This window comes from Candidatus Halobonum tyrrellensis G22 (assembly GCF_000495475.1).
Lineage (GTDB): Archaea > Halobacteriota > Halobacteria > Halobacteriales > Haloferacaceae > Halobonum > Halobonum tyrrellense.
The window spans coordinates 1-89,989 of sequence record NZ_ASGZ01000026.1 but is presented as its reverse complement, the minus strand read 5'-3'; the positions used below and the strand labels follow the sequence as shown (position 1 = coordinate 89,989).

The following is an 89,989-nucleotide window of genomic DNA, read 5'->3' as shown; positions in this document are numbered from 1 at the left end:
CGGCCAGGCCGGCCAGAGCGAGGCCGACGACGACGAGTACGTCGACGCCGACTTCGAGGACGTCGACGACGAGGACGACGACGAGCAGTCGTCGTCCTGACCGGGTCCAGGCCCGAACGGGTCCGTCGTTCGCTGCGGCGGGTTCGGTCGAGACGGCCGCCGAGTCGCGTCGCCGTCCGTGACGCGCCGGCGGACCGTCCGGGGACGGCCGACGAGCGTCTCGGCGCGGATTCCGAGCCACGCGATTGAAATAGTCGCAGCGACGTACCGAACACAAGACCAGTATGAGCGAGGACTTCTACGACGTACTCGGGGTTTCACGCGACGCCGACGAAGAGGAGATCAAACAGGCGTACCGCCAGAAGGCGACCGAGTACCACCCAGACGTCAGCGACGACCCGGACGCGGAGGAGAAGTTCAAGAAGGTGAAGAAGGCGAAGGAGGTCCTCACCGACGACGAGACGCGGCAGGCGTACGACCAGATGGGTCACGACCAGTACGAACGGGCGGAGAAGCGCGGCGGCGTCGGCGGCGGCGCGGGCGGGATGGGCGGGCAGGGCGACCCGTTCGGCGGCGCGGGCGGCATGGGGGGGATGGGCGGTGGCGGCGGTCTCGGCGACATCTTCGAGCAGTTCTTCGGCGGCGGCGCGGGCGGCGGCCGCGGCGGTCCCCGCCCGGGGAAGGACCTCCGGACGAACCTCCACATCGACCTGGAGGAGGCGTTCGAGGGCGTGACCAAGGAGTTCACCGCCGCGCGGCCGACGCGGTGTCCCGACTGCGACGGCTCGGGCCACCCGCCCGACGCCGACGTGCGAACCTGCCCGGAGTGTAACGGCCAGGGACAGGTGACGCAGGTCCAGCAGACGCCGCTCGGGCGCGTCCAGCAGACGCAGGCGTGCCCCCGGTGTGAGGGCGAGGGCGAACTCTACTCCGAGGAGTGTGCGCGGTGTGACGGGTCGGGCGTCACGCGCGAGGAGGCGACGCTCACCGTCGACATCCCCGCGGGGATCCAGGACGGCCAGACCCTCCGGATGGAAGGGGAGGGGGCGCCCGGCGAACCCGGCGCGCGCGACGGCGACCTGCTGATCGACGTGCGCGTCGAGTCGGACGACCGGTTCGAACGCGACGGGGCGGACCTCCGATTGAACCGGGCCGTCTCGTTCCCGCAGGCGACGTTCGGCGCGACCGTCGAACTGGAGGCCATCGACGGCACCGTCGAGTTCGAGGTGCCCGCGGGCACCCAGAGCGGCGAGACGTTCCGGCTGTCGGGGAAGGGGATGCCCCGCCTACGCCGCCGGGGACGGGGCGACCTGTTCGTCGAGGTCCACGTCGTCACGCCCGAGGAACTCAACGCCGACCAGCGGGAGGCGCTCGAAGCGTTCGCGGAGGCCGGCGGCGAGGAGGTCGACGTGAACGAGGGGTTCTTCGAGAAGCTCAAGAACAGCCTCTGAGTCCGGCTCCCGCCCGTCCCCGTACGCCTCGTCGCCGCCAGCCGGTGACGGCGAGACGGCGACGCCGACGGACACACACGGCGCGACCGGTCGGTCGGCCGCGACTCAGGAGAGTTGCGCCGCCAGGTCCGCCTCGGTGATGATGCCGACGGCCTCGCCGCCGTCGGTCACCATCACGGCCTTGTAGTGGTCGAGCAGGTTCCGTATCTCGTCGACGGTCGCCTCCGGCCCGACGGTCGGGAACGACTCGCTCATCACCTCGCTCACGGGGAGGTCCGCGGCGTCCTCCCCCGCGTGGATCACGTCGGACTGGGAGATGGAGCCGACGGGGATACCGTTCTGTAACACCGGAAGCTGGGAGTACGCCTCGGCGTCCATCGTCTCGACGGCGGCGCGGACGGAGTCGTCGGGCGCGACGCTGATCGTCTCCTCGTGCATCAGGTCGCGCGCGCGGACGACCCCGCCTTCCACCTCGTCGAGCGCCTCGACGATCCGTCGGAGCGTCGACAGCCGCGGGTCCACGTCGCCGCCCTCGATGCGCGCGATCAGCGGTTGGGAGACGTCCGCCCGGTCGGCGAGTTCGGCCTGCGTGAGGTCGAGGGACGTGCGGCGTTCCCGCAGGTCCTGCGGCGTCGGCAGTTCCATGCGACGCCATTACTTCGAGTTATCCGAAAAGCTTTCGACACCGGCCGAACGCGCCGCTCAGGCCTCCTCGTCGTCCTCCTCGGTCTGGATGACCTCGATCACGTCGAGCGGAACGTCCCGGAGCGCTCCCCCGACCTCGCTCTTGGCGATGCGGGAGGCGTGTTCGTCGCCCTCGGCGTTGAACACCTCTATCTCCAAGACGAGACCGACCAGCGCGGTGCTGGCGGCGATGAACGCCGAGTCGAACGGCTCGCCGCAGGCGGGGCACGGCGTCGCGCCCACCTCGACGTCGACGTACTCCTTGTCGGTCTCGTTGAGTCGTCTGCCCGCCTCGCTGACCGCGACGCCAATGGCGTCGTCGATGTCCTCGACGTCGCGCACCAGCCACGCCGCTTCCAACGCGACGAGATAGTTGCTCATACGGGTGATGGGGGGACCCCGGGGTTTCGACCTTGTGGTTCGCGCGCCCGAGTGCGGCCCGCCCGTGGTCGAACCGGTCGACGCGCCGCCGCCCGACGAGCGCGGCCGACACGACGTGGGAACGCGGACGCCACCCGACCCTTCGCCGTAAGTTATGGCGAGCATCCGGGTCGCCGTTCCCGATGTGCCGGCGGTCGCGGCGCCGCGGCCGAATTTGTAACTGATCGTAACGCGGTAACAGAAATCGCCGTACTCCGACGGGGTACCGTTTTCGGCCGGACCGGAAAGCATATACATCGACGGTGGCGCAGGCAGGGTACGGTAATGACCGCGACGCACTCGGCTCAACGCATCGGCCTGTTCGCCCTCCACCAGACGACCGTACTCCTCGGCATCCTGCTGTTCCCCCTGGCGCTCGCCACCCACCGGGTGGGGCTGTCGCTCCCCATGGGGGGAGCGGTCGAACGCGTCCGTCGGGCGTACGCGGACGCGACGAACGCCGGCGACTCCGACGCCGCCGACCGGTAGACGACGGACCGGCGCGGGTTCCCGAAAGGGTGGCTTTATCAGCGGCGGACTCCTAGCCCGCGTCAATGCGACCATCGAGCGATATCGCCGACTCCGACCCGCTTCGTGGCGACGAGACGATCTTCGGCCCGGAACTGGGGGAGTTCCCGAACGCCGACCAGCGCGCACAGCAACTCGAGGACGGCGAGGCGATGAAGACGGGGACGACGACCGTCGGCATCCGCGCCGGCGACTCGGTCGTGCTCGCGACGGACATGCGGGCCTCCCTCGGCAACATGGTCTCCTCGAAGGACGTCCAGAAGGTCGAGGAGGTCCACCCGACGGGTGCGCTCACCATCGCGGGCGCGGTGTCGGCCGCCCAGAACCTGATCCAGACGCTGCAGGTGGAGACCAACCTCTACGAGGCTCGCCGGGGCAATGAGATGAGCATGCAGGCGCTGTCGACGCTCACCGGCAACCTCCTCCGGTCGGGCGCGTTCTACATCGTCCAGCCCATCCTCGGCGGCGTCGACGACACCGGCCCGCACGTCTACTCGATCGACCCCGCCGGCGGGATGAGCGAGGAGGAGTACACCGTCACCGGGTCGGGTAGCCAGTACGCGCTCGGGGTGCTCGAACAGGAGTACGACGACGAACTGAGCGTCGACGAGGCGAAGACGCTCGCCGCCCGGTCGATCAAGTCGGCGGTCGAGCGCGACCTCGCGTCCGGCAACGGTCTCAACATGTGCGTCGTCACGGCCGACGGCGTCGAGATCACCCAGCACAAGGACTTCGGCGACTTCATCGACGAGGAGTAGCCCGGTCGTCCGGGCCGGCGTCGGCCGCCGTTCTCACCCGTTTTCCGCGTCGACGAGCGACGGGTCCGTCCGCCTCGTTCGCGCCGTCGCGGGCGCTCGCGCGAGCGGCGACCAGTATCAGGTCGGGACTCGTCTCCGCGGCGACTACCGGTCGGCGAACCGACTACCGCGAACGGACTACCAGTCGGCGAACTGACCGTCGACCAGCGTCTCGGCTTGCTCGTCGATGTAGCGCCGCTGCATCGACTCGACGGCGTCGGCGAACGACGCGCCGTCGTCGAGACGGTCGCGCACCTCCCGGCGCTTCCACCCCGCGGGGGTGACCCGCTCGTTCGCGCGGTAGCGGAGCGGTTCGAGGTAGCGTTCCGCCTCGGTCTCCGAACAGCCCGCGTCCTCCAGTCCCGCCTCGGCGTGCGCGAGCAGGTCGTCGAACAGGGCGTCGGTGTCGGTGGTCTCGGCGCCGTCGGTCGCGATCCACCGGAGGTCGGCGTCGACCCCGTCTTCGACCGCGGCGTAGAAGTTCTCCTCTGCGACCGTCCAGGGGAGGTCGGCGACCGGGTGGCGGCGCCGCGCCATGCTCTCCATCAGCCCCGCGAACGCCGCGAGAAACGCGACCGAGTCGCGGACCGTCGGCTGGGCGGGGATCGGACGGAACTCGATGCGGGCGTTGGCGGCCGACCGCGTCGCGCCGCCGAACACCGGGCGGACCCACCGCCAGTAGGTGCCGTGTTTCCGGCGGAGCGTCCCGAACGCGTCGTCGAACCGGTCGCCCTCCTCGACGGGCATCGGGACGACCGTGGGGTCGGCGGCGATGCGGTCGACCGCCGCCTCGACGGAGTCGAGGTCGTCGGGGAACGACACCTTCGGGGTCGCGTCCTCCTCGCCGCCGAGCACCGACTCGAACACCGCGACCCGGTTCTCGTGGCGACCCTCCCGCAGGACGGTCTCGGGGTCGACCCCCTCGTCGTAGAGGTCGGGCGGGTAGAAGGGGGAGTTGACCCCGAGTGCGAGCAGCGGCCCCGCGACCCGCAGCGCGAGGTCGTGATAGAGGGGGAGGTCCGCGGCGTGGGGCGCCTGGTAGTGGGGCTGGATCGAGGTGATGAGGCTCTCGGGCATCACCGTCTCCGCCGACAGGTCGACGTGGGGGTCGTCGACCGCGAACCGGTCGCCGGCCCACGGCCCGTTGGCCATGGCGTGATACCGGACGGCGTCGCTCATGTTGGTCGCGACCCGGACGCCGTCGTCGTTCACGGAGTCGACGAGGTAGCCGCGGGCGGTCTCGCCCGCCGGCGGGATGGTCCACATGCCGTCGGAGACCAGGCGCATCCCCTCGGCGGCGGTCGTGTCGAGGGCGGCGGTCAGGCGGGCGCGCACCTCGGCGGCCTGCGCGCGGAGCCCGTCCGGGTTGAACGGCTGGGGGCTGGTCGTCATCTCGGCGTTGTGGAGGCCGAGTTCCTTCTCGAAGCCGATGAGTTCGAGCAGTCGCCGCGGGACCCGACACAGCGTGTACGCCTCCGCCTCGTCGTCGCGCCACCGGCCCTCCGAGACGGCGTAGAACTCGTACTCCAGCCCGACGATCGACTGGTGGTTGTCGAACGTCCCCGCGCGGAGTTCGTCCTTCACCGTCTCGGCGTCGACCGCCGCGCGGTGACGGAACTCCTCGGCGTCGACCGCCAGCACGTCGTTCACCCGCCCCACGAGCTCCCCGTCGCCTTCGGTCATACCCGCGGCGTCGCCCCGCCGCCCCTTCAACCCGTTGGGTGGCGGTGAGTCCGGCGACGAACGCGCGAGGGGAGCCCGACGGCGGGCGGGTCACCCGCGGTCGACGGGTCGCGCCGCCGACGGGTCGAGGGCGGGGAGCGGCGGTCCGGCGGGCCCGCGGGCGGCGGGTCGGGGCGTCGACGACCCAGCGGTCCGGCCGTCCGGCGTGCCGGCACTCCAGCGACCCGTCGAGTCGACGAGTCGGCGGACTTATTCGCGGCGCCGGTCCAGCCCCGGGTATGGATTTCGCGGCGTTCGCCGAGCGGGCGGACGAACTCGAAGCCGAGGGGAGCGACCTCGGGACGGTCGCGCTCGTGGCCGACCTGCTGGCCGACGCGGGCGACGAGCTCCCGGTGGTGGCGCGGTTCCTCCGGGGGGAGGTGTTCGCCGGGTGGGACAGCCGGAAGCTGTCGGTCGGGCCGGCGCTGTGTTACGAGGCCATCGCCCGCGCGGCCGGGAGGAACGTGAGCGTCTCGGACGTGGAGGCGCGACTGGCCGACACCGGCGAGATAGGCGCGGTCGCCGCGAACTACGAGTTCGGCGGCCAGACCGGGCTGTCGGCGTTCGCCGGCGGGAGCGACGGCGACGGTGGCGCGGGCGGCGACCTCACCGTCCGCGGGGTGGCCGACTCGCTCGCGGCGGTGGCGGCCGCGACCGGCGAGGGGAGCGAGGCCACCCGCCGGGACACGCTGTTCGGGCTGTTCAACCGCGCGAGCCCCGCGGAGGCCAAGTACCTCGCGCGGCTGCTCCTCGGCGAGATGCGGATCGGCGTCGGCGGCGGCACCGTCCGGGACGCGACCGCCGCGGCGTTCCTCGGCGCGGAGACGACGACGCCCGTCGACGAACGAGGCGAGAAAGACGACGAAAAGCGGGAGGACGACGCGGGGACCGAGGCGGACGACGACGAGCGAGGGGACGACGGAGACGGCGACGGGGAGCGCGGCCCGGAGGACGAGTCCGCCGACGGCGACGAGAGCGAGGGTGAGCGAGAGCGTGAGACCGGCGACGACACCGCCGAACTCGTCGCGGCGGTCGAGCGCGCGCTCCAGGTGACGAACGACTACGGTCGGGTGGCGGAACTCGCACGCGAGGAGGGGGTCGCGGGGTTGCGGTCCGTCTCGCTGGAGGTGGGCCGGCCGGTGCGGGCGATGCTCGCGCAGGCGGGCACCGTCGCCGACGCGCTCGACGGCTGGGACGCCGCGGCGGTCGAGACCAAGTACGACGGCGCGCGAGTCCAACTCCACTACGACGGCGAGTCGGCGTCGGTGTTCTCGCGGAACATGGAGGACGTGACCGACGCGCTGCCGGAACTGGTCGAACACGCCGAGCGTGAACTGTCGGCGCCCGCTATCGTCGACGGCGAGGCGGTCGCGGTCGGCGACGACGGCCGTCCGCTCCCGTTTCAGGAGGTGCTCCGGCGGTTCCGCCGGAAACACGACGTGGATCGGATGCGCGAGGAGGTCGCGGTCGAACTCCGGGCGTTCGACTGCCTGCACGCGGCGGGGGAGGACCTCCTCGATACGCCGCTGACCGAACGCCACGACCGGCTGAGGGACGTACTCGACACCGGGGTGTCCGACCTGCTGGTCTCCGACGACCCCGACGAGATAGCGGCGTTCGAGACCGACGCCCTGGAGGCGGGCCACGAGGGCGTGATGCTCAAGCGGCCCGACTCGACGTACTCGCCCGGACGGCGCGGGCGGAACTGGCTCAAGCGCAAGCCCGACGTGGAGACGCTCGACCTCGTGGTCACCGGCGCGGAGTGGGGCGAGGGCCGCCGCGCGACCTACCTCGGGACGTTCCTGCTGTCGGCGCGGGTCGAGGGGAGGGGCGACCCCGAGTACGAGACCATCGGGAAGGTGGCGACCGGCATCACGGACGAGGAGCTGGCGGAGTTGACCGACCTGCTGGAGCCGCACGTCGTCCGCGAGTCGGGCACCGAGGTGGCGATACGGCCGGCGGTCGTCTTCGAGGTGGGGTACGAGGAGATACAGCGCTCGCCCACCTACTCGTCGGGGTACGCGCTGCGGTTCCCGCGCTTCCTCGGCGTCCGCGAGGACAAGGCGCCGGGCGACGCCGACACGCTCGAACGGGTCGACCGGCTGGCCGACGCCGGGTGAGAGTTCGGTCGCGGTGAGCGAAAGCGGGAAGGTGAGATGGGTGCGCGCGATGATGGCGGAAGGCACTTCCCCCGGCCGGGCGCACGGCCGGACATGGACGTCCGCCGGACCGTCGTCGACCACCCGCTGCCGGTCGTCTTCGCCGCCGCCTTCGCCGTCGCGTTCGTCGCCACCGTCGGCTACGTCGCCGGCGGCGGGTCGACCGGTCTCGTGCTCCGACTCGCCGCGGTCACCACCGTGCTGTTCGGGTTCGCCGCGGCGTTCGCCGCCGGCCCGCTCGCGGAGCGGTACCTGTAGCTGTACTGCCCTGTGGGACCCGTCGTACCCGACCCGGAGGCGGGGGATTAAGCGGACGGCGCGCACAGTCCCGGTATGACGGTTCGTCACGACGACCTGACGGTGGAGTGGTTCGGCTACGCGACCGCGCGACTGGAGACGGCGGAGGGGCTGGTCGCGTACGTCGACCCCGGCCGGTACGGCGTGCTCACGGGCGAGTGGACCCCGCCGGGCGGCGGCAACCCCAAGGAAGCCGCCCACCCCCGCGCGACGGACCACCGACCGGAGGACGCCGACCTGGTCTGTGTCACCCACGACCACCACTACGACTCCGACGGCGTCGAACGCGTCGCGGGCGAGGACGCGACGGTCGTCGTCTACGAGGGCGTCGACGCCGGCTCCATCGACCGCGACCTGACGCCGGTCGACGACCTCCCGTTCGAGGTGGTGCGGGTCGGCGAGGAGGACCACCTGTCGGTCGCGACGCCGGACGGGACGGTCGACGTCTGGTCGGTGCCCGCGTACAACGAGGCGGACGGGCCGCACGCGGACGACGACGGGAGCGTCCCCCACCCGAAGGGGTCGGGCGTGGGCTACCGGCTGGTGCTCGGCGGCACCTCGGCCTTCTGGCCGGGCGACTCGGACGCGCTCGACGCGTTCGCCGAACTCGACGTGTCGCTGTTCCTCGCCAACATCTCCGGGTCGGTCTGCATGAACGCCGACGAGGCCGCCGACCTGGCCGAGCGGATGGACCCCGACCTGGTGGTTCCGATCCACTACAACACGCTCGACTTCCTCGAAGCCGACTCGGCGGGGTTCGCGGTCGACGTCGCGCGGCGGTCGGTCCCGGTCGCGCTCGACGAACGCGGGCCGAACCAGTGAGCCGGTAGCGGACCGCTCGGACGGCGACCGGACGGTCGGGGTCGGCGATGCGACCGGGAGAACGGGCGAGTCGGGTGGAGGTCCGACCGGACGGGACGGGCGGCGTGAGCGGCGCGCAAGCTTCTTGGTCGACCGGAGACCATTTCGGCGTATGACGCCCTCCACCTCCGACCCCGGGGCGGCCGCGTCGCCGACGCACTGTTCGGCGTGCGGGGCGCGGCTCTCGCCGGGGGACGCCTTCTGCTCGCAGTGTGGCACCGAGGCCGACTCGGCGGAACCCGGCGACGCCGACCGGGCGTGGCTCCGGCGGCGCGTCCAGGACCTGGAGGTCGCCGGCTGGGAGACCGAGGCGGACCACGGCGACCGAGTCGTGCTCCGCAAGCGCGGGTTCGGTTCGGTCCTCCCGCACGTCGGCCTGTTTCTGGTCAGCGGCGGCGTGCTCAACGTCGTCTACGCGGCCTACCGCTACACGGTGGGCGCGCCCCGCCGGGAGGTTCGCGCCGACGGCACCGAACTGTCGTACCCCGACCGCGACGGCGACCTGCGCGGAAAACTCCTGCTTGCGGGGGCCGTCCTCGCCGGCGGCGTCGCGAGCGGGGCGGCCGCGCTGGTGGCGTTCCTCCTCACCGGGTCGCTCACCGTCGGGGTCGCCCTCGGAGCGGTCGCGCTGGTCGCGCTGTTGGTGCCGATGCTGCTGGTGCTCGCGCTCCCCGACGGCGAGGAGCGGAAGTCGGCCTCGACGTTCGGCCGCGAACGGACCGTGAGCGAGGAGCCGGTTCGGAACCCGCCCGAACCGTGCGCGGCGTGCGGCGACCGGGTCCACACGGGCGTGCGCCGGCAGTTCGACGACCGGCTGTACGCCGGGGGGCTCCCCCTCCGGACGTACCGCGAGGGCGAGAACGTCTACTGCCGGGCGTGCGCCGCGGACCGCTCGGACGGCGACGGGGCGGGCGAGACGGGCGAGGGCGAACGCGAACCGGACGTGGAACGGGAGCTCGAACGGCTGATGGGCTGAGTGGCTGATGGAGCCGCGAGTCGAGGCGGGAAACCGACCGACGGAGACCGAAGAAGAGGACGACGGAGCCGGTCGGAGCCGACCCCGTCGGGCCGGTGGGGACGCGTTACGACCGATTCACAGCACGCCCATCTCGCCGAGCCGTTCGGGGAGGTAGGTGTCGGTCACGAAGTCAAGCCCCTGGGAGGCGAGCGCCTGCTGTTCAGCCTTCTTGTCGATGTCAAGTTGGAGTTCGATCTGCTCGGTCCAGAACTCCGACTTGAACCGGGGGTCCTCCAGCTCGGATTCGAGGGCGTTCACGTCCGAGTCGCTGAGCGGGTCGGTCGGCAGGTCGTAGTCGACGATGTCCTGCGGGCGGATGCCGACGTACCGCGCCTCGGGGGTCGCGAGGTACTCCGAGAGGTGTGCGGACTTGATCGAGCCGTACGCGACGGAGCCGAAGATGCGGTAGCTCCAGGGGTCGCCGTCGCAGAACACCACCACGGGGAGGTCGAGTTCGTCGTGGAGGCGTTTGGTCAGCCGGCGGGTCGCCCGGGCGGGCTGGCCGCCGAGGTGGACGACGATGGCGTCGCGGTCGGCGTCGAACCCGTTTTCGACCAGTCGGTCGCGCATCCCGCCGGTCTCGACACAGAGGACGAACTCGGCGTCGTTGTCGAGGAACTCGATCGTGTCCGGGTTGTTGGGGATCTGGTAGCCGCCCTGGCCCACGTCGTCCTGACAGTGGATCTCGCGGTCCCCCCGGCGGGTCTGCTCGCGGAGCAGGAGCGGTCCCATCACCTTCGCGCCCGACTCCTCCGGCCGCATGTGGAAGTCCTCGCGGGTGACGCCCGAGACGATCTCCAAGTCCTCGATCAGCTGGTTCGACTCGTCCTGGCTGGTGAACTGCGCCTCCTCGGAGTCCCACGACTCGCTGAGGTAGTACAGTTCCCGCAGCGTCGACGAGCGGTCCTCGTCGAGCTGTTGGGCGAGGAACTCGACGGCGTACACCGCCTTCAGCAGCTTCCGCGCCCCGCGGACGGAGTTGGCCGACCGCGTGGAGGTGCGGTCGCCGTACACCCACACGCCGGCCTCCTCGTCGAAGACGATGTTGCTCTTCGTCCGCGTGGGGAGCGTCATCTCGGGGATGTCGCCCGCCTCGAACTGGTCGTAGAACTCCTCGGCGAGTTCCAGCAGCTGTCTCCGCGCCTCCTCCTCGTCGAGTCGTGCCGTGTTCTGTTGTTGCGTGTCGCTCATTCGCTCGTTCTCCTCGGCATCAGGCGTTCACCGTGAGCTTCTCCGTCTCGACGCCGTCGACGTTCACGTCGAACTCGGCGTCGTCCGAGTCCGACACCCGGTACTCCAACACCGCCTCGTCGCCGCCGCTCACCGACGGCGTCCACTTGACGAACCACTCGCCGTCGAGGTCGACCACCTCGGCGTCGTCGGGGACGTCGGCGGGTTCGACCGAGACGATGTCGGTCACGTCGAGTTCCTCGGTCCGGTCGGAGTGGTTCTCCACGACCAGCCGGACGGCCCCCTCGTCGTACTCGCGTTCGACGCTGACGTTGTTCATGATCCGCGCGAGCGCGCCGTCGATGTCCGGGCGGTCGCGCCCGCAGACCGCCGACACCTTGTCGGCCATCTCGGGGAGGATGCGCCCGAGCACGTCCTGTTTCTCGCGGCGCTTCTGCATCGACCGCCGCTTGTTGAGGTAGCTCTTCAGCTCGCGGGCCGCCTCGCGGATCGCGAGTTCGATCTCGTCTTCGATCGCGGGGATGTTCGCGAGCGCGTCCTTCGACTCGCTGGTGAACGGGACGTTCGTCGACGCGACGTGGACCATGATCACCGCGGGACCGTTGGGCATCCCCGACCCGCCGGGCTGGTCGAGCCCGTAGTTGCGCCAGCCGATGGACTTCACCACGTCCGTCGTCGCACACGCCCCCCGCTGGTAGACCAGCGGGACGCGGTTGGCGAACCGGAGCAGGTCGACCTGTCCCTCGGCGGGCAGGTCGCCGCCGTAGGCGATGCCCGCCTCGACGATGAACGGGTCGCCGCCGTGGACCTCGGCGTCGCGGGTCGCGGCGGCGTAGAAGTCGGCGTCGTACTCCTTGCGGAGGCCGGCCTCGACGAGTTCGGCGGTGATCGGCGCGAGACAGTCGGTCGGGGGCGCGAGGATGTCCGTCCCGCGCATCGCCTCCAGTAGCGACGAGGCGGTGTCGCGGTCGCCGGCCACCTCGCTCACGTTCGGCACGTCGTCCGGGACGGTCGCCATCCGCGTCCACAGCGCGTCGGCGACGTTCTCGCGGGCGGTGTCGCCGAACGTCACCTCGTCGAACTCGACCATCCGGTCTGCGGCGTCGTCGACCAGCCGGTCGAGTCGCGCGCGGGTCAGCCGGTGGCGCGAGTCGTCGAGCCCCGCGACGTCGGCGGCGAGCCGCTCGGCCAGCCCCGTGACCACCGCGTCGTCCTTCTGGCTGCTGGTGGCGTCGTCGACAAGGGCCACGAGCGGCGCGCGGAGCACGGACTCGGCGTCGTCGGCCTCGGCGTCGTCGTCCGCGTCGACCCGCCGGCCCGCCGCGTCGACGCGGGCGGCGGTCATCCCGGTCCAGACGGCGTCGACGGTGTTGGCGCGGACGGTGTCGCCGAACGTCTTGCCCGTCGACTCCTGTGCCGTCTCGGCGGCGTCGGCGACGAGGCGGACGAGTTCGTGGTGGGCGAGGCGACCCGCCGAGTCGAGCGCCTCGGCGACCCGCCCCGCGAACGTCTCGGTCGCGTCGCTCCCCTTCCCCGAGACGGCCGCCGTGACGACCGCCTCGGCGTCGAGCGAGTCGGGGGTCGCCCACGCCATCTCGCGGCCGAAGTAGCGGTCGCGGAAGGCGTCGAGCACCTTGTCGGCGGTCTTCTTGCCGACGCGGGTGAACTCCTCTTGGAGGAACCCCGACACCGAGTACGACTCGGTGGATTCGAGCATCTTGATCAGCGTGCCGAGTTCGACCCCGTGGGGGTGCGGGCGGATCTCGGAGGTCTCCGCGGGGAGCTGGTCGGTGCCGCGCTCGAACTTCAGCGGCTCCTCCGTCCCGGGTTCGCGGAGTTCGAGCCGGGCGTGGGGGTTGACGACCGCGGTGTGTTTGATGTAGTCGTGCAGTTGCGCCCGCGCGCGCATGTTCGCCTCCATCTCCACCTCGATCCGGGTGCCGTGCGACCGGTCCCACGAGGTAGGTTCGTCGGCCTTGATCTCGGGTTCGTTGCTGTCGGTGTCGATGATCAGCTCGAAGTACTGCGCCTGGCTCTCCCCCTTCGGCCGGGAGGTGATCTTCGCGGGCTTGCCCGAGGTGAGCTGGGAGTACAGCACCGCCGCGGAGATGCCGATCCCCTGCTGGCCGCGGCTCTGCTCGCGGGCGTGGAACCGCGAGCCGTACAGCAGCTTCCCGAACACCTTCGGGAGCTGTTCGCGCGTGATCCCCGGACCGTTGTCCTCGACGACCAGCCGGTAGTAGTCGCCCGCCTCGCGGATCTCGACGTAGATGTCCGGCGGGATCCCCGCCTCCTCGCAGGCGTCGAGGGCGTTGTCGACCGCCTCCTTGACCGCGGTGACCAACCCCCTCGCGCCCGAGTCGAACCCGAGCATGTGCTTGTTCTTCTCGAAGAACTCGGCGATGGAGATCTCCCGCTGGCTCGCCGCCAGTTCGTCCGCGATCCCCTCCTCCTCGCCGAGCGTCGACTGGAACGACGTCATTCTGGTACGGCACCCTACCGGGCGGGTGCTTAAAACGGTGTCCTCAGCGGGGTGGAAGTGAAGCGGCACCCCCGCCGCGATCCGGCGAGGGCGACCGGCCGTGCGCGCGTGTGGGACGCGCGCACGACCGCGAGAGAGTGACGTGAGCGTCCACGCTACGCGCGCGTGCGTGGAGTTTATACATGGGGCCGAGCTAGACTGGGTAAGGTTCCTATGTCAGATTCAGGGGAGAACGAGTACGGTGCCGGGCAGATCCAGGTTCTGGAGGGCCTCCAGGCAGTCAGGAAGCGCCCGGCGATGTATATCGGCTCTACGGATTCACGCGGTCTCCACCATCTCGTCTACGAGGTCGTCGACAACTCGATCGACGAGGCGCTCGCGGGCCACTGTGACACCATCGAGGTGACCATCCACGACGACGGGTCGGTGTCGGTTCGCGACGACGGCCGGGGGATCCCGGTAGACACGCACGAACAGTACGACCGCCCCGCACTGGAGGTCATCATGACCGTCCTCCACGCGGGCGGGAAGTTCGACAACAAGTCCTACCAGGTGTCGGGAGGGCTCCACGGCGTCGGCGTCTCGGTGGTGAACGCGCTCAGCGGTCGCCTCGACGTGGAGGTGAAACGCGACGGCGGCGTCTGGCGACACCGGTTCGCGGGGGGTGAGCCGGACCCCGATGGGTTCGAGCGGGTCCGCGACGTGGAGGCGGACGAGGAGACGGGCACGGAGATACGGTTCTGGCCCGACGACGACATCTTCGAGGAGACGGAGTTCGCGTTCGACACGCTGGCCAACCGGCTGCGCGAACTCGCGTTCCTCAACCCCGGCGTCGCGATCACGCTCGCGGACGAACGCGACGGGTCCTCCGAGACGTTCGCGTACGAGGGCGGCATCCGCGAGTTCGTCGCCTACCTCAACGAGACGCGCACGCCGCTCCACCGCGACGTCATCTACTTCGAGGACGACGAGCGGGTGGGCGACGGCGTGGTCCACGTCGAGGTGGCGATGCAGGCGACCGACGAGCTACAGGGGTCGGTCCACGCGTTCGCCAACAACATCAACACCCGCGAGGGCGGGAGCCACCTCACCGGGTTCAAGACCGCGCTCACGCGCGTCGTCAACGACTACGCCAACGACAACGGGTTGGCCGACGACCTCGACGGCAACCTCAAGGGCGAGGACGTACGCGAGGGGCTGACGGCGGTCATCTCGATCAAACACCCCGACCCGCAGTTCGAGGGGCAGACCAAGACCAAACTCGGCAACAGCGAGGTGCGCGGCGTCGTCGAGTCGGCGGTCCACGAGGGACTGGGGACGTTCTTCGAGGAGCACCCCGACACCGCGACGGCCATCGTGAGCAAGGCCGCAGAGGCCGCCCGCGCGCGGAAGGCGGCGAAGGAGGCCGAGGAGCTGACCCGGCGGAAGTCGGCGCTCGACTCGACGGCGCTGCCCGGGAAGCTCGCGGACTGTCAGTCGCGCGACCCCGAGGAGGCCGAACTGTTCATCGTCGAGGGCGACTCCGCGGGCGGGTCGACGAAACAGGCGCGCAACCCCACGAACCAGGCGGTGCTCCCGATCCGCGGGAAGGTGTTGAACGTCGAGAAACACCGGCTGGACCGCGTCTTACAGAACGACCAGATCCGCAACATCGTCACCGCCATCGGGACGGGCATCGGCGACGAGTTCGACATCGACGACGCGCGCTACCAGAAGATCATCATGGCGACCGACGCCGACGTCGACGGCGCGCACATCCGGACGCTCCTGTTGACGTTCTTCTATCGCCACATGCGCCCACTGTTGGAGGCGGGGTACGTGTACGCGACGAAGCCGCCGCTGTACCGCGTGCGCTGTGGCGGCCAGACGTACGACGCGATGACGGAGGCCGACCGCGACCGGATCGTCGACGAGGAGTGTGGCGGCAGTCCCACGCAGGTCCAGCGGTTCAAGGGGTTGGGCGAGATGAACCCCGAACAGCTGTGGGACACGACGATGGACCCCGACGAGCGCATTCTCAAACAGATCAACATCGAGGACGCGGCGGCCGCCGATCGCATGTTCAACGTGCTGATGGGCGACTCGGTCGAGCCGCGCAAACAGTTCATCAAGGACCACGCCCCCGAGGCGGACTGGGTGGACATCTGAGACAGTGAGGTATCCACGATGAGTTCAGACGTACCCGTCGACCCCGAAGACGTACGCGCGGCGCAAGTCGAGCGCGTCCGCATCGAAGACGAGATGGAACAGTCGTACATCGACTACGCGATGTCGGTCATCGCGGGTCGGGCGCTCCCGGACGTCCGCGACGGTCTCAAACCCGTCCACCGGCGCATCCTCTACGCGATGCACGAGATGGGCGTCACCTCGAACACCACCCACCGGAAGTCGTCGTCGGTCGTCGGCGAGACGATGGGTGACTACCACCCCCACGGCGACTCCGCCATCTACGACACGCTCGTGGGGATGGCCCAGGAGTTCTCGATGCGCTACCCGCTGATCGACGGCCAAGGCAACTTCGGGTCGATGGACGGCGACCCCGCGGCCGCGATGCGGTACACGGAGGCGCGGATGGCGCCCATCGCCGGGGAGTTGCTCGCGGACATCGAGAAGGACACCGTCGACTTCTCGTCGAACTACGACGACCGGCTGGAGGAGCCGGACGTGCTCCCGGCGGCGTACCCCAACCTGCTCGTCAACGGGTCGACGGGCATCGCCGTCGGCATGTCGACGAAGGTCCCGCCGCACAACCTCGGCGAGGTCATCGACGCTACGATCGAGGTGATAGAGAACCCCGACTGCGACCTGGCGGACCTGATGGAACACGTCAAGGGGCCGGACTTCCCGACGGGTGCGAACATCGTCGGGCGGAACGCGGTCCGGAAGGCGTACTCGTCGGGTCGGGGTCGGCTCCGCGTGCGCGCGGAGTTCGACGTCGAGGAGTACGACAACGGCCGCGAGCGGATCGTCATCACCGAGCTCCCCTACCAGGAGAACAAGGCCCGGCTGGTCGAACGCATCGCCGAGGACGTCAACGAGGGCGTCATCGAGGGTATCTCCGACCTCCGCGACGAGTCCGACCGCGAGGGCGTCCGGGTCGTGGTCGAACTCAAGCGCGGGGCGAACCTGGAGGTGGTGAAAAACCAGTTGCTCGAACACCACCTCGAGTCCACGTTCGGCGTGATCAACCTCGCGCTCGTCGACGGTCAGCCGCGCGTGCTCTCGCTGAAGGAGACGCTCGAACAGTACATCGACCACCGCAAGGAGGTCGTCACCCGGCGGTCGGCGTTCGAGTTGGGCGAGGCCGAAGACCGCGCGCACATCCTCGAAGGGCGGTTGAAGGCGCTCGACAACGTCGACGACGTGGTCGAGGAGATACGCGGAAGCGAGGACCGCGACGCCGCGAAGGCGCGGCTACGGGAGGCGTTCGACTTCTCGGAGGCGCAGTCGGAACACATCGTCCGGATGCAGTTGGGTTCGCTCACGTCGATGGAGTCGGCGGAGATCGAAGAGGAGTACGACGACGTGACCGCCCGGATCGAGCGACTGGAGGAGATCCTCGGCTCGGAGTCCGAGCTGCTGTCGGTGATCACCGAGGAGCTAGAGGCGATCAAAGCGCAGTACGACGACGACCGGCGGACCGGGTTCGTCGAGGACACCGGTAGCGTCGCCCACGAGGACCTGATCCCCGAGGAGGAGTCGGTCGTCGTCGTCACCGAGGACGACTACATCAAGCGGATGCCCGCGGCGGAGTTCCGCGCGCAGAACCGCGGCGGCAAGGGGATCATCGGCACCGACCTCAAGGAGGACGACCGGGTGTCGTCGGTGTTCCTCGCGTCGACGCACGACTACCTGCTGTGTTTCACCACCCACGGGCAGGTGTACCAGCTGAAGACGTACCAGGTGCCCGAGATGGGCCGCACCGCCCGCGGCAAGTCGGCGGTGAACGTGCTCGACTTGGACGACGGCGAGGAGATAACCGCGGTCGTCAACTGCGACGACCTCGACGACGAGGAGTATCTCACGATGGTGACGCGCGACGGCTACGTCAAGCGGACCGCGGGCGAGGCGTTCGACAACATCCTCTCGACGGGCATCCGCGCGATCAAACTGGAGGAGGGCGACGCGCTCGCGGACGTGGAGGTGACCCACGGCGACCACCACATCGTGGTGGGGACCCGCGACGGGATGGCGATCCGCTTTGCGGAGTCGGAGGTGCGCCCGATGGGTCGGTCCGCCCGCGGCGTCCGCGGCGTCCGGTTGACCGGCGACGACCGGGTCGCGGGCGTCGCCGCCATCGACGCCGACCAGCACAACTGGGTGTTGACGGTGACGAAGAACGGCTACGGCAAGCGGACCGACCTCGACGAGTACCGCGTCCAGTCGCGCAACGGCAAGGGGCTGATCGACATCAAGACGAACGAGCGGAACGGTCCGGTCTGTGCGGTCGAGGCGGTCACCCACGGCGACCACCTGTTCGCGCTGAGCGAGGGGGGGCAGATCCTGCGGACGCCCGTCGAGGGCATCTCGACGTACGGCCGGAACACGATGGGCGTCCGCGTGATGGACTTAGACGCCGGCGACAAGGTCGCCGCCGTCGACGTGTTGCCCGCGGCGCGCGTCGGGACCGACGACGGGGAGTGAGACGCGGTCGGCGGTCTCGGACCCGTCGGCGTCGGGTTCCGGGTCAGTAGCGACCCGGGCCGCCGAACCCCGAGCGGCCGTCCACCGCCGTGAAGACGCCGAGCGCCACGAGGGGGAGACCCGACGCCGCCAGCGTCGGCGCGAGCACGCCGGCCGGGAGGAGTACGGCGCGACGACGCTCGATTTTTTCGGCTCGCGGCGGGGTCGCCCGGTGGCCGACGCGGGCTACGCGGGCACGCCGCCCGCCGACCCGGACGCGCCGCCGCCGACCGACGGCAGGGTCGAGCCGAACCACCGCGTCTCGTTCCCGCGGACCTCCTGGTAGCCGGTGAACTGGACGCGGACCGTCGGTCGGCGGCCGGTGCGCTCGTACACCCGCCGCTGGATCCGGTCTGCGAGCCGGGGGTACGACGAGGTGTTCTCCGTCGTCGTGACGCTCACGGTGACGATTGGCGTCGCCGCGAACCCGACGGGGTAGCTGTACTCCGCGGAGACGCCGACGGCCGAGACGTCGTCGTAGGCGTCCCGCGTCAGCGTCTCGTCGACCGCGGTCGTCACGTCCCGCTGGAGGACGACCTGTTGGCCGGTCGCCGCCACCGCGGGCGCGGCCACGAGGAGGACGACGACCGCGAGGACGACCGTCCTCGCGGTGCCCGACGCACCCTCGCCCTGGTTGGGGTCGCCCGCGCCGGCCGCGCCGTCGTCGTCGTCAGCCCGGTCGTCGCCGCCGACCACCCGGGGGAGTTCGCGGTAGCCGAGCGAGAACAGCGTGACCATCTCGCCGAGGTTGATGGCGAGTATCGACACCACGAGCAGCACCACGGTCCCGAGCGCGAGCAGCGGCTCGCCGTACGCGACGCCGATGCCGGCGACGCCCGCCGCGGGGACGAGCGCCGCCGCGATCATGACGCCGATGATGGAGAGCGGCCCCTCGGTCGTGAGCCCGAACGCGGCGGCCGCACCCGCGACGAACCCGACGAGGACGCCGAGCGCGCCCGGCGACAGCCGGACCGTCACCAGGTCGAGCGAGGTCACCGCGAGCGTCGACGGGACCAGCCCGGCGTACAGCAGGGCGAACGCGGTGATGACCGCGCCAACGACCGCGACGACCAGCCCTCGCAGTTGCTGGCGGACGCTCGCGGTGAACATATCCCCGTCGCCGGTGACCGCGCCGACGCTCGCCGTCAGCGTCGGGCCGACCAGCGGCGCGAGCACCATCGACCCGACCACGACCGCGGGCGAACCGATCAGGAGGCCGACCGTCGCGATGACGGTGCTCAAGAGGATCATCCAGAGGTACGAGACCGTCTCCATGTTCATCGACCGCGCCTTCGCCTGGAGTTCGAACGCGGGCAACGGGACGTACGAGTCGGCGTACCGCTCCTGTAGCTCGTCGATGTTGGACGTGAGCGCGGTCTCGGCGTCCGAGAGGACGACGTACGCGTCCTCCTCGACGTGGATGTCCACGTCCCGCAGCGCCTCGAACACCTCCGAAACCGCTCCCTGCGGGAGCGGGAACTGGAAGAGGTTGGTTCGGTCCTCCTCGTCGGCGACGACGGCGTAGTCGATATCGAGATCCTCGAGCACCCGCTCGACCGCGGGTCGCTCGTCGTCGTTGACGTAGACGTGGACGAGACGCACGTCGGCACGACAGCCGACGCCCGGAAAAGATCGGGGGTTGCGCCTGCGTCGGCCGAGAGTCGACCCGCACCGCCGGCCGGCGGACCGCGGGTCGGTCGCGGGGGTACACACCGGCCGGTCGTCCGCGGTCTGCGGGTCCGCCCGGCGTCAACGACGGTCGGTGCCGTCGGGGCGGGGGCTACAGCACCCGCTTGCCGAACGCGCTGGCGACGAGTTCGGTCGCGAGTTCGGCCGTCTCGTTGTGTTCGTCGAGCACCGGGTTGACCTCGACCACCTCCATCGAGCGGACGGCGTCCGTCTCGGCCACCCGCTCCATCGCGTAGTGCGCCTCCCGGTAGGTGACGCCGCCGCGGACGGGCGTCCCGACGCCGGGCGCGAGCGACGGGTCGAGCCAGTCCATGTCGAGGCTGACGTGGACGCCGTCGACGCCGTCGGCCGCGACCGACAGCGCCGCCTCGACCACGTCGGTGATGCCGCGCTCGTCGATATCCGACATGGTGTACGCCGTCACGTCGCTGTCGCGGATGGCCTCCCGCTCGGCGTCGTCGATCGACCGCAGGCCCACGATGGCGGTGTTCTCCTCGCGGAGCCCCGGCGCGCGCGCCCACCCGTAGGCGTCGTCGGCCCACTCGCCGACGCCGAGCGCGGCCGCAAGCGGCATGCCGTGGACGTTCCCCGACGGCGAGGAGACGGGCGTGTTGAAGTCGCCGTGGGCGTCGAACCAGATGGCGCCGACGCCGTCGGCGTCGCGTGCGCTCCCGCCGAGCGAGCCGATGGCGACCGAGTGGTCGCCGCCGAGGACGAGCGGCGTCTCGCCGGCCGCGAGCGCGTCGGCCGTCTCGTCGGCGAGGCGGGTACACACCTCCTCGGTCTCGCGGAGGAACTTCGCGTTCCCCCGGCTGGGGCGGTGGGCGTCGGGGTCGCGCTCCTCCGCGCGGGGGACGGGCAGGTCGCCCCCGTCCCGGGTCTCGACGCTCGCGGCGGCGAGACCGTCCGCGAGCCCGCCGTAGCGGATGGCCGACGGACCCATGTCGACCCCGCGCCGGCCCTGTCCGTAGTCGGTCGGAACGCCGATGAGTCGAAGCGTGGTCACACCCGTTCGTCCGGAAGCGAGCGCAAAGAGCTACCGGAGTGAGACCGCCCCGGGAGGAGTGCCGGTTCGGGCGAGCGGGCGAGATGGACGGGAGTATGAGTCCGGCGAATTACCACTTGCTCGTGCGGATCGTCCACCTCCGGGTCGACGACGGGGGGCGCGACGGGGCGTTCGAGGCGCTCGACGACGCCGAGTTCACCGACCTGGGTCTCTCGTCGGGTCCCGAGGAAGTCACCGTCAGGCGGGCGCGACCCCCCGACGCGTCGTTTCCCGACCTGCCCGAGCGGTTCGCGGCCGCCGTCGCGGAGCGGACCGGCCGGCGGGTCACCGTCTCCGTCGAGTACGTCGAGCGGGCGCGGTCGGACGCCGGGTGAGCGACGCGGGCGAACCGGCCGCGCCGGTCGATACCGGGTGCGTGCCGCGAGGAGCCGGTTCCGTCCTCTCCCACCGCTTCGGGTCCCCGCTCGTGGCGAGGGGCGGGACGACGCGGACGGGGTGACGCCGCCGCGGCGCCCTCGTCGCGTCCCCCCACTACTTGTCCGTGGGACGCGTGACCCGGAGCCGTGCCCGCGATCACACGCCGACGGGTCGTCGCCGGCGCCGCGGCCGCTGCGGCCGTCGGATACGGGGGGTATCGAGCCGTCGAGGGCGCGTCAGACGCCGACACCGGAGCCTGGACGCCGGAACGGGGGACGTGGCCGCTCGCCCGCTACGACGCCGCGAACACCGCCTACAACCCCCACGCCAGTCCGCCGCGTGCGGCGCCCGACAAGCGGAAACTCGGCTCTCTCGCACACGAGGGGGCGGACCCGCCGTACCTCTCCCCCCTCGCGGGACCCGACCGGCTCGCGGTGTTCGGCACCCGGCTGGCCACGTACGCGGGGGACGGCGCCGTCCCGTACGGGGAGTTCGCGGCCCGCTTCGCCGGGTTCGGTCCCGACGGCCACCTCCACGCGCTCCGTTCGAACGGGTCGGAGACGGACCTGGTTCGGTACGACGGCCGCGAGGCGGCGTACCGGTACCCCGTCCCCGGCTACCCGGAGGGGCTGACACTCGGACGCGAGGAGGCGTACGTCGGCACCGTCAACGACGGCCTGTTCGCGTACGAACCCGACGGCGGACGGGAGTGGGGAGTCGAGGGGGAGACGGCCGCACTGGCGGACGGGCGTCTCTACACCGTCGGGGGCCGCGGCGGGACGGCCGCCTACGCCGAGCGGGTGGGGCCGGAGCGGTGGCTCTCGTCCGGTCCCGAACGGCTCTGGACGACCGCGCCGGTGAGCGCGGACGGCAACCCGCCCGCGGTCGCGGACGGCCGACTGGTCGTCGGGACGTACGGACTGTTCGACGCCACGCTCGAAGCGTTCGACGCCGGGACGGGCGACCGGCTCTGGGAGCCCGAGTCGTTCGGCGAACGCGGCGCGGCCGACGTCTCCACGCCCGCCGTCGTCGGTCGGAACGGCTACGTCGCCGCCGGCGTCGACGGTCTCGATGCCGGCGTCGTCGCGCGCTACGACCTCGCGACCGGCGAGGAGGTGTGGCGCGACGACACCGAGTGGTACGCCTCCGACCCGGTCGTCGGGGACGGGACACTCGTGGTCGCCGGCGACGTTCGATCGGGACCCGACGCACCCGCGACGGCGGTGCGGGGCTACGACGCCGGGACCGGCGAGGAACTGTGGACGGTCGGGTTCCCCGGTGACGGGGGGACGGCCCTCGCGCTCGTCGGGGAGCGGGTGCTGGTGACGGCGGGAGCGTCGCTGTTCGAACTCGTGTCGGCCGCCGCTCCGTGAGCGGTCGGGGCGGACTCGCCCGGAATCGGTCGGCTCGGGGCGTCCGCGACGGGCGAGCGCCGCCCGCCGGGACGGTCGGCGTTCGTCGTACGGAGGGATATATAGGCATACACCTGTGGACCAGTCACGTGGACGGGTACCGGACCGTGGATTTATGCGCGCACGCGAGGAACTACATAGCAAATGTCGTCAATTGAACTCACGGACAGTCAGCGGAAGATCCTCAACGAACTCGTGAACCTCTACCGCGAGACCGAGGACGCGGTCAAGGGGGAGCGGATCGCGGACGCCGTGGGGCGCAACCCCGGAACGATCCGCAACCAGATGCAGAGCCTGAAGGCGCTCCAGTTGGTCGAGGGCGTCCCCGGCCCGAAGGGCGGGTACAAACCGACGGCGAACGCGTTCGAGGCGCTCGACCTCCAGAGCCTCGACGAACCCGCGGCGACGCCGCTGTCGCACGAGGGCGAGAAGTTGGACAACGTCAACGTCCAGGAGATCAACCTCACGTCGGTCCACCACCCCGAACTCTGTCGCGCGGAGATCCACCTCCAGGGGTCGGTCCGCGACTTCCACGAGGGCGACACCGTCGTCGTGGGCCCGACGCCGCTGTCGAAACTGGAGATCACCGGCACCGTCAACGGGAAGGACGAGACGTCGAGCGTGCTCATCCTCAAACTCGACGGGATGAAAGCGCCCGCCGACCAGCCCGAACACTGAACTGAGCCGAACGGGTCGGCGCGCGGACGCTCGCGGGCCGACGCAGTCGACTCCGGGCACGCACCCGACCGACGAGACGAGCCGTCGACACCGGTCGGTCCGACGGGCGGGGGAAGCGAACGGACGGCTCCGAGACCGACCCGGTCGGGGCGCCCGACCGGGGGCGGCTTACATGTCGTTCCAGGCGGAGATCGCCCGCGTAGGCGACGAGACGGTGGCGATCCAGCGGGCGGCGATACCCTTCTTCAGCGTCTCGGCGATGGGACCGCTGAACGTGTTGACCGGGATACCCTGCACGTCGTGGGCGACGACGTCGTCGCCGACCGAGATGACGGTCCCCTTGTCGGTGTGGGTCCACGTCTTCAGCGGCGCGCCGCGGAGCGCGCGCGCGAGGTTCTCCCCTGCGACCTCCGCGGCCTGCCAGGCGGCCTGGGCGGTCGGCGGCGCGACCTCCTCGTCGTCCTGTTCGACCAGCGCGGAGTCCCCCAGCGAGAACACGCGGTCGTCGCTGGTCTCGAACGTCGACTCGGCGAGCAGGCGCTTCGAGCGGTCGTCGCTGTCGACGGTGTCGGCGAACTCCTCGCGGCCGGTGATCCCGCCGGTCCACAGCAGCACGTCGTGTTCGAGTCGGTCGTCGTCGTCCTCGCTACCGAGGTAGACGGCGTCCTCGTCGGCCTTCGAGATGAAGTCGCCGGTGAGGATCTCGATGTCGTGGTCGAGGAGGTGCTTCCGGATCGACCCCTGCACCCGGGGGTCGTTCCCGGGGAACACCTGGTCGAGACCCTCGACGAGTTTGATCTCCAGCGGGTAGTCGCGCTCGTCGCGGAGTTCGGCGATCTCGCCGGCCGCCTGGATGCCCGACAGGCCGGCGCCGCCGACGATCACCTGCGCGGGGTCGTCCTCGTCGGCGTCGGCGGCGGCGTCGACGACCTGCTGGTGGATCTCGCGGGCGTCGTCGAGGCTCTTGAGCGTGAGCGCGTGCTCTTCGAGTCCCTCGATGCCGAAGAAGGCCGTCTCGGAGCCGACGGCGACGAGGAGGTAGTCGTAGTCGATGTCCTCGCCGTCCGCGAGTTCGACCGACCGGTCGTCGGTGTCGACGCCGGTGACCCGGTCGCGGACGAACTCGGTGTCGTCCTCCTTGATCTCCTCGACGGGGATCGTCACCTTCGACTCCACCTCGGGTTTGCGGATACACCGGTGGACCTCGTGGAGCAGGAGGTGGTAGTTGTGATCCGACACCCAGGTGAGTTCGGCCTCGCCCGGGTCGATCTCGTCTTCGAACGACTTGACTGTCCCCGCCCCGGCGTAGCCGGCGCCGACGACGACGACCTTCTCGCTCATGGTACGCCGTTCCGAGGCATAGGATAAATGGATGTTGAAACGGCCGCGACTCGGCCGCGCATCGCCGTCGACTCACGGCGCGTCCGCCGGGGTCGTCCGCCGACGATACCTCAATCAAGAGACAGTCCCGCGTGCCAGCGGTCGGCGCCCGCCGCCGCCTTCACGCGGTCCATCTCCGCGAGCAGCGCCGCCGCGAGGCTCGCACACTCGGCGGCGCGCGACTCCCCCTCCGTCCGGAACTCGCCGGTGACCCGGTTGGCGTACACCGTACAGACCGCGCCCGCCCGCAGGCCGTACAGGCTCGCTATCGTCATGATCGCCGACGCCTCCATCTCGATGTTCTTCACGTTCGCCTCCCGGAGTTCCGCCACGAGCGACTCCGACCCCGCGGCGCGAAACCCCTCGAACCCGGGGCGGCCCTGCCCCGCGTAGAAGGAGTCGGCCGACATCGTGAGTCCGACGTGGTAGTCGTACCCCAGACGCTCGGCGGCGGCGACCAGCGCGGACACGACTTCCCCGTCCGCGACCGCGGGGTAGTCCTCGCGGACGTACTCGTCGCTGGTCCCCTCCTGTCTGACCCCGCCCGACGAGATGACCAGATCGCCCACCTCCATCCCCGCTTGGATCGCGCCGCACGACCCCACGCGGACGAACGTGTCGGCGCCGACCCGCGCGAGTTCCTCAACCGCGATGGCCGCCGACGGCGACCCGATCCCCGTCGACGTGACCGAGAGCGGTTCACCGTCGTACGTCCCGGTCGCGGTGCGGTACTCGCGGTGGTCGGCCACAGCCGCGGACTCGTCCCACAGCGCGGTCACCTTCTCCACCCGCTCGGGGTTGCCCGGCAGGAGGACGGTGTCGGCCACGTCCTCGGGTCCGACCCCGAGGTGGTACTGCGTCTCGTCGTTGGGGTCCTCGCTGTCGTCCATGCCGCCGGTTGGACGAGGGGGCTGTTAGTTCCACCCGCTCGCGTCGGGGGGCGAGCGGAGACCGCCGTCCCGGCCGACCCACGGTCAGGCCGTCGGCTCCGTTCGGTTGCCGGTCACGGGTTTGAGGTTGACGCCGCCGCACCGCCGACAGCTGGATATCTCCGTGTTCGGGGTGGCGTAATAGACCTCGCCGCAGTCCGCACACCGGTGGGAGGGGCGTTCGAGGTTCTCGACCGACCCCGCGACCGTCGCCGGGGCGGTCGCCTCCCGGACGACCGCCTGGCTCACGCTCCCGAACACGACCGCCCCGAGCGACGAGCGCTTGCGACCGCCGAGGACGATCTGGTTCGCGCCCGTCGCGCGGGCGGCCCGGACGATCTCCTCGGCCGGGTTCCCCGCCTCGCTCCGCTCGACGACCGCCGCCCCGGCCTCCGTGAGTCGGTTCCTCGCCTTCCGCCCCGTCGCGAGTTGCGACGGCGCCGTCCCGTCGGCCCGGTCCTCGTCGTCGAACACGTGTAGGAGGACCACCTCGATCCCGTCGGCGACCTCCAGTAGCTCCGAGACGACCTCGGCCTGCGCCTCGACGCGTTGTTCGTCGTCGTCGATCGGCATCAGGATCCGATACATATCACGAACTATCATCCACGAACCTGTAGTCCTATCCCCGGCACGCGCGTGCCGGGGAGTACGAGCCTTTTCCACGGTGGCCGCCGAGCCACCGACGATGAGCGCGCCCCCGGACCCCGGGCTCGACGTGACGAACCCCGCCGCCGCCTACGGCTTCGACGCCGCCTACCGGGGGGCGCCGCCGAACTGGGACGTCGGCCACCCACAGCGGGCGTTCGTCCACCTCGCGGAGGCGGGGTTGGTCCGCGGCCGGGTGCTGGAGGTGGGCTGCGGGACGGGCGAACTGTCGCTGTTCCTCGCGGGGCGGGGTCACGAAGTGCTGGGAGTCGACGTCGCCCCGAGCGCCGTCGCCCGCGCCCGCGCGAAGGCGCGGTGGCGGCGGGCCGACGCCTCGTTCCTCGTCTGGGACGCGCTCCGGCTCTCGGAGGTGGGGGTGCGCGCCGACACCGTCGTCGACTCCGCGATGCTCCACTGTCTCGGCCCGGACGAACAGCGGCGCGCGCTCCGCGAGATACGGGAGGTGCTCGAACCCGGCGGCTACTACTACCTGCTGTGTGACGCCCGCCCGGACGGCGCGTGGTCGCACGGCGCGTCGCTGTCGCGGGCGGAACTGCGCGACCTGTTCCGCGCCGAGACCGGGTGGGAACTGTCGTTCGTGGTCGAGACGGTGTTCGAGCGGCGCTACTCGTCGAACCCCGCGTACCTCGCGGGCGCGCGGCGGCTCTGAGCCGAACCCGACGCGGGACGACCCGGCGGCGAAACCGCACCGAAACCGGACGGCCGAGGGGCGGCCGGGCTACTCCGCGCCGGCGTCCCGGCGCTTCGCGGCGGCGTCCTCCAGCGTGTCGAGTCCGATGGTGTTCGGGAGGAGTTCGCCCAGCGTGTACGCCACGAGACCCGTCTCGCCGTCACACACCACGGGCATGTCGTCGTCGCCGAACTCCGCGAGCGTCTGTCGACACATCCCGCAGGGCGTGACGCCGTCGCGCGCCTCGGACGTCACCGCGAGGCGGGCGAACTCGTCGTGACCCGCCGACACCGCCTTCCCGACGGCCACCTCCTCGGCGTGCAGCGAGTTGGAGTAGTTGGCGTTCTCGACGTTACAGCCGGTGAAGACGCTCCCGTCTTCGGTTTCGAGCGCCGCCCCGACCGGGTACTCCGAGTAGGGGACGTACGCCTCCGAGAGCGCGTCGCGGGCGGCCGACACCAGCGGGTCGTCCGCGGGGTCGGCGTCGGGCGTGGTCGGCATACCCCCACCCACCGCGGGCCGGCACATAAGTCTCCAGTGTGGGCGGTCGTCCCGGGTCCGTCCGTCCCCGGATTCGTGAACCGCCGGGCGGGGTTCCGACCCCGGAGGCGGCGGACGCCGCCCCGGGAGACTCGACAGAGCCATGCCCGTCGACCCACAACGCCGAGCGTGAGCGATCCGAGCGACCCGAACGAGCCGAGCGGCCCGAGCGACGCCGGGAGGAACGACGAGGGCGGCGGCGCGGCCCGGACTGACCGCGACGTGGAGGCGAGCGGGTCGGGCCGGCGCTACCTCGCGGGCGCGGCGGTCACCGTCGTCGCGTTCGTGGCCGTCGCGGGCTACGTGGTCGCGGCGAACAACGGCGTCGACGCCGTCACCGTGTTCGGCGTGGTGACGATCCCGGGCACGCCCACCGGGGTCGCGCTGTACGGCGTGGTCCTCTCGGTGGCGGTGCTCGCGCTCCTGTTCGGGTTGGTGACGGTCGCCTCACGGTTCGACGACGCCGGTCGCGAGCGCACGTAGCGCCGGGACGAGAGGGCGGTGTGCGCCGGACCGGGTGCGCCCGACCGACTAACGCGTGGCTTTTGTGCCCGCGGGACCGAGAGCCGACCATGGCCGCGGACGTCACCGACACGGCGCGCACGTGGAACCGCAAACGCGGCGTGCTGTCGACGCTCCCGTTCCTGTTCGTCGGTCTCGCCGACGTGGTCCTGCTGCTGTTCTGGGGGATCGACCCGCTGTGGGGGTTCATGATCCTCCCGCCCATCCTGTTCTGTTCGGCGCTGTCGTACATCGTGTTCGCGACCGACTTCCTCGACGACCGGACGTAGCGCCGGGTGCGGTCCCCGCGAACCGCACGGCCGGGGCGGACGCCGTTCGACCGCCGGCACGCGGCGTCCGCGACTACCGCCCGGTGTCGTACTTGTAGGTGGCCTCGTCGGGGTCGATACCGAAGTCCTCGGCCGACTCCTCTATCCCGCCCTCGCCGTCGCCCGCGGGGGCGGCGGTCTTGAACCGCTCGCGCAGCCGGGTCGGCATCTCGAACCCCTCGACGGCGACCCGGAGCGGCACGGTCGCGTCGTCGTCGCCGCCGACCGCCTCGAACCGCTCGCGCACGGGGACGGACAGGTCGTCGGCGTCGACCCGTTCGAAGCCGAACTGCGCGAGGTACGTCGGGAGGTCGGTGAAGCAGTACACCGACTCGAAGCCGTCGTCGCCCGCCTCGGTCACCAGCCGTTCGACGACGTGCGCGCCGACGCCCTGCCCGCGCCACGCCCCGACGACGCCGATGCTCGTCAACTCGCAGAACTCGTCGGCGTCGTCGGGCTTGTGCACCCGCACGCGCCCGAACCCCGCCCGCTCGTTCGTCTCCTCGTCGACCGCGATGACGTAGTCGCGCGACCGGAACGACGCCTCGTCGAGCCCCATCTCCTCGATTCGGTCGAGCAGCCAGACCTCGTCGCGGTTCTTGGCGTCGCGGACGTACATACCGGCCGTACGCGGGGGGTGGAAAAGTCGTTTGTGGGGGTCGCCGGGGCGCGGCGACGCCCGCCGTCGCGCCGCCCGCCTCAGTCGCCGAGTTCGAGGTCGACCACCAGCGGCAGGTGGTCGGAGGGGAACCGCCCGTCGGGCCGCATGTCGGTCGCCGTGGCGTGGCCGGTGACGCGCACGTCGTCGTCGACGAACACGTGGTCGATGCGGCCGGCGGAGACCAGCGAGTCGAAACTGGTGAACGTCGTCTCCGGGCCGTGGTGGGTCGTCTCGCAGACGTCGACGGCGTGGACCAGCGGCGACTCTTCGGCCGTGAGGAGTTCGAGCGGCTCCGAGTCCGCCATGCAGTTGAAATCACCCGTGAACACCAGCGAGGCGTCCCGGTCGGCGAACCGGTCGCGCAACAGCGCCGCGCTCTCCCGGCGCGCCTCCGCCCCCTGGTGGTCGAGGTGGGTGTTGACGTGGATCAGTCGTTCGCCCGTCTCGCGGTCCTCGAGGTGGACCCAGGTGGCGACCCGGGGGCAGTCGGCGTCCCAGCCCTTCCCCGGCTGGTCGGGCGTCTCCGACAGCCAGAACGTCCCGCTGTCCGCGAGGTCGAACCGGTCGGCGCGGTAGCCGACCGGCGTCGCCTCGTTCGACTCCGATCCCTGCCGGCCCTCGCCGACCCACTCGTACGCCGGCAGCGCCTCGCGGACGTCGTCGTACTGCTCGGGGACGACCTCCTGGAGACCGACGGTCGCGGGTCGGTGGAGCCGGACCGCCCCCGTGACGGTCGCGCGGCGGTTCACCCACGCGTCGACGCCCTCGTCGAGGCCGGCCGCGCGCACGTTGTACGACATCACTCGGAGGTGAGAGGAGTCGCTCACGTTATCGCCCTTCCCCGCCGTCGGCGTTTACCTCTGTCGGCGCCTCGGACCCCTCCGCCACCCCGTGCGCGCGCGCGTCGCCGCCGGTGTCGAACAGGTGGACGCGGTCGCGGTCGAGCACCACCTCGACCCGCTCGCCGGATTCGAGTCTCACGTCGGGTTCGACGCTCATCAGGAGTTGGTCGGAGCGGGCGCTCGCCTCGTCCGCCCCCTCGACGGTCGGGCCGCCGTCGTCGGCGGCGTCGCCGAGCAGGAGGTAGACGAATATCTCGTCGCCCATCGGTTCGAGCACGTCCACGGTCGCCTCGACGGCGTCGGTCGGCTGCTCGACCGTCGCCGCGGTCTGCCGGAGGTAGATGTCCTCCGGGCGGATGCCGACCGTGACCGGTCCGTCGGCGCCGACGTCGACCGCCGCGGGGTCGACCCCGACCGAGAAGTGGGGCGTCTCGACGCGTTCGCCCCCCATCTCGCCTTCGAGGAAGTTCATCGACGGCGAGCCGATGAACCCGGCGACGAACTCGTTGGCGGGTTCGTTGTAACAGACCAGCGGCGGGGCGAACTGCTGGAGTTCGCCGTGGTTGAGCACCGCGATCCGGTCGCTCATCGTCATCGCCTCCGCCTGGTCGTGAGTGACGTAGAGGATCGTCGTCTCGAGTTCGTCGTGGAGCCGCTGGAGCTCCGTGCGCATGTGGACGCGGAGCTTCGCGTCGAGGTTGGCGAGCGGTTCGTCCATCAGGAACACCTCGGGTTCGCGCACGATGGCGCGGCCGATCCCGACACGCTGCTGTTGGCCGCCGGAGAGCTCGTCGGGCATCCGGTCCAACATTCCCTCCAACTGGAGGATCTCGGCGGCCCGCTGGACGCGCCGCTCGGTCTCCTCGGAGTCGAAGTCCCGCAGGCGGAGCCCGAAGCTGATGTTCTTCCGGACGTTCATGTGCGGGAACAGCGCGATGTTCTGGAACACCATCGAGATGTCGCGGTCCTTCGGCGGCAGCCGCGTCACGTCCCGGTCGGCGATGGTGACCGTCCCGCCGCTGGGGTTGGTGAGTCCCGCGACGATTTCGAGAGTCGTCGACTTGCCGCAGCCGGAGGGGCCGACGAGCGTGACGAACTCGCCGTCCTCGATATGTATGTTCACGTCGTCGACCGCGACGACGTCGTCGTAGCGTTTCGTGATCCCGTCGAGTGTGACGTCTCCCATGTGTTTACTCCTTGAGTCCGCCGGACGTGAGTCCGCTGACGATCTTCTCCTGTGCGAGGACGACGAGTACCGCGACCGGGATGACCCCGATCAGGCTCGCCGCCGCCATCAGGTTGTAGTACTGCTGGTACTGCCCTTGGTAGTTGAGGATCCCCCAGACGATCGGGGCCCAGCTCTGCGCCTGGCCGTCGGTGAGCAGGAACGAGAAGAAGAACTCGTTGTATATCGAGATGAACGTGAGCACGCCCGCGGTGGCGACGCCCGGCGCCGACAGCGGGACGATCACCCGGAACAGCGCGCCGATCCGGGTGGTCCCCTCGATCCGGGCGGCGTCCTCCAGCCCGTCGGGGATCTGGCTGTAGAAGGTGGTGAGGATGAAGATGGCCAGCGGCATGAACAGCGCGCTAAACGGCGTGATCAGCGCGCCGGGCGTGTTGAACCAGTTGGGGCTGTACACCGCGGTGACGCCGGGGATCGTAAACAGGTGGACCCCGCCCGTGAAGTACCGGAAGATCGGGATCGCGAACGTGACCGGCGGGAAGTACGAGATGGCGAGGAACAGCACCATCAGGACCCGCCGGCCGCGGAACTCCAGGCGGCCGAACGCGTAGCCCGCGAGGCTGGCGATCACGAGCACGATCGCCGTCGTCACCAGCCCGATGAAGATGCTGTTGAACATGAACCGGTGGAACGGCACCAGCCGGAACACCTCGACGAACGCCGCCGGGTTGAACCCCTGCGGCACCGGCACCGGCAGCGGGAGCCCGAACGCCTCGAAGTCGATGTTGTTGACGTTCGTCAGCGGCGTGAGCGCCAACACGAGCAGCCAGTAGAACGGGAACAGCGTGATGAGGACGAACGCCACCACGCCGAACGTGAACGCGGCCCGGTAGACGGTCCACGGCCGCTCCATCGCGCGGCGCGCCGAGCGTTCGAGCGCGTTGCCGTCGTCCCCGTCGCCGTCACCGTCGTCGCCGGTGACGGTCGCCATCAGATCGCACCTCCCTCGACGTCGGCGAAGCCGACGATGTAGATGCCCGCGACGATCGCGACGACGACCGCCGTGATGAACGCGAGCGCGGCCGCGGTCGCGTACCGGCCCGACCCCTGGAACGTGGTCACGACCAGACACGACAGCGACGGCAGCGTCGAACAGCCCCCGCTCCCGCCGATGGTCCGGATGATCCCGAAGATGCGCATCGACTGGATCGTCCGGAACAGCAGCGCGACCAGCAGGGTGGGGACGACCAGCGGGAACGTGATGTAGCGGAACCGCTGCCACGCCGACGCGCCCGCGACCCGCCCGACGCGGTACAGTTCGCGGTCGATGCTCTGGAGCCCCGCGAGCACGATCAGCGCGATGAACGCGGAGGTCTTCCACACGTCGGCGATGATCACCATGATCAACAGGTCGGCGCTGTTGATGAACGGCGTGTCCGAGAACAGGCCGATGGCGTGCATCGCCTGCGTCCCGAACCCGACGCTCGGCAGGAAGATGAGGTAGAAGATCATCCCCTGGATCGCGATCGGGACCGCCCACGGCACCAGGATCGCGACCCGGACCCACCGGCGGCCGTAGAACTCCTTGTCGAGTATGAGCGCCATCCCGAACCCGACGATGAGTTCGAGCGTGACGCTGATCGCGGTGTAGATCAGCGTCACCGACAGCGCGCTCTGGAGCGGTTGGTCGAGGTCGAAGAACGGCGCGCCCAACAGCGCGGTCATCTCGCCCGTGAGGATCGCGACGTAGTTCTCGATACCGACGAACTCGCCGACGTAGCCGGAGCCGGTGAGGTTGTCGGCGTGGAGCGACATCTGGAACGTCTCCCACAGCGGCCACAGCGCGAACGCCCCGACCAGCGCGAACGCGGGCAGCAGCATGAAGTACGCGAACTGCTCGTCGGTCATGTTCTCGACCCAGTAGGTGGGCGAGTACCGCCGCGTCGCCGACCGGGACGACTCGGATTCGGTCGCCATCTCAGACGCTACTCTCGATGGTTTCGAGCGTCGATTTTAGCTCGCTCATCGCGGCGTCGGGGGCCTCCTGTCCCGCGAGCACCGCGCTCACGCGCTCTGCGATCGCGGGCGACTCGTCGGGCCACACCACCGTGACCGGCCGGGGCATGGCGTTCTCGCCCGCGATCTGGAGCGTCTCAGCGTACTCGCCCCAGACCGGGATGTCGCCGATCCGGTCTTCCCCCAGCGCGGCGGTGTCCGGCGGCAGGAGGTCGAGTTCCTCGAGTTGGAACTGCCGGAACGGCTCGGAGTCGATCGCCTGCAGCACCTGCAGCGCCGCGCTCCGGTTTTCGGTGTTGGGGTTCAACACCATGTTCCACCCGCCGAGCGCGGAGATGGTGCCGCCGAGTCCCTCGTACTCGGCCTCGCTCTCGGGGATGCCGTACGGGATCGGCATCACGCCGAGGTCGTCGCCGAACTCCTCGTGGGCCGGCGGGAGCGCCGACGGCCAGTAGCGCAGCGAGACCGAGTTCCCGTCGAGGAACTGCGACTGGGAGGGACCCTCGGTCCACTGGAGCACGTCGGTCGGCGAGATGGACTGGTAGCCGTCGAGCGCGTACTCGTCGTCCTGCCCGCGGATGAACGTCCGGGCCATCCGGAGCGCCTGGATCACCTGCTCGCCGTCGACCGTGACCGGCCGCTCGCCGACCGGGCCGAACAGGGTGTCGCGCCCGCCGAAGTACGCGCCGCCCCACGTGCTCATCAGCTCGTTGAACGTACAGCACGACAGCCCGACGTAGTTGCTCGCCTGCCACGAGTAGCCGTAGTCGACGTCGTCGACCTGCTGGTGGGTCTGGCTGATGACGTTCGAGAACTTCTCCCACGACATCGGCTCGGTCGCCCAGTTCTCCTCGCTGGGGTTGAACCCGGCCTGTTCGACCAGGTCCTTCCGGTACTGGACCGTCGGCAGGCCGATCTGGTAGGGGACGCCGTAGAGGTTACCGTCGGCGTCCGACACCGCGTCGACGGTGGCGGCGAAGTAGTTCTCGTTGATCGACGTGACCGTCTCGTCGGGGAGCGCCTCGGTCAGGTTGGCTATCTGGCCCCGCTGGATGAACGGGATCGTCCACCCGCTGTCCATCCGCATGATGTCGGGCTGACCCCGCCCCGCCTGGAGCCACTGCCGGTACTGCGACTGGACGTCGCCCGAGATTCCCGACGTCGCGAGGAACGATATCTCGACGTCCTCCGAGAGTCCGCCATCGCGGAGCGCCTGCCTGAACGCGTCGCGGTGGCCCTGGATGTCGGCGGTCGCGATCTCGATGCTGCCGCCCGCGCTCCCGCCCGACTCGCCCGTGGTCGTCCCCTCCGACCCGCCGGAAGTACCCTCGCTCGTCTCCGACCCGGACCCCTCGTCCGGGTTCCGCGTCGAACACCCCGCGACGAGCCCCGCCGCCCCGGTGGCACCCGCCACGCGGACGAAGCGCCGTCGGGAGACGGGACCGTCGGTTCCGCCGTCACTCTCACCGTCGCCGTGTTTCCGGCTATCCGAACTCACGGAGTTGGGCTACTCCACACGGCTCCTTATAGACACTTGCCGTCTGTTTACGTATCGTTACTGACTATCCACATATGAGTCGATTCACCGACACGTATGGCCGATCTTCCCGTCTCATCGCGCTATCCACGCGATACGACAGTCGCCTCACGCGACGGATCGCGTCGCATACGTAATCGTATGTAACGGATAGGTCCCGTGTAGAGGCGAGAAACGGGCGGCTACGTTGCTCGACACCCGGTATCGATGGTTACGATTACGGATCCGGGGGTGTCGGGCGGCCGCGCGTCGAACGGGGGGTCGAACCGCGGAGCGGGGCGGGGAGCTAAGCCGGACGCGTCCGGAGGACCGGGCGTGTCGGTCGAACTGGTCGGTCACCGCGGCTGCGGGCACGAACACCCCGAGAACACGGTCCGCGCATTCGTCGAGACCGCACGACGGCTCGACGCCGTCGAGTTCGACGTCCGGCGGTGCGGGTCGGGCGAACCGGTCGTCGTCCACGACGAACGGCTCGACCGTATCGCGGGCGTCGACGCGCGCGTCGACGAGACGCCGTGGCCGGTGGTACGGGAACTCGACGTGTTGGGCACCGACGAACCGATCCCGCGGCTCGCGGACGTTCTCGACGCGGTCCCGGCGGGGACGACCCTCCAGGTGGAACTCAAGACGGTCGGCGTCGCCGACGACGTGGCCGCGGCGCTCGCGGACGCCGACCGCCCGGCGCGGGTCACCTCGTTCTCCCCGGCGGCGCTGGCGGCGTTCGCCGAGGCGGAGGGGAGCGAGGGCGTCCCGACGGGGCTGCTGTTCTCGGGCGACCCCGAGGCCAACCTGAGTCTCGCGGCGCGGCTCGACTGCGGGAACGTCCACCCGCACGTCGACGACTGCCTCCGGACCGGGGTGGTAGGGGCGGCCCGCGACCGCGGGTTCGGCGCGTACGCGTGGGGCGCGGGGTCGCCCGCCGACGTGGACGCCGCCGCCGACGCGGGCGTGGACGGTCTCACCGTCGACGCCGCCCGGTGGGGCGACCCCTGAGGTGTACAGCGGGGGTGGACCGCCGGGGCGCCGCCGGCCGCGCGGGGTCGGACAGACACCCCGGAAAACTACTTGCCGCGCGCACGCCAATTCGCTGGGGAGATGGCGCCCACGGAGCCCGAACCGCCGGTCGACCCGGACGCGGTGGTCCACGAACCCGACGAGGCGTTCGCGGAGGCCACCAACGTCCGCCGGTTCATGCGCGAGTACGGCATCGACACGTACGACGAGTTGGTCGAGCGGACCACGACCGACCTCCCGGGGGTCGAGGCGTCGGGCGTCGACTGGTTCTGGGACGAACTCGTCGACTACCTCGACCTGGAGTTCTACGAGCCGTACGACGAGGTGCGTGACGACTCGCGGGGGCCGCAGTTCGCCGACTGGTACCCCGGCGGGCGGCTCAACGTCGCGCACAACACGCTCGACCGCCACGCCGCGGTCGACGCGGCGGCGCGTAACCGCGTGGCGGTGCTCTGGGAGGGTGAACCCGGCGACCGCCGGGAGGTGACGTTCCACGACCTCCAACGGGAGGCGAACCGGGTCGCGAACTACCTCGACGCCGCGGGGGTGGAGACGGGCGACACCGTGGGGCTGTACATGCCGATGGTGCCCGAGGTGGTGTCGGTCCTCTACGGCTGTTTCAAAGTCGGCGCCGTCGCGGTGCCGATATTCTCGGGGTTCGGCACCGACGCGGTGGCGACCCGGCTCGCGGACGCGGAGCCGTCGGTGGTGTTCACGGGCGACGGCTTCTACCGCCGCGGGAGCGAGGTCCGGCTGAAGGGGACGCTCGACGCGGCCATCGAGCGGGCGGGCGGCGTCGAACGCGTGGTCGTCCACGAGCGACTCGGCTGCGACCCGCCGTGGGGCGCCCGCGACGAGTGGTGGGTCGACGCCGTCGGGACGCGGTCGCCCGTCTACGAGACGAAGTCGCTCCCCAGCGACGCCGAGTCGATGCTGCTGTACTCGTCGGGGACGACCGGCCGGCCGAAGGGCATCGTCCACACCCACGCGGGCGTCCTGACGCAGTGTAGCAAGGAGGTCCACTTCGGGTTCGACCAGAAGCCGTCGGACCGGTTCTTCTGGGTGTCCGACATCGGGTGGATGATGGGACCGTGGACGCTGGTGGGCAACCACGCGTTCGGCGGCACCGTCGTGATCTACGAGGGTGCGCCCGACCACCCCGGGCCGGACCGCCTCTGGGACCTGATCGAACGCCACGGCGTCACGACGTTCGGCGTCTCGCCCACCGCGGTCCGCGCGCTCCGGAAACACGGCACCGAACCCGTCGAGAGCCACGACCTCTCCAGTCTCAGGCTCCTCGGGTCGACCGGCGAGCCGTGGGACCCCGAGTCGTGGCTGTGGTTCTACGAGCACGTCGGCGGCGGCGACTGTCCGATCATCAACATCTCGGGCGGCACCGAGATCTGCGGCTGTTTCCTCATGCCGATGCCCGACCAACCGCTCAAGCCGTGCACGCTCGGCGGCCCCGGGCTCGGGATGGACGTCGACATCGTGAACGAGGCGGGCGAGTCGGTCGCCGAGGCGGGCGAGCGGGGCTACCTCGTCGCGCGCGACTCCTGTCCGAGCATGACCAAGAGCCTCCGGGAGGGCGACGAGCGGTATCTGGAGGAGTACTGGTCGCGGTTCACCGACCCGCCGCTGTGGAACCACGGCGACTGGGCTCAGCGGGACGACGACGGGTTCTGGTTCCTCCACGGCCGGGCGGACGACACGCTCAACGTCGCCGGACGGAAGGTCGGTCCCGCCGAGATAGAGGCGGTTCTGGTCGACCACGACGCGGTCACCCAGGCGGCGGCGGTCGGCGTCCCCGACGCGACGACGGGCACCGCCGTCGTCGCGTACGTCGTCCTCGAACCGGGCGTCGAGCCGAGCGACGGCCTCCGGGCCGAGTTGCGCGACCGGGTGGGCGAGGCGCACGGCAAGCCGTTCCGCCCGCGGGAGGTGCTGTTCGTCGACGAGTTCCCCCTCACCCAGTCGGGGAAGGTCGTCCGCCGGGCGATGGCGGCGGCGTACGCCGGCGAGGACCCGGGCGACCTCTCGTCGGTCGAGAACCCCGAGGCGCTCGACCGGATCCGCGAGGGCACCGACGGGGCGCGGTGACGCGGACGGCGCGTCGCCGTCGTCACGCCGCCCCGTCTCTCACCCCGACCGCGACAGCGACACGTCTGCGAGCCACAGCGTCGGCACGTCCGGCGCGTCCGGCGGGTCCGAGTCACCGGTCGCGACCGCCGCGGTCGCCGCCTCGGCGGCGTCGGCCTCCCCGGACTCGCCGCCCTCCGCGCCGACGACCGGAAGTCTGACCGCCCCGCCGGCGAGCAGCGGCGCGAGCACGCCCGCGGCGACCGCCCGCGGGTCCGACAGCGGCGCGCGCAGGTCGACCCGGTCGTCGGCGGTCAAGTCGAGCGCGTCGACCGCGCCGCGGGCCGCGTCGAGCAGCGTCGCGTGGTCGTGCGTCGCGCCGTCGGCCGCGAGCACCGGCGCGTCGGGGTCGTACGTCGCGGGCGGGAACGCGGGGTTCTCGCTCCACACCTCCCCCTCCCAGTGGGTGGTGTCGGCGCGGTCGGGTGCGCCGCCGAAGGCGCAGAGCTTCGACCCCGGCGGGAGGTCGAACTCGGATTCCCGGCGGGCGTCGACCACCACCACGCGGGCGTCCGTCCCGGGCGCGGCGTCGAAGGCGGTGACCGCGCCGAGCAGCGCGCTCCCGAGGAACGTCGTCAGCGGCTGGAACGCGGGCGCCGCCTCGACGGCGACGCGCGCCCCGTCGTGGACGCCGAGGTGGCGGAGGACGTTCCCGGCCTTGTACGCGGTCGTACAGACGTCGGCGTAGCTGTGCGTCCGCCCGCGCGCCGCGTCGACGACCGCCGGCCGGTCGCTCCGGCGCTCGCGGGCGACCAGGTCCGGGACCACCGCGGCGTCGCTCGCCGACGGGTCCGCGCCCGGCCGCGGGTCCGAGTCGGTCATACCGGCCGGAAGGCCGCCGCCGAGAAGAGTCCCGCGGTCCCCCAGTCCCCGGTTCTCCGGTTCTTCAGTTCCCCTGTCCCCCGGCTTTCCGGTTCCCGGGTTCTCCAGTTCTCCCGACGGACGCGGCTACGGCGCGCCGGCGACGACGAGCGTGCTCTCCTCGCTCGCATCCAGCCGCCGGCTCGCGTCGGGCGAGACGCGCACCGCCTCCCCCGGCGAGAGCGGCACCGCGTCGCCGTCGACGACGACCGTCGCCGCGCCGTCGACGAGGTAGTACACCTCCTCGTGGCCCTCGTCGGCGTGGTCGTGTTCGGGTCCGCTCCACCCCGCGTCGGCTTCGACGACCGTGAAACCGAGGTTCTCGCAGTCGAGGGGGTCGCGCATGAACCGCATCGGACCGCTCGGTTCGACGTCGTCGACGCTCACGTGCGTGTGCGACATCTACACGACGACACGCCCCCCACGCCCTTGGTTGAAACGGGCAATCGAGAAACCGTTTAGTGGCCGACAGCTCTCACTGCCGGCGTGTCTCGTCCCCCCTCCCCGTCCGCGCTCCGCCGCGTCGGCTACGCGCTCTCGTGGCTCCGCGGCACCGCGGTCACGTGGTGTCTCGGTGGGGCCTACCTCGGCATCGTGGCCGGGGTCAGTTTTCCCACCGTCGTCGGCACCGTGACCGGCGCGTTCTGGCTGTGGGCTCGTCTGTCGCTCGGCCCGGTCGCGGGCTGTCTCTACTTCCTCGGTATCGGCGCCGTCGTCATGGTCGAGTTCACGCTCCTCCGCCGCCTGCTCGACGGCGTGGGCGCGGTCGTCCTCCGACCCGGCGAGGGGTAGCTCGGCGGGGGGTAGCCCAACACACCCGGCCCGCGGGCGGGACGCCGGCCGGTCGTTGTTACCACGTTCGTTCGATTACCACCGGAGAATAGGGACGGAACCCGGACGAAAGTCGGAAAAGGAATACCCCGTCGACAGGCGTCGGTGGGAGTGCGCGACGGCGCGCATCCAACATGAGTGACCGAGAGCGGACCCCCGAGACGGAACAGGACGGACCCAGCCCCGAGACAGCGGCGAACACGGCGCTCGACTTCGGCCGGCGAGGCTTCATGGGCGCGGCGGTCGCGGGACTGGGCGCGGCGTTCGGGATGGGCCAGGTGGCGGCGGACCACGGCAGCGACGACCCGACGATCCCGGAGATACTCAACTACGCGCTCACGCTCGAACGCCTGGAGGCGGCGTACTACCGGAACGCGCTCGCGTCGAGCGGCGGCGTGTTCGACGAGACCGCGGTCGAGACCTCCGAGGTCGCGCGCTACTTCGACCGGCCGACGCTCCGGTACTCCACCTACCAGCACTTCGAGGACATCCGGGACCACGAGGTGTACCACGTGGCGGCGCTCGAGAGCACGCTCGACTCGCTGGGCGCGGCGGTCACCGCGCCGACGGCGGACGAGTTCGTCCTCCCGGACGGCGTCTACGACAGCGTCGACAGCTTCGTCGGCTTCGCGCAGGTGGTCGAGGACCTCGGCGTCTCGGCGTACGCGGGCGCCGCACCCTACCTCGCGAAGGCCGAACTCGAAGCGCAGGACGGCAACGTGATGGACCTGCAGGTGACGCCCATCGCGCTCGGCATCCACAGCATCGAGGCGCGTCACGCCGGCTACGTGCGGACGCTGACGCTCCAGCGGCCGTGGCCGTTCGGCACCGACGACGACGTCGCGGACGTCGCCGTCGACGACCCGCGGTCGATGGGGGAAGTGCTGGAGGTCGCCGGCGACTACATCGACGGCTGAACGCCAGCGGCGAGCGTTCTCCGTAGCGTCCGGCACCGGGCGGCAGGGAGCGGCGCGGCGCACCACGGAAGGGGGAGACGTCGACGGTGGACCGGCGGGCGGAGTGGGGAACGCGTCGACGCGGGCCGGGAGGGGGAGCCCGGTCCGCCGGCGCGTCCGCCCGACCGGTCCGGCCCCCGCGGCGCGACCCGGTACGGCCCGTCGCGGTTCGCCGACTCGACCCCCGATCGTAGCCTCCGGCCCTCTCGTCCCCCGCTTACAGCGACAGCCCGCGGATCGACACGCCGTCGCCCTCCGACACCGAGCCGACCACCCGTCCACCGGTCGCGTCCGCGAGTTCGTCCGCGTCGTCGGGGTCGACTGCGGCGACGAACCCGGTCCCCATGTTGAACGTGCGGTGCATCTCCGCGTCGCTCACGTTCCCCTCCGCTTGGACGAACCCGAACACGTCCTGTGCGGGCCACGGGTCGGTCACCTCGTAGCGGTTGTCGCCGAGGCGTTCGAGGTTGGTCCACCCGCCGCCGGTGACGTGGGCCGCCCCGCGGACGCCGGCCTCGCGCATCGGGCCGAGCAGGTCGGCGTAGATGCGCGTCGGCTCCAACAGCGCCGCGCCGAGCGTGTCGTACTCGCCGAACGGACACGGGTCCGTGTACTCGTGGTCGCGGGTGACCGCCTCCCGCGCGAGCGTCAGCCCGTTCGAGTGGATGCCCGAGGAGGCCCACCCCACGAGCGCGTCGCCCGCCTCCGCGCGCCCCTCGAAGGTGGCGTCCTTGGCGGCGAGCCCCGCGCAGGTGCCCGCCAGGTCCAGCCCCCGGACGACTTCGGGCATCACCGCCGTCTCGCCGCCGACGAGTTCGACGCCCGCGCGCTCGGCGCCCACTCGCAACCCCTCGCCGACCTGTTCGGCGAACGTCTCGTCGGGGTCGTCGACCGCGAGGTAGTCGACGAACGCGACGGGGTCGACGCCCGCCGCGACGAGGTCGTTGGCGTTCATGGCGATACAGTCGATGCCGACCGTCGAGTAGTCCGCGAGCGCCTCCGCGACGAGGAGTTTGGTCCCCACCCCGTCGGTCGCCAGCGCCAGGTAGCGGTCGCCGATGTCGAGCAGGCCCGCGTAGTCGCCCTCGCCCTCGCCGACCGCCGAGACGAGCGCCGCCGTCGCCGCCTCGCTGGCCTCGATGTCGACGCCCGCGTCGGCGTACGTGAGTTCCTCCCGTTCGTCGGCGTCCGCGCTCGCGTCGGAGTCGGCGGGTCCGTCGGACTCGGTGGGTCCGTCGGGGTCGCCGGTCCCGTCGCTCCCGTCGGTGTCGTCGGTCATACGCGCGGAGGGGACGCGCCGGGGGAAAAGCGCACCGAACCCCGGGTCGGACGCGACCGCTCGGCGACCGCACCGCCGGCCCGCGTGGGGCCGCGGCCGCGACCGTCGGCCGCGGCTGCGTCCGTCACCCGCGCTCTCACGTCACTCCATGCCGGCGAGCGGCACGTCGATCAGCGTGAGTTCGTCGTTCGAGACGCGGTCGAACGCCTCGTCGACGGCGTCGATGGAGTCGGCTCGGACCGCCTCGACGCCGAAGCTCTCGGCGAACGTCACCAGGTCGGGGTTGTCCAGCCGCGTGCCGAACGACTCGCCGCGGTTACCCTCCTGTTTCTCGGAGATGAGCCCGTAGTCGTCGTCGCGGAACACGACGGTCGTAAACGAGCAGTCGAGCCGGTTGGCGGTCTCCAGTTCGGCGGCGTTCATGAGGAAGCCGCCGTCGCCGGTGCCCACCACGACGTTCGCGTCGACGGCCAGGTCCGCCGCGAGTCCGCCGGGGACGCCGATGCCCATGCTCGCGAGGCCGTTCGAGATGACGCACCGCCCGGGTTCGTACACCGGGAACCGCCGCGCGATGGCCATCTTGTGGCTGCCCACGTCGGAGACGAGGACGTCCTCGTCGGCCATCGACTCCCGCAACAGCGGGAGGGCGTTGGCGACCGTCACGGGGTCGTCCGAGTCGGGCATCCGGGTGGCGTGGTCGTACACCCGCTCGTGGGCGTCGGTACACCACGTCTCCCACTCGCCGCCGACCGCGTCCGCGAGTTCGGACAGCGCGGTCGAGGGGTCGGCGACCACCTCCACGTCGGGGTTGTAGTGTTCGTACACCTCGGCGGGTTCGGCGTCGAGGTGGACCACCGACTTGTCGCCGCCGGGGTTCCACCCCGCGGGGTCGTGTTCGGCGATGTCGTAGCCGACCGCGAGCACGCAGTCGGCCTCCGCCATCGCGCCGCCCGCGTCCTGATTGGGTCCGGAGTCGAGCGTCATCAGCGACCGCTCGTCGCGGTCTGAGAGCGCGCCCTTCCCCATGTACGTCGCGACGACCGGCATCCCCGTCGCCCCCACGAACTCGTGTAAGGCGGTGGCGGCCTCCGCCCGCACCGCGCCGTTGCCCGCGAGCAGCAGCGGTCGCTCGGCCTCCGACAGCACCGAGACGGCGTCCGCGAGCGCCCCCGCGTTCGGCGCGGGACGGGCGACCCGGTCGCGGACCGGGAGCGGTTCGCCGTCGGTCGCCTCGGCCGCGACGTCCTCGGGGAGTTCGAGGTGGGTCGCGCCGGGCTTCTCGTACTCGGCGACCTTGAACGCCTTCCGGAGCGACTCGGCGACCCCCTCGACGTCGGACAGTTGGGCGTTCCACTTCACCACGGGTTCGAACGCGTCGACGACGTCGAGTTTCTGGTGGCTCTCCTTGTTCAGCCGCTCGCGGCTCCCCTGCCCCGTGAGCGCGACGACCGGCGACTTGTCGAGGTGGGCGTCCGCCACGCCCGTGATCAGGTTGGTCGCGCCGGGACCGAGCGTGGCGAGACAGACGCCCGCGTCGCCCGTCAGCCGGCCGTGGACGTCGGCCATGAACGCCGCGCCCTGCTCGTGACGCACCGGGATGAACTGCACGTCGGAGTCGCGCAGCGAGAAGAGGAGGTCCTCCAGTTCCTCCCCCGGCAGCCCGAACACGTAGTCGACGCCCTCCGCCTCCAGCGACTCGACGACGAGATCCGAGACCCGCATCACTCGATCCCGCTCTCGCTGGCGTCGAGACCGTGCTGGACCCAGACGGTCTTGCGGTTGACGAACTCGTGGACGCCGTGACGGGCGAGTTCCCGGCCGTACCCAGAGCGCTTGACGCCGCCGAACGGGACGCGCGGGTCGGAGGCGACGATGGAGTTGACGAACGCCATCCCCGACTCGAACTCGCGGGCGATACGCTGGCCCCGGGTGAGGTCGTCGGTCCACACCGACGCCCCTAGCCCGAACTTCGTGTCGTTGGCGAGTTCGACCGCCTCCTCGTCGCTCGACACCTCGAACAGCGCCGCGACCGGGCCGAACACCTCCTCGTCGCGGGCGGGCGTCCCCTCGGGCGGCTCCTCGATCACCGTCGGCGGGTAGAACGCCCCCTCCCGGTCGGAGGGCTCGCCGCCGGTGAGGAGGTCGCCGCCCGCGTCGACGGTTTCCTCGACCTGTTCGTGGAGTTCCTCCATCAGGTCCGGTTGCGCCTGCGGGCCGACGTCGGTGTCGTCGTCCGTCGGGTCGCCCACGGTGAGCGACTCCATCTCCTCGACGAACCGCGGTTTGAACTCGTCGTACACGTCCTCGTGGACGATGAACCGCTTGGCGGCGATGCACGACTCGCCGTTGTTCTGCGTGCGGCCGTACGCCGCCTGCTCGACCGTCTCCTCGATCGGCGCGTCGTCGAGGACGACGAACGGGTCGGAGCCGCCGAGTTCGAGCACCGTCTTCTTCGCCTCGCCGCCCGCCGTGGCGGCGACGGCCTCGCCCGCGGCGTTGCTCCCGGTGAGCGTCGCGGCGCGACAGCGCTCGTCGGTCAGGATCGACTCCACCGTATCCGAGTGGGTCAACAGCGTCTGGAACGCCCCCTCGGGGAAGCCCGCCGCCTCGAACACCTCCTCGATCGCCAGGGCGCTCCCGGGGACGTTCGAGGCGTGTTTGAGCAGGCCCACGTTGCCCGCCGCGAGGTTGGGCGCGGCGAAGCGGAACACCTGCCAGAACGGGAAGTTCCACGGCATCACCGCGAGCACCGGGCCGAGCGGCTCGTAGCTCACGAACGCGCGGGCGTCGGCGTCGACGCCGACCACCTCGTCTTGGAGGTGTTCGTCCGCGGTCTCGGCGTAGTAGTCGCACGCCCACGCGCACTTCTCGACCTCCGCGCGCGCCTGGTCGACCGGCTTGCCCATCTCGCGGGTCATCAACTCGGCGTACTCGTCGGTGCGGTCGCGGAGCACCGACGCCGCCTCCGACAGCAACTGCTGGCGGTGGGCGAGAGACGTCTCCTTCCAGTCGTCGAACGTCTCGGTCGCGCGTTCGAGCGCGGCGTCCACCTCCTCGGCGGTGTGCTCCTCGTAGGTGTCGACCGTCTCGCCGGTCGCGGGGTTGGTACTCTCCATCGCACACAGCTAGCGGCGAGCGGCGGGTTACACTTGTGGCCAGTTGCGGTGGAGCGGGTCGCATCGACCCCGCCACGCGCTCGCGCTCCCGGGTTACAGGCCGATCCGGAGGACGAACACCCCGACCGCCAGCCCCGCGGTGAGGAGGAAGCCGACCAGCCAGACGGGCGTACTCCATCCGCGGACGGTGTTGCCGTCGAGCGGGCCGAACGGGAGCATGTTGAACGCCGCGAGCAGGAGGTTGACCGCGAGCCCCCGCTCGCCGAGCAGCGTCACCAGCGACGAGTCGACGGCGACGCCCGCCACCGCCACGGGGAGGAACAGCCCCGCGAGCGCGACGTTCACGGCGGGACCCGCGAGCGCGATCAGTCCGTGTTCGCGCTCGGTGATCCGGCCGGCGTGGTGGACCGCGCCGGGCGCGGCGAACAGGAAGCCCGCGAGCGCCGACGCGACGGCGAGAAACAGCATGCCGTAGTCGGCGCGGAACGCCGCGCGCTGGCCGAACCGGACCGCGACCACCTTGTGTCCGAGTTCGTGCAGCAGGAAGCCGACGCCCGCGGTCAGCAGGCTGACGACGAGTATCGAGACGAGCGCGCCGTACTCGCCGGCGAGCAGCAGGCCGCCGACGACCTGTCCGCCGCCCGCGAAGAACAGCGCGAACGCGACGCCGAGCGCGAGCCACGCGACGAGGAGGTCGCGCACCTCCCGGCCGGAGAACGACAGCACGCCCGAGCCCGGGCCACCTCCGGCCCGTCCGCCCGCACCGCCGCGGCGCCGGCTCACGCCAGCCCCCGCAGGGTAGTCCAGAGGATGCGCGCGCTCTCGCGGGCGCCGTCGAGCATCAACTGGGTGACGCCCGCCTCGAACGACGAGAAGAACGCCGGGATCACGTACAGCAGGAACAGCGCGCTGGCGATGATGCTCCCGACGTTCGTCATGGCGACGACGACGATGAGCCGGAACAGCGGCACGTCGAGCATCTCCGAGACGATGTCGGAGACGGGCCGCGTCTCGTCGGAGAGGAGGGCGTTGAGCCGGCCGATGTCCGCGACGTTGACGGCCATGTGCCGGAGTTCGACGTAGCCCGTGAACCACCCCGGCGCGAGCAGCGGGTTGATCGAGGTCATCCACGCGACGGCGCCGCCGACCAGCGCCGAACTCCACCGCGCGCCCGCGAGTTTCGCCAGCCCGGCCGCGAGCACGCCGTTGACGAGGAACCACGCGCCGAACAGCGCGAGCAGTTGCTCGTTACGTACTCCTGCCATCGCCAGGAGGACGAACAGCCCGACGAAGCCGACCGAGACGCCGTACGCGACGATCTTCCCCCACGGGACGCCCGTCGACTCGGCCTGCCCGACGAGCGACTCCATCGGCGGGAGCGTCTCCGGACTCCGGAGGTACGACTCGATGCCCGCGCGGTGGCCCGCGCCGACGATGGCGACGACGCGCGCGCCCGACTCGCGGAGCGCGACCAGTCGGTGGGCGATGAACGCGTCGCGCTCGTCGATGAGCGCCTCCGCGCCGCCGGGCGACACCGTCCGGAACTCCTCCATCATCGCCGTCACCACGTCCGCGTCCGTGAGGTCGTCGGGGTCGAACCCCTCGTCCACCTCCTCGCCCTCGTCGGCGAACCCGACGCCGAGCGCGTCGGCCGCGACGGCCGCAACCCCGCCGACGCCGACGCCGACGGCCACGCCGACCGCGAGACTGCCGAGCGCGCCGAGGACGAACTCCGAGAGCAGCGACGCGAGCAGGTCGACGCCGACGCCCGTCCCGGCGACGCCCGCCGCGACGGCGAGCCCGACGCCCGCCGCGACCGCCAGTCGGGTCGTCGTGTCGGCGCCCGTCGCGGCCGCGTACGCGAGGTAGCCGGCCGCGCCGCCGACGACCCCGCCCGCGCCGACGGCCACGAGCAGCGGGGTGGTCAGCCCGACCGCGCCGCCGAACAGCCCGACCAGCGGGCCGAGCACCAAGCCGGCGACGACGCCGAACACGACGCCCGCGACCCGCGGGTCGGTGACCCCGAACGCGAGCGCGCCGCCCATCCTGAGCTTCTCGACGAGCGACAGCCGCGTCCAGAACCGCTGGATCGTGGTCTGGATGTCGCGGTCGACCAGCGCCACGTCGACACCGAGCGACTCCGCCGTCTCGACCGCCGCGAGCATCTCCGCGCCGGGTTCGATGTCGAACCGCTCGCCCATCCGCGCCTGGACGTACGACAGCATCCAGTAGGCGATGAACTGGAAGACGGTGTTCCCCCGGAGCAGGTCGCCCGCGTCCAGATCGTCGGGCGTCTCGCCCTTCATCTGCCGGTAGCGACCCTCGTCGAGTTCGACCGCGACCACGTCCGGGCGCTCCTCCTCGATGGTCTCGCGTACCTCGTCGACGCTCCGGTGGGAGACGTGTGCGGTGCCGACGACGCGGACGCTCCCCTCGCCGTCCCCGTCGGGTGTGACCGCCGCGGTCCCGCCGGAGGCGGAGTCGGGGCGCCGACCGGAGTCCGAGTCGGGATCGGAGTCCGTCGACCCCGACCCCGGCGGGTCGAAACTCACGCCGGCCGCCCCCCCGGGCGTCGGCCGCGCGTCGCGCGTACCATTGGCGGCGGGTTTTTCCCGCCCCCGTTTACGTGTGTCGGAGTGTGCCCCCGCGAGCGGTCGACGGCGGCGTGCGGTTCCGGGCGCCGGCGGTGCGAGGGTGGCTGGCGTCGCTCGCGCGCACGCGGCGCCGCGGTAGTTATTCGTAGCACCCCCTCGAAGCGGGGGCATGGACCACGAGGCGGACATCGCCGGCATCGGGGTTGGCGTCGGGCCGGACGGCGACGAGGTTCCCGCCGTCGTCCTCCGCGCGCGCGACGAGTACCTCCCCATCTTCGTCACGCGCGACCAGGCTCAGTCGATCCGGCTGGCGATGGACGGCGAACAGTTCGAACGGCCGCTGACGCACGACCTGCTCGTTGAAGTGCTCGTCGAGTTCGGCGGTGCGGTGGACTCCGTGCGGATCGACGACCTGACCGACGGGACGTTCTACGCGAAGGTCGACGCCGAGCGGTACGACGACGGCGAGCCGGAGACGTTCGTCTTCGACGCCCGGCCGAGCGACGCCATCGCGCTCGCGGCGCGGTTCGAGTGTCCGATCCGCGTGCTCGACGAGGTGCTCGACGCCGCCGGCCAGCCGCCGGAGACGGTCGAACTGGGCGACGACCCCGACGAGGAGTTCAGGTAGTCGGGGGACCGGGAGGCCAAAAGAGGGGACGCGGGCGACGACCGCGACCGGTTCCGAGTGGGTCGGTACGCCGAACGTACCCTCTCCCCCGCGTCGCGCCGAGACTGCCCCCACACGGGGGTTTTTGTGATCCGGGACCGCCCCGTCTCACATGTCACGCGAGACGGTCTCGTACACCGACGGCCACATCTACGAGTTCTCCCCCGACCTCGACCCGGTGTACACCGCGGCCGACGGCGAGTCGCTGACGTTCGAGACGATCGACAGCCTCAACAAGGAGATCCAGGAGGACGACGACCTCCTGGAGTCGATCCCCGAGGAGGTCAACGCCGCGACGGGGCCGGTCGCGGTCGAGGGTGCCGAACCCGGCGACGTGCTCGCGGTCGAAATCGAGTCGGTCGAGGTCAACGAGGACCGCGGCCGGGTCGTGACCGCGCCGGGGTTCGGCCTGCTCCAGGAGCACGACGACATCGAACACCCGTTCACGCGGATCACGCCGGTCGACGACGACGCGGACACGGTCGAGTTCGACGGGATCGACGTGCCGATCCGCCCCGTGATCGGGACGATCGGCGTGGCGACCGAGTCGGAGACGATCTCGACGCTCAGCCCGCACGACCACGGCGGCAACCTCGACACCACTGACATGACCGCGGGCACGACCGCGTACTTCCCGGTGTTCCAGGAGGGCGGACTGCTCGCGATGGGCGACTCGAAGGCCGCGATGGCCGACGGCGAGATGTGCGGGACGGGCGCCGAGATCGGGACCGACGTCGACGTGACCGTCTCGGTCGTGAAACAGCCGGAGCCGTCGATCGACCGCCCGCTGGTGCGAACGCCCGACGCGTGGAAGACGGTCGCGAGCGCCGACACGATGGAGGAGGCGGTCGAACTCGCGAACCGCGACCTGATCCGCCTGCTCGCGGCCGACCACGACATGAGCCCGACCGAGGCGTACACGTTCTCGAGTCTGGTCGGCGGGCTGGAGATCAGCCAGGTGGTCGACCCGCTCGTGACCGTCCGGAACGCCTGCCCCGCGGAGTACCTCTCGGTCCCGTTCTGAGATCCGGCCGGGGTCGAGGCGGTGTAGGTCAAGCGTGGACGGTGGACGGCCGGGAGGCGGGCGTGAGTGCGCCCGCGTTCGGGGGTCGCGCGTGAAAGATGCCCGCATGATCACCTATATACCGGCCATCGCACAACCCCCCCACGTGCTATCGTCTGTCGTCGACAGGGTACAGCGACGAACGCGGCTCGGGAAACACGGATGGGCGGTCCTGGGCGTGGCGTTCGGCGTCGTACTCCTCTTGGATCTGGTTCGCAGGCTGCTCAGCGGCGACCTCACGGTCGCGCTCCTGGTCGGCTACCTCTGGAACGGACTGACCTACGGGCTCGTGATCGGGCTCGCGGGCGTCGGGCTGTCGCTGACGTACGACTTACTCGAGTTCGCCAACTTCGCGCACGGCGACTACATCACCGTCTCCGCGTTCGTCGGCTGGGGGGCGGCGTACCTGATCGCCGGCTTCGGCCGGTTCGACCCCGGGTCGCTGTTCTTCCTCGGGGTCGGCGGGACGCTCTACCCGGGCGACGTGGGGGTCAGCGTGACCACCGCGCCGGTCGCGATCCTCGGCGGTCTCGTGGTCGCGGCGGCCGCGGGCGCGGTCGTCGCCGTGACTCTCGACCGGGTCGTCTACCGGTCGATGCGCGGGATGGACGCCATCTCGCTGCTGATCGCGTCGATCGGCGTGGCGTTCGTGCTGCGGTACCTCACGATATACGTCTTCACCCAGCAGGCGTTCGGGCTGACCGTGAGCGCGTGGACGTACGGCGTCGCGCTCCCCGGCGGGACGGTCAACGTCAGCGCGCCGACGCTGCTCCTCGTCGCGAGTTCGCTCGCCGCGATGGCGGGCGTCCACCTGCTGTTGACGCGGACCAAACTCGGGAAGGCGATGCGGGCGATGGCGGCCAACCGGTCGCTCGCGCGCGTGACCGGTATCCCCTCCGAGCGCGTGATTCTGGCCACGTGGCTGATCGGCGGCGCGCTCGCCGGCCTCGCGGGGTTCATGATCGCGCTACTCCAAGGCACGATCACCTACCAGATCGGGTGGACGCTCCTCCTGCTCGTGTTCGCGGGAGTGATCATGGGCGGGATCGGGTCGGTGTACGGCGCGATCGTCGGCGGGGTCCTGATCGGGCTGATCACCCGGGTCTCGCTCGTGTGGATCCCGGCGAGTTTTACCGAGGCGATGGGCTTTCTGATCATGATCCTGATCCTCCTGACCCGCCCGCAGGGGCTATTCGGGGGTGAGACGGCGTGAGCGACGACGCGACCGCGGGCGGTCCGGTCGAGGCCCGGCTGCCGGCGTGGGCCGCCGACTACTGGGCGAACGACCTGGTCAAGATCGGTGCGACGCTCGCGGCGGTGTACGCGGTCTACCTGGTGATCGGTGCGCTGTTGGGCTACGACCTCTCGGGACAGCTCAACTCGCTCCGCCGGCTGACGTTCCTGATCGTCCTCTACAGCATCGCCGCGCTCGTAGTCAACCTCCACTGGGGGTACAGCGGGCTGTTCAACATCGGCGTCGTCGGGTTCATGGCGACCGGCGTCTACACCACGACGATGCTCTCGCGGCCGCTCCAGGGTCAAAACCCCACGGGCACCCTCCCGGGGCTGGGGCTCCCGTTCCCGGTCGCGGTGGTCGGGGGCGTGCTCGCGGCCGCCGCCGTGGGGTACGTCGCGGCGCTCCCCTCGTTGCGCCTCCGCGACGACTACTTCGCGATCGTGACGCTCGCGTTCGCGGAGATCATCCGTATCACGGTCAAGGCGTCGGAGCTCCAGGAGTTCACCGTGTTCGGCGTCACGCTCGGCACCGGCGGCGGGCGGGGGATCCGGACGTACCCCAACCCGGTCGACGAGTTCTTCGCCGGTCCCGGCCAGCCCGTGGTCGAAGCCGTCTCGGCGCTCGGGGTCGACGGGTCGCTCGTCGCCGGGTGGGCGTTCGTTCTCGTGTTGGTGGTCCTGCTCGCGGGGGTCTACCTCCTGATCACCAGGCTCGCCGAGTCGCCGTTCGGTCGCGTGCTCAAGGCGATCCGCGACGACGAGCAGGCCACGCTCGGGCTCGCGAAGGACACCGCCTCGTTCAAGATCCGCGCGTTCATCGTCGGCTGTGCGGTGCTCGGCCTCCTGGGGATCGTCTGGCAGGGGAGCCAGGGCTACGTCTCGCCCAGCCTGTTCATCCCCCAACTCACGTTCTTCATCTGGATCGCGGTGATCGTCGGCGGCGCGGGGTCGAACACCGGCTCGATCGTGGGGACGATCCTGTTCGTCGGAGTCGTCTACCTGGGTCCCGACTACCTCCGGCGACTGGTCGAGGAGTACGTCTCGCTGTCGGGGTCGGTGCCGACGTTCCCGGGTGCGGTCGGCGCGCTCGCGGGCGGCGACCCCCAGGGTGTACTGTTGTACACGCTCGACCAGACCAGCACGCTCCGGGTCGTCCTCACGGGCGTGTTCCTGGTGTGGTTGCTCCGAACCAACCCCGACGGACTGTTCGGCGACCGTCGCGAGATCGCGTCGAGCATCGACCTCGAGGACCGGGTCGAGCGTCGACGGGCCCGCGGGGACGCCGACGGCCAGGAGGGGGGTGGTTCCGAGTGACCGCGTCAAGCGACGTGGACGCAACCGACGAGACGGAACTCGACGACGCGGACGCCGACGAGCGGGCGGCCGATCCCGACGCGACGGGACGACCCGCGGAGCCGCTGCTCGAAGTCGACTCGCTCACCAAGTCGTTCGGCGGGATCGACGCGCTCAACGGCGTCACGTTCGACGTAACGGCGGGGATGCTCACCGGCCTGATCGGCCCGAACGGCGCGGGCAAGTCGACCACGTTCAACGTGATAAGCGGCGTCTTCCCGCCCGACTCCGGCACCGTCCGCTTCGGCGGCGAGGACGTGACCGGGCTCGCGCCCAACGAGACCGCGAGCCGCGGGCTGGTGCGGACGTTCCAGATGGCGCGGGAGTTCCGGAACATGACCGTCCTCGAGAACCTGATGGTCGCGCCGAAAGCGCAGGTCGGCGAGACCGCGTGGCGGTCGGTCCTCCCCGGCGCCCGCGGGGCGGTCAGCGACCAGGAGGAGGAGGTGTTCGAACGGGCGTGGTCGATGCTGGAGTTCTTCGACATCGACCACCTCGCACTCGAGAACGCCGGCAACCTCTCGGGTGGGCAGCGCAAACTGCTCGAACTCGCGCGCGCGCTGATGCTCGACCCCGAGATGCTGCTGCTCGACGAGCCGTTCGCGGGCGTCAACCCCTCGCTGGAGTCGAAGCTCCTCGAACGGATCGAGACGCTCCGCGACCGGGGACAGACGTTCCTCTTGGTCGAACACGACATGGACCTCATCATGGAACACTGCGAGCGGGTGATCGTGATGCACCAGGGGAGAACGCTCGTGACGGGGACGCCGGAGGAGGTCCAGTCACAGGAGGAGGTCGTCGAGGCCTACCTCGGGGGGAACGTCGCGTGAGCCTCCTGACCGTCGACTCGCTCGACGCCGGCTACGGCGAACTCCAGATCCTCTACGACGTCGACCTGTTCGTCGACGACGCCGAGTACGTCACGGTCGTCGGCCCGAACGGCGCGGGCAAGTCGACCGTGATGAAGTCGGTGTTCGGGCTCACGACCTACATGGGCGGGTCGATAGAGTACCAGGGGGTCGAGATATCCGGGCTCGACCCCGAGGAGATCATCCACGAGGGGGTCGGCTACGTCCCCCAGACCGACAACGTGTTCGCGCCGCTGTCGGTGCGCGAGAACCTCGAGATGGGCGCGTACATCCGCGACTCGGTGCCCGAGGCGGCGTTCGAGCAGGTGTACGACCGGTTCCCCATCCTGCGTGAACGCGCCGACCAGGAGGCCGGAACGCTCTCGGGCGGCCAACGCCAGATGCTCGCGATGGGCCGGGCGCTGATGCTCGACCCCGACCTGCTGTTGCTCGACGAGCCCTCGGCGGGGCTCGCCCCCGACCTGGTCGACGAGATGTTCGACCGGATCGACCGGATCACCGACGCGGGGACCGCGGTGCTCATGGTCGAACAGAACGCGAAGGAGGCGCTCCGACGGTGCGACCGGGGGTACGTCCTGGTCAACGGGCGGAACCGCTACGTGGACAGCGGCGAGGCGCTGCTCGACGACGAGCAGGTCCGACGCGACTTCCTCGGCGGGTAGGTGCCCGCCGACGACCCGTCGACGCGGCCGGCGAACGCCGGACGGACGAGCGGAGCGGGGAGGCGAAACGGAGGACGATCCCCGGGTCGGGACCCGGTGGACCCGAGCCCGTCGGTCCGGTTCCGATCAGTTCGAACCGGGGTTGAGCGCCTGTTCCTGATTGACGTCGACCACGTCGAGTCGGTTGATCCCGGTCTCGGTGTCCTCGGTGAACTCCCAGATCTCGTACGACCCGCTCTGGAGGTCGCCGTTCTCGTCGAAGTCGACGTTGCTGGCCGCGCCGAGGTACTGGATCTCCTCGCCGTTGGCGGCCATCTCGACGCCCTCGGCGAGGTTGTCGAGCGTGACCTCCGTCCCCCCCGGGTTGGCGACCGCGTTCATCTGTCCGGCGACCGCCTGACCGTCGTTCTCGCCGGCCGCGGCGTTCGCGAGCAGCGTGATCGCCGAGGCGTCGTACGTCTGAGCCGTAAACGCCGACGCGGGGTTGCCGTACTCCTCTTGGAACGCGGAGGTGAACGCGTCGTAGGTGGGGCCCGCAGCGGCGGGCATCGTCCCGACGGCCTCCTCCATCGGGTTGCCGACCCGCTTCGAGAGCGTCGGGTCCTTGGTCCCGTCGGTCAGCATCAGCGGCCGGCCGGTGTCGTGGTCGGCGTAGTAGTCGCGGAACAGTTGGACCGCGCTCTGGGGGTAGCTGACCACCACGAACAGGTCGGGGTCGTCCGCGAGCGCGGTCTGGAGCTTCGAACTGTACGACGACTGGACCGGGTCGTGAACGACCTGGTTCTGGACCGTCCCGCCGAACGTCTGCTCGAAGTGGTCGGCGAACCACTGCGAGAGGAGTTGACCGTAGTCGTCGTTGATGTAGGTGGTCGCGGCCGTCTCGACCCCGTCGAGTCGCTCGGACGCCGCCTGCGCCATCGCGAACCCCTGATACTGGTCGCCGGGGGTGGTCCGGAAGAACAGGCCGTCGTCTTCGAACGTGCTCAGCGTCGGGAGCGTGTTCGACGGCGAGCACGCGAGCATCCCCTTCGGGACGAACACGCGATTGCCGATCTCGATGTTCGACGTGGCCGCACCCACCATCATCGGATAGCCCGCGTTGGCCAGCGCGTTCGCGCCGTCGATCGCCGCCGGCACCGTGGTCTCGGTGTCCTCCTCTTGGGTGTCGACCGAGATGGCGATGTCGGCCTCGTTGACCTGGTCGGCCGCCATCGTACCCGCGTTCCGCATCGGCGTACCGAGCGACCCGAGGTCGCCGGTCAGCGGGAGGAGGTACCCCTGTTTGATCGTCCGGCTCGACGCCCCCGAGTCGCCGGACGCCGTCCCGGCCGTGGTCCCGCCGGAGTCGCCCCCGTCCGACCCCCCGGAGCCGCCCGAACAGCCGGCGATGGCGGCCGTCCCGGCCACCGTAGTCGCCTTCAGAATACTCCGCCGCGTCACACGCTCGTGTCGGTTCGACATTGGTTCACACCCATCGACCACGCGCTGTTAAGCATTCTGGATCGGTTCTTCGGGTCGTCAGGTGAGACCCGATATCCGTGATCGTGTGTCGACAGCGGGGCGAACGAGACGCCGACCGGGACCGCGGTAGTTCGCCGGCGGACCCACGCGTGCCGCTCCCCTTCGGCCGCCCGCCGCTATCGGGGCCGTCGGTGACCGGTGGGGTCTCGCCCGCGACGTGTGACTCGATCGGCCCCGCGGGGGCGCGTCGAGGTGCCCGCGGTGATCGCACTCGAAGCCGAGCGAGTGAGGGACCCGACGAACGCGCGGACCGGACCGGGAGTCGTCCGGGCCAACCGAACGCCATTCGTACTCCCCCGCACAACGGCCGGCCGTGACCGACGACACGCACGACACCGACGACACCGGCGACACCGAAGCGGTCGCGCTCGCGGAGTCGTACACGGAGATGACCGAACTCCTCCTCCCGAACCACACCAACAACCTCGGCCGGGCGCTCGGGGGCGCGGTGCTCAACTGGATGGACATCTGCGGCGCCATTGCCGCGATGCGGTTCTCCTCGCGGCAGTGCGTCACCGCGTCGATGGACCACGTCGACTTCATCTCGCCCATCGACATCGGCGAGGTGGTCGTCGTCGAGGCGTACGTGTTCAACACCGGGCGGACCAGCCTCGACGTGAAGGTGGACGTGCGCGCGGAGGACCCGACGACCGGCGAGGAGCGCAAGACCACCACGTCGTTCCTCACGTTCGTCGCGCTCGACGAGTCGGGGTCGCCCACGACGGTGCCGAAGGTGGCGTCGCCCTCCGACGACGAGGAACACCTCCGCGAGGAGGCCGTCGAGAAGCGGCGGTCCCAGTCGGAGGCCGTCGCCGAGCGGTTCTGCTGAGTCGGCGCGCGGGCGGGAGCGCGCCGGCCGCGACGGGCGCACCGACCGCGACGGGCGCGGCAGGCGCGGCGGAACCGGCGGACTGACCCCTTAGTGACCGGAAGCCGTTCAGTATGCGCCGCGAGATCTCGTTACTATCTCGCTCGGGCGAGTGGGAGGCGCATGGCGAAACAGGTCAGCTGTCGCGAGATGGGGATCGACTGCGAGTTTCTGGTCCGCGACGGTGACGAGGCGGAGTTGGTCGACTTCGTCAAGCGCCACGCGGCGAACGTCCACGACATGGAGCTGTCGGACCAGGACGTCCGCGACGTGATGCGCGAGGCCGACCGCTGACCCGACCGGGGCGGGGACCCAGAACGCGACCGCCCGGGCGTCGCGGCGGCCGCCGGCGGTGGGGGAGGCGGGCGGCCCGGCCGTCGACCGCCTCGGCTAGGCGTCGGGCGCGGGTCGCTCGCCGAGTTCGAGCGAGACGGTCCGCCGGCGCCCGCCCCGACGGACGGTCAGCGACACCGTCTCGCCGGGCGCGGTGTCGAGCGCGAGGACGTTCGAGAGGTCCGCCTGCGTCTCCACCTCGGTGCCCGCGATGGCGACTATCACGTCGCCGCCGGTCGGCACCTCGACGCCGTTCACCGTCTCCGACCCGGTCGCGCCGCGGAGCACGCCCGCCGCGGGACCGCCGGCGACGACGTCCGTGACGACGACGCCGCCCACGTCGGCGGCCCCGTACGCCTCCGCGACCGTCGGCGACACCTCCAGCAGCCGGACGCCCACGTACGGGTGGGCGTACGCGCCGTCGGCCGCGAGCGCGGGGACCACCCGGCGGGCGAGGGCGGCGGAGATGGCGAACCCGAGGTTCTCGCCGCCCGCGGAGCTGACCACGCCGGCCACGCGGCCGTCGCGCGTGACCAGCGGGCCGCCGGAGTTGCCCGGGTTGAGCGCGGCGTCCGTCTGGACCGCGTCGGCGATGAGGAAGTCGTTGGGCGCCGGGAGCAGGCGGTCGACGCCGCTCACGATCCCTTCGGAGGCGGAGCCGGCGTAGCCGTACGGCGACCCGATGGCGAGTACGTCCGTCCCGACCGCGGGTTCGGGGTCGGCGTCGACGAACGCCAGCGGGTCGGGGTCGCCCGGGCGAGCCGCCGGGTCGAGCACCGCGAGGTCGCTGTAGGGGTCGGTGCCGACGACCGCGGCGTCGGCCCACTCGTTGCCGTGAAACCGGAGTTTCACCTCCGTCGCCCCGGCCACGACGTGGTCGTTGGTCACGACGACGCCGCCGTCGTGGACGAACCCCGACCCGCTCCCGGCCAGGCCCGTCTCGTCGTACACCAAGACGCCGACGACCGAGGGGACGACCCGCTCGTACACCGCGGCCGCCGCGGAGGTGAGACCCGGCGCGTCCGCGCTCGCGGTGCCGCCGGCGGTCCCGCTCGCGTCGTTTGCACTGCTCGCGCCGTTCGCGTCCGCGGGGTCTCCCGCGTCGTCTAGGTCCCCCGCGTCGGGCGCCCGCCCCGGCGCGCCCGAACTCCCGAGCGAGAGACAACCCCCCAGTCCCGCGACGGTCGCCGACGCCGCCGCGAGAACGGCCCGTCGTGTTGGCATACTCCCTGCTACGCGCCCGCTCGGATAACAGTACTGCGCCCCGGCGGGGTCGCATGCCGACCGCCGTCGGCCCCGACGCGCGAGGGTTTTTGCCGTCGGCAGCCGACGACCGTCCATGGGACTCGACGCCGACCCGCCGGAGCCGCCGACGCTCGACGCGGTCGACCCGAGCGAGTACGACGACACGGAGGTGGCGGGCGACGAGTACCACCGCGCGGACCTCGAACGGTTCCTCCGCGAGGGGGCGTGGGCGGAGGCGTTCGAGCGGTGGGCCGCCGACGCCGAGGTGGACGGGACCGAGTGGGGTATCGTGACCGACCTCGGCCTGACCGCCCGGTTCGACTTCTTCTGGGACGACTTCGCCGACCGCGTGGGGTATCACGCCCCGGGCATCCCGGAGGACTGGAAGGAGCGCGACCTCCACCCCGCCCTGGAGTCGTGGGCGCAGGTGTCGGCGATCAACGCCGGACTGACCGAGTTCGGCCGGATCGTCTGTGAGGTGTTGAAAGAGGAGTACGTCGACTGGGAGAGCGAGTTCGAGGCGCCCGACGACCTCCCCGACTTCTGAGCCGGGTCCCGCGCCGCTCGACCCCCCGGTATCGATTTACGGCCGCGGGACAGATCCACACGCATGGTCACGGAGACGGCCCGGGACGACGCGACCTGGTACGAGTGTGAGGCGTGCGGCCTCCTCTTCGACGACCGCGAGGACGCCCGTCGACACGAGGAGAACTGCGACGCGGAGGATCCTACCTACCTCCAGTGAGCGGGTCGTGACGGCTACTCCCCGTCGAACCGGACGGTCAACACCGGGACGGGCGCGGCCCGGACCACCTTCTCGGTGACGCTCCCCAGCAGGTAGCGTTCGAGACCCTCCCTCCCGTGGGTCGCCATCACGACGACGTCGATGCCGTACTGGTCGACGTAGTCGACGATGGTCCGGTGGGGGGTGCCCTGAACCACCTCGGTGACCCGTTCGATCCGCTGGTCGAGCGAGTCGGCGGTGTCCCCGACGATGCGCTCGCCCGTCCCCACGAGTACGTCGAGCGTCTCACCCCCCTGGAGGGTGGTGACGCTGTCGCGGTTCGTGTCCGCGACGTAGAGGACGTGGACCGTCGCGTCGAACGCCGTCGCCAGCGCCTCGGCGTGGACGAGCGCCGCGCCGGTGCCGTCGCCGCCGTCGGTGGGGAGGAGGATGTCGTCGTACATGGGTGCGCCCGAGCGCGGTGCCGGTCGTGGGAGACGGTAGCATCCGTCGGACCGTAGGCGTTACGCTCGCCGCCGGAGCCCGCGGCCCGCGCGCCCGGACTCAGAACGCCTCGTCGGCGAGGCGTTCGGCGTGCTCGCGTGACTCGGCGGCGACCCAGCGCACCTTCGCCGCGTCGCCGTAGGCGAGTTCCTCCTTCAGTTCGTCGCGGAGGACGCCGACGCCGTACCCCAGCGAGGTCCCCTCGGCGTCGCCGAGTTCGTACACGCCGTAGCGGTCGGGCGCCGCGCCGACCGCGCCGCGGTCGAACTCGCGCCACTGCTTGCGGAGGCTCACGCGTCCGCCCCGCCCCCGTCGGAGTCGCGTTCGCCGGCGGCGTCGCCCGCGCTCCCGCGCCCGTCGGCGTGTCCGTCGCCGGCCGTCCCGTCGCCACCCTCGTCGGCGCCCGCCTCGCCGTCCGCCTCGCTCTCGTCCGCCTCGTCGTTCACGAGTTCGTAGCTCCGCTCGCTCCAGTCGTCCTCGGCGAAGACGAACACCCGGCCGCGCGCGACCTCCGGGTCGGCCTCGACCGCGGTCCGCTGTCCGCCGGGGCGACGAACCGTGACCCCGGGGAACAGTTCCTCGGTCTCGCCCTCGTCGAGGATCACCCGGCCGACGCCGCTGTCCTCCAGGATCTCGTCGGCGGTCTTGCGGTCGTTGACGTACATCAACACGCCCTCGGTCTCGGTCGGGTCGGTCACGAGCACGTGCGTCTGCTTGCCCGGCGCCGTGGTGAGCGTCCCCGCCACCCGCTCGGGGACGCCGTGGTAGAACGTCTCCCGGCCGTCGAGGTACTCCACCTCGACCCCCCCCTCGCGGAGGGCGACGCTCACGGTCGCCGGCGCGACGTCGCTCTTGGCTGCGCTCATGGGTCGGGGTTCCCCCGCCGCGCGAATAAGCGCCGCGCTCCGTCGGCCTCACCGAGTGCGGTCGCGCACGTCCTCGCCGGGCGTCGCCCGCGCCCCCTTCGACCGTTGTCAGTGTCCATCCGGCCGCCGTCCATCCCCGGTCCGACCGTCGTCGCAGTCCGGGAGCCGGACCGGTCGACGCGACCGTCAGTTTCAACACGACCCACCGCGCCGGTACCCCCATGCAGGGCCGTGCCGCGGCGCCCGGGGCGGGGACCGTCGTCAACGCCATCGCGACGGGCGTCGGCTCCGCGTTCGCGCTCGACATCGAGACGACCGCCGAGGTGACCCTCGACCCCGACGCCGAGGGGGTCGAGGGGACCATCGCGGGCGCGCCCGACGGCGACACGTCGCTCGTCGAGCGGTGCGTCGAGTTCGCCGTCGCCGAGTACGGCGCCGACGAGGGCGGCACCGTCCGGACCGAGAGCGACGTGCCGACGGCGGCGGGCCTGAAGTCGTCGAGTGCGGCCGCCAACGCCGCGGTGCTGGCGACGCTCGACGCCCTCGGGCTGGAGGTGGCGGACGACCCCGACGCCGACGTGACCGGACGGGAGGCGTGTCTGGTCGGCGTCGCGGCGGCCCGCGACATCGGCGTCACCGTCACCGGCGCGGTCGACGACGCCATGGCGAGCATGCTCGGCGGGGTGGTGGTGACCGACAGCGCCGACGACAGCCTGCTGGCGCACGACCCGTTCGAGCGCGAGGCGGTCGTGTGGACGCCGCCCGCGCGGGCGTACAGCGCCGACACCGACGTCGAGCGGTGTCGACGGGTCGCGCCGATGGCGGATCTGGCGACGGAGTTGGCGATGGACGGCGAGTACGGCCGCGCGATGACGGTCAACGGGCTGGCGTTCTCGGCGGCGCTCGACTTCCCGACCGACCCCGCGGTCGAGGCGATGCCCGACTGTGCGGGCGTCACGCTGTCGGGCACCGGCCCGAGCATGATCGCGGTGGGCGCTCCCGTCCCGGCCGACGGAGACGCCGGCGGCGGCGCGGACGTGGAAGGAGGAGCCGACGGGGGATTAGAGCGCGTCCGCGAGCGGTGGGCGCGCCGGGAGGGCGAGACGCGGACGCTGCGGACGCGGAACCGAGGCGCAGTCGTTCGATGACGGGACTCCAACGATGACAGACGACACAATCGACTCGATCGACCCGGCCGAGATGGAACTGGACGAACTCCGCGAGGAGATCGAGGACATCGACCGTGAACTGGTCGAACTCATCGCGCGGCGGACGTACGTCGCCGACACCGTCGCGAGCGTGAAAGCCGAGCGCGACCTCCCGACGACCGACGAGCAACAGGAACAGCGGGTGATGGACCGGGCGGGCGAGAACGCCCAGCGGTTCGACGTGGACGCCAACCTCGTGAAGGCCATCTTCCGGCTACTGATCGAGTTGAACAAGGTGGAGCAGCGGGAACAGCGGTAGCCGTACTCCAGCGACAAAACCGTCTGGTACCCATCTAGTTCTAAAGCTATTCCTTCGACTGGGGACGGTGAGCAACACCGTATTCGGACTCGGAAGTCCGAGAGACGGGGCAGTGATGAGAGGACAAGCGTTTTGCCCCCTGCACTCACAATGTACACACATGAGTTCCGGGTCCGAGAAGAAGCGCGTACAGTTCCGCGCACCGAGAGGACTGGTCGACCGGGCCGACGCGCTCGCCGCGGTGTTCGAGACGGACCGGACGGACATCCTCATCTCCGCGCTTCGGGAGTACCTCCGGGACGCCGCCCACTCCGACGAGGTGAAACAGGAGATCGCGGATGCATTCTACGACGACGATATCTCGTTCGAAGAACTGAAGGACCTCGTCGGGCGCGAGGAGGCTGCCAACTTCCGACTACTGAAAGCACAACTGACCGACGAGTTCGTGGACGATGTCGCGGAGGAGTTGGCCGACTCGTAGATGGTGCTGATAGTCGCCGACACGTCCGCCCTCGTGAGCCTCGGGACCGTGGCGGACGCCGCATCGAACCCGCTCGACCTCCTCCTCGACTCGCATACGGTAGTCGTTCCGGAGCAGGTCGGAGACGAACTCACCGAGACGGCCTCCTACGACGACGCCTCCGGTGAGGCGGCGCAAGCGGTTCTCGACCGTCGCTCCGCGTTCGAGGTGCGGTCCGTCGAATTGGACGAGACGTTTCCGTTGGACGATGGCGAGAACGCGGCGGTCACGCTGGCGAACGAGATCGACGCCGTGCAACTGCTCTGTGACGAGTTCAATCGGCTCGCGCTCGTCCACGCCTCGCTCGCAGCGACGCGCCTCGTGACGACACCCATCCTCCTCACCGCGCTGGTTCGCAACGACGCGCTCTCACCCGACGCCGCCGAGGCGTTCCTGACCGAGATGAGTGATGCTCGCAGCTGGTCGTCGAACTCCTACGTCGAGCGTGCGAGGGCCACGCTTCGACAGCAACGTGAGAACGGTTAACCCGACTTCTACCCCGATACTTGGGGTAGACGGGTCATTCAGTCGAATCCATGGTGGATTTCGTCGATTCGAATGATGGAACAAAAGTATAATACGGGAACCAGCGGACAGCGGGAGGATATGAGGGCTGACGAGTAGATGTTTAAGTAGAATTTATAGGGAACACGTTCACAGATCGACGGACGCCGCCGAACTCCCTCTAGATGCCGAGCTTGAAGACGGCCTCACGGTAGTGGTCCTCAACCTGCTCGTAGTACGTGTGGATGTGCCGGTGCATCGCGCTCCGGTTCGTACCAATATCTGGCCCCATTACGTCCCCGCGCAGGTACTGGATCTGCGGTTCCGATAGACCAGCGTGGCGGAACCACGACGGGCACCAGTGACGAGAGTAGTGAGGCGAGATGGTTTGCACGCCTGCGTCATCGTCGAACTCATACTCCGAGTGCCAATACGTAGTCCAGATGTAACGTAGGTGATTCGGCGCATCGGGCCACCCTTCTGGGTCAGGAACACGTGGGGGTGGCCGTTATCGGGACGGATGCGGAGCCAGTCGATGAGAACGCGTCGCGTCTCGTCATCAAGGGTGGAGAAGGGTGGGAGCCCGCTTATCGACCTCCTACTACGCCGATAGGCACCTGTCTACTCCGGGTTCAGTCCGTCGCTCTACATCCGGCTCACAGGAGGTAAGTATAATCCGGTCCCTTCGCGGTCGCTGGGGACGAATGACTAGCTAGATAGCTTTAGTTTCCACTTTACAACCTCTCCAAGACGAACTATTCGGATGCTGATAACAATACTCCACTCGCTCCACAGGTCGAGTGCAACATGGCAGACAACGACGGCGACAACACGACTCGGCGACGCGTTCTCAAAGCAGGCGGTTCGATGGGTGCGATGGCTCTCGTCGGCGGGGCGGGCGTTCTCGCCTCCACGGGGAGTGCGGCGGCAGAGGTCTCTGTCAACTCGAACGAGGTCTCTGCCGCGAACCCTGACGGGGAAATCGAGGGTGTCTACATCACCCCGAAGGGCGGCATCTCGTGGGAGAACTTCGACGAGCAGGTGGACCACATCCACCTCAAAATCGAGTCGCGCGTCACGAAGAAGAACGAGACCGCGCTCACGGGCTGGCGGACGGCCTTCGAGAACACGTGGGACCTCAAGGGCGAGGCCGCGCTCGGAAACTCGTTCGACGTGGGTCCGATTCTGGGCGCAATCAACCTCTACGGCGACGCGAAGGAGGGCGAGGCGGGTGGCTCCACGGAGTACTTCAACGTGAGCGCTGACGGCGCGACCGTGCGGCGGCGCGTCGAACTCCGTTTCACGGTGGACCTGCTCCACGGCGACCGGCTGGCCGACCCCAAGTCCGAGGCCAACATCGTCGAGGAAGCGGCGTTCTACGCGGACAGCACCAACGAGGAGGCTACGTCGGGCATCTCCGTCGACAACGACGCTGGGATGGACTAACTCCACACCATCGTCGGCCCGCACTCAGTCGGGCGAGTCGGTCTTCCGGTCGATTCACCGGCCGCTGAGGGATGGGAGGTCAGTCCTTTGACTTAAAGAATGAGTTCATCGGAACCACCGGAAACAGTGGTCACACCGGAACGATGGTTTGATCCGTGACAAGACCGCGTTCAATCGTGAGGGCCGACGACTGCTACACTGTCCGTGAGACAGTCACTACTGGTGGGAGAAAGAATATACCATCTATCGCCATCTGTCAAGCTACGTCTCGTGAACTCCTCCCCTCCACGACACCTTTCGACGGACACGGTGTGGTCCATCTTCGCGGGGCTCTACGCCTTCGGCTGTGGAACACTCCCGATACTCTGGTTAGGAAGTGTCACGACCGCGTTCGCGGACTATTTTGGGGTACCCGGAGACGAAGCGCTCCTCTTGGCAAGCCCTGCGCTCGCCGTTGGAGCGGTTCTGTGGTGGCGGCTAGTCGAACGACCGACGAACTACCGCTACCGAGAGAGCGTCGCTTTCGGTGTTCTCACCGCCGTTGGAACAGTCCTCCTGTGGGTCGGCTGGCTCGCAGTTATCGACTGGCGGTGGCTGACGGTGTACCCTGTGCCGCTCGTAATTGCGTTCCTCCTTGGAGTGACTGTTCTCGTCGGTATCGTCTCAAGCCTCCCGCTCATGTTCGTACGGCGTCGACTGGGAAAGCGCTCCGCGTCTCCGTGAGCGAAGTACCGACGGCGTCGGATTCTGCCGTCGGTTCGGGCCAGTTGGGACGAATCTCACTGGAGCCCCCGGCGGAGTAGGTAGAACTCGGAGGCTCCCGCAGGGAGTTCCGTCACGACCTGTTCGTGTTCGTCGTGGGCGACGTCGGGCGTGGTTCGCGTTTGTCCTCGGATTCGCTCACGAGGAGGAGTTCGGGATCATCGCGCTCTGTGCCGGGTCGAACCACTGTCTCGAACTGAGTAGCGCATACGCCACCACCGTCATCGGAGGTGTCATCGCTGTGACGACGTTGTTGATTTCCGGTTGTCACCATTATGAGGACAGGGGTGAGAAGTACACGCCGTACCTTCCAGCGTTCTCCGCCGCTGTTCCCATCAGTGTGGGAATCGGGTTCGTTACCGGCTTGTTCTGAGCCACGATTACCGTACCGTATCTGGTCGCGTTTACGCCGGAGAGCGGTTACGGTCCTGTACCGGGTGAATTTCGGACGTCTCAGAATCCGGGGGGCTTTAATTTCTCCATGTCGTGATGTGGATTCCAGCTACCTGAACAACGCGGAGCAACGGAGCGGTCGGTAGCCAAACTCGGGGTTTCTTCTCTGGTCGAATAGCCACGTTCCCTTCCGGCCGGCCAGACGTCTGGTCACTCCCCGCTGTCAGTCCACGCGGTCTTCGCGTCGTCGACCGTCTCGCCGATCTTCCGCCCACGGTAGCCGAAGATACTGGAGTATCCCGACTGCGACATCAGTATCGGAACGAACGGGTCGTCCGCCAGGAGGGTGCCGTCCGTCGACCGTGCGTACGCTTCGTCCGCCTGCACGCGCTCGAAGTTCCTCGCAAGTAGCTCGTACGATTCGTCCCCGGACGGCTTCTCGACTTCGTCGTAGATTTCGAAGTAGGTAGTATCGGGAGCGTACATCGGAGCTCCCTCGGAGAGCGCGTCCTCGTTGTTGAGGAACGCCCGGATCAGCATCTCGGCTTTGCCGATCGCGTTCGGCGTCTCCACCCTCCCGGCCTCTATTGAGACGACCGGTCCAGTCGAACTGAACGAGGATTCGACGACTGGCGTCTCGTTAACGACGGAGGCGATCGGGAGCTGTGACGCGACCTCGAGTGAACGGGGGTGCCCCTCCGAGATGAACGCGATCGGCTCCGGGGTCGCGTGCGTCGTGTGGATCGCGAGCGTGACGAGTCCCGCCGTCTCCTCGACCAACTGGGCTGCAAGGCGACGTTCGAGGTCGTCCGCATTCTGATCGCCCGGGAACACCCGGTTCATGTCCGCGTCGAGAAAGCGACGGTGTGCGATAGACGCCGGCGGATTAGCGACGACGAACTTCACTCCGCGCTCGAACGTCGGTGACGATTCGATGATGCGACGGACGGCACGGGCTCCCGTCGGTTCGTCACCGTGAACGTTGCAGACGACCGCCAGCTCCGGATCACCCGGCCCGAACTCCGCGATGTCCGGGGAGACGTTGTGAAATTTCATAGATAGGAGTAGTACGTGCGCTGGACACAAAGTTCGTCGGACTAGTACCGATACAGAAGAGGCACGGCTGACTCGAACACGGGACCCCGTTCATCGGGGACAGCCACTATCGGACTAGCTTCTGAACTGTATGGTGTGAGCTCGGACTGTCCGCAGCGACGACTTCCCGACCACGCGAAATCGTATCGGGTGGACTCGTCGGACCAGCCGTCGTATCCACGGATCTCGGACACCGCCGGGGTCGACGTGGATCCGGTCGAAGCGGTCCGCGACGTCGGAGAGCGCGAGTGAGGGCGTTCGTGGATACGAGTGTTCGTCGCTCGCCTCACCGAGGAACCGTCAGGGGGAGGTGGCGACGGAGTTCCTCGACCAAGCGACGCCCAGTTCCTGACGGGTCCGGGCCGTCGCGGCTCAGTGCTCCCAGAGCCGTTCGATCCGCGATTCCACGTCAGGGTGTTCGACCCGGAGCGTCTCGACGCTCCGCTCGCCGTCGACGTTGACGACGTGGACCTCCCCGCGCCGGCCGGAGTAGGCGTCTTGGAAGTCGTAGACGACGCCGACGACACCCGTGTCGCCGGGCACCTCGTCGCTCTCGCGGAGGAACGCGACCTGCCGGTCGACGTTGTACTCGACGAGTCGGTTCACCGCGTCCGCGCGGTCGAGACCCGCGGGGAGGCGGTCGACGCCCGGTTCGAGCCGCGGCGTCAGCAGGTCGAGACAGTGGGTGATGCCCGCCGGCTCGGAGGCGTCGGCCGCGTCCTCGTTCTCGTCCTCGTCGGTCAGGCGGTCGTACGCCGCCGTGACCGCGCCACAGCCCGTGTGTCCCACGACGACGACCGCCTCGGTCCCGGTGTGTGCGAGCGGATAGAGCACGTCTCCCGAGACGGCCTCGCCCGCGTCGGTCCGCTGGACCACCCGGTTGCCGATGTTGGCGCACGTGAAGACGTGTCCGGGCTCGTCGTTCCCCCAGAGGTGGTCCTGCAGGACCCGCGAGTCCGAACAACAGACGGTGACGACGTCCGGGTGCTGTGACTCCTGAACGCCGTCGAATCGGGCGTCGAACTCGGCTGCGTGTTCCAGATTCGCCTCCAACAGGTCGACGAACGGCCGGCGCATACCGTGGAGAACACACCCACGGGCAAGATACCTCGGATCGCGACGCGCGAGACGAACGTCCGCCCGGAACGCCGCCTCGCCCGCCGGGACCGTCCGGGGGCGTCGGAGGTGACGTGGGGCGTCCTCCTCGTCCTCGCCGGACTCGCCGCCCGGCGGTAGACGCAAAGCGGGTCCGCCGTGTCCGGAACCGGCTCCACCTACCCGATCGGTGATACGGGGGTCGACCACCGGAAACCGGCCGATTTCGGCGCGTTCACCGACTGCTCCTCCGTTTTTTTGGTACGCCTCGACGGACGGGACAGTGTAGATTCCTATCTGAGATGGAGTAATTTATGCGTCGAGTACCCCACGTGCGAACATGGCGTTACCACTGCCGGTTCACCCGGTCCTCGCGCAGGCGTCGGGGGCGGGCAACCAGGGCGGACTGCTGACTAATCCGTGGTTCTACGCGGTGTTCTCCGGGGTCTCACTGACCGTCGGGTCGGCGATCGGGATCTGGATCGACCCCGAGAAGCGGTGGCAGGCGATCCTCCTCGCGGTCGGGGGCGGGTCGCTGATCATCTCGCTGGCGTACGAACTGTACGACCCGGCGGTCCAGACCATGGGCAAGTGGGCCGCCTCGGGGGTGTTCCTCGGCGGCGTCGCCACGTTCGGCGGACTCGACATCCTGATCGACCGGTTATCGGACGACGAACAGCAGGAGAACGGGTTCGGGCTCTGGGCGAGCATCACCACCGACGGCATCCCCGAGAACGCCGCGATGGGGTCGCTGCTGACGGGGCAGGTCCACGGCGTGCTCGCGTTCCTGTTCGCGCTCGCGGTGACGAACGGGTCGCAGGCGATGCTAGCCGGCACGAACATGAGCGAGAGCCACGGAAAGTGGAAGACGCTCGGCGCGTTCGTCGCGACGGGTATCGTGGTCGGCGCCGCGGTGATGCTCGGCTACTGGTACCTCCCGTCGGTGGCCGACTTCTGGGTCGCCGCGGTGCGGGCGTTCGCGGGCGGGGCGATCCTGGCGTCGCTCGCGGGTGAGATCTACCCCGACGCCTACGAGCAGGCGGGACCGTACATCACGCTGGCGACCGCCGTCGGGTTCCTCGGCACGTTCCTGCTGTAACCGCGCCGCGGGACCGCACGGTTCGAACCGGTCGCCCCGGCGCGCCAGCAGTCCTCGATCTCGGACACCGGCAACCAGGTGTTCCTCCTCGTCGGGATCTGGTTCGGCAACCGGGAGGCCGACCGCGACCACCCGTTCGGTCACGGGAAGGCGCAGTTCTTCTACAGCTTTCTCGTGAGCGTGCTCCTGTTCGGTATCGCGGGGTACGCGAGCGCCCGCGAGGGGTACGACGCGCTGACGCACGGCGAGACGCACCTGGCCGCCGGGACCGCGACCGTCCCGCTGACCCACGTCTCCGTCCCGGGCGCGTGGGTGAGCTACGGCGTCCTGGTCGGCGCGATCGGGTTCGAGGGGTACGCCTGGCGGAAGGCGTACCGCGAGATCAGCCGGATCAAGCGCGAACACGACTGGAGCGGGCTGGTGGAGACGTTCGAGAAGACCAGCCAGGTCACGACGCTGACCGCGTTCACCGAGGACTCGGTGTCGATCACCGGGTTGGTCGTCGCACTGGTCGGTCTCGCGGCGACGCAGTTGACGCACGACCCGGTGTACGACGGGGTCGCGGCGCTCGTTATCGGCGTCCTCCTGATGGGGTTCGCGCTCGCGCTGGCGTGGCAGAACAAGCGGCTCCTGCTCGGCGAGAGCCTCCCCGCGGACGAGGAGGCGGAACTCCGGGCGGTCGTCGGGAACTTCGAGGGCGTCGCCGCGCTCCGCGACCTGCGCTCGGTGTACTTCGGGCAAGAGCACGTGGTCGTGACGGCGGACGTCCGCTTCGACGCGGACATGACCGCCGAGGAGGTGGCGGAGGCGATACCCGAACTCGAAGCGGCGCTTCGCGGGACCAACGGGAAGGTCGCGGAAGTGTACGTCGAACCCGAGGCGCACGCGCCGACGCGCGACTACCCCGCGGTGTAGCACGACCACGGCGGGCCGGGCGGCGAGTTCGTCCCCGCGACGAGCACGCTCTCCTCGCGGCGAAGCGTCACGCGGCCGCACTGGCGGCCGGGTCGGCCGACGCGACGGCGGCCGGACCGTCGGGCGCCGGCCACCCGTACCCCCCGGCGCCTCGGACACCTCCGACACCCCGACGCGTCCGTCGCGGAACTCCGACAGTTCCTCGCGCGAGTGGACGCGAGAACGGGTCGACGTGGGGAGCCGAGTGTCCGACCGGCGCGCGCGGGAGCCGACGACGACTCGACGCCCAATTCGCGTGACTGGAGCGTGGTCGGTCCGGCACACGAGGCGCGACCCGCCCCGTGTTGCCGGCCGGAGACCGGGAGAAAGTATTCATTCCTCCAGTCACATGTCTCGCTCGCGGCAAGTGGGGATGTGCATGAATAGCACATATCAGAAACTGGAAAACGCATCCAACCGGGAAGTCAGAGAACTGCACGGACAACTGTACCGAAAGATCAAGCAGCTCCAGCGCGACCGGAACCTCGTGTTGGAGGAACTCGACGCGCGGCACGAAGCCGGCGATACCGACGACGAGACCGAGGCCGAGCTAGACGTCCTCCAGTAACGCGTCGACGAGTCGTGTGCTCCCTCGACGACGGCGCGGGCGTGGTCGGACGCGCGCCCGTCGCGCGAGGCTGTCGGCAGTGCGGGGCGCCCGGACGGACGACGGACTCCGAGACGAGCGCCCCGGCCCCGGCCTGAGCGGGTGTACACCCGCGTTCCCCCCGGGGTCGGCCGACGGCATTTTTCCCCGTCGCGGCGTACCGAACCGGCGATGAGTCTGCTCTCGGACGCGATGACGTACTACCCGTACGTCTTCCACCCGATCACGCTGGTCGGCGCGGGGAGCCTGCTGTTGCTCCACTACGAGTGGGCGCTCCAGCACGCCGACCGGGCGGCGCTCAAGCGGCGCGTCGCCGCCTTCGTCGGCGCGGGCGCGCTCGCGCTCCTCCCGACGGTGGCGTTCTTCGTCGTCACCGGGGCGAACCCCGTCGAGTCGACGCAGGGGAACAGTTGGGTGATGGACTCGCTGGTCGCAAGCGGCCTGCTGATCGTCGCGAGTACGACCTGGCTCCTCTGGCGCCGGTTCGAGTGGGGCGACCTGCTCCCGGGGATGATGGTCGCGCTGGCCGCGGTGACGGTGCCGTACGTCGGTCTCTCGCCCGTCTGGAACGTCTCCGGTCACGTCACGCTGTCGCTGCTGCCCGCGCTGTATCTCACGCTCGTCGACCGGAAGTTCTGGCCGCTACTCGTCGTTCCGGTCGTGATGGTTCCCAACCGACTCTACCTCGACGCTCACACCCCCGCGCAGGCCGTCGGCGCGTTCCTCCTCACCGGCGCAGTCACCGTCGCCGTCTACTGGTGGCAGGTCGGCGGCACGCTCCGTCCGGTGACGGACGCGCGCGCCGACGAGTCGTGACGGCGCCCGGCGGTCCGAGGGCGACGAGCGGCGGTCGACCCCTGAAACCGCCGGGGAGGCGGAGGCGGGGGACCGACGCGCCGAGGGGCCCGAGTTCGGATCGCGTCGAGACTCTCCCGATCCGTCGATCGTTCGTCACGATCTGCGAGCGGTCTCCGTACGGGCACCTAGAATATTAGGATCGTAATACGATACAATGTATCTTAATTCACCCCATGAAACGCTCAAATACAGTGATGCGGTACGACGTGACACGATGACCGACTCCATGAAGGACGTTTCGCACACGGCGCCGCACGAGACGTCCGCCGACGCGGTGTGGGAGCGAGGGAACGAGAAATCCGACGACGCCGCCGACGAGAGCGAACCGGCCGTGGCCGACGACTGATCGACCGCGCGGAGAGTACTGGTCGTACGGGTGTTTATCGCGGGATATTCGAGACGATCGAGGATCGATGCTGGCCGAAATCGTATTAACCTAGGAGTCGCACGCTAGGAATAGACACATGTCGAAGCGGGCAGAGCGACCCGGCGACGGGTGGGGGCGCGACCCCGCCTCGCTCGACCTCACGCCGGAGTCGTACCCCGACTGGACGGCGAACGGAGCCGTCGCGTCGACAGACGGAGCCGTGACCGAAGCCGAACCCGACGAGGACGGGGGCACGCCGGATCGACCCACGTCGTCGACGGCCGACACGCTCGTCCGGCGAGCGATGAGGGCCGACGAGGCGAACCCGGCGCCCGAGGAGTACGAGACGTTCGGCGTCGTCGGCTACCGACCCGAGGAGTGAGCACCGGCCGACCCGGCGGCCGTCGACGACGCCCCGGGCGGCGCGCGGGCTGCCGGTCGGCACGGGGTCCCCGACCGAGCGGACTCAGGGTGCGACGAGGTCGACCACCGTCTCGGCCTCACACACCAAGTTGTACGCCCCCTCGTCGTCGTTCCAGAGGACGAGGGCGTTCTCGAACGCGAGCACCGCGCCGTACGGCGCGTCCGGCAGGTCCCGGTTGAGCGCCGACTCGCCCGTCACCACCGCGTACGCTTCGAGTTCCTCCGAGCCGTCGCCCACCTTGAACAGCGGGTTCGCCTTCGGGTCGCTCAGGTCGCGTGAGAGCTTCACCGCGAGCAAGTTCACCCGGTTGGTGACGTGCCGCTCCGCCTCCGCCAGTCGCGCGTGGCGGTCGGGGTCCGCGCGCACGTCGACCCGCCGGCGGCCGTCGGTCCGCAACAGGGCGTACGAGAAGCGGACGTCGACGTTGGTGAACGTCCCGGGTTCGTCGTCGGGACCCCGGCGCTCGGCGTCGTCGAGTCGCGCCTGGAACCCCGGCACCGCGAGCGACGGCCGCTCGTCGAACGACCAGCCGCGGTCGCTCGGCGCGGCGTCGGGCCACAGCCGGAGGTCCGGGCCGTACACGCCGACGTCGCCGCCGGGCGGCGTCAGCGCGCGTTCGACCGCGCGCATCCCGGTCGAGGTGTTCAGATCCGCGGGCGCGAGCAGGAGACACGAGCCGTCGGGCGCGAGCGCGTCGAGGTAACGGTCGACGGTCGCCTCGGGGTCGCGCAGTTCCGAGAGCACGTTCCCGAACAGCAGCAGGTCCACCTCGCCGACGGACTCGGGGTCGAACGACTCGGCCGTGCTCCGGTGGACCGTGGTTCCGAAGTTGCGCCGCGTCTCGCCGAGCATCCGTTCGAGCACGTCGGCGTTCGCGCTGGGTTCGAGCGCGTGGTAGTCGACGAGCGCGTCGTCGGGGAGGTAGTCGTGGAGACCGAGCGCCGGCCCGCCCGTCCCCGCGCCAACGTCGAGCACGCGGAGCCGCCGGGGGAGGAGTTCGCGTTCGGCCAGGTCGTCGAGCGCGTACCCCACGGCGGCGTAGAAGTCGGGGAGGTGATACACCGCGTAGCCCAGCGCGGCGTCGGCGTCGTACTCGACGTCCCACCCCTGGTAGTACTCCTCTTTCAGCCGGCGGATGGTCGCACGCAGGCCGTCGCCCGACTCGCCGGTCGCCCACTCGCGGCCGTACCGCTCGACGAGCAGCCCCTCCAGTTCGTACGCGTACGCGTCGGGGAACGCCTCCGGCTCCCACCCGGGCCGGGGCGCGGGGTCGTCGTTCGCGGGGACGAACGTCCCGTCGTCGCGTTCGACGAGTCCGAGGTCGAACGCCTCCTCGCGGAGCGCGCGCCGGACCACCGCGGGGTGGGGCTGGCCGGGGAGGTACTCGTACACCTCGTCGGGGTCGACGGGGCGGACGTTCCGGAGGTACTTGGCGGTGCTCCGCAGTTCCTCGCGGTCGACGCCCGCGCTCATCGGCCGAACAGCCCGCCGTCGCGGTCGGACCCCTCCGAGTCGTCGGCGTCGTCGCCGTCGTCGTCCTCGTCGAGACCGGCGCCGAGGCTGATCTCGGGCGCCCAGTCGTCGGCCGCGACGCGTTCGCCCGCGCGCTCGAACAGTTCGACGAACCGGTCGTCGTCGGTGACCGCGAGCGCACGGGCGGCGGTTGCCAGGTCGTCGGCGCCGCCGAACGTCCCGCGGATGTCGGCGTACACGCGGGGGTTGCCCGCGGTGACGGTCCGCGCGAGGTCGCGCAACTCCTCGGAGACGGGCGTCTGGAACCGCTCGTCCACGCCCTCGTCGGCCGCGAGCGCGTACGCCAACACGGCGGTGTGGGCCGCGGTCTGGACCGACGCCATCGCGTCGTCGTGTTCGTCGGCGGTGGTCTCGAACACGTCGTTGCCCGCCTCGATCAGTCCCTTGCGGACCCGGTCGACGGTCGCCCCCGCCCGACCGGGCACGTACGCCACGTTGCCGGGGGCGCGCTCGGGCGCGAACAGCGGGTGGAAGCTGGCGTACTCGCCGTCGGCGTGCTCCTCCATCGCCTCCAGCGGTCCCGTCATCGCGCCCGAGACGTCGACCAGCGCGCCGTCGGCCGCGTTGGGCGCGTAGCGTTCGACGGCCGCGGCGGTGTCCGGGATCGGAACCGCGAGCACGACGCAGTCGAAGCGCTCGTCGGTCTCCGGGTCGACCACGCGGCCGTCGACGACCGCCTCGGCCGCGTCGGTCGCCGCCTGGGGGTTCGTGTCGACGAAGCCGACACGCTCGGCGGTCGACCGGAGCACCTCCCCGGCCCACCGTCCCATCTGTCCCGCGCCGACGACGAGCAGTCGCATGGGGACGTGTATCCCGAGGGCCGCCGAAAGGGTATCGGTCCGCGCGACGCGAGCACGGGGAGATCGAGTCAGTCGGGTTACGCGTCTCGTCCGGAGCGCCCGCCCGGTGTCGCGTGCGCGTCGGCTCAGCCGACGACGAGTTCGACCGGGTAGTCGGTGAGGTTCTCGTAGCCGTCCTCGGTCACGACGACGATGTCCTCGATGCGGACGCCGCCCACCGCGGGGTCGTACAGCCCGGGTTCGACGGTGATCACGTGGCCGGGTTCCAGCGCGCCGCCGCGGGGGTTGAGTCCGGGCCGTTCGTGGACCGCGAGCCCGACGCCGTGGCCCGTCGAGTGGATGTACCCCGTCTCGGTCGTCGGGTCCGACCGGAGCGTCGGGTGGCCCGCCGCCTCGTACACGTCGCAGGCGGCGGCGTGAACGTCCGCGCCGGTCGCCCCCGGTTCGACCGCCGCGAGCGCCGCCTCCAGCGCCTCCTCGGTGAGGTCGTATCTGTCCCTGATCTCGTCGCTCGGCTCCCCCTTGAGGAACGTCCGGGTCATGTCCGAGTGGTACTTGCTCGCCTTGTCGCGGGGGAACACGTCGATGACGATGGCCTCGTCGGCGGACAGCGGGCCGCTCCCGCGGTCGTGGGGGTCGGCGGCGTCGGCGCCGCCGGCGACGATGGTCTCGTCGAGCGCGCAGCCGTGGCGGAGGAGGGTGACCTCTATCTCCTCGCTGACCCGCTCGCTGGTCAGCGGCTCCCCCTCGTGGGTCAGCGTTCCGTCGTCGGCGACGCCCGCGCCCGCGATCAGTTCCTCGGCGGCGCGGAGCGCGGCCTCGTTCGCCTCCTGCGCGCGCCGGACGTGTTCGACCTCCTCGTCGGTCTTGACTGCGCGGACGCTCTCGACTACGTCGTCGCCGTCGACGCCGACGCCGACGCCCGCCTCGCGGAGGCCGTCGGCGACGCCGACCGGGAACCGGTCGGGGACGAGGGCCGACTCGACGCCCAGGTCGGCGAGGAACGCGGCGTACGTGCGCGCGGTCCCCTCGCGTTCGCCGTACTCGCCGACGCGCTCGTGGTAGTCGTAGTCGGCGAGGCGGGCGACGGCGTCCGCGCGCGACTCCTTCTTCGCGCGGCCGTACTCCAGCCCGGAGACGAGGACGGCGAGTTCGCCGGTCCCGTCAGGGGCGGTGAGTGCGTACGCGGTGAAGAACGGGTCGGGCGCGTCGAACCCGGAGAGGTAGAGCTGGTTCGGCTCGGTGCTGGCGGCGTCGAGACAGTAGGCGTCGACGCCCGCGGCGTCGAGTCGGTCGTCGAGCGTCGAGAGGTCGGGGTCCACGCCTCCGAGACGTGCGCCGGGGAGTAAAGTCGTTACAGATCCAGCAGTCGGGGAACGGCGAGTGGGTCGACTTTCGCGGGAAAGACTCCCATCGGTATAAAAAGACCTTCGATAGTAAGAACTCAAAGTAAACGGGCGCTGAGTCGTCTACCGTGCTGACGAATGAGTAGCCGTGGAAGCGACCGGCCCGACGACGGTCGGTCGTCCGACGACCCCCCCGGGTCGACCAACGAGTATCGGAGTCCGGCAGCGCCGAGCGACGAAGGCGTGTACGGCGTGGAGTTCGACGGGGAGACCGTCTACCGAACCCGGTTCGACCCCGGGGTGCGAGACCCGAGCACCATCGTCCTCGCGATGGTCGCGGCGGTCACCGGCACCCCGGTCGAGGAACTCGAACCGCTCTGGCCGACGATCGACCTCGAAGCGCTCGACCGACTGTTCCCGGCCAGAGGTGGCGGGGGGATGAGCATCGAGGGGAGCGTCCACTTCCGGTACGAGGGGACGGAAGTGACCGTCTGTGACGACGGCTACGTCACCGTCCGGGCGGTCGACGACTCCGACCGCGACTGGGTGTCGGCGGGTCACGACGAGGAGTAGGGGGCGACCCCGCGTCGGGGGGCGCGGGCCGCACTGCGGTGGGCCACAGGGGGACCGAGGACACCACGGCGACGGAGGGCGGACCGGGCTATCCGGGACGGATCGGGCGGCGCGGACGGACGGATCGGGCGGCGCGGACGACACCCGAGACTGTGGACGGCCGGGCGGCGCCGGGGGGAGCCGCACCGGTACACACTTGCCCGGCGGGACGGAGAGGCGAGCCATGGACGCACACGTCTCGCCGTCCCGCGTCGCGGGGCGCGCGCGCGCACCGCCGTCGAAGAGCTACACGCACAGGGCGATCCTCGCCGCGGGCTACGGCGAGGGCACGGTCGTCCGCGACCCGCTAGACAGCGCCGACCCGCACGCCACCGGCCGCGCCGTCGAGGCGTTCGGCGGCGACGTCGAGTGGGACGACGACGCGAGCGCGGTCCGCGTCGACGGGTTCGCCGGCCGACCGGAGACGCCCGAGGACGTGGTCGACTGCGGCAACTCCGGGACGACGATGCGACTCGTCACCGCGACCGGGGGGCTGGCGGGCGGGCTGGTCGTGTTGACCGGCGACGGCTCGCTCCGCTCGCGCCCGCAGGGACCGCTGCTGGACGCGGTGACGAACCTCGGCGGGCGCGCGGAGTCGACGCGCGGGAACGGCCAGGCGCCGCTCGTCGTCGGCGGGGCGATGTCGGGCGGGTCGGTCGCCATCCCCGGCGACGTCTCCTCGCAGTTCGTCTCCGCGCTGTTGATGGCGGGGGCGGTGACCAACGACGGCATCGAGGTGGAGTTGGAGACCGAACTCAAGTCCGCGCCGTACGTCGAGATCACACGGGAGTTGCTCGCCGACTTCGGCGTCGACACCGAGCGGACCGACGCGGGGTTCCGCGTGCCCGGCGGGCAGACGTACCGCGCCGACGAGTACGCGGTGCCGGGCGACTTCTCGTCGATGTCGTACCTGCTGGCGGCGGGCGCGCTCGCCGCCGAGGACGGCGAGACGCTCACCGTCGAGGGTGCGCGCCCCAGCGCGCAGGGCGACTCCGCCATCGTCGAGATACTCGACCGCATGGGCGCGGATATCGACTGGGACCGCGATGCGGGCGAGATCGGCGTTGGTCGGGCGGCGCTGTCGGGCGTCGAGGTGGACGTGGGCGACACGCCCGACCTCCTGCCGACGATAGCGGTTCTGGGCGCGGCCGCCGACGGCGACACCCGGATCGTCAACGCCGAGCACGTCCGTTACAAGGAGACCGACCGGGTGGCCGCGATGGCCGAGGAGTTGGGGGAGATGGGCGCGTCGGTCACCGAGGAGCCCGACTCGCTGACGGTCCACGGCGACGACTCCGACCTCCGCGGCGCGACGGTCGACGGCCGCGGCGACCACCGCCTCGTGATGGCGCTCGCGGTGGCGGGGCTGGTCGCCGACGGCGAGACGAAGATACGGGGCGCCGAACACGTCGAGGTGTCGTTCCCCGGCTTCTTCGAGACGCTCGCCGACCTGGGCGCGGAAGCGCTGGCCGGCGGGTGGCCGTAGTCGGGATCGGAGCCGTCCGACCCCCGCCGGACGGGGGTTCCGGTGGGCCGGGCCGCCCCGCCGGCACGGTTTTGCGGCGCCCGGCCGACTCCGACGTATGGATCCAGAGCCGTTCGTCTTCGAGTTCCGGACGGGCGAGGTACAGTACGGGCGCGGCCGGATCGACGGCGTCGGCGACGCGCTCGCCGACCTCGTGAGCGACCGCGCGCTCGTCGTCTGCGGGTCGAACACGGGCGCGAACCGCGAGCTCATGGACGCGGTGGAGGCGGGTCTCGGCGACCGCCACGCGGGCACGTTCGACGGGACGACGCCCGCAAAGCGCGTCGAGACCGCAGCGGCGGTGGTCGAGCGCGCCGAGGAGACGGACGCGGACGCGTTCGTCCCGGTCGGCGGCGGCTCCAGTCTCGACGTGGCGACGGTCGCGAGCGCGCTCCGCGCGGACGGCCGGTCGCTCGACGACGCCCGTACGGAGGTGCGCGAGACGGGCGGGCTGGCGGTCCCCGACGCGGGGACGACGCCGCTGGTGCCGGTGCCGACGACGCTCGCGGGCGCGGAGATGACGGTCGTCGCGGGCGCGAACGTCGAGGTGGACGGCGAACTCGTGAGCACGGGTGTCTCCGGGGCGGCGCTCGCGCCCGCGGCGCTGGTGTACGACCCCGACCTGTACGAGACCACGCCCGACGGCGTCCTCGCGGGGTCGGCGATGAACGGGTTCGACAAGGCGGTCGAGTCGCTCTACTCCCGGCACGCCTCCGTGCTGACCGACGCGACGGCGACCCGCGCGGTACGGTACCTCCGGGCGGGGCTGCCCGGGATGGCCGACGACGCGGCCGCGATGGAGCGCGCGGTCGCCGGGGTGGTGCTCGCGCAGTACGGCGTCTCGCGGCCCGAGCGGTCGACGCTGAGCGTCGTCCACGCGTTCGGGCACGGCCTCCGGAAGGCGTTCGGCGTCCAGCAGGGGCTGGCGCACGCGGTGGTCGTCCCGCACGTCGTACGCTCGCTGGTCGACGCGGGCGCGGTGCGCGACCCGCTGTTCGAGGCGTTCGACGCCGACCCCGGCGACGGGGAGGCGGTCGTCGCGGCGGTCGAGGAGTTGCGGGACGCGCTCGACCTGCCGGCGCGCCTGCGCGACCTCACGGGCGCGAGCGAGGCGAAACTCGACGCGGCCGCGGCCGCGACCGCCGACGATGGCGTACTCGACAACGGTCCCGCGGGGTACGAGTTGCGCGCGGCGGACGCGCGGTCGATACTCGACGCCGCGTGGTGAGTGGAGTCGGGAGTGCGCCGGACCCCCGACCCCCGAGCGGGCGGCACCCGGCGCCGCGCCGGTCGCGGGCGTCGACGCGCCGGCCGGCCGGGAGAGACGGGCCGACTGCGGGTGAGCCGGTCCGTGGCGTCCGTGAGCTACATGTGTCCGTCCGTGTATGAAGATCCATGACCGAACGGACGGGTCCGCTCCGTCTCCTCTTCGTCGGGGTAGCAGACGCCGTAGCGGAGGGAGTGACGGCCGCGCTCGACCGTCGCGTCGAGTCGACGCGGGTCGACGCGGGGGCTGACCCGGCCGGCGTCGACCCCCGCGAGTACGACTGCGTCGTCGTCGCCGCGGACGCGCCCACCGCGTGGACCGAACGCGACGCCGCGCGGGGAGACGGCACGTCCGTCCCGCACGTCCGCGTTGACGGGGACGAGGCGGCCGGCGCGGACACGGAGACGGGGGCGGCCGACCGACTAGCGGCGCGCGTCCGTGCGGTGACGAGCGTGAGCCGCGAGCACCGGCGGTCGGTCGAGCGGAGCGCCGAGGACGCCCACGCGGTCGACGCCGACTGGCGGGTCGTGGTGTGGAACAGCGCGGTCGCCGACCGACTCGACAGGCCGGCGGCGTCGGTGCTCGGCGAGGTGGTGTGGGAGGCGTTCCCCGAACTCGTCGGCACGCGCTTCGAGGCCGAGTACCGGCGCGCGATGGGGAACGGGGAGGCGCGGACCGTCGAGGCCCGGCCGGTCGGGTTCGACGTCCGCGTCGAGTCGCGGGCGTACCCCGACGAGTCGGGGCTGACGATATACACGCGGAACGCCGAGGAGGGGCGCGAGCGGGCGCGCCGTCTCGACCGGTACGAGGCGGCGGTCGAGGCCATCCGCGACCCCGTATTCGTGGTCGACGAGGAGCGGCACGTCGTGTTCGCCAACGCGAGCGTGCGCGACACGGCACCCTCCGACGGCGACGACGACGCGGGCGCGGACGACGGGAACCGGTCGGTTCGCGACCTGCTCGGTGACGCGGGCGAACGCGTCGAGTGGGCGGTCGACGCCGCCCTCGACGCCGCCGGCACGATCCGCGCCGAGGGGTTCGACCGGCAGGTCGTCGTGACGGGCGCGGGCGGCGAGTCCGGGTCGGGCGACGGGAGCGGCGCCGCGGCGGGAGGGGCGGACGGCCGGCGGTCGGTCGAGTACCGGGTGACGCCGTTCACGAGCCGCGGGCGGGCGTACGCGCTCGTCGCCGGGCGGGACGTGACCGAACGGGAGCGCGAGCGCGAGCGGACGCGCACGGTCGCCGAGCGGTTCGGGACGCTCACCGCGGCGATGCCCACCCCGGTGGTCGGGGTGAACGCCGAGGGGGAGGTGACGCTGTGGAACGACGCCGCCGAGGACACCTTCGGCTGGTCGCGCTCGGAGGTGCTCGGCGAGTTCAACCCGATCGTCCCCGAGTCGGAGCGCGCCGACTTCGAGGTGAACCGGCGGCGCCTGCTCGACGGCGAGCGGATCGACGGCCAGGAGGTGAGACGGCGCGCCCGCGACGGCGAGACGCTCGACCTGCGGCTGTGGGGTGCGCCCGTGCGCGATGGCGACGGAGCCGGGTCGGACGCACCCGGGACGGAGGTGCTCGCCGTCTTCGAGGACCTGACCGAGCAGAAGCACTACCACCGACGGCTCCGCGCGCTCCAGCGGGCGACCGGGGGGCTCAACGTCGCGTCGACCCGACAGGAGGTCGCCGACCGGGCGGTCGAGGCGGCCGTCGAGGTGCTCGACATGGAACTCACCGGGCTGTACGGCTACGACCCGGAGGCGAACGCGCTCGTACCGGTCGCGAGCGGCGCCGGGACCGACGAGACGTTCGACGAACTCCCGACGTTCGAGGCGGGCGAGGGGTTGGTGTGGGCCGCGTTCGAGGACGGGACCCCCCGCGTCTACGAGGACGTGAGCGCGGTCGAGGGACGGTACAACACCGACACGCCCGTCCGGGCCGAACTGATCGTCCCGCTGGGCGAGCACGGCGTCCTGATGACCGGGTCGACGGACACGCGCGCGTTCGACGAGACGGAGGTGACGATGTTCCGCTCGCTGGCCGCCGCGGTGGAGGCGGCGCTGACCCGCGCCGACCGCGAACAGCAGCTCACGCGGCAGAACGAGCGGCTCGAGGAGTTCTCCCGGGTAGTCGCACACGACCTCCGCAACCCCATCTCGGTGGCGGAGGGGTTCCTCGAACTGGCGCGCGAGACGGGCGACCCCGACCACTTCGAGCGGGTCGAGCGCGCGCTCGACCGGATGGCGCGGCTGGTCGACGACCTGCTGGTGTTGGCGCGGCGGGGCGACGCCGACCGCGAGTCGGAGCCGGTGGAGCTGACGGCGGCCGCCCGCGAGGCGTGGAAACACGTCGAGACGGGCGCCGCGACGCTCGACGCCGACGACCTGCCGTCGGTGACGGGCGACGAGAGCCGGTTCGTGCAGTTGTTCGAGAACCTGTTCCGCAACGCGGTCGAACACGGCGGCGACGGCGTGACGGTCCGGGCGGGCGCGCTCGACGGCGGCGGGTTCTACGTCGCCGACGACGGCGCCGGCATCCCGGACGACGACCGCGACCGGGTGTTCGAGCAGGGGTACACCACCCGACAGGACGGGACGGGGTTCGGGCTCTCCATCGTCGAGACCATCGCGGCCGCACACGACCTGCGGGTCGCGGCGACCGAGGCGGCCGACGGCGGCGCGCGCTTCGAGTTCCGACCCTCCTAGCCCGACGCCCCGCGGTCGGGCGCGGGGACTCACGGACGAACGGGAGCCGGACCGCTCGCGACCGGCCTCCGCGGGGTCGAAACCGCGCGCAACGCAGACCCAGTTCGCGAACGGCTTTTCGCGCGGGCGACGTAGCCCGCGCCGTGAGCGACCCCTCCACCGCATCCGAGCACGCCGACACGCACGAGGCGGCCGAGACGGCCGAGACGCCCGCTCCGGCCGAGTCGGTCCCCGGTCCGGACGGTCTCCCCGTCGTCGGGTCGTTCTTCGACGTCCGCGACGACTCGTTCGCGTTCCGCGAGCGCGTCGCCCGCGAGTACGGCGGCGTCGCGCGCTACGACGTGCTCGGCTCGCCGGTGTACCTCCTGACCGACCCCGCGGCGATAGAGCGCGTGCTGGTCTCGGAGAACCAGCACTACCGGAAGGGCGACCTGTTCCAGCGACAGCTCGGACCCGTTCTCGGCGACGGCCTGCTCACCAGCGAGGGGGCGTTCTGGCGGCGCCAGCGCCACCTGGTCCAGCCCGCGTTCGGCCCCGACCGGATCGCGGGGTACGCCGACACGATGGTCGACCGGACCGTCGCGGCGACCGACGGCTGGCGCGACGGCGAGGTCCGGGACGTCCACACGGACACGATGGGGCTGACGCTCGACATCGTCGCGCGCACGCTCCTCGGCGTCGACATCGGCGCGCGGCGTCACGCCGTCGGCGGCGCGCTCGACGCCGTGATGGACGCCGCGGCGGGGTCACTGTTCGACCTGCTCCCCGAGGGCGTCCCCACGCCGGGACGGGTGGCGCGCCGCGAGGCGGTGGCGACGCTCGACCGGATCGTGGACGAACTGGTCGCGGAGAAGCGCGCCGACCCCGGCGAGGACGTGGTGACCACGCTCCTCCGGGCGGAAGACGAGTCGGGCGAGCCGATGAGCGACGAGCAGGTGCGCGACGAGGTCAAGACGCTGCTGCTCGCGGGCCACGAGACGACCGCGCTGTCGCTGACGTTCACGCTCCACCTGCTCGCGCGCCGGCCCACGGTCGAAGCGCGCGTGGTCGACGAACTCGACGAGACCCTCGGCGGCGACGACCCGTCGCTCGCGAGCGTCGACGACCTGCCGTACCTCGAACGGGTAGTGAAGGAGTCGATGCGGCTGTTCCCGCCGGTCCACGGTATCCTCCGCGAGCCGACCCGGGACGTGGAACTCGGCGGCTACCGGATCCCCGCGGGGTCGCCGCTGTCCATCAGCCAGTGGGTGGTCCACCGCGACCCCGCGGTGTACGACGACCCGCTGGCGTTCCGACCCGACCGGTGGACCCCGGAGTTCGAGCGGTCGCTCCCCCCGCTGGCGTACTTCCCGTTCGCGGCGGGGCCGCGCCGGTGTATCGGCGACCGCTTCGCGATGCTCGAAGCCAGGCTGGTGCTCGCGACGCTGCTCCGGCGGTACCACTTCGAACTCGTCTCGCCGGAGGAACTCGACCTGGTGGCGTCCATCACCTCCCGGCCGACGACGCCCGTCCGGATGCGGGTCCACGAACGCGAGGAGTGAGGTCCGCGCCGACGGGTCGCGACGCCGCGACCCGCGGCGCCCCCGTCGGGACACCGAGCCGAGACGAACGGAACGACTACGGCCGGGGAGGTTCACGCACCCGTATGTCCTCGTTCGGACGACGCGCGTTCGCGGTCGGTGCGGCCGCGGGAGTCGGGGTCGTCGCACTGCTCGTGGTCACACTCACGACCGGCGTCAGACTCTGGCCGCCGGGCGAGCGTTCGTGGAAGTACTACCTCCACTGGGGGCTGGTGACGGCGTACGAACTCTCGACGCTCGCGGTCACGCGCGACGACTGGGACTCGTGGGTGGTCCCGACGGCGGTCCGGTTCGGCGTCGGCGTCCCGCTCGCGGTGGTGGGTGGGGCGCTGTTCGTCGTCGGGACCGGGACGCTGGGAGCCGACGAGACTGGCGGGGTGGAGGGTGACCTCCGCACCGACGGTCCGTACGCGTACACGCGGAACCCGCAGTACGTCGGGATGATCCTCGGGCGGGCCGGGCTGGTGTTGCTCGTCAACTCCCGGCGCGTCGCGGTCCTCGGCGGCCTCCAGGTCGGCTGGGTCACCCTGCTCCCGTTCGCGGAGGAGCCGTGGCTCGCCGAGCGGTTCGGCGCGGAGTACGAGCGGTACCGCGAGCGGGTCCCCCGGTTCGTCGGGCGCGACTCGCTCCCCTGAGGGCGGCGTCGAGTCGGCGTCTCGGGCCGACTCCGCTCGGGTGCCGGATCGCGTGTCGGCCAGCCGCCGGCCGGCGTCCGTCGGGCTTTATGCGTCCCGGTTCACAGACTCGGGTAATGAACGGCAACGAGTTCGGCCGGCTCTTCCGCGTCACCACGTACGGCGAGAGTCACGGGCCGGCGATGGGCTGTACGGTGTCGGGCTGTCCGGCGGGCGTCGAACTGGACGAGGAGGCGATCCAGCGGGAACTCGACCGGCGCAAGCCCGGCCAGTCGATGATCACGACCAGCCGCGGCGAACCCGACGAGGTGGCGGTCAACTCCGGCGTCCAGGACGGCTACACGACCGGCACGCCCATCGGGATGACCATCGAGAACAAGGACGCCCGCTCGGGCAAGTACGAGCCGTTCGTGACCGCGCCGAGACCCTCCCACGGCGACTACACCTACTCCGCGAAGTTCGGCACGCGCAACTGGGGCGGCGGCGGCCGGTCGTCGGCGCGGGAGACGGTGAACTGGGTCGCCGCCGGTGCGGTCGCCCAGCAGGTGTTAGACGCCAGCGAGTACGACGTGCGGGTGAAAGCGCACGTCAACCAGATCGGCGACATCGAGGCGCCCGAGGTGAGCTTCGAGGAGATGCTCGAACACACCGAGGAGAACGAGGTTCGCTGTGCCCACCCCGAGACGGCCGAGCGGATGCGCGAACGGATCGACGAGTACCAGGAGGCCGGCGACTCCATCGGCGGGAGCGTCTACTTCGAGACGCGGGGCGTCCCCCGGGGGTTGGGCGCGCCGCGGTTCGACTCGGTGCCCGCGCGGCTGGGCCGGCTGATGATGGCCATCCCCGCGACCACCGCCTTCGAGTTCGGTCTCGGCCGCGACGCCCGCGAGGTGACGGGCCACGACCGCAACGAGGACTGGGAGTCCGACGCGGGCGGCGACGACCACGCCGACACCGTGAGCGAGGAGGGCGACCCCGTGCCGGTCGGCAACGACCACGGCGGTCTCCAGGGGGGGATCACGACCGGCGAACCCGTCTACGGCGAGGTGACGTGGCACGCCCCCACCTCGATCCCGAAACAGCAGACGACGGTCGACTGGGAGACGGGCGAACGGAAGGATATCCAGGTGGTCGGCCGACACGACCCGGTGCTCCCGCCGCGGGCGGTGCCCGTCGTGGAGGCGGTGCTCCGGTGTACGGTCCTCGACTTCATGCTGTTGGGCGGGCGGATCAACCCCGACCGCGTCGACGACCGGCCGGGCGAGTACGACACCGACTACCACCCGCGCAGCCCCGACAATCGCGACGAGACCGAGGAGTAGCGCCGCCGGCGCGGCCGCGGAGTCGTGTCGGCGGCCCGAGCGGGGACCGACCCTACCCGGGCGTCGGCGTCGCGCCCCCGGCCGCCGGGAGCACGCGGACCGTGACCCGCTTGCGCCCGTAGCCGTTCGGTCCCTGCGAGGTGGTGACCTGGACCGTGTACGTGCCGGGCGTGTCGTAGACGCGGGAGAACCGCGTGTCGAGCGGACCGCGCGCGAACTGCCGGGCGGTCCCGTCGCCGTACTCGACGAGGAAGCTCTGGTGGCTACCGACGCCGAACTGGACGCGCGTCCCGGCGGGCACCCGGAGCGTCCCGTTCGTCGCGTTCCACCGCCCCGCCGACGCCGAGAGGTTGACGTGGCGGTGGGTCATCACGGTCCGGTGCGTCTTCCCCAACCGCAGGGTCGCGGTGTCGCCCGTCGCGTCCGAGAAGGTGACGCTGACCGGGTGGTAGACGCGCCCGCCGTCCTCGGAGCCGAACACGTGCAGGAGGGACGAGCACAGCCTCCCGTCGGTGCGGCTGAGCGACTGGGTCTTGACCGCGCCGTCGCCGAACTCCCACGTCGCGGTGACGCGGCCGTACGCGTCGCCCGCGACGCACGCGTTGAAGTCGTACGACCCCACCTCGATGGTGTCCGCGACCGAAGTCTGGGGGGAGCCGTCGATGCGTCGCCTGGCCGACCCGTTGGCCACGTAGAGCGCGCCGGCGCCGTCGGTCACCGCGACGGGCGTCTCGACGGTGACGCGGTTCCCCTCGTCGTCGGTGACCGTCGCGGCGACGGTGACCGTCGAACCGGGGTCGTCGGGGATCCGGACGCGGCGTTCGAACCGCGAGCCCGAGTCGGTCCCGGCGGCCGCCGCCGTCGACCACGAGACGCGCACGCCCCCGCCGTCGGGGTCGAACGCCTCGACGCGGTACGTCCGCACGCTCCCGGCCGGGGCGGCGTCGGGTCCGGACAGCGACGCCGCGGGTTCGCCGTCGGCGTACACCTCGACGCTCGTCGCCGCCGAGTCGGTGCCACCGTCATCGTCGACCACCGACCCGCGGACCGTGTACGTCCCCGGGTCGGTGAACGTGCGCGTCAGCGTCCGTCCGGTCGACCCCGTCCCGTCCCACGCGTAGCGGACGACCGACCCGTCGGGGTCGTTCGCGTACAGCGTGTACGTCGCCGTCTCGCCGACCGCGACCCGCGTCGGCCCGTCGACGACGGGGTCCGGGACGGCGTTCCGACGGCCGGGGCGAACAGCTCCCCGAGCGTCGCCGGTCGCGTTCGACTCGACCACCTCGACCGTGTCGTTCAGCCGGGTCGTCCCGCCGTCGTCGTCGGTCACCGTCACCGAGAGGGTGACGTTCCCCGCGCGGTCGAACGTGAGAGTCGGCCGCCGTCCGGTCGCGACCGGACCGGTCGCTCCCGTCTCCCACCGGTAGGAGACGACGCGGCCGTCGGGGTCGGTGGCGTTCGCGCGGAACCGCGCGGAGTCGCCGCGGGTGACGGCGTTCGGTCCCGCGATGCGATCCGTCGGCGGCCGGTTGTCGGCACCGGCGGGCGCGGCGGTCGGACGCGTGCGCGCGTGGACGTACAGCGAGTCGGTCCGCGTCGCCCCGTCGTCGTCGGTGACGGCCAGCGTCACCGTGTACCGCCCCGCGGCGGCCGGGGTGAACCGCGTCGTCTCGGCCGTCGGGTCGACGGGCGCGACGGCGTCGCCGTCGGGCGCCTCGACGCGCCACTCGTAGGCGGTCACCTCCCCGTCCGGGTCGAACGACCCGCCCGCGTCGAGGAGGACGGGTTCGCCCACGTCGACCGACCGGTCGAGACCGGCGTCCGCCAGCGGCGGGTCGTCGGGCGCGGCCGTCGGCGTCGACGGGGCGGCGAGCGGGGAGGCTCCCGCGGCCGGCGACGCCGCGACGACGAGCAGGAGGGTGAACAGCGGCGCGAGTCGCATTGGAATCGGGTTGCCTCGGAATCGGGTATAAACGTTCGCGGGGCGTTATCAGCGGTAATTTCGCCGACGGTCAGAACGGCCGCGACCCGGCTCGGGAGCGGCCGAGTCGGCGGATCTCTCACGAACGATCCGTGAGAACCGATGGCAAGGTCTTTTAGTGGCCCAGGCTCTACCTCTACAGCACTAGGCCTTGGCGGAAGGCCGTTGACCTACTATGGCAGACAACGAACTCATCTGGCGGATCGCTGGCGGGTCCGGTGACGGGATCGCCTCGACCAGCCAGAACTTCGCGAAGGCCCTGATGCGTGCGGGGCTTCACGTGTTCACGCACCGGCACTATCCGTCGCGCATCCGCGGTGGCCACACGTACGTCGAAGTGCGTGCCTCGGCCGACCCCGTCAAGTCACGGGGCGACGGGTACAACTTCCTCCTCGCGCTCGGCGACTCGTTCGCGCGGAACCCCCAAGACGAGGCGTACTACGGGAACGAGGAGATCAAACCACTCTCGGAGAACCTGGACGAACTCCGCGAGGGCGGAGTGATCATCTACGACGAGGGACTCGTCGACACGGACGACATCCCCGACTTCGACGAACGCGTCGAGGAGAACGACTGGCACGTCTACCCGCTCGACCTCCGCGGGCTGGCCCGCGAACAGGGCCGCGAGGTGATGCGCAACACCGCGGGCGTCGGCGCAACCTGCGCGATCACCGGGATCAAACTGGAGTGGATCGAGGAGCTGATGCGGGACGCGATGCCCGAGAAGATCCTCGAACCCAACCTGGAGATCCTCGAGACGGCGTACGACTCCGTCCAGGAGGAGTACGACACGGACGCGCCCGACATCGACCTCCCCGAAGGGGAACACGACGAGGACCAACTGCTGATGTCCGGCTCGGACGCGATCGCGTACGGCGCGATCGACGAGGGCTGCCGGTTCATCGCGGGCTACCCCATGACGCCGTGGACGGAGGTGTTCACGATCATGTCGAAGAACCTGCCCGAACTCGGCGGGATCTCCGAGCAGGTCGAAGACGAGATCGCGGCCGCCGCGCTCGCCATCGGCGCCTCCCACGCCGGCGCGAAGGCGATGTCCGGGTCGTCGGGCGGCGGGTTCGCCCTGATGGGCGAGCCGCTCGGACTGGCGGAGATGACCGAGACGCCGCTCGTGCTGATCGAGGCGATGCGCGCCGGTCCCTCGACGGGGATGCCGACGAAGCCCGAGCAGGCCGACCTCGAACACGTCCTCTACACGTCGCAGGGCGACTCCCAGCGGGTCGTGTTCGCGCCCGGCACCGTCCAGGAGGCGTACGACCACGCGCGGAAGGCGTTCGAGGTGGCGTACGACTACCAGATCCCCACGATCGTCCTCTACGACCAGAAGCTCTCAGGCGAGTTGACGAACGTCCCCGAGAGCCACTTCGACCGCGACCCCAACCCGGGGATGGGGAAGACGCTGACCGAGGCGGAACTCGAAGACCAGCCCCACACCGACGACGGGCAGTTCCACCGGTTCCAACACGACGTCGAGGACGGCGTGACGCCGCGGTCGGTGCCCGGCCAGAAGGGCGGGCGGTATCTCGCGACCGGCAACGAGCACAACCCGGCGGGCCACATCGCGGAGGCGCCCGACAACCGGATCGCTCAGATGGACCGCCGGAGCCAGAAGCTGGCGGCGATCCGCGAGAACCTCGATTCGGACTCGCTGCTCTCCGAGCACGGTCCCGACGAGGCCGACTACGGCATCCTCACCTTCGGCAGCCAGCAGGGGACCGTCGAGGAGGCGGTCGACCGGCTGAACGACGGGGGCACCTCGGTGAAACTGCTGACCGTCGGCGAACTCATGCCGTACCCGCGCGAGCAGGTCGCGGAGTTCATCGAGTCGGTCGACGAGGTGTTGGTCGTCGAGATGAACGCCTCCGCGCAGTTCCGCGGGCTGACCCAGAAGGAACTCGGCCAGTACGGCGAGAAGCTCTCGTCGCTGCTGAAGTACAACGGCAACCCGTTCGAGCCCCGGGAGATCGTCGAGGGGTTCGAGACGAACATCGTAGCGGGCGAGGGGGACTCCCCCGACCACCAGACCAAGTTCGTGCCCCCGGCCGAGGACGCGGGCGCGAGCGCGGCAGGAGACTGAAACCATGAGTGCATTCAGCGCGATCGGAGAGGAGCGGGAGATCGACCGGGAGGAGTACACGCCGGCCATCGAGCCCCAGCCAACGTGGTGTCCGGGCTGTGGCGACTTCGGCGTGCTCAAGTCCCTGAAGCAGGCGTTGCCCGAGGTGGGCCGGTCGCCCGACGAGACGCTGCTGGTCACGGGCATCGGCTGTTCGGGCAAGCTGAACAGCTACCTCGACAGCTACGGGTTCCACACCATCCACGGGCGCTCGCTGCCCGTGGCGCGCGCGGCGAAGTTGGCGAACCCCGATCTCGAAGTCATCGCCGCCGGCGGCGACGGCGACGGCTACGGGATCGGCGGGAACCACTTCATGCACACCGCCCGCGAGAACCACGACATGACGTACATCGTGTTCAACAACGAGATCTTCGGGCTGACGAAGGGGCAGACCTCCCCGACCAGTCCGAAGGGGCACAAGTCGAAGACCCAGCCCCACGGCTCGGCGAAGACGCCGATCCGCCCGCTGTCGCTGTCGCTCACGTCGGGCGCGTCGTTCGTCGCCCGCACGGCGGCGGTCAACCCCAACCAGGCGCGCGACATCCTCGCGCAGGCGATGGAACACGACGGGTTCGCGCACATCGACTTCCTGACCCAGTGTCCCACCTGGAACAAGGACGCCCGCCAGTACGTCCCGTACACGGACATCAACGAGTCCGACGACTACGACTTCGACCCGACCGACCGCGCGGAGGCCCAGCGGCTGATGCGCGAGACCGAGGACAAACTGTACGAGGGTGAGGTGCTGACGGGCGTCTACTACCGCGAGGACGACCGCCCCTCCTACGGCCAGGAGAAGCGCGACATCGGCGAGATGCCCGACGAGGCGCTCGCGGAGCGCTACTTCGACGACGACTACGAGTGGGAGCGCTCGTACGACATGTTCATCGACAAACACAAGTAGACCGCAGCGGGATCGACCCCGCCGCCCGCGTCCGGTCGGACGCTCCCGAAACGTGGGTTTACGCTTCGCAAGGTATTTTTTCCGTGCCACCAAAGGAAGCTACATGAGTACGTCCTCGACGGCCGACCGCATCCTCGAAGCCCTCGAGGCTGACGCGCAGGCCTCCTACGCCGAGATCGCGGAACGCGCCGGCGTCTCGAAACCCACGGTCCGTAAGTACATCTCCGAACTCGAAGACGAGGGGGTGATCGTCGGCTACTCGGCGGACGTCGACCCCAAGAAACTCTCCGGGAAGACGATCGCGCTCGTCGGTCTCGACGTCGACAGCGAGCAGTACGTCGACGCGACGCGCGCGCTGAAGCAACTCGACGCCGTCGAGGCGCTGTACACCTCCTCCGGCGACCACATGTTCATGGCCGAGGTGCGCGCCTCCGACGGCGACGAACTGGGCGAGGTGATCAGCGAGGAGATCCTGAGTATCGACGGCGTCACCGCGGCCCACCCCTCCGTCCTCCAAGAGCGGTTGAAGTAGCCGCGCCGCCGGTCGCGGCGTCGGCGCCTCCCGGCCGCCGCGGTCGGCGTCGGCGTCGGCGCCCGCGAGCGCCGC

General features: G+C 70.6%; 86 protein-coding genes and 2 pseudogenes. 53 read left to right on the top strand and 35 right to left on the bottom strand.

Annotated features, from left to right (window positions below; translation table 11 throughout):
* The first annotated feature begins 284 nt into the window (after positions 1–284).
* The gene (gene dnaJ / locus K933_RS07785) at positions 285–1,451 is read left to right on the top strand and encodes a molecular chaperone DnaJ (RefSeq protein WP_023394157.1); all 1,167 of its coding nucleotides are present in this window, start codon (positions 285–287) and stop codon (positions 1,449–1,451) included.
* 105 nt (positions 1,452–1,556) lie between these two features.
* Here the strand turns inward: dnaJ and K933_RS07780 are convergent, their stop codons facing one another.
* Together K933_RS07780 and K933_RS07775 are read right to left on the bottom strand one after the other, a co-directional pair.
* Positions 1,557–2,096, bottom strand: coding sequence for a CBS domain-containing protein (locus tag K933_RS07780; protein ID WP_023394156.1), 540 nt, complete (start codon positions 2,094–2,096; stop codon positions 1,557–1,559).
* A 57-nt stretch (positions 2,097–2,153) separates the two neighbouring features.
* Positions 2,154–2,516 (bottom strand): DUF555 domain-containing protein, encoded by a 363-nt coding sequence (locus K933_RS07775; RefSeq protein ID WP_023394155.1) that lies wholly within the window; start codon positions 2,514–2,516, stop codon positions 2,154–2,156.
* Between the two features lie 324 nt (positions 2,517–2,840).
* On the opposite strand from K933_RS07775, the gene K933_RS07770 reads away from it, so the two are divergent.
* On the top strand, positions 2,841–3,044 hold the full coding sequence (locus K933_RS07770; RefSeq protein ID WP_023394154.1) for a hypothetical protein: 204 nt from the start codon (positions 2,841–2,843) through the stop codon (positions 3,042–3,044).
* A gap of 65 nt (positions 3,045–3,109) precedes the next feature.
* Positions 3,110–3,841, top strand: a complete 732-nt coding sequence (psmB, locus tag K933_RS07765) for an archaeal proteasome endopeptidase complex subunit beta (RefSeq protein ID WP_023394153.1) — start codon at positions 3,110–3,112, stop codon at positions 3,839–3,841.
* Between the two features lie 177 nt (positions 3,842–4,018).
* On the opposite strand, the gene K933_RS07760 is transcribed toward psmB, so the two are convergent.
* Positions 4,019–5,563, bottom strand: a complete 1,545-nt coding sequence (locus K933_RS07760) for a hypothetical protein (RefSeq protein WP_023394152.1) — start codon at positions 5,561–5,563, stop codon at positions 4,019–4,021.
* Between the two features lie 278 nt (positions 5,564–5,841).
* On the opposite strand from K933_RS07760, the gene ligA reads away from it, so the two are divergent.
* From ligA to K933_RS07740, 4 genes are all read left to right on the top strand, one after another.
* Entirely contained in the window at positions 5,842–7,722 is a 1,881-nt protein-coding gene (ligA, locus tag K933_RS07755; RefSeq protein ID WP_023394151.1) for an ATP-dependent DNA ligase LigA, read from the top strand.
* Between the two features lie 93 nt (positions 7,723–7,815).
* Entirely contained in the window at positions 7,816–8,019 is a 204-nt protein-coding gene (locus K933_RS07750) for a hypothetical protein (protein WP_023394150.1), read from the top strand.
* 75 nt (positions 8,020–8,094) lie between these two features.
* Positions 8,095–8,880, top strand: coding sequence for an MBL fold metallo-hydrolase (locus K933_RS07745; RefSeq protein ID WP_023394149.1), 786 nt, complete (start codon positions 8,095–8,097; stop codon positions 8,878–8,880).
* Positions 8,881–9,031: 151 nt separating this feature from the next.
* Positions 9,032–9,895, top strand: a complete 864-nt coding sequence (locus tag K933_RS07740) for a zinc ribbon domain-containing protein (protein ID WP_023394148.1) — start codon at positions 9,032–9,034, stop codon at positions 9,893–9,895.
* Between the two features lie 117 nt (positions 9,896–10,012).
* Here K933_RS07740 and K933_RS07735 read toward each other — a convergent pair whose 3' ends face one another.
* Together K933_RS07735 and K933_RS07730 are read right to left on the bottom strand one after the other, a co-directional pair.
* Complete coding sequence (locus K933_RS07735) at positions 10,013–11,128, bottom strand: DNA topoisomerase IV subunit A (protein ID WP_023394147.1); 1,116 nt, start codon at positions 11,126–11,128, stop codon at positions 10,013–10,015.
* A 19-nt stretch (positions 11,129–11,147) separates the two neighbouring features.
* Complete coding sequence (locus K933_RS07730; protein WP_023394146.1) at positions 11,148–13,610, bottom strand: DNA topoisomerase VI subunit B; 2,463 nt, start codon at positions 13,608–13,610, stop codon at positions 11,148–11,150.
* Positions 13,611–13,823: 213 nt separating this feature from the next.
* Between K933_RS07730 and gyrB the strand changes: the two genes are divergently transcribed.
* The gene (gene gyrB / locus K933_RS07725) at positions 13,824–15,758 is read left to right on the top strand and encodes a DNA topoisomerase (ATP-hydrolyzing) subunit B (protein ID WP_049947699.1); all 1,935 of its coding nucleotides are present in this window, start codon (positions 13,824–13,826) and stop codon (positions 15,756–15,758) included.
* A gap of 18 nt (positions 15,759–15,776) precedes the next feature.
* Positions 15,777–18,254 (top strand): DNA gyrase subunit A, encoded by a 2,478-nt coding sequence (gene gyrA, locus K933_RS07720; protein WP_023394144.1) that lies wholly within the window; start codon positions 15,777–15,779, stop codon positions 18,252–18,254.
* Positions 18,255–18,479: 225 nt separating this feature from the next.
* Here gyrA and K933_RS07715 read toward each other — a convergent pair whose 3' ends face one another.
* Complete coding sequence (locus K933_RS07715) at positions 18,480–19,895, bottom strand: DUF389 domain-containing protein (RefSeq protein WP_023394143.1); 1,416 nt, start codon at positions 19,893–19,895, stop codon at positions 18,480–18,482.
* 178 nt (positions 19,896–20,073) lie between these two features.
* Positions 20,074–20,988 carry an arginase gene (gene rocF / locus K933_RS07710; RefSeq protein ID WP_023394142.1) on the bottom strand — a complete coding sequence of 305 codons (915 nt, stop codon included), beginning with the start codon at positions 20,986–20,988 and terminating at the stop codon, positions 20,074–20,076.
* 95 nt (positions 20,989–21,083) lie between these two features.
* On the opposite strand from rocF, the gene K933_RS07705 reads away from it, so the two are divergent.
* From K933_RS07705 to K933_RS07695, 3 genes are all read left to right on the top strand, one after another.
* Entirely contained in the window at positions 21,084–21,362 is a 279-nt protein-coding gene (locus K933_RS07705) for a hypothetical protein (RefSeq protein ID WP_152529778.1), read from the top strand.
* A 189-nt stretch (positions 21,363–21,551) separates the two neighbouring features.
* Positions 21,552–22,778, top strand: a complete 1,227-nt coding sequence (locus K933_RS07700) for an outer membrane protein assembly factor BamB family protein (RefSeq protein WP_023394140.1) — start codon at positions 21,552–21,554, stop codon at positions 22,776–22,778.
* A 183-nt stretch (positions 22,779–22,961) separates the two neighbouring features.
* Positions 22,962–23,495, top strand: coding sequence for an HTH domain-containing protein (locus K933_RS07695; protein ID WP_023394139.1), 534 nt, complete (start codon positions 22,962–22,964; stop codon positions 23,493–23,495).
* Positions 23,496–23,663: 168 nt separating this feature from the next.
* Here the strand turns inward: K933_RS07695 and K933_RS07690 are convergent, their stop codons facing one another.
* From K933_RS07690 to K933_RS07680, 3 genes are all read right to left on the bottom strand, one after another.
* A complete protein-coding gene (locus K933_RS07690; RefSeq protein WP_023394138.1) occupies positions 23,664–24,836 on the bottom strand; it encodes an NAD(P)/FAD-dependent oxidoreductase in 1,173 nt (390 codons plus the stop codon).
* A gap of 110 nt (positions 24,837–24,946) precedes the next feature.
* Complete coding sequence (locus K933_RS07685) at positions 24,947–25,765, bottom strand: nucleoside phosphorylase (RefSeq protein WP_023394137.1); 819 nt, start codon at positions 25,763–25,765, stop codon at positions 24,947–24,949.
* Positions 25,766–25,849: 84 nt separating this feature from the next.
* On the bottom strand, positions 25,850–26,392 hold the full coding sequence (locus K933_RS07680; protein WP_023394136.1) for a universal stress protein: 543 nt from the start codon (positions 26,390–26,392) through the stop codon (positions 25,850–25,852).
* Positions 26,393–26,489: 97 nt separating this feature from the next.
* On the opposite strand from K933_RS07680, the gene K933_RS07675 reads away from it, so the two are divergent.
* Positions 26,490–27,119 carry a class I SAM-dependent methyltransferase gene (locus K933_RS07675; RefSeq protein ID WP_023394135.1) on the top strand — a complete coding sequence of 210 codons (630 nt, stop codon included), beginning with the start codon at positions 26,490–26,492 and terminating at the stop codon, positions 27,117–27,119.
* Between the two features lie 69 nt (positions 27,120–27,188).
* Here K933_RS07675 and cdd read toward each other — a convergent pair whose 3' ends face one another.
* Entirely contained in the window at positions 27,189–27,641 is a 453-nt protein-coding gene (gene cdd, locus K933_RS07670) for a cytidine deaminase (RefSeq protein WP_023394134.1), read from the bottom strand.
* A 168-nt stretch (positions 27,642–27,809) separates the two neighbouring features.
* Here cdd and K933_RS18325 point away from each other — a divergent pair, with 168 nt between their 5' ends.
* A complete protein-coding gene (locus tag K933_RS18325; RefSeq protein ID WP_023394133.1) occupies positions 27,810–28,163 on the top strand; it encodes a DUF7520 family protein in 354 nt (117 codons plus the stop codon).
* Between the two features lie 89 nt (positions 28,164–28,252).
* Positions 28,253–28,471 carry a hypothetical protein gene (locus K933_RS18650; RefSeq protein ID WP_023394132.1) on the top strand — a complete coding sequence of 73 codons (219 nt, stop codon included), beginning with the start codon at positions 28,253–28,255 and terminating at the stop codon, positions 28,469–28,471.
* Between the two features lie 73 nt (positions 28,472–28,544).
* Here the strand turns inward: K933_RS18650 and K933_RS07655 are convergent, their stop codons facing one another.
* The 6 genes from K933_RS07655 to K933_RS07630 all read right to left on the bottom strand — a co-directional run bounded on the left by K933_RS07655 (position 28,545) and on the right by K933_RS07630 (position 34,713).
* Positions 28,545–29,129 carry a GNAT family N-acetyltransferase gene (locus K933_RS07655; RefSeq protein WP_023394131.1) on the bottom strand — a complete coding sequence of 195 codons (585 nt, stop codon included), beginning with the start codon at positions 29,127–29,129 and terminating at the stop codon, positions 28,545–28,547.
* Between the two features lie 80 nt (positions 29,130–29,209).
* Positions 29,210–29,998: an endonuclease/exonuclease/phosphatase family protein gene (locus K933_RS07650; RefSeq protein WP_200862303.1), complete on the bottom strand. Its 789-nt coding sequence runs from the start codon at positions 29,996–29,998 to the stop codon at positions 29,210–29,212.
* A gap of 1 nt (position 29,999) precedes the next feature.
* A complete protein-coding gene (locus K933_RS07645; RefSeq protein WP_023394129.1) occupies positions 30,000–31,199 on the bottom strand; it encodes an ABC transporter ATP-binding protein in 1,200 nt (399 codons plus the stop codon).
* Between the two features lie 4 nt (positions 31,200–31,203).
* On the bottom strand, positions 31,204–32,190 hold the full coding sequence (locus K933_RS07640; protein WP_023394128.1) for a carbohydrate ABC transporter permease: 987 nt from the start codon (positions 32,188–32,190) through the stop codon (positions 31,204–31,206).
* Entirely contained in the window at positions 32,190–33,176 is a 987-nt protein-coding gene (locus K933_RS07635; protein WP_023394127.1) for a carbohydrate ABC transporter permease, read from the bottom strand. Before K933_RS07635 ends, K933_RS07640 begins: the two co-directional genes overlap by 1 nt.
* Position 33,177: 1 nt before the next feature.
* Positions 33,178–34,713 carry a substrate-binding domain-containing protein gene (locus tag K933_RS07630; protein WP_049947697.1) on the bottom strand — a complete coding sequence of 512 codons (1,536 nt, stop codon included), beginning with the start codon at positions 34,711–34,713 and terminating at the stop codon, positions 33,178–33,180.
* Positions 34,714–35,067: 354 nt separating this feature from the next.
* On the opposite strand from K933_RS07630, the gene K933_RS07625 reads away from it, so the two are divergent.
* Together K933_RS07625 and K933_RS07620 are read left to right on the top strand one after the other, a co-directional pair.
* Positions 35,068–35,745 carry a glycerophosphodiester phosphodiesterase gene (locus tag K933_RS07625; protein ID WP_023394125.1) on the top strand — a complete coding sequence of 226 codons (678 nt, stop codon included), beginning with the start codon at positions 35,068–35,070 and terminating at the stop codon, positions 35,743–35,745.
* 102 nt (positions 35,746–35,847) lie between these two features.
* Positions 35,848–37,866, top strand: a complete 2,019-nt coding sequence (locus K933_RS07620; protein ID WP_023394124.1) for an AMP-binding protein — start codon at positions 35,848–35,850, stop codon at positions 37,864–37,866.
* 39 nt (positions 37,867–37,905) lie between these two features.
* On the opposite strand, the gene K933_RS07615 is transcribed toward K933_RS07620, so the two are convergent.
* On the bottom strand, positions 37,906–38,727 hold the full coding sequence (locus K933_RS07615; protein ID WP_023394123.1) for an AMP-binding protein: 822 nt from the start codon (positions 38,725–38,727) through the stop codon (positions 37,906–37,908).
* A 126-nt stretch (positions 38,728–38,853) separates the two neighbouring features.
* Entirely contained in the window at positions 38,854–39,168 is a 315-nt protein-coding gene (locus K933_RS07610) for a cupin domain-containing protein (RefSeq protein ID WP_023394122.1), read from the bottom strand.
* A gap of 84 nt (positions 39,169–39,252) precedes the next feature.
* Between K933_RS07610 and K933_RS07605 the strand changes: the two genes are divergently transcribed.
* On the top strand, positions 39,253–39,558 hold the full coding sequence (locus K933_RS07605) for a hypothetical protein (RefSeq protein WP_023394121.1): 306 nt from the start codon (positions 39,253–39,255) through the stop codon (positions 39,556–39,558).
* Positions 39,559–39,731: 173 nt separating this feature from the next.
* Positions 39,732–40,514, top strand: coding sequence for a ferritin-like domain-containing protein (locus K933_RS07600; RefSeq protein WP_023394120.1), 783 nt, complete (start codon positions 39,732–39,734; stop codon positions 40,512–40,514).
* 256 nt (positions 40,515–40,770) lie between these two features.
* Here the strand turns inward: K933_RS07600 and purM are convergent, their stop codons facing one another.
* From purM to K933_RS07575, 5 genes are all read right to left on the bottom strand, one after another.
* Entirely contained in the window at positions 40,771–41,832 is a 1,062-nt protein-coding gene (purM, locus tag K933_RS07595) for a phosphoribosylformylglycinamidine cyclo-ligase (protein ID WP_023394119.1), read from the bottom strand.
* A gap of 141 nt (positions 41,833–41,973) precedes the next feature.
* The gene (locus K933_RS07590; protein ID WP_152529777.1) at positions 41,974–43,557 is read right to left on the bottom strand and encodes an acetolactate synthase large subunit; all 1,584 of its coding nucleotides are present in this window, start codon (positions 43,555–43,557) and stop codon (positions 41,974–41,976) included.
* Entirely contained in the window at positions 43,554–44,948 is a 1,395-nt protein-coding gene (locus tag K933_RS07585) for an NAD-dependent succinate-semialdehyde dehydrogenase (protein ID WP_023394117.1), read from the bottom strand. Before K933_RS07585 ends, K933_RS07590 begins: the two co-directional genes overlap by 4 nt.
* 93 nt (positions 44,949–45,041) lie before the next feature.
* A complete protein-coding gene (locus tag K933_RS07580) occupies positions 45,042–45,674 on the bottom strand; it encodes a peptidase M50 (RefSeq protein WP_023394116.1) in 633 nt (210 codons plus the stop codon).
* A 53-nt stretch (positions 45,675–45,727) separates the two neighbouring features.
* Entirely contained in the window at positions 45,728–47,500 is a 1,773-nt protein-coding gene (locus K933_RS07575; RefSeq protein WP_023394115.1) for a TraB/GumN family protein, read from the bottom strand.
* Positions 47,501–47,711: 211 nt separating this feature from the next.
* Here K933_RS07575 and K933_RS07570 point away from each other — a divergent pair, with 211 nt between their 5' ends.
* The 6 genes from K933_RS07570 (at position 47,712) to K933_RS07545 (ending at position 53,392) form a co-directional block, all read left to right on the top strand.
* Positions 47,712–48,170, top strand: a complete 459-nt coding sequence (locus K933_RS07570; RefSeq protein ID WP_023394114.1) for a bifunctional nuclease family protein — start codon at positions 47,712–47,714, stop codon at positions 48,168–48,170.
* 151 nt (positions 48,171–48,321) lie between these two features.
* Positions 48,322–49,233 (top strand): acetamidase/formamidase family protein, encoded by a 912-nt coding sequence (locus tag K933_RS07565; protein ID WP_023394113.1) that lies wholly within the window; start codon positions 48,322–48,324, stop codon positions 49,231–49,233.
* 145 nt (positions 49,234–49,378) lie between these two features.
* Entirely contained in the window at positions 49,379–50,485 is a 1,107-nt protein-coding gene (locus tag K933_RS07560) for a branched-chain amino acid ABC transporter permease (protein WP_049947696.1), read from the top strand.
* Complete coding sequence (locus tag K933_RS07555) at positions 50,482–51,822, top strand: branched-chain amino acid ABC transporter permease (protein ID WP_023394111.1); 1,341 nt, start codon at positions 50,482–50,484, stop codon at positions 51,820–51,822. The genes K933_RS07560 and K933_RS07555 overlap by 4 nt, the downstream gene beginning before the upstream one ends.
* Positions 51,819–52,691, top strand: coding sequence for an ABC transporter ATP-binding protein (locus tag K933_RS19225; RefSeq protein ID WP_023394110.1), 873 nt, complete (start codon positions 51,819–51,821; stop codon positions 52,689–52,691). Before K933_RS07555 ends, K933_RS19225 begins: the two co-directional genes overlap by 4 nt.
* Entirely contained in the window at positions 52,688–53,392 is a 705-nt protein-coding gene (locus tag K933_RS07545; RefSeq protein WP_023394109.1) for an ABC transporter ATP-binding protein, read from the top strand. The genes K933_RS19225 and K933_RS07545 overlap by 4 nt, the downstream gene beginning before the upstream one ends.
* A gap of 126 nt (positions 53,393–53,518) precedes the next feature.
* Here the strand turns inward: K933_RS07545 and K933_RS07540 are convergent, their stop codons facing one another.
* Positions 53,519–54,853, bottom strand: coding sequence for an ABC transporter substrate-binding protein (locus tag K933_RS07540; protein ID WP_049947694.1), 1,335 nt, complete (start codon positions 54,851–54,853; stop codon positions 53,519–53,521).
* A 448-nt stretch (positions 54,854–55,301) separates the two neighbouring features.
* On the opposite strand from K933_RS07540, the gene K933_RS07535 reads away from it, so the two are divergent.
* A complete protein-coding gene (locus K933_RS07535; RefSeq protein ID WP_049947701.1) occupies positions 55,302–55,742 on the top strand; it encodes an acyl-CoA thioesterase in 441 nt (146 codons plus the stop codon).
* A gap of 162 nt (positions 55,743–55,904) precedes the next feature.
* Entirely contained in the window at positions 55,905–56,075 is a 171-nt protein-coding gene (locus K933_RS17465; RefSeq protein ID WP_023394106.1) for a DUF1059 domain-containing protein, read from the top strand.
* Positions 56,076–56,171: 96 nt separating this feature from the next.
* Here the strand turns inward: K933_RS17465 and K933_RS07530 are convergent, their stop codons facing one another.
* Entirely contained in the window at positions 56,172–57,338 is a 1,167-nt protein-coding gene (locus K933_RS07530) for a S1C family serine protease (protein ID WP_023394105.1), read from the bottom strand.
* A 115-nt stretch (positions 57,339–57,453) separates the two neighbouring features.
* On the opposite strand from K933_RS07530, the gene K933_RS07525 reads away from it, so the two are divergent.
* Positions 57,454–57,906, top strand: a complete 453-nt coding sequence (locus K933_RS07525) for a hypothetical protein (protein WP_023394104.1) — start codon at positions 57,454–57,456, stop codon at positions 57,904–57,906.
* 63 nt (positions 57,907–57,969) lie between these two features.
* The gene (locus tag K933_RS19215) at positions 57,970–58,104 is read left to right on the top strand and encodes a DUF7128 family protein (RefSeq protein WP_023394103.1); all 135 of its coding nucleotides are present in this window, start codon (positions 57,970–57,972) and stop codon (positions 58,102–58,104) included.
* Between the two features lie 14 nt (positions 58,105–58,118).
* On the opposite strand, the gene K933_RS07515 is transcribed toward K933_RS19215, so the two are convergent.
* The 3 genes and pseudogenes from K933_RS07515 to K933_RS07505 all read right to left on the bottom strand — a co-directional run.
* Positions 58,119–58,547, bottom strand: a complete 429-nt coding sequence (locus tag K933_RS07515; RefSeq protein ID WP_023394102.1) for a universal stress protein — start codon at positions 58,545–58,547, stop codon at positions 58,119–58,121.
* 100 nt (positions 58,548–58,647) lie between these two features.
* Positions 58,648–58,881: a DUF7508 domain-containing protein gene (locus K933_RS07510; RefSeq protein WP_023394101.1), complete on the bottom strand. Its 234-nt coding sequence runs from the start codon at positions 58,879–58,881 to the stop codon at positions 58,648–58,650.
* Positions 58,882–59,030: 149 nt separating this feature from the next.
* Positions 59,031–59,453: pseudogene (locus K933_RS07505) on the bottom strand (DUF5796 family protein); the annotation flags it as partial.
* A gap of 221 nt (positions 59,454–59,674) precedes the next feature.
* Between K933_RS07505 and K933_RS07500 the strand changes: the two are divergent.
* The 7 genes and pseudogenes from K933_RS07500 to K933_RS18985 form a co-directional block, all read left to right on the top strand.
* Positions 59,675–60,601: a shikimate kinase gene (locus K933_RS07500; RefSeq protein WP_023394099.1), complete on the top strand. Its 927-nt coding sequence runs from the start codon at positions 59,675–59,677 to the stop codon at positions 60,599–60,601.
* A 13-nt stretch (positions 60,602–60,614) separates the two neighbouring features.
* Positions 60,615–60,920 (top strand): chorismate mutase, encoded by a 306-nt coding sequence (locus K933_RS07495; RefSeq protein ID WP_023394098.1) that lies wholly within the window; start codon positions 60,615–60,617, stop codon positions 60,918–60,920.
* Between the two features lie 160 nt (positions 60,921–61,080).
* Positions 61,081–61,401 (top strand): hypothetical protein, encoded by a 321-nt coding sequence (locus K933_RS07490; protein WP_023394097.1) that lies wholly within the window; start codon positions 61,081–61,083, stop codon positions 61,399–61,401.
* Positions 61,402–61,926 carry a hypothetical protein gene (locus K933_RS07485; protein ID WP_023394096.1) on the top strand — a complete coding sequence of 175 codons (525 nt, stop codon included), beginning with the start codon at positions 61,402–61,404 and terminating at the stop codon, positions 61,924–61,926. It begins immediately after the preceding gene.
* Between the two features lie 825 nt (positions 61,927–62,751).
* A complete protein-coding gene (locus tag K933_RS07475; protein WP_152529776.1) occupies positions 62,752–63,390 on the top strand; it encodes a hypothetical protein in 639 nt (212 codons plus the stop codon).
* Between the two features lie 309 nt (positions 63,391–63,699).
* Positions 63,700–64,113, top strand: coding sequence for a hypothetical protein (locus K933_RS17920; RefSeq protein ID WP_161631411.1), 414 nt, complete (start codon positions 63,700–63,702; stop codon positions 64,111–64,113).
* A 148-nt stretch (positions 64,114–64,261) separates the two neighbouring features.
* Positions 64,262–64,525: pseudogene (locus tag K933_RS18985) on the top strand (hypothetical protein); the annotation flags it as partial.
* Positions 64,526–64,755: 230 nt separating this feature from the next.
* Here K933_RS18985 and K933_RS07470 read toward each other — a convergent pair.
* On the bottom strand, positions 64,756–65,601 hold the full coding sequence (locus tag K933_RS07470; RefSeq protein WP_023394094.1) for a succinylglutamate desuccinylase/aspartoacylase domain-containing protein: 846 nt from the start codon (positions 65,599–65,601) through the stop codon (positions 64,756–64,758).
* 411 nt (positions 65,602–66,012) lie between these two features.
* The gene (locus tag K933_RS07465; RefSeq protein WP_023394093.1) at positions 66,013–66,717 is read right to left on the bottom strand and encodes a carbonic anhydrase; all 705 of its coding nucleotides are present in this window, start codon (positions 66,715–66,717) and stop codon (positions 66,013–66,015) included.
* A 3-nt stretch (positions 66,718–66,720) separates the two neighbouring features.
* Here K933_RS07465 and K933_RS18320 point away from each other — a divergent pair, with 3 nt between their 5' ends.
* The 7 genes from K933_RS18320 (at position 66,721) to K933_RS07440 (ending at position 71,002) form a co-directional block, all read left to right on the top strand.
* Positions 66,721–66,876, top strand: a complete 156-nt coding sequence (locus K933_RS18320) for a hypothetical protein (protein ID WP_161631410.1) — start codon at positions 66,721–66,723, stop codon at positions 66,874–66,876.
* A 199-nt stretch (positions 66,877–67,075) separates the two neighbouring features.
* Positions 67,076–67,834 carry a ZIP family metal transporter gene (locus K933_RS07460; RefSeq protein WP_023394092.1) on the top strand — a complete coding sequence of 253 codons (759 nt, stop codon included), beginning with the start codon at positions 67,076–67,078 and terminating at the stop codon, positions 67,832–67,834.
* A gap of 57 nt (positions 67,835–67,891) precedes the next feature.
* Positions 67,892–68,749 (top strand): cation diffusion facilitator family transporter, encoded by an 858-nt coding sequence (locus K933_RS07455; protein ID WP_080509226.1) that lies wholly within the window; start codon positions 67,892–67,894, stop codon positions 68,747–68,749.
* Between the two features lie 418 nt (positions 68,750–69,167).
* On the top strand, positions 69,168–69,356 hold the full coding sequence (locus K933_RS07450) for a hypothetical protein (RefSeq protein ID WP_049947691.1): 189 nt from the start codon (positions 69,168–69,170) through the stop codon (positions 69,354–69,356).
* Positions 69,357–69,566: 210 nt separating this feature from the next.
* Positions 69,567–70,211, top strand: coding sequence for a phosphatase PAP2 family protein (locus K933_RS07445; protein ID WP_023394090.1), 645 nt, complete (start codon positions 69,567–69,569; stop codon positions 70,209–70,211).
* Between the two features lie 256 nt (positions 70,212–70,467).
* Positions 70,468–70,599 (top strand): hypothetical protein, encoded by a 132-nt coding sequence (locus tag K933_RS19210; protein ID WP_268744624.1) that lies wholly within the window; start codon positions 70,468–70,470, stop codon positions 70,597–70,599.
* A gap of 118 nt (positions 70,600–70,717) precedes the next feature.
* Positions 70,718–71,002 (top strand): hypothetical protein, encoded by a 285-nt coding sequence (locus K933_RS07440; protein ID WP_023394089.1) that lies wholly within the window; start codon positions 70,718–70,720, stop codon positions 71,000–71,002.
* A gap of 84 nt (positions 71,003–71,086) precedes the next feature.
* Here the strand turns inward: K933_RS07440 and K933_RS07435 are convergent, their stop codons facing one another.
* The 3 genes from K933_RS07435 to K933_RS07425 form a co-directional block, all read right to left on the bottom strand.
* Positions 71,087–72,517, bottom strand: a complete 1,431-nt coding sequence (locus tag K933_RS07435; RefSeq protein ID WP_023394088.1) for a small ribosomal subunit Rsm22 family protein — start codon at positions 72,515–72,517, stop codon at positions 71,087–71,089.
* Positions 72,514–73,377 carry a prephenate dehydrogenase gene (locus tag K933_RS07430; protein ID WP_023394087.1) on the bottom strand — a complete coding sequence of 288 codons (864 nt, stop codon included), beginning with the start codon at positions 73,375–73,377 and terminating at the stop codon, positions 72,514–72,516. The genes K933_RS07435 and K933_RS07430 overlap by 4 nt, the downstream gene beginning before the upstream one ends.
* 125 nt (positions 73,378–73,502) lie before the next feature.
* Positions 73,503–74,699, bottom strand: coding sequence for a M24 family metallopeptidase (locus K933_RS07425; RefSeq protein WP_023394086.1), 1,197 nt, complete (start codon positions 74,697–74,699; stop codon positions 73,503–73,505).
* 162 nt (positions 74,700–74,861) lie between these two features.
* Between K933_RS07425 and K933_RS07420 the strand changes: the two genes are divergently transcribed.
* The 7 genes from K933_RS07420 (at position 74,862) to aroC (ending at position 84,363) form a co-directional block, all read left to right on the top strand.
* Positions 74,862–75,296, top strand: a complete 435-nt coding sequence (locus K933_RS07420) for a HalOD1 output domain-containing protein (protein WP_023394085.1) — start codon at positions 74,862–74,864, stop codon at positions 75,294–75,296.
* 223 nt (positions 75,297–75,519) lie between these two features.
* Positions 75,520–76,821, top strand: a complete 1,302-nt coding sequence (gene aroA / locus K933_RS07415) for a 3-phosphoshikimate 1-carboxyvinyltransferase (RefSeq protein ID WP_023394084.1) — start codon at positions 75,520–75,522, stop codon at positions 76,819–76,821.
* A gap of 97 nt (positions 76,822–76,918) precedes the next feature.
* Positions 76,919–78,088, top strand: coding sequence for an iron-containing alcohol dehydrogenase family protein (locus K933_RS07410; protein ID WP_023394083.1), 1,170 nt, complete (start codon positions 76,919–76,921; stop codon positions 78,086–78,088).
* Positions 78,089–78,255: 167 nt separating this feature from the next.
* On the top strand, positions 78,256–80,826 hold the full coding sequence (locus K933_RS07405; RefSeq protein ID WP_023394082.1) for a PAS domain-containing protein: 2,571 nt from the start codon (positions 78,256–78,258) through the stop codon (positions 80,824–80,826).
* 143 nt (positions 80,827–80,969) lie between these two features.
* Positions 80,970–82,367, top strand: a complete 1,398-nt coding sequence (locus tag K933_RS07400) for a cytochrome P450 (protein WP_023394081.1) — start codon at positions 80,970–80,972, stop codon at positions 82,365–82,367.
* Between the two features lie 104 nt (positions 82,368–82,471).
* Entirely contained in the window at positions 82,472–83,041 is a 570-nt protein-coding gene (locus tag K933_RS07395; RefSeq protein WP_023394080.1) for a methyltransferase family protein, read from the top strand.
* 116 nt (positions 83,042–83,157) lie between these two features.
* Positions 83,158–84,363: a chorismate synthase gene (gene aroC, locus K933_RS07390; protein ID WP_023394079.1), complete on the top strand. Its 1,206-nt coding sequence runs from the start codon at positions 83,158–83,160 to the stop codon at positions 84,361–84,363.
* A 52-nt stretch (positions 84,364–84,415) separates the two neighbouring features.
* Here aroC and K933_RS07385 read toward each other — a convergent pair whose 3' ends face one another.
* Complete coding sequence (locus tag K933_RS07385; protein WP_023394078.1) at positions 84,416–86,305, bottom strand: PKD domain-containing protein; 1,890 nt, start codon at positions 86,303–86,305, stop codon at positions 84,416–84,418.
* 214 nt (positions 86,306–86,519) lie between these two features.
* On the opposite strand from K933_RS07385, the gene K933_RS07380 reads away from it, so the two are divergent.
* The 3 genes from K933_RS07380 (at position 86,520) to lrpA1 (ending at position 89,914) form a co-directional block, all read left to right on the top strand.
* Entirely contained in the window at positions 86,520–88,439 is a 1,920-nt protein-coding gene (locus K933_RS07380) for a 2-oxoacid:acceptor oxidoreductase subunit alpha (RefSeq protein WP_023394077.1), read from the top strand.
* A 4-nt stretch (positions 88,440–88,443) separates the two neighbouring features.
* Complete coding sequence (locus K933_RS07375) at positions 88,444–89,382, top strand: thiamine pyrophosphate-dependent enzyme (RefSeq protein ID WP_023394076.1); 939 nt, start codon at positions 88,444–88,446, stop codon at positions 89,380–89,382.
* Positions 89,383–89,485: 103 nt separating this feature from the next.
* Positions 89,486–89,914: an HTH-type transcriptional regulator LrpA1 gene (gene lrpA1, locus K933_RS07370; RefSeq protein WP_023394075.1), complete on the top strand. Its 429-nt coding sequence runs from the start codon at positions 89,486–89,488 to the stop codon at positions 89,912–89,914.
* The last annotated feature ends 75 nt before the right edge of the window (positions 89,915–89,989 follow it).

What these genes read in the sequence shown, in the direction of transcription:
- K933_RS07495 (WP_023394098.1), top strand. Translation starts at nt 60,615, where the DNA reads ATGACAGACGACACAATCGACTCGATCGACCCGGCCGAGATGGAACTG.
- K933_RS07530 (WP_023394105.1), bottom strand. Translation starts at nt 57,338, where the DNA reads ATGCCAACACGACGGGCCGTTCTCGCGGCGGCGTCGGCGACCGTCGCG.
- K933_RS07385 (WP_023394078.1), bottom strand. Translation starts at nt 86,305, where the DNA reads ATGCGACTCGCGCCGCTGTTCACCCTCCTGCTCGTCGTCGCGGCGTCG.
- dnaJ (WP_023394157.1), top strand. Translation starts at nt 285, where the DNA reads ATGAGCGAGGACTTCTACGACGTACTCGGGGTTTCACGCGACGCCGAC.
- cdd (WP_023394134.1), bottom strand. Translation starts at nt 27,641, where the DNA reads ATGCCGACCACGCCCGACGCCGACCCCGCGGACGACCCGCTGGTGTCG.
- K933_RS07640 (WP_023394128.1), bottom strand. Translation starts at nt 32,190, where the DNA reads ATGGCGACCGTCACCGGCGACGACGGTGACGGCGACGGGGACGACGGC.
- K933_RS07750 (WP_023394150.1), top strand. Translation starts at nt 7,816, where the DNA reads ATGGACGTCCGCCGGACCGTCGTCGACCACCCGCTGCCGGTCGTCTTC.
- gyrA (WP_023394144.1), top strand. Translation starts at nt 15,777, where the DNA reads ATGAGTTCAGACGTACCCGTCGACCCCGAAGACGTACGCGCGGCGCAA.
- K933_RS19210 (WP_268744624.1), top strand. Translation starts at nt 70,468, where the DNA reads ATGACCGACTCCATGAAGGACGTTTCGCACACGGCGCCGCACGAGACG.
- K933_RS07430 (WP_023394087.1), bottom strand. Translation starts at nt 73,377, where the DNA reads ATGCGACTGCTCGTCGTCGGCGCGGGACAGATGGGACGGTGGGCCGGG.
- K933_RS07500 (WP_023394099.1), top strand. Translation starts at nt 59,675, where the DNA reads ATGCAGGGCCGTGCCGCGGCGCCCGGGGCGGGGACCGTCGTCAACGCC.
- K933_RS07600 (WP_023394120.1), top strand. Translation starts at nt 39,732, where the DNA reads ATGAGTGACCGAGAGCGGACCCCCGAGACGGAACAGGACGGACCCAGC.
- K933_RS07675 (WP_023394135.1), top strand. Translation starts at nt 26,490, where the DNA reads ATGAGCGCGCCCCCGGACCCCGGGCTCGACGTGACGAACCCCGCCGCC.
- K933_RS07610 (WP_023394122.1), bottom strand. Translation starts at nt 39,168, where the DNA reads ATGTCGCACACGCACGTGAGCGTCGACGACGTCGAACCGAGCGGTCCG.
- ligA (WP_023394151.1), top strand. Translation starts at nt 5,842, where the DNA reads ATGGATTTCGCGGCGTTCGCCGAGCGGGCGGACGAACTCGAAGCCGAG.
- K933_RS19215 (WP_023394103.1), top strand. Translation starts at nt 57,970, where the DNA reads ATGGTCACGGAGACGGCCCGGGACGACGCGACCTGGTACGAGTGTGAG.
- K933_RS07730 (WP_023394146.1), bottom strand. Translation starts at nt 13,610, where the DNA reads ATGACGTCGTTCCAGTCGACGCTCGGCGAGGAGGAGGGGATCGCGGAC.
- K933_RS07775 (WP_023394155.1), bottom strand. Translation starts at nt 2,516, where the DNA reads ATGAGCAACTATCTCGTCGCGTTGGAAGCGGCGTGGCTGGTGCGCGAC.
- K933_RS07780 (WP_023394156.1), bottom strand. Translation starts at nt 2,096, where the DNA reads ATGGAACTGCCGACGCCGCAGGACCTGCGGGAACGCCGCACGTCCCTC.
- K933_RS07440 (WP_023394089.1), top strand. Translation starts at nt 70,718, where the DNA reads ATGTCGAAGCGGGCAGAGCGACCCGGCGACGGGTGGGGGCGCGACCCC.
- K933_RS07420 (WP_023394085.1), top strand. Translation starts at nt 74,862, where the DNA reads ATGAGTAGCCGTGGAAGCGACCGGCCCGACGACGGTCGGTCGTCCGAC.
- K933_RS18650 (WP_023394132.1), top strand. Translation starts at nt 28,253, where the DNA reads ATGGCCGCGGACGTCACCGACACGGCGCGCACGTGGAACCGCAAACGC.
- K933_RS07635 (WP_023394127.1), bottom strand. Translation starts at nt 33,176, where the DNA reads ATGGCGACCGAATCCGAGTCGTCCCGGTCGGCGACGCGGCGGTACTCG.
- K933_RS07410 (WP_023394083.1), top strand. Translation starts at nt 76,919, where the DNA reads ATGGATCCAGAGCCGTTCGTCTTCGAGTTCCGGACGGGCGAGGTACAG.
- K933_RS07655 (WP_023394131.1), bottom strand. Translation starts at nt 29,129, where the DNA reads ATGTACGTCCGCGACGCCAAGAACCGCGACGAGGTCTGGCTGCTCGAC.
- K933_RS07735 (WP_023394147.1), bottom strand. Translation starts at nt 11,128, where the DNA reads ATGAGCGACACGCAACAACAGAACACGGCACGACTCGACGAGGAGGAG.
- lrpA1 (WP_023394075.1), top strand. Translation starts at nt 89,486, where the DNA reads ATGAGTACGTCCTCGACGGCCGACCGCATCCTCGAAGCCCTCGAGGCT.
- gyrB (WP_049947699.1), top strand. Translation starts at nt 13,824, where the DNA reads ATGTCAGATTCAGGGGAGAACGAGTACGGTGCCGGGCAGATCCAGGTT.
- K933_RS07470 (WP_023394094.1), bottom strand. Translation starts at nt 65,601, where the DNA reads ATGAAATTTCACAACGTCTCCCCGGACATCGCGGAGTTCGGGCCGGGT.
- K933_RS07445 (WP_023394090.1), top strand. Translation starts at nt 69,567, where the DNA reads ATGAGTCTGCTCTCGGACGCGATGACGTACTACCCGTACGTCTTCCAC.
- K933_RS07475 (WP_152529776.1), top strand. Translation starts at nt 62,752, where the DNA reads ATGGCAGACAACGACGGCGACAACACGACTCGGCGACGCGTTCTCAAA.
- K933_RS07460 (WP_023394092.1), top strand. Translation starts at nt 67,076, where the DNA reads ATGGCGTTACCACTGCCGGTTCACCCGGTCCTCGCGCAGGCGTCGGGG.
- K933_RS07570 (WP_023394114.1), top strand. Translation starts at nt 47,712, where the DNA reads ATGGACCACGAGGCGGACATCGCCGGCATCGGGGTTGGCGTCGGGCCG.
- K933_RS07685 (WP_023394137.1), bottom strand. Translation starts at nt 25,765, where the DNA reads ATGGACGACAGCGAGGACCCCAACGACGAGACGCAGTACCACCTCGGG.
- K933_RS17465 (WP_023394106.1), top strand. Translation starts at nt 55,905, where the DNA reads ATGGCGAAACAGGTCAGCTGTCGCGAGATGGGGATCGACTGCGAGTTT.
- K933_RS07695 (WP_023394139.1), top strand. Translation starts at nt 22,962, where the DNA reads ATGTCGTCAATTGAACTCACGGACAGTCAGCGGAAGATCCTCAACGAA.
- K933_RS07450 (WP_049947691.1), top strand. Translation starts at nt 69,168, where the DNA reads ATGAATAGCACATATCAGAAACTGGAAAACGCATCCAACCGGGAAGTC.
- K933_RS07465 (WP_023394093.1), bottom strand. Translation starts at nt 66,717, where the DNA reads ATGCGCCGGCCGTTCGTCGACCTGTTGGAGGCGAATCTGGAACACGCA.
- K933_RS07490 (WP_023394097.1), top strand. Translation starts at nt 61,081, where the DNA reads ATGAGTTCCGGGTCCGAGAAGAAGCGCGTACAGTTCCGCGCACCGAGA.
- K933_RS07395 (WP_023394080.1), top strand. Translation starts at nt 82,472, where the DNA reads ATGTCCTCGTTCGGACGACGCGCGTTCGCGGTCGGTGCGGCCGCGGGA.
- K933_RS07565 (WP_023394113.1), top strand. Translation starts at nt 48,322, where the DNA reads ATGTCACGCGAGACGGTCTCGTACACCGACGGCCACATCTACGAGTTC.
- K933_RS07515 (WP_023394102.1), bottom strand. Translation starts at nt 58,547, where the DNA reads ATGTACGACGACATCCTCCTCCCCACCGACGGCGGCGACGGCACCGGC.
- K933_RS07680 (WP_023394136.1), bottom strand. Translation starts at nt 26,392, where the DNA reads ATGTATCGGATCCTGATGCCGATCGACGACGACGAACAACGCGTCGAG.
- K933_RS07770 (WP_023394154.1), top strand. Translation starts at nt 2,841, where the DNA reads ATGACCGCGACGCACTCGGCTCAACGCATCGGCCTGTTCGCCCTCCAC.
- K933_RS07690 (WP_023394138.1), bottom strand. Translation starts at nt 24,836, where the DNA reads ATGAGCGAGAAGGTCGTCGTCGTCGGCGCCGGCTACGCCGGGGCGGGG.
- K933_RS07705 (WP_152529778.1), top strand. Translation starts at nt 21,084, where the DNA reads ATGAGTCCGGCGAATTACCACTTGCTCGTGCGGATCGTCCACCTCCGG.
- K933_RS07760 (WP_023394152.1), bottom strand. Translation starts at nt 5,563, where the DNA reads ATGACCGAAGGCGACGGGGAGCTCGTGGGGCGGGTGAACGACGTGCTG.
- K933_RS07620 (WP_023394124.1), top strand. Translation starts at nt 35,848, where the DNA reads ATGGCGCCCACGGAGCCCGAACCGCCGGTCGACCCGGACGCGGTGGTC.
- K933_RS07405 (WP_023394082.1), top strand. Translation starts at nt 78,256, where the DNA reads ATGACCGAACGGACGGGTCCGCTCCGTCTCCTCTTCGTCGGGGTAGCA.
- K933_RS07745 (WP_023394149.1), top strand. Translation starts at nt 8,095, where the DNA reads ATGACGGTTCGTCACGACGACCTGACGGTGGAGTGGTTCGGCTACGCG.
- K933_RS07535 (WP_049947701.1), top strand. Translation starts at nt 55,302, where the DNA reads ATGACCGAACTCCTCCTCCCGAACCACACCAACAACCTCGGCCGGGCG.
- K933_RS07525 (WP_023394104.1), top strand. Translation starts at nt 57,454, where the DNA reads ATGGGACTCGACGCCGACCCGCCGGAGCCGCCGACGCTCGACGCGGTC.
- K933_RS07585 (WP_023394117.1), bottom strand. Translation starts at nt 44,948, where the DNA reads ATGGAGAGTACCAACCCCGCGACCGGCGAGACGGTCGACACCTACGAG.
- K933_RS07540 (WP_049947694.1), bottom strand. Translation starts at nt 54,853, where the DNA reads ATGTCGAACCGACACGAGCGTGTGACGCGGCGGAGTATTCTGAAGGCG.
- purM (WP_023394119.1), bottom strand. Translation starts at nt 41,832, where the DNA reads ATGACCGACGACACCGACGGGAGCGACGGGACCGGCGACCCCGACGGA.
- K933_RS07645 (WP_023394129.1), bottom strand. Translation starts at nt 31,199, where the DNA reads ATGGGAGACGTCACACTCGACGGGATCACGAAACGCTACGACGACGTC.
- K933_RS07740 (WP_023394148.1), top strand. Translation starts at nt 9,032, where the DNA reads ATGACGCCCTCCACCTCCGACCCCGGGGCGGCCGCGTCGCCGACGCAC.
- aroA (WP_023394084.1), top strand. Translation starts at nt 75,520, where the DNA reads ATGGACGCACACGTCTCGCCGTCCCGCGTCGCGGGGCGCGCGCGCGCA.
- K933_RS07375 (WP_023394076.1), top strand. Translation starts at nt 88,444, where the DNA reads ATGAGTGCATTCAGCGCGATCGGAGAGGAGCGGGAGATCGACCGGGAG.
- K933_RS07615 (WP_023394123.1), bottom strand. Translation starts at nt 38,727, where the DNA reads ATGACCGACTCGGACCCGCGGCCGGGCGCGGACCCGTCGGCGAGCGAC.
- psmB (WP_023394153.1), top strand. Translation starts at nt 3,110, where the DNA reads ATGCGACCATCGAGCGATATCGCCGACTCCGACCCGCTTCGTGGCGAC.
- K933_RS07485 (WP_023394096.1), top strand. Translation starts at nt 61,402, where the DNA reads ATGGTGCTGATAGTCGCCGACACGTCCGCCCTCGTGAGCCTCGGGACC.
- K933_RS07380 (WP_023394077.1), top strand. Translation starts at nt 86,520, where the DNA reads ATGGCAGACAACGAACTCATCTGGCGGATCGCTGGCGGGTCCGGTGAC.
- K933_RS07435 (WP_023394088.1), bottom strand. Translation starts at nt 72,517, where the DNA reads ATGAGCGCGGGCGTCGACCGCGAGGAACTGCGGAGCACCGCCAAGTAC.
- aroC (WP_023394079.1), top strand. Translation starts at nt 83,158, where the DNA reads ATGAACGGCAACGAGTTCGGCCGGCTCTTCCGCGTCACCACGTACGGC.